Source organism: Pandoraea eparura, assembly GCF_902459725.1.
Lineage (GTDB): Bacteria > Pseudomonadota > Gammaproteobacteria > Burkholderiales > Burkholderiaceae > Pandoraea > Pandoraea eparura.
The window spans coordinates 1-114,607 of record NZ_CABPSH010000004.1 but is presented as its reverse complement, the minus strand read 5'-3'; the positions used below and the strand labels follow the sequence as shown (position 1 = coordinate 114,607).

The 114,607-nt window shown below is 64.1% G+C and carries 101 protein-coding genes, 1 tRNA gene and 2 pseudogenes (1 of these 104 cut by a window edge); 33 read left to right on the top strand and 71 right to left on the bottom strand.

All coding sequences use genetic code 11. The annotated features are described in order from the left end of the window. Positions 1-4, top strand: partial view of a bifunctional 3-(3-hydroxy-phenyl)propionate/3-hydroxycinnamic acid hydroxylase MhpA gene (gene mhpA / locus PEP31012_RS11180; RefSeq protein ID WP_150589423.1) — the end only. Its footprint begins 1,520 nt before the window's first position; only the last 4 of its 1,524 coding nucleotides appear in the window; its start codon lies off the left edge, out of view; its stop codon occupies positions 2-4. Positions 5-88: 84 nt separating this feature from the next. Further along, positions 89-1,435 carry an MFS transporter gene (locus tag PEP31012_RS11175; RefSeq protein ID WP_150589422.1) on the top strand — a complete coding sequence of 449 codons (1,347 nt, stop codon included), beginning with the start codon at positions 89-91 and terminating at the stop codon, positions 1,433-1,435. A gap of 69 nt (positions 1,436-1,504) precedes the next feature. On the opposite strand, the gene PEP31012_RS11170 is transcribed toward PEP31012_RS11175, so the two are convergent. From PEP31012_RS11170 to PEP31012_RS11150, 5 genes are all read right to left on the bottom strand, one after another. Beyond that, on the bottom strand, positions 1,505-2,377 hold the full coding sequence (locus PEP31012_RS11170) for an isocitrate lyase/PEP mutase family protein (RefSeq protein ID WP_174978200.1): 873 nt from the start codon (positions 2,375-2,377) through the stop codon (positions 1,505-1,507). Between the two features lie 95 nt (positions 2,378-2,472). After that, positions 2,473-3,870 (bottom strand): MFS transporter, encoded by a 1,398-nt coding sequence (locus PEP31012_RS11165; protein ID WP_150589420.1) that lies wholly within the window; start codon positions 3,868-3,870, stop codon positions 2,473-2,475. Positions 3,871-3,928: 58 nt separating this feature from the next. After that, positions 3,929-4,633: a GntR family transcriptional regulator gene (locus PEP31012_RS11160; RefSeq protein ID WP_150589419.1), complete on the bottom strand. Its 705-nt coding sequence runs from the start codon at positions 4,631-4,633 to the stop codon at positions 3,929-3,931. Between the two features lie 247 nt (positions 4,634-4,880). Further along, the gene (locus PEP31012_RS11155; protein WP_150589418.1) at positions 4,881-6,446 is read right to left on the bottom strand and encodes a complex I subunit 4 family protein; all 1,566 of its coding nucleotides are present in this window, start codon (positions 6,444-6,446) and stop codon (positions 4,881-4,883) included. Positions 6,447-6,740: 294 nt separating this feature from the next. After that, the gene (locus PEP31012_RS11150) at positions 6,741-7,361 is read right to left on the bottom strand and encodes a flavin reductase family protein (RefSeq protein WP_150589417.1); all 621 of its coding nucleotides are present in this window, start codon (positions 7,359-7,361) and stop codon (positions 6,741-6,743) included. A 294-nt stretch (positions 7,362-7,655) separates the two neighbouring features. On the opposite strand from PEP31012_RS11150, the gene PEP31012_RS11145 reads away from it, so the two are divergent. Beyond that, entirely contained in the window at positions 7,656-8,309 is a 654-nt protein-coding gene (locus tag PEP31012_RS11145) for a DsbA family oxidoreductase (RefSeq protein WP_174978199.1), read from the top strand. A gap of 6 nt (positions 8,310-8,315) precedes the next feature. After that, on the top strand, positions 8,316-9,722 hold the full coding sequence (locus PEP31012_RS11140; protein WP_150589415.1) for an MFS transporter: 1,407 nt from the start codon (positions 8,316-8,318) through the stop codon (positions 9,720-9,722). A 51-nt stretch (positions 9,723-9,773) separates the two neighbouring features. On the opposite strand, the gene PEP31012_RS11135 is transcribed toward PEP31012_RS11140, so the two are convergent. The 10 genes from PEP31012_RS11135 to PEP31012_RS11090 all read right to left on the bottom strand — a co-directional run bounded on the left by PEP31012_RS11135 (position 9,774) and on the right by PEP31012_RS11090 (position 18,476). Continuing rightward, complete coding sequence (locus tag PEP31012_RS11135) at positions 9,774-10,271, bottom strand: Rrf2 family transcriptional regulator (protein WP_150589414.1); 498 nt, start codon at positions 10,269-10,271, stop codon at positions 9,774-9,776. 179 nt (positions 10,272-10,450) lie between these two features. Then, complete coding sequence (locus tag PEP31012_RS11130; protein ID WP_425494948.1) at positions 10,451-11,473, bottom strand: branched-chain amino acid ABC transporter permease; 1,023 nt, start codon at positions 11,471-11,473, stop codon at positions 10,451-10,453. Between the two features lie 7 nt (positions 11,474-11,480). Further along, complete coding sequence (locus tag PEP31012_RS11125; protein WP_150589412.1) at positions 11,481-12,371, bottom strand: branched-chain amino acid ABC transporter permease; 891 nt, start codon at positions 12,369-12,371, stop codon at positions 11,481-11,483. 21 nt (positions 12,372-12,392) lie between these two features. Next, a complete protein-coding gene (locus tag PEP31012_RS11120; protein ID WP_150589411.1) occupies positions 12,393-13,148 on the bottom strand; it encodes an ABC transporter ATP-binding protein in 756 nt (251 codons plus the stop codon). Further along, positions 13,145-13,924: an ABC transporter ATP-binding protein gene (locus PEP31012_RS11115; protein WP_150589410.1), complete on the bottom strand. Its 780-nt coding sequence runs from the start codon at positions 13,922-13,924 to the stop codon at positions 13,145-13,147. The genes PEP31012_RS11120 and PEP31012_RS11115 overlap by 4 nt, the downstream gene beginning before the upstream one ends. A gap of 4 nt (positions 13,925-13,928) precedes the next feature. After that, a complete protein-coding gene (locus tag PEP31012_RS11110) occupies positions 13,929-14,618 on the bottom strand; it encodes a DUF2848 domain-containing protein (protein WP_150589409.1) in 690 nt (229 codons plus the stop codon). A gap of 35 nt (positions 14,619-14,653) precedes the next feature. Continuing rightward, positions 14,654-15,895: an ABC transporter substrate-binding protein gene (locus tag PEP31012_RS11105; RefSeq protein WP_246171247.1), complete on the bottom strand. Its 1,242-nt coding sequence runs from the start codon at positions 15,893-15,895 to the stop codon at positions 14,654-14,656. A gap of 105 nt (positions 15,896-16,000) precedes the next feature. Next, complete coding sequence (locus PEP31012_RS11100; RefSeq protein ID WP_150589408.1) at positions 16,001-16,381, bottom strand: cupin domain-containing protein; 381 nt, start codon at positions 16,379-16,381, stop codon at positions 16,001-16,003. 68 nt (positions 16,382-16,449) lie between these two features. Continuing rightward, entirely contained in the window at positions 16,450-17,931 is a 1,482-nt protein-coding gene (locus tag PEP31012_RS11095) for a 4-hydroxyphenylacetate 3-hydroxylase family protein (protein ID WP_150589407.1), read from the bottom strand. A gap of 26 nt (positions 17,932-17,957) precedes the next feature. Then, positions 17,958-18,476, bottom strand: a complete 519-nt coding sequence (locus PEP31012_RS11090) for a flavin reductase family protein (protein WP_150589406.1) — start codon at positions 18,474-18,476, stop codon at positions 17,958-17,960. A gap of 415 nt (positions 18,477-18,891) precedes the next feature. Between PEP31012_RS11090 and PEP31012_RS11085 the strand changes: the two genes are divergently transcribed. Continuing rightward, on the top strand, positions 18,892-20,124 hold the full coding sequence (locus tag PEP31012_RS11085) for an IscS subfamily cysteine desulfurase (protein WP_150589405.1): 1,233 nt from the start codon (positions 18,892-18,894) through the stop codon (positions 20,122-20,124). Between the two features lie 22 nt (positions 20,125-20,146). Here PEP31012_RS11085 and PEP31012_RS11080 read toward each other — a convergent pair whose 3' ends face one another. From PEP31012_RS11080 to ribA, 5 genes are all read right to left on the bottom strand, one after another. Further along, positions 20,147-20,689 carry a MarR family winged helix-turn-helix transcriptional regulator gene (locus PEP31012_RS11080; RefSeq protein WP_150589404.1) on the bottom strand — a complete coding sequence of 181 codons (543 nt, stop codon included), beginning with the start codon at positions 20,687-20,689 and terminating at the stop codon, positions 20,147-20,149. Positions 20,690-20,847: 158 nt separating this feature from the next. Then, positions 20,848-21,582: a transporter gene (locus PEP31012_RS11075; protein WP_150589403.1), complete on the bottom strand. Its 735-nt coding sequence runs from the start codon at positions 21,580-21,582 to the stop codon at positions 20,848-20,850. A 153-nt stretch (positions 21,583-21,735) separates the two neighbouring features. Further along, complete coding sequence (gene mgtA / locus PEP31012_RS11070; RefSeq protein ID WP_150589402.1) at positions 21,736-24,489, bottom strand: magnesium-translocating P-type ATPase; 2,754 nt, start codon at positions 24,487-24,489, stop codon at positions 21,736-21,738. Positions 24,490-24,776: 287 nt separating this feature from the next. Beyond that, on the bottom strand, positions 24,777-25,133 hold the full coding sequence (locus PEP31012_RS11065) for a hypothetical protein (protein WP_150589401.1): 357 nt from the start codon (positions 25,131-25,133) through the stop codon (positions 24,777-24,779). 626 nt (positions 25,134-25,759) lie between these two features. Continuing rightward, entirely contained in the window at positions 25,760-26,407 is a 648-nt protein-coding gene (ribA, locus tag PEP31012_RS11060) for a GTP cyclohydrolase II (protein WP_150589400.1), read from the bottom strand. A 364-nt stretch (positions 26,408-26,771) separates the two neighbouring features. Here ribA and PEP31012_RS11055 point away from each other — a divergent pair, with 364 nt between their 5' ends. Next, positions 26,772-27,419, top strand: coding sequence for a LysE family translocator (locus PEP31012_RS11055; protein WP_150589399.1), 648 nt, complete (start codon positions 26,772-26,774; stop codon positions 27,417-27,419). 20 nt (positions 27,420-27,439) lie between these two features. Here PEP31012_RS11055 and PEP31012_RS11050 read toward each other — a convergent pair whose 3' ends face one another. The 4 genes from PEP31012_RS11050 to PEP31012_RS11035 all read right to left on the bottom strand — a co-directional run bounded on the left by PEP31012_RS11050 (position 27,440) and on the right by PEP31012_RS11035 (position 31,769). Continuing rightward, positions 27,440-28,198: an aspartate/glutamate racemase family protein gene (locus PEP31012_RS11050; protein ID WP_150589398.1), complete on the bottom strand. Its 759-nt coding sequence runs from the start codon at positions 28,196-28,198 to the stop codon at positions 27,440-27,442. A gap of 30 nt (positions 28,199-28,228) precedes the next feature. Next, complete coding sequence (hydA, locus tag PEP31012_RS11045; protein ID WP_150589397.1) at positions 28,229-29,644, bottom strand: dihydropyrimidinase; 1,416 nt, start codon at positions 29,642-29,644, stop codon at positions 28,229-28,231. Between the two features lie 4 nt (positions 29,645-29,648). Then, positions 29,649-30,383, bottom strand: a complete 735-nt coding sequence (locus tag PEP31012_RS11040; protein ID WP_150589396.1) for a maleate cis-trans isomerase family protein — start codon at positions 30,381-30,383, stop codon at positions 29,649-29,651. 87 nt (positions 30,384-30,470) lie between these two features. Then, a complete protein-coding gene (locus tag PEP31012_RS11035; protein ID WP_150589395.1) occupies positions 30,471-31,769 on the bottom strand; it encodes an MFS transporter in 1,299 nt (432 codons plus the stop codon). 146 nt (positions 31,770-31,915) lie between these two features. Here PEP31012_RS11035 and PEP31012_RS11030 point away from each other — a divergent pair, with 146 nt between their 5' ends. The 3 genes from PEP31012_RS11030 (at position 31,916) to PEP31012_RS11020 (ending at position 34,119) form a co-directional block, all read left to right on the top strand. Next, a complete protein-coding gene (locus tag PEP31012_RS11030; RefSeq protein WP_150589668.1) occupies positions 31,916-32,665 on the top strand; it encodes a GntR family transcriptional regulator in 750 nt (249 codons plus the stop codon). 186 nt (positions 32,666-32,851) lie between these two features. Next, positions 32,852-33,583 (top strand): ABC transporter substrate-binding protein, encoded by a 732-nt coding sequence (locus PEP31012_RS11025; protein WP_150589394.1) that lies wholly within the window; start codon positions 32,852-32,854, stop codon positions 33,581-33,583. 323 nt (positions 33,584-33,906) lie between these two features. Next, positions 33,907-34,119, top strand: a complete 213-nt coding sequence (locus PEP31012_RS11020) for a cold-shock protein (RefSeq protein ID WP_150589393.1) — start codon at positions 33,907-33,909, stop codon at positions 34,117-34,119. A gap of 1,020 nt (positions 34,120-35,139) precedes the next feature. On the opposite strand, the gene PEP31012_RS11015 is transcribed toward PEP31012_RS11020, so the two are convergent. Both PEP31012_RS11015 and PEP31012_RS11010 read right to left on the bottom strand, forming a co-directional pair. Continuing rightward, positions 35,140-35,382, bottom strand: coding sequence for a hypothetical protein (locus PEP31012_RS11015; protein ID WP_150589392.1), 243 nt, complete (start codon positions 35,380-35,382; stop codon positions 35,140-35,142). A 518-nt stretch (positions 35,383-35,900) separates the two neighbouring features. Then, a complete protein-coding gene (locus PEP31012_RS11010; protein WP_150589391.1) occupies positions 35,901-36,137 on the bottom strand; it encodes a hypothetical protein in 237 nt (78 codons plus the stop codon). A 445-nt stretch (positions 36,138-36,582) separates the two neighbouring features. Here PEP31012_RS11010 and PEP31012_RS24210 point away from each other — a divergent pair. Then, a pseudogene (locus PEP31012_RS24210) lies at positions 36,583-37,212 on the top strand (site-specific integrase); the annotation flags it as partial. 166 nt (positions 37,213-37,378) lie between these two features. On the opposite strand, the gene PEP31012_RS11000 reads toward PEP31012_RS24210, so the two are convergent. From PEP31012_RS11000 to fdnG, 7 genes are all read right to left on the bottom strand, one after another. Continuing rightward, positions 37,379-37,474, bottom strand: a tRNA-Sec gene (locus PEP31012_RS11000). Positions 37,475-37,560: 86 nt separating this feature from the next. Continuing rightward, a complete protein-coding gene (gene selB / locus PEP31012_RS10995) occupies positions 37,561-39,471 on the bottom strand; it encodes a selenocysteine-specific translation elongation factor (protein WP_150589390.1) in 1,911 nt (636 codons plus the stop codon). Then, on the bottom strand, positions 39,468-40,898 hold the full coding sequence (gene selA / locus PEP31012_RS10990) for an L-seryl-tRNA(Sec) selenium transferase (RefSeq protein WP_150589389.1): 1,431 nt from the start codon (positions 40,896-40,898) through the stop codon (positions 39,468-39,470). The genes selB and selA overlap by 4 nt, the downstream gene beginning before the upstream one ends. A gap of 19 nt (positions 40,899-40,917) precedes the next feature. Continuing rightward, complete coding sequence (gene fdhE / locus PEP31012_RS10985) at positions 40,918-41,946, bottom strand: formate dehydrogenase accessory protein FdhE (RefSeq protein WP_150589667.1); 1,029 nt, start codon at positions 41,944-41,946, stop codon at positions 40,918-40,920. A 51-nt stretch (positions 41,947-41,997) separates the two neighbouring features. Further along, positions 41,998-42,645 carry a formate dehydrogenase subunit gamma gene (locus tag PEP31012_RS10980; RefSeq protein ID WP_150589388.1) on the bottom strand — a complete coding sequence of 216 codons (648 nt, stop codon included), beginning with the start codon at positions 42,643-42,645 and terminating at the stop codon, positions 41,998-42,000. A 2-nt stretch (positions 42,646-42,647) separates the two neighbouring features. After that, positions 42,648-43,598: a formate dehydrogenase subunit beta gene (gene fdxH, locus PEP31012_RS10975; RefSeq protein ID WP_150589387.1), complete on the bottom strand. Its 951-nt coding sequence runs from the start codon at positions 43,596-43,598 to the stop codon at positions 42,648-42,650. A 9-nt stretch (positions 43,599-43,607) separates the two neighbouring features. Next, positions 43,608-46,676: a formate dehydrogenase-N subunit alpha gene (gene fdnG, locus PEP31012_RS10970; RefSeq protein WP_150589386.1), complete on the bottom strand. Its 3,069-nt coding sequence runs from the start codon at positions 46,674-46,676 to the stop codon at positions 43,608-43,610. Positions 46,677-46,882: 206 nt separating this feature from the next. On the opposite strand from fdnG, the gene PEP31012_RS10965 reads away from it, so the two are divergent. The 4 genes from PEP31012_RS10965 to PEP31012_RS10950 are packed head-to-tail and all read left to right on the top strand — an operon-like array spanning position 46,883 to position 50,505. Then, complete coding sequence (locus tag PEP31012_RS10965) at positions 46,883-47,527, top strand: paraquat-inducible protein A (RefSeq protein ID WP_246171245.1); 645 nt, start codon at positions 46,883-46,885, stop codon at positions 47,525-47,527. After that, positions 47,524-48,168, top strand: a complete 645-nt coding sequence (locus tag PEP31012_RS10960; RefSeq protein WP_150589385.1) for a paraquat-inducible protein A — start codon at positions 47,524-47,526, stop codon at positions 48,166-48,168. Before PEP31012_RS10965 ends, PEP31012_RS10960 begins: the two co-directional genes overlap by 4 nt. Then, entirely contained in the window at positions 48,161-49,825 is a 1,665-nt protein-coding gene (locus tag PEP31012_RS10955) for a PqiB family protein (protein ID WP_150589384.1), read from the top strand. The genes PEP31012_RS10960 and PEP31012_RS10955 overlap by 8 nt, the downstream gene beginning before the upstream one ends. Beyond that, positions 49,822-50,505, top strand: coding sequence for a PqiC family protein (locus tag PEP31012_RS10950; RefSeq protein WP_150589383.1), 684 nt, complete (start codon positions 49,822-49,824; stop codon positions 50,503-50,505). The genes PEP31012_RS10955 and PEP31012_RS10950 overlap by 4 nt, the downstream gene beginning before the upstream one ends. A gap of 101 nt (positions 50,506-50,606) precedes the next feature. Here PEP31012_RS10950 and mdtD read toward each other — a convergent pair whose 3' ends face one another. The 4 genes from mdtD to PEP31012_RS10930 form a co-directional block, all read right to left on the bottom strand. Further along, the gene (gene mdtD, locus PEP31012_RS10945; RefSeq protein ID WP_246171244.1) at positions 50,607-52,052 is read right to left on the bottom strand and encodes a multidrug transporter subunit MdtD; all 1,446 of its coding nucleotides are present in this window, start codon (positions 52,050-52,052) and stop codon (positions 50,607-50,609) included. A gap of 198 nt (positions 52,053-52,250) precedes the next feature. Then, on the bottom strand, positions 52,251-54,146 hold the full coding sequence (locus PEP31012_RS10940; protein WP_150589381.1) for a glycoside hydrolase family 15 protein: 1,896 nt from the start codon (positions 54,144-54,146) through the stop codon (positions 52,251-52,253). A gap of 299 nt (positions 54,147-54,445) precedes the next feature. Next, positions 54,446-55,684, bottom strand: coding sequence for a CaiB/BaiF CoA transferase family protein (locus PEP31012_RS10935; RefSeq protein ID WP_150589380.1), 1,239 nt, complete (start codon positions 55,682-55,684; stop codon positions 54,446-54,448). 1 nt (position 55,685) lies between these two features. Further along, a complete protein-coding gene (locus PEP31012_RS10930; RefSeq protein ID WP_150589379.1) occupies positions 55,686-56,465 on the bottom strand; it encodes an enoyl-CoA hydratase/isomerase family protein in 780 nt (259 codons plus the stop codon). A gap of 209 nt (positions 56,466-56,674) precedes the next feature. Here PEP31012_RS10930 and PEP31012_RS10925 point away from each other — a divergent pair, with 209 nt between their 5' ends. Beyond that, entirely contained in the window at positions 56,675-57,349 is a 675-nt protein-coding gene (locus PEP31012_RS10925) for a GntR family transcriptional regulator (protein ID WP_130025396.1), read from the top strand. 64 nt (positions 57,350-57,413) lie between these two features. On the opposite strand, the gene PEP31012_RS10920 is transcribed toward PEP31012_RS10925, so the two are convergent. Beyond that, positions 57,414-58,133 carry a GntR family transcriptional regulator gene (locus PEP31012_RS10920; RefSeq protein ID WP_150589378.1) on the bottom strand — a complete coding sequence of 240 codons (720 nt, stop codon included), beginning with the start codon at positions 58,131-58,133 and terminating at the stop codon, positions 57,414-57,416. A 291-nt stretch (positions 58,134-58,424) separates the two neighbouring features. On the opposite strand from PEP31012_RS10920, the gene PEP31012_RS10915 reads away from it, so the two are divergent. Further along, on the top strand, positions 58,425-59,183 hold the full coding sequence (locus PEP31012_RS10915) for a 2-keto-4-pentenoate hydratase (protein ID WP_150589377.1): 759 nt from the start codon (positions 58,425-58,427) through the stop codon (positions 59,181-59,183). 298 nt (positions 59,184-59,481) lie between these two features. Here the strand turns inward: PEP31012_RS10915 and PEP31012_RS10910 are convergent, their stop codons facing one another. The 5 genes from PEP31012_RS10910 to PEP31012_RS10890 all read right to left on the bottom strand — a co-directional run bounded on the left by PEP31012_RS10910 (position 59,482) and on the right by PEP31012_RS10890 (position 63,890). Then, positions 59,482-60,432, bottom strand: coding sequence for a LysR family transcriptional regulator (locus PEP31012_RS10910; protein ID WP_150589376.1), 951 nt, complete (start codon positions 60,430-60,432; stop codon positions 59,482-59,484). Between the two features lie 106 nt (positions 60,433-60,538). Continuing rightward, positions 60,539-61,981 carry an NAD(P)(+) transhydrogenase (Re/Si-specific) subunit beta gene (locus tag PEP31012_RS10905; RefSeq protein WP_150589375.1) on the bottom strand — a complete coding sequence of 481 codons (1,443 nt, stop codon included), beginning with the start codon at positions 61,979-61,981 and terminating at the stop codon, positions 60,539-60,541. A gap of 1 nt (position 61,982) precedes the next feature. Next, the gene (locus PEP31012_RS10900) at positions 61,983-62,327 is read right to left on the bottom strand and encodes an NAD(P) transhydrogenase subunit alpha part 2 (protein ID WP_150589374.1); all 345 of its coding nucleotides are present in this window, start codon (positions 62,325-62,327) and stop codon (positions 61,983-61,985) included. A gap of 15 nt (positions 62,328-62,342) precedes the next feature. Next, positions 62,343-63,473: a Re/Si-specific NAD(P)(+) transhydrogenase subunit alpha gene (locus PEP31012_RS10895; RefSeq protein ID WP_150589373.1), complete on the bottom strand. Its 1,131-nt coding sequence runs from the start codon at positions 63,471-63,473 to the stop codon at positions 62,343-62,345. Between the two features lie 42 nt (positions 63,474-63,515). Next, positions 63,516-63,890 (bottom strand): HAD family hydrolase, encoded by a 375-nt coding sequence (locus PEP31012_RS10890; protein ID WP_150589372.1) that lies wholly within the window; start codon positions 63,888-63,890, stop codon positions 63,516-63,518. Between the two features lie 250 nt (positions 63,891-64,140). Between PEP31012_RS10890 and PEP31012_RS10885 the strand changes: the two genes are divergently transcribed. Beyond that, positions 64,141-65,124, top strand: a complete 984-nt coding sequence (locus PEP31012_RS10885) for a LysR family transcriptional regulator (RefSeq protein WP_150589371.1) — start codon at positions 64,141-64,143, stop codon at positions 65,122-65,124. A gap of 74 nt (positions 65,125-65,198) precedes the next feature. Here PEP31012_RS10885 and PEP31012_RS10880 read toward each other — a convergent pair whose 3' ends face one another. Both PEP31012_RS10880 and frc (PEP31012_RS10875) read right to left on the bottom strand, forming a co-directional pair. Then, positions 65,199-65,972 (bottom strand): fumarylacetoacetate hydrolase family protein, encoded by a 774-nt coding sequence (locus tag PEP31012_RS10880; protein ID WP_150589370.1) that lies wholly within the window; start codon positions 65,970-65,972, stop codon positions 65,199-65,201. Between the two features lie 147 nt (positions 65,973-66,119). Beyond that, positions 66,120-67,367, bottom strand: coding sequence for a formyl-CoA transferase (gene frc / locus PEP31012_RS10875; RefSeq protein WP_150589369.1), 1,248 nt, complete (start codon positions 67,365-67,367; stop codon positions 66,120-66,122). Between the two features lie 353 nt (positions 67,368-67,720). Between frc (PEP31012_RS10875) and PEP31012_RS10870 the strand changes: the two genes are divergently transcribed. After that, positions 67,721-67,996: a hypothetical protein gene (locus PEP31012_RS10870; RefSeq protein WP_150589368.1), complete on the top strand. Its 276-nt coding sequence runs from the start codon at positions 67,721-67,723 to the stop codon at positions 67,994-67,996. 95 nt (positions 67,997-68,091) lie between these two features. Here the strand turns inward: PEP31012_RS10870 and PEP31012_RS10865 are convergent, their stop codons facing one another. The 4 genes from PEP31012_RS10865 to oxlT all read right to left on the bottom strand — a co-directional run bounded on the left by PEP31012_RS10865 (position 68,092) and on the right by oxlT (position 73,373). Continuing rightward, entirely contained in the window at positions 68,092-68,532 is a 441-nt protein-coding gene (locus PEP31012_RS10865) for a PAS domain-containing protein (RefSeq protein WP_150589367.1), read from the bottom strand. 236 nt (positions 68,533-68,768) lie between these two features. Then, positions 68,769-70,019, bottom strand: coding sequence for a formyl-CoA transferase (frc, locus tag PEP31012_RS10860; protein ID WP_150589366.1), 1,251 nt, complete (start codon positions 70,017-70,019; stop codon positions 68,769-68,771). 25 nt (positions 70,020-70,044) lie between these two features. Then, entirely contained in the window at positions 70,045-71,835 is a 1,791-nt protein-coding gene (gene oxc, locus PEP31012_RS10855) for an oxalyl-CoA decarboxylase (protein ID WP_246171243.1), read from the bottom strand. A gap of 191 nt (positions 71,836-72,026) precedes the next feature. Beyond that, entirely contained in the window at positions 72,027-73,373 is a 1,347-nt protein-coding gene (oxlT, locus tag PEP31012_RS10850) for an oxalate/formate MFS antiporter (protein ID WP_150589365.1), read from the bottom strand. Between the two features lie 740 nt (positions 73,374-74,113). Between oxlT and PEP31012_RS10845 the strand changes: the two genes are divergently transcribed. The 7 genes from PEP31012_RS10845 (at position 74,114) to PEP31012_RS10815 (ending at position 82,672) form a co-directional block, all read left to right on the top strand. After that, positions 74,114-75,127: a 2-dehydropantoate 2-reductase gene (locus PEP31012_RS10845; protein WP_150589364.1), complete on the top strand. Its 1,014-nt coding sequence runs from the start codon at positions 74,114-74,116 to the stop codon at positions 75,125-75,127. Positions 75,128-75,682: 555 nt separating this feature from the next. After that, a complete protein-coding gene (locus PEP31012_RS10840; RefSeq protein WP_017231699.1) occupies positions 75,683-75,901 on the top strand; it encodes a hypothetical protein in 219 nt (72 codons plus the stop codon). A gap of 29 nt (positions 75,902-75,930) precedes the next feature. Beyond that, on the top strand, positions 75,931-76,644 hold the full coding sequence (locus PEP31012_RS10835) for a GntR family transcriptional regulator (protein WP_150589363.1): 714 nt from the start codon (positions 75,931-75,933) through the stop codon (positions 76,642-76,644). A 642-nt stretch (positions 76,645-77,286) separates the two neighbouring features. Continuing rightward, positions 77,287-77,754 (top strand): formate dehydrogenase subunit gamma, encoded by a 468-nt coding sequence (locus PEP31012_RS10830; protein ID WP_150589362.1) that lies wholly within the window; start codon positions 77,287-77,289, stop codon positions 77,752-77,754. Beyond that, entirely contained in the window at positions 77,751-79,352 is a 1,602-nt protein-coding gene (locus PEP31012_RS10825) for a formate dehydrogenase beta subunit (protein ID WP_150589361.1), read from the top strand. The genes PEP31012_RS10830 and PEP31012_RS10825 overlap by 4 nt, the downstream gene beginning before the upstream one ends. 13 nt (positions 79,353-79,365) lie before the next feature. Then, positions 79,366-82,230 carry a formate dehydrogenase subunit alpha gene (gene fdhF / locus PEP31012_RS10820; protein ID WP_150589360.1) on the top strand — a complete coding sequence of 955 codons (2,865 nt, stop codon included), beginning with the start codon at positions 79,366-79,368 and terminating at the stop codon, positions 82,228-82,230. Between the two features lie 208 nt (positions 82,231-82,438). After that, complete coding sequence (locus PEP31012_RS10815; RefSeq protein ID WP_130025382.1) at positions 82,439-82,672, top strand: formate dehydrogenase subunit delta; 234 nt, start codon at positions 82,439-82,441, stop codon at positions 82,670-82,672. An 18-nt stretch (positions 82,673-82,690) separates the two neighbouring features. Here the strand turns inward: PEP31012_RS10815 and PEP31012_RS10810 are convergent, their stop codons facing one another. From PEP31012_RS10810 to PEP31012_RS10795, 4 genes are all read right to left on the bottom strand, one after another. Then, a complete protein-coding gene (locus tag PEP31012_RS10810) occupies positions 82,691-83,539 on the bottom strand; it encodes an EamA family transporter (RefSeq protein WP_150589664.1) in 849 nt (282 codons plus the stop codon). A 419-nt stretch (positions 83,540-83,958) separates the two neighbouring features. Further along, positions 83,959-84,453 carry a hypothetical protein gene (locus PEP31012_RS10805; protein ID WP_150589359.1) on the bottom strand — a complete coding sequence of 165 codons (495 nt, stop codon included), beginning with the start codon at positions 84,451-84,453 and terminating at the stop codon, positions 83,959-83,961. 238 nt (positions 84,454-84,691) lie between these two features. Continuing rightward, positions 84,692-85,906 (bottom strand): ShlB/FhaC/HecB family hemolysin secretion/activation protein, encoded by a 1,215-nt coding sequence (locus tag PEP31012_RS10800; protein ID WP_150589358.1) that lies wholly within the window; start codon positions 85,904-85,906, stop codon positions 84,692-84,694. 533 nt (positions 85,907-86,439) lie between these two features. Continuing rightward, positions 86,440-86,781 (bottom strand): hypothetical protein, encoded by a 342-nt coding sequence (locus PEP31012_RS10795; RefSeq protein ID WP_246171242.1) that lies wholly within the window; start codon positions 86,779-86,781, stop codon positions 86,440-86,442. A 317-nt stretch (positions 86,782-87,098) separates the two neighbouring features. Between PEP31012_RS10795 and PEP31012_RS10790 the strand changes: the two genes are divergently transcribed. Continuing rightward, positions 87,099-88,445 carry an MATE family efflux transporter gene (locus PEP31012_RS10790; RefSeq protein WP_150589356.1) on the top strand — a complete coding sequence of 449 codons (1,347 nt, stop codon included), beginning with the start codon at positions 87,099-87,101 and terminating at the stop codon, positions 88,443-88,445. A 121-nt stretch (positions 88,446-88,566) separates the two neighbouring features. On the opposite strand, the gene hisN is transcribed toward PEP31012_RS10790, so the two are convergent. Then, on the bottom strand, positions 88,567-89,367 hold the full coding sequence (gene hisN, locus PEP31012_RS10785; RefSeq protein WP_150589355.1) for a histidinol-phosphatase: 801 nt from the start codon (positions 89,365-89,367) through the stop codon (positions 88,567-88,569). 164 nt (positions 89,368-89,531) lie between these two features. Here hisN and PEP31012_RS10780 point away from each other — a divergent pair, with 164 nt between their 5' ends. Beyond that, entirely contained in the window at positions 89,532-89,786 is a 255-nt protein-coding gene (locus PEP31012_RS10780) for a hypothetical protein (RefSeq protein ID WP_150589354.1), read from the top strand. Positions 89,787-89,962: 176 nt separating this feature from the next. After that, positions 89,963-90,529, top strand: coding sequence for a universal stress protein (locus tag PEP31012_RS10775; protein ID WP_174978198.1), 567 nt, complete (start codon positions 89,963-89,965; stop codon positions 90,527-90,529). Positions 90,530-90,619: 90 nt separating this feature from the next. Here the strand turns inward: PEP31012_RS10775 and PEP31012_RS10770 are convergent, their stop codons facing one another. From PEP31012_RS10770 to PEP31012_RS10725, 10 genes are all read right to left on the bottom strand, one after another. Continuing rightward, positions 90,620-91,489, bottom strand: a complete 870-nt coding sequence (locus PEP31012_RS10770; protein WP_150589352.1) for an alpha/beta hydrolase — start codon at positions 91,487-91,489, stop codon at positions 90,620-90,622. A gap of 2 nt (positions 91,490-91,491) precedes the next feature. Then, a complete protein-coding gene (locus PEP31012_RS10765) occupies positions 91,492-92,373 on the bottom strand; it encodes a DUF4118 domain-containing protein (protein ID WP_150589351.1) in 882 nt (293 codons plus the stop codon). A gap of 175 nt (positions 92,374-92,548) precedes the next feature. Further along, positions 92,549-93,367, bottom strand: coding sequence for a M55 family metallopeptidase (locus PEP31012_RS10760; RefSeq protein ID WP_150589350.1), 819 nt, complete (start codon positions 93,365-93,367; stop codon positions 92,549-92,551). Between the two features lie 24 nt (positions 93,368-93,391). After that, positions 93,392-94,543 carry a DmpA family aminopeptidase gene (locus tag PEP31012_RS10755; protein ID WP_425494947.1) on the bottom strand — a complete coding sequence of 384 codons (1,152 nt, stop codon included), beginning with the start codon at positions 94,541-94,543 and terminating at the stop codon, positions 93,392-93,394. Between the two features lie 20 nt (positions 94,544-94,563). Beyond that, complete coding sequence (gene gsiD, locus PEP31012_RS10750) at positions 94,564-95,472, bottom strand: glutathione ABC transporter permease GsiD (protein ID WP_150589349.1); 909 nt, start codon at positions 95,470-95,472, stop codon at positions 94,564-94,566. Positions 95,473-95,482: 10 nt separating this feature from the next. Beyond that, positions 95,483-96,403, bottom strand: a complete 921-nt coding sequence (gsiC, locus tag PEP31012_RS10745) for a glutathione ABC transporter permease GsiC (protein ID WP_150589348.1) — start codon at positions 96,401-96,403, stop codon at positions 95,483-95,485. Between the two features lie 98 nt (positions 96,404-96,501). Continuing rightward, complete coding sequence (gene gsiB, locus PEP31012_RS10740; RefSeq protein WP_150589347.1) at positions 96,502-98,061, bottom strand: glutathione ABC transporter substrate-binding protein GsiB; 1,560 nt, start codon at positions 98,059-98,061, stop codon at positions 96,502-96,504. Between the two features lie 123 nt (positions 98,062-98,184). Beyond that, positions 98,185-100,107 (bottom strand): dipeptide ABC transporter ATP-binding protein, encoded by a 1,923-nt coding sequence (locus tag PEP31012_RS10735; RefSeq protein WP_150589346.1) that lies wholly within the window; start codon positions 100,105-100,107, stop codon positions 98,185-98,187. A 91-nt stretch (positions 100,108-100,198) separates the two neighbouring features. Further along, entirely contained in the window at positions 100,199-101,155 is a 957-nt protein-coding gene (locus PEP31012_RS10730) for an isoaspartyl peptidase/L-asparaginase family protein (RefSeq protein WP_150589345.1), read from the bottom strand. Further along, positions 101,152-102,231 (bottom strand): MurR/RpiR family transcriptional regulator, encoded by a 1,080-nt coding sequence (locus PEP31012_RS10725; RefSeq protein WP_150589344.1) that lies wholly within the window; start codon positions 102,229-102,231, stop codon positions 101,152-101,154. Before PEP31012_RS10725 ends, PEP31012_RS10730 begins: the two co-directional genes overlap by 4 nt. Before the next feature lie 429 nt (positions 102,232-102,660). Between PEP31012_RS10725 and PEP31012_RS10720 the strand changes: the two genes are divergently transcribed. Continuing rightward, positions 102,661-103,053 (top strand): hypothetical protein, encoded by a 393-nt coding sequence (locus PEP31012_RS10720; protein WP_150589343.1) that lies wholly within the window; start codon positions 102,661-102,663, stop codon positions 103,051-103,053. On the opposite strand, the gene PEP31012_RS10715 is transcribed toward PEP31012_RS10720, so the two are convergent. From PEP31012_RS10715 to PEP31012_RS10705, 3 genes are all read right to left on the bottom strand, one after another. After that, positions 103,027-103,584, bottom strand: a complete 558-nt coding sequence (locus tag PEP31012_RS10715; RefSeq protein ID WP_150589342.1) for a YggT family protein — start codon at positions 103,582-103,584, stop codon at positions 103,027-103,029. The two genes, PEP31012_RS10720 and PEP31012_RS10715, sit on opposite strands and share 27 nt — an antisense overlap. Positions 103,585-103,648: 64 nt before the next feature. Continuing rightward, positions 103,649-104,773, bottom strand: coding sequence for an enoyl-CoA hydratase/isomerase family protein (locus tag PEP31012_RS10710; RefSeq protein WP_150589341.1), 1,125 nt, complete (start codon positions 104,771-104,773; stop codon positions 103,649-103,651). Positions 104,774-104,892: 119 nt separating this feature from the next. Next, the gene (locus PEP31012_RS10705; RefSeq protein WP_150589340.1) at positions 104,893-106,026 is read right to left on the bottom strand and encodes an acyl-CoA dehydrogenase family protein; all 1,134 of its coding nucleotides are present in this window, start codon (positions 106,024-106,026) and stop codon (positions 104,893-104,895) included. A 440-nt stretch (positions 106,027-106,466) separates the two neighbouring features. On the opposite strand from PEP31012_RS10705, the gene PEP31012_RS10700 reads away from it, so the two are divergent. From PEP31012_RS10700 to PEP31012_RS10690, 3 genes are all read left to right on the top strand, one after another. Then, positions 106,467-108,128 carry an AMP-binding protein gene (locus PEP31012_RS10700; RefSeq protein ID WP_150589339.1) on the top strand — a complete coding sequence of 554 codons (1,662 nt, stop codon included), beginning with the start codon at positions 106,467-106,469 and terminating at the stop codon, positions 108,126-108,128. A 35-nt stretch (positions 108,129-108,163) separates the two neighbouring features. Beyond that, positions 108,164-108,931, top strand: a complete 768-nt coding sequence (locus tag PEP31012_RS10695) for a 3-hydroxyacyl-CoA dehydrogenase (protein WP_150589338.1) — start codon at positions 108,164-108,166, stop codon at positions 108,929-108,931. Between the two features lie 144 nt (positions 108,932-109,075). Beyond that, on the top strand, positions 109,076-110,086 hold the full coding sequence (locus PEP31012_RS10690; protein WP_150589337.1) for an AraC family transcriptional regulator: 1,011 nt from the start codon (positions 109,076-109,078) through the stop codon (positions 110,084-110,086). Between the two features lie 37 nt (positions 110,087-110,123). On the opposite strand, the gene PEP31012_RS10685 is transcribed toward PEP31012_RS10690, so the two are convergent. Continuing rightward, positions 110,124-110,939 (bottom strand): IclR family transcriptional regulator, encoded by an 816-nt coding sequence (locus PEP31012_RS10685; protein WP_150589336.1) that lies wholly within the window; start codon positions 110,937-110,939, stop codon positions 110,124-110,126. Between the two features lie 727 nt (positions 110,940-111,666). Here PEP31012_RS10685 and PEP31012_RS10680 point away from each other — a divergent pair. Next, entirely contained in the window at positions 111,667-112,062 is a 396-nt protein-coding gene (locus tag PEP31012_RS10680; protein ID WP_150589335.1) for a transposase, read from the top strand. 165 nt (positions 112,063-112,227) lie between these two features. Here the strand turns inward: PEP31012_RS10680 and PEP31012_RS10675 are convergent, their stop codons facing one another. The 3 genes and pseudogenes from PEP31012_RS10675 to PEP31012_RS10665 all read right to left on the bottom strand — a co-directional run. Then, positions 112,228-113,331, bottom strand: coding sequence for an NAD(P)/FAD-dependent oxidoreductase (locus PEP31012_RS10675; RefSeq protein WP_150589334.1), 1,104 nt, complete (start codon positions 113,329-113,331; stop codon positions 112,228-112,230). 114 nt (positions 113,332-113,445) lie between these two features. Then, positions 113,446-114,378, bottom strand: a complete 933-nt coding sequence (locus tag PEP31012_RS10670) for an electron transfer flavoprotein subunit alpha/FixB family protein (protein ID WP_150589333.1) — start codon at positions 114,376-114,378, stop codon at positions 113,446-113,448. A 14-nt stretch (positions 114,379-114,392) separates the two neighbouring features. Further along, positions 114,393-114,607, bottom strand: a pseudogene (locus PEP31012_RS10665) (electron transfer flavoprotein subunit beta/FixA family protein); the annotation flags it as partial.

Below are 114,607 nucleotides of genomic sequence, written 5' to 3'. Positions count from 1 at the left end.
CTGATCGGCTGCCATCGGGCGGCCGTTACGCAACACCACCGTGCGTATACGTCATTGGACAAAGAAGCCAACCTTTCCTGGAGAAGTCATGGAGACAACCCGCAACCCCGTCGGCGAAGTCAGCCGCCCGCAACCCGCCGGTCTGACACGGTCGCAATGGAAGATGATTCTCATCGCGAGCCTGGGCGGCTCACTGGAGTTTTACGACTTCATTGTGTACGGCTTTTTTGCGCAGTACATCGCCGCGCAGTTCTTTCCGAACGCGTCGGCGCTGTTGAGCATGCTCGCCGCCTACTCCGTGCTGGCCATCGGCTATGTGATTCGACCGCTCGGCGGCATCGTGCTGAGTAGCTGGGGAGATCGTTATGGCCGCCGGCCGGTCTTTCTCGGCTCCATCGTTGTCGTGACCACCGCGACGATTTGCCTGGGTCTGCTGCCGAACTACGCGCACTGGGGGATCACCGCATCGATTCTGCTGATCGTCCTGCGCATGCTTCAGGGGTTCTGTGTCGGGGGTGAAATGCCCGGCGCCATTACCTATGCCGTGGAAGCCGCGCCACATCGCGCCGGCCTGGCCGCCGGCGTCATCATCTGCGCGGTGAACGTGGGCGTGTTGCTCGCGACTGTCGTCAACCTCGTCATTCAGAGTTCCCTGTCGAGCGCGGATGCCGCGGCGTATGGCTGGCGCGTCGCCTTTTTGTTCGGCGGTGTCTGCGGCATCGTGTCGTACTGGATGCGACGCAACCTCGACGAGTCGCCAGAGTTCAAGAAGATGCAAGGGGCCGTCATCAAGCAACCGTTTCGCGAAACGCTCCGGCACCACGGTAAATCGGTCGTCGCTGCGGCGCTCACGATCGCGGTCATGGCCGGTGTCAATGGCATCCTGTACGGACACATGCCGGCTTACCTGGTGCAACAACTTCACTATGCGCCCCGGACGGCGGCGATCGCCCAGAACGCCTATCTGATCGTCAGTTCGTTTGGCTTGCTCGCCGCGGGATGGCTTGGCGACAAGGTGCCGCGCCGGTATCTTCTGCGTGCGTCGGCCGCGCTGCTGGTGGTATTGAGTTATCCGTTCTATTACGCGCTGGTCGGCCACACCGTAAATCTGGTGACGCTCTTCATCCTCGCGGCGGTGGTCTTCTCGCTCGCCAGCGGTACGTGGGCGTCCGTGCTTGCCGATCAGTTCCCGGTCCAGGTGCGGTTCAGCGGCATCGCACTGTCGTATAACGCCTCGGTCCTCGTCTTCAGCGGTTTCGCGCCGTTACTGGCGACCATGCTGATCCGCGAGACCGGATCACTGGCCGCGCCGGCGTACTTCGTGATCGGGGCCTGCGGTATCGCGTTGCTCGCGAGCTTTGGCCTACCCGCCAGCCGATCGATGTCGCCGCGCGGATTGCCGACCGATCAACTCAACGGCGAGCCGTCGCGCTGACCCGTCAACGCCACACCACCGCGAGGATGGCGCAGGCCACGTAGTTCGGCTGCGCCGTCGCGCACTCACTCAGTCCGCGTGAGCCCGATCGAACGCCCACACTTCCGGAAAGCCCATCAACTCGCACATTTGCGAGAACGGATACAGCGCGTTGTCGATGCCCATCGTGCCCTTGCCGGCCTTGATCTGTGCGTACGCGTGCTCAAGGGCCTGCGCGGCAGCCAGGAAGCCCGTCGCCGGATAGATCGCGATGGAGAACCCGAGCGACTGCAATTGCGCTGGCGACAGCTGCGGTGTACGTCCGCCCTCGACGATATTGCACAGCAGCGGCACGTCAAACGATTTGCCGATGGTCTCCAGTTCCTCCACGCTCTCGGGCGACTCGATGAACAGGACGTCTGCCCCCGCCTTTACATAGGCCTCGCCTCGGCGCAATGCCTCATCCAAGCCGAGCGACGTGCGGGCGTCGGTGCGTGCCACGATCTGGAAGTTCGCGTCGTCGCGCGTCTGCGCCGCGACCTGAATCTTCTTGACCATGTCGCCGGCCGGAATCACCCGGCGACCCGGCGTGTGGCCGCACTTCTTCGGAAACTCCTGGTCTTCGAGCTGAATGCCTGCCGCCCCCGCGCGCTCGTAACCGCGCACCGTGTGCATGACATTGAGCAACCCGCCGTAGCCGGTGTCGCCATCGCAGATCAACGGCGTGCGGCTGTTGCCGCAGAACGCCGTCACACGATTGACCATGTCGGTATAGGTCGCCAGGCCAGCATCGGGCACGCCCAGATACGAGGCCACCGTACCGAAACCGGTCATGTAGAGGCAGTCGAACTGCATCGCGTCGGCCATCGCAACCGAGATCATGTCGTAGATGCCCGGCGCGACGACAATGTCTTGCCGAGCCAGTTTCGCTTTGAGTTGACTGCGTTTGTCTTGGGCGTTCATCACAATTCCAATATGTCAGTGAAGCAAGATTGCCGCCGCGCGGAGGTCTGGACCCGCGCGTCGTTTCTAATCTGGACGCTGTATTGCGCCAGACGTCAGCGTTGCGATTTCCCGGAGAATTCCGACTCGCCGAGACCGGCCGTACCCGGCGCGCCCGCGTTCGGTGCGATGTCCTCGAGCGAGCGGCGGTTGGTCTCGATGCCAAACAGCGCAAGCACGATCGACATGGCCGCCAACACGCAGGCGATCGTTGTGAGTACCTGCTGGATACCGCCGGACGCGTAGAGTGCGACGACCATCTGCGGCGCGAGAATGCCGGCGATCCGGCCGGCACAGCCCGCCACGCCGTTGCCGCGCATGCGGTTTTCCGTCGCGAAAAGTTCGGGGCAATAGGTTGCGATCCCGAGCGCCACCATCAGATACGTCAGCGTGAACAGCAGGAAGCCGAGCACGGTCGCCATCTCCACGCTGCTCGAGTGACCATAGGCCCACCCCACCACCGCGGCGAGTGCCGACACCGCGATCATGCCGTTCTTGCGGCCGATGCGATCGGCCACGAGCACGCCCACCAGCGCGCCGGCCGGACCGCCGAGCGACATCAACGTGGTGTAGCCGAGCGACGACGCCATGCCGATCCCCTGCTTCATCAGGAACGTCGGCACCCAGACGATGAAGCCGTAGATCACCACGTTGACACCAATCTGCACACAGATCGCCACGACCGTGCGACGCAGTTGCGCGGGGGAAAACAGGTCCAGCAACGTGGTCGGCCGCGTGGCGACCGGCGGCGTCTGGCGCACCGGAGGCAATACGCCGCCGCGCGCCGACTCGGCTTCGGCCGCGCGCAGGATCGCATCGGCCTCGTCGAACCGTCCCTTCGATTCCAGCCAGCGCGGCGATTCGGGCATCCTCGCGCGCACGAACCACATGATCAGGGCGCCCACGCCCACGATCGCGAACATCGCGCGCCAGCCAATCGAGGGGATGATCAGATAACCGAGAAAGGTGGAGAAAAACAACGCCGAATTCGTGATCAGCGACAGGTATGCCGACCACTTGCCGCGCACGGCAGGCGGCACGAATTCCCCGAGCGAGCCGTAGCCGACCACGATCTCCGCGCCAAGCCCGAGTCCCATGAAGAAACGACACACGATCAGCCACGTCATGTTGGGTGCGAACGCACCGGCCAGCGACGCCAGACCAAAGATCGCCAGGTTGAACTGATAGGTGAACTTGCGCCCCTTGCGATCGCCCAGCACGCCGGCCGTCAACGCGCCGAGCAACATGCCGACAAAGGTCGCCGACAGAAACGTGGCGTTGAGCTGCATCGTCGACCATCCACTCTTGGCCAGGGCGCCCAGCACGCCGCCGGCCAGGTAGATGTCGAACGAATCGAGGAACATGCCGCCCCCGATCAACCACAGGATCCGGCGATGAAAGCCGGAGATGGGCAGCCGGTCCAGCCGGGGCCCTGCGTTTATCGAACTCAACATGCGCTGTCTCCTCCGTCGTGATCGACGTGATGTTTTCGGGTACGGCTGATGGAACCGGCTAATCCCCTGTCAACGCGGGCGCGACGGCGCCGTCGGCCAACGTGCGTGGCACACGGCCAAGCACCACGCTCTGGGCCGCCGCGATGTGACAGCGCACGATCGCCTCGGCCCAGACGCCGTTGCGTTGTGCAAACGCGTCGACGATCTCGAGGTGCTGGCGCGCGCTGCGCTCACGGTGTTCGGGGTTGTAGGTGTCGAACGTCCACTTGACCAGTGGCGTCTCTTTCATCGATTTGAGCGAGCGGTCGAGCCGGCCATTGCCAGCGCCGCCGCTGATGAGCGCGTGGAAGGCATCGTTGAGCGCGAACCAGCGTTCGGTCAACTCGGCTGTCGGCGGCTCGCGCGCAATGTCGAACATCGTCACAGCCAGTTCGCGCAGCCGGGCCACATCGTCGTCGGTCGCGCGCTGCGCCGCACGCCCCGCCAGATAGGGCTCGATCAGCAACCGCGCCTCGAAAATCTCGCGCGCGTCCTGCTCGGTCCATGCGCGCACGCGCACGCCATAGTTGGGCACCGCTTCCACCCAACCCTCCGCATCGAGCCGGCGCAACGCCTCGCGCACGGGCGTGCGGCTCACGCCGAAGCGCTCTGCCAGTTGTGTCTCACGCAGATACTGGCCCGCGGCGTACTCATGTTCGGCCAGCGCGGTCTTGATGGCCAGGTAGACGTCGGCGGAGGAAAGCGTGAGCGGCGTAGACGACATTGTATGCAATGTTTCCAAATAATCAGAGATACCCAGTGGCATCCGGCGAATTTTGTAAACATTGTATGCAATGTGACGAATTGCAGGATCGGTAATTCCCCCTAGACATTTCCTTGCGCCGGCAGCAATGGCTTCTGCGCGTCGTGCCAGGTTCGCGGCGCCCGGGGTCTGGCCTGCACGTTGTGCGCCGCCAAAAAACAAACGGGCGCCGCATGGCGCCCGTTTGGACGAATCCTGCCGCGACCGATCAGGCGGCGGGCTGTTCGCCCTTCACCCTCACTGCCGCGTGACCGGCAGTGACACCGTGACGACGTCCCGCCATCTCGTCGCGGCCCGAATCGTTCGCGGGCAGGCGATGCTGCTCGATGTCCTGCACCACCTGTACGGCCGTCACATCGATGCCGTCGGTCAGCGGCTTCGGATCGAGGCCGATACCCAGCACCATCACCGCCATCGCCCCAAGCAGCGCAAACTCACGACGGCTTACATCCTTGAGCGATGCGACACGCGCATTCCCCACGCGTCCGAAAATCACCCGCTTGACCATCCACAACGTGTAAGCCGCGCTCAACACCAGCGTCAGCGACGCCAATGCGCCGATCCAGAAATTAACCTTGATCGCGCCCATCAGCACGAGGAACTCGCCAACGAAGCCGGACGTCCCCGGCATCCCCACGTTCGCCATCGAGAACAACATCGCGAACGCCGCGAAGCGCGGCATCGTGGCGGCCACGCCGCCATAAGCGTCAATCGACGCGCTGGACGTGCGGTCGTACAACATCCCCGTGCACAACAGCATCGCGCCCGAGACAATGCCGTACGAAATCATCTGCATCACGGCGCCGTCGGTCCCCATCTCGGAGAACAGGAACAGCCCCAGCGTTACCAAGCCCATGTGCGCGACGGCCGAGTACGCCAGCAGCTTGCGCAGATCCGTTTGCACCAGCGCCACCAGGCTCGCGTAAATCACGGCAACCAGCGACAGCAGGACCATGAGCGGCGCAAGGAAATGACTCGCATCGGGCAGCAACGGCAGATTGAATCGAAGCAACCCATAGCCGCCGAGCTTGAGCATGCCGAGCATGACCGCGGCACCGGTCGGCCCGTCGAGATGCACCTCGGGCAACCAGGTATGCACGGGCCACATCGGCACCTTGACCGAGAACGCCCCGAGAAAGCCGATGAACAGCATCACCTGCACCGCCAGGGGCAGATGCAGCGTCTGCCAGCTCGCGATCTCGAAGCTCTGCGTCTGCATATACAGATAGAGCATCGAGAGGAGCATCATCAGCGAACCGGTCAGCGAGAAGAAAAAGAACTTCACGGCCGCGTGGGTGCGATTGGCGCGGCCATACACGCCGATGAGCAGATACAACGGCAGCAGAGTCGCTTCGAAGAAGACGAAGAACAGCATGCCGTCCTGCGCCGTAAAGACGCCCTGCATCAGCCCCGACAACACCAGGAAGCTGCCGAAGTACGAACTCACACGCGTCGTCACGGCGCGCCACGAGGCGAGCACGACGATGAGGGTCGTCACACCGGTGAGCACCACCAGCCACAGAGAAATGCCGTCGATGCCCACATGCCACGACGCATCGAACGAATCGATCCAGCGAAAGCGCTCGACAAACTGCAGACTGGCCACGTGGGTGCGAAACCCATGCACCAGCGGCACGATGGGCGCCGCCGATATCGCGGCCGCGATCAGTGATGTCCAACGTACGGTATTGGGATGACGATCCCGGCCCAGCAGCATGACGAGTGCGCCAGCCGCGATAGGAAGCCAGATGAGAAGGGACAAGATGGGAAGCATGGGGGGGTCCTGATGTGCTGCAACAAAAATTCAGCGCGAGAGCGCTATATCGACGCAGCCAGGGACGAACCTACCCCGCACGCATCGCAGGTCGCGATGCGCGCACATCAAGGCAAATCATGCCATCGGGAGGGGACGCCAGGCGCGGAGGCGTCAACGAAGGTGGCAAGCATACGCGCCTGAAAAACATTTTGCATCGCAACAATTTTACAAATGATTGCGAGTGCGTTGTCCGAACGCGCGGTCGGCGATTGCATCGGGTCGACCGGTTCGCGCGGCAGTCCCCAACGTGGATCAGGCCTTCGGGCGACGTAAATCGAACATCGGGCCGATCTCCGCATAGTCGCCGAGATAGCCCGCACGCATCACCGGATGGGCCTTCGCCGTGTCGAAGATACCGTCCTCGCGCAGATACTCGCGGCGAATGTGTACCCCGACGACTTGCCCCAGAGCGAGCCAATTGTCCATCGGTTTGCCGTCGAGATTGTGCATGCGCACGATCTGCAGCAACTTGCATTCGAGCGAGGCAGGCGACTCGGCCACATGCGGTACGTCGACATTGACGCCCGCGGCCTTCGTCAGCCCCGCCAGTTCGAACTCATCGACGTCGTGCGGTACGGGGGCCGACGTCCGGTTCATCTGCGCGACGAGCGACTTGCTCGTGAAATTCCAGACGAACTCGCGCGTGGCCTCGATGTTGGCAATCGAGTCCTTGTAGCCCTCACTGCAAAAACCGATGATCGGCGGGAATGTCGCGAACGCCCCGAAGAAGCTGTAAGGCGCGAGGTTGACCCGGCCGTGTGCATCGCGGCTGGAGATCCAGCCGATCACGCGCGGCGCGACAATCGCCTTGAACGGATCGTGAGACAGGCCGTGACCCTTGGCCGGGTCGTAGAAGTGAACGTCGTTGGACATGAGGCGGAGAAGATCCACGGAAATGAATGCCCTACACGATATCGCATCGCCACAGGCCGCAGGTCAACCGCCACTCAATGATTCAACAGACAAAACAACGATTCCGACAGTCAAAACACGCCACGCTTCTGGCAACCGCCCCACTTACGCCCCGAATGCCGCATGAATAAAGGCTTGTGGCGCCGTCCGGGCGGTCTCCGGCGAGAATCATCGATTTGTGCGACGATTGCCCGTGTTGCGTCGCGCAAGGCGACGCGTTTTTCATTGCACGCGCCGCCACGGCGCCGTCAAACCATGCCCGCCACGCTCAAGATTGATTTTGTCTCCGATGTCGCCTGCCCCTGGTGCGCCATCGGCCTTGCCTCGTTGAAAACGGCCCTCGGCCGTCTGGGTGACGAGGTCGAAGCCGATCTTCATTTCAGCCCGTTCGAACTCAATCCCGACATGCCCGCAGACGGCGTCCCGCTCGCCGATTACATGGCGCGCAAGTACGGGTTGACGCCGGCGCAGTTGGCTCAGAATCAGGCCAACATCGGTGCGCGGGCGGCAGCCGAAGGCTTCCCCATGCGCATGGACCTGCGCACGCACGCCTACAACACGTTCGATGCGCATCGTCTGCTGCATTGGGCGCAGACGATCGGCAACGACACGCAGCTCGCCCTGAAGGAAGCACTGTTGCGCGCCTACTTCGTCGAAGGCAAGCGCACGAGCGACCCGGACGTGCTCGTCGACGCCGCGCGGCAAGCCGGCCTCGACACGGCGCGGGCGCGCGAGATCCTCGCCTCCGACGAATACGCGGAACAAGTGCGCGCGCTTGAGCGCCATTACCAGAACCTCGGCATCCAGTCGGTGCCGGCGATCATCTTCAACAACCGGCATCTGGTAAGCGGCGGCCAACCGCCGGAAGTGTTCGAACAGGCCATTCGTCAAATTCTGGCTCAGGGCTGATCGGTCATGTCGTCCCTGCCCCCGATTGCCGATACCCCAGCGACCAGCGCCCCAGCCACGGCGCACACACACGAGCCGCCCGCTGCCGGACGCGGCCTCGCGATGACGGCGATCCTGCTCGCCGTGTCGCTCGCCAGTCTCGATACCGCGATCGCCAACACGGCCCTGCCGCAAATGGCGCTCGATCTGAAGACGACGCCCTCGGCATCGGTCTGGATCGTGAACGCGTACCAATTGGCGATGGTGGCGACGTTGCTTCCGTTCGCCTCGCTGGGCGAGCGCGTCGGCCACAAACGCGTCTTCATGTCGGGCGTGGCGGTGTTTCTCGTGGCGTCGCTGCTGTGCGCGCTGTCGCCGACGCTCGGCTTTCTCGCCGGCGCTCGCGTCCTGCAAGGGGTAGGGGCCGCCGCGGTGATGAGCGTGAACATTGCCCTTATTCGCTTCCTGTATCCGGCGCATCAACTGGGTCGCGGGGTTGGCCTGAACGCGCTGATCGTCGGTATCTCGTTCGCCATCGGGCCAACGTTGGCGTCGCTCGTGCTCGCGTTCGGGAGTTGGCCATGGCTGTTCCTGATCAATGTGCCGACGGCGCTTCTGGCGCTGGCGTTCTCGCGCCGTAACCTGCCCGACACGCCGCGCAGCGCGCACAAGCCGGACATGATCGCCGCGTTGCTCAACGTGGCGACGTTTGCACTGCTGATCTTCGCGCTGAGCCAGAGCGCGCAACGGGCCGATTGGCGGCTGACGGTGACGTGCTTCGTGGGCGCGCTCGTGTTTGGCTGGGCACTGATTCGCCGCGAGCGTGGCCATCGTGCGCCGATGCTGCCGGTCGACTTGCTGCGTCTGCCCGCCTTTGCGCTCTCGACGCTCACGGCCATCTGTGCGTTTGCGACGCAGGGGCTGGGGCTGGTGTCGTTGCCGTTCTATTTCGAGAACGTGCTGCATCGCAGTCCCATCGAGACGGGCTTTCTGATGACGCCGTGGCCGTTTTTCGTGGCAGCGATTGCGCCCTTGGCGGGACGCCTGTCCGATCGCTATCCGCCCGGCGCGCTGGGCGCGATTGGCCTGGCAATGCTAAGCGCCGGCATGGGATTGCTCGCGATCATGCCCGAGCACGCGCAACTGTGGGATATCGGCTGGCGGATGGCGTTGTGCGGTCTGGGCTTCGGATTCTTCCAGTCGCCGAACCTGAAGGCGTTCATGCACAGCGCACCGCCGGAGCGTAGTGGTGGGGCAAGCGGCATGGTGGGAACGTCGCGATTGCTGGGGCAAGCGACAGGCGCTGCGCTCGTGGCCCTGGCATTGGGCCTCGCAGGCGCTCAAGGTTCGCTGTGGGCATTGGCGTGGGGCGCCGCGTTCTCCGCCGCTGGGTGTCTGGCGAGCGGCTTGCGCTTGGTGCGACGTCGGGCTTGAACGCGCAGAGGGGGGAACACGACAGGGAACCGACGTGTCCCCCAAGGCGCTTCAGGAGGACGATTCGGTGACGCGTCGTTTGACCTTGATGTCCGACACGGGAATCACCGCGGCCACCGCATCCCCGAGCAGGCGGCGCAACTCGGCGGGTTGGCCAACCAGATCGGCCAACGTGTATCGGTCGAGCACCGCAAAGTAGGTGCGCAACGCCTCGCCCAGCACGCCGCGAAGGTTGCACGCCGACGTGATGACACAGGCGTTGTCACCTTGGTGGAAGCACTCGACCATCGCGAAGTCGGGTTCCATGGCACGCACCACTTCGCCAAGCCCGATGCGCTCCGGTGCACGTCCCAGACGGATCCCTCCCGAGCGCCCACGCACCGTGTGCAAGTAGCCCAACTGGCCGAGCTTCTGCACGATCTTCACGAGGTGATTCTTGGGAATGTCGAATGCGTCGGCCACGGCCTGCACGTGCACCAACTCGTCGGGATGAACCGCGACGTAGATCAGGGTGCGCAGGCTGTAATCGGTGTGGTCGGTGAGGCGCATTCGACGGGGGAACACTGCGGGAACGGGTAGGGCGGCACCAAGTGCCGCCCGCAACTATTGCGAGTCAGTTTAACATGGCTTTCATAGGCATCTTATGCTCCGCTGACGCCCTGCGCCCCCGTCTCGCCAGCCCGCAACAGCAGGCGCTGATGGGGCATCGCCCCACCTGCCCCCTCGCCCTACCCTTCGACCCCGCTGGCGAGCGCCGCCGGGCGAGCGCCAGGGCCGCGGCGCCCCCGCCAGCGCTGCTGCCAGACGAGCCATTCGCCCACGAGACCGCGGCGGAACAAAAGCACGCAGAGCACGAAAATTCCCCCTGTCACCACGCTCACCATCGAGCCCAGTCCGGCAAATGCTTGCCACCCCGTGACCTGCATCAGCCAGTTGCCGATGTCCCCGAGCTTCGTCTCCAGCGAGACGATGAGCAGCGCCCCCGCCACCGGGCCGAAGCGTGTGCCCATACCGCCGACAAGCGTCATCAGAATGACCGATCCCGAGAGCGACCAATGCACGTCGGATAACGTGGCAAACCCTAGCACGAGCGTCTTGAGCGCACCGGCAAGGCCGGCGATCGCTGCCGAAAGAACGAAGGCCAGCAGCTTGAAACGCGAGGCCTCGTAGCCGAGCGAGATGGCACGCGGCTCATTCTCCTTGATCGCCGCCAGCACACGTCCGAAGGGCGAAGCGACGATCCGCGAGATCAGCGCGAACGTGGCGGCAACCACGCCCAGCACCACGTAATAGAGCGTGATGTCGCGGTCCAGCGACAGGCCGAGCAGCGCCTGACGCGGCACCCCCTGCAATCCATCCTCACCGCCCGTGAACGGCGCTTGCAGGCAGAAGAAATAGAACATCTGCGCAAAGGCGAGCGTAATCATGGCGAAGTAGATGCCCTGCCGCCGGATCGCGAACAAGCCGAAAATCAGCCCGAACACGGCGCCGGTCGCGACCCCGGTCAGCACGCCCACGAGCGGCGACGCGGCCAGATCCCGCATCACGTAGCCGGCGAAGTACGCGGCCCCGCCGAAGAACGCGGCGTGGCCGAACGACAGCAGCCCTGTGTAGCCAAGCACCAGGTTGAGCGAGCAGGCAAACAGCGCAAAGCACAGCACCTTCATCGCGAACACGGGGTACACCCCGAGCGCCGGCAGCGCGGCCAGTATCACAAGCAACACAAGATCGAAACGGTATTGACGCATCATCGACGACTCACTTGTAGGCATAACCACCGAACAGACCATGAGGGCGCACAAGCAGCACGAGCGCCATGATCACGAACACGACCGTGGCCGAAGCCTCCGGGTACCAGAGTTTGGTCAGGCCCTCGAGCACCCCGAGGACAAGCCCCGTCAGCACCGACCCGGCAATCGACCCCATGCCGCCGATCACCACGATGGCGAAGACCGTCACGATCATCGGCTGCCCCATGAGTGGGGAGACCTGCATGATGGGCGCCGCCAACACGCCCGCGAACGCCGCCAACGCGGCGCCGAACGCATACGTGAGCGTGACCATGAGCGGCACGTTCACGCCGAACGTCTCAACGAGCCGCGCATTCTCGGTACCGGCACGCAACAACGCCCCGATGCGCGTGCGCTCGATGACGAACCACGTGAGTGCGCAGGCGGCCAGCGACGCGACCACCACCCACGCGCGGTAGTTCGGCAACACCATGAACGGCAGACGCGTGGCACCGGCCAGCAGTGCCGGCCCCTCGAACGACATGCCCGACACGCCGTAGGCCGACCGGCCCAGCCCCTCGATGACAAGCGTGAGTCCGAGGGTGAGCAGCAGACCGTACAGATGATCGAGTTGATAAATGCGCGAGAGCAGCCCGCGCTCGATAGCCGCGCCGAGCAAGCCAGCGACCAGCGGCGCGAGCACCAGCATCGTCCAGTAGTTCAGCCCGAGATACTGGCCGCCCATCCACGCGACGAGTGCGCCGAGCATGAAAAGCGCCCCGTGCGCGAAGTTGATGACGTTGAGCAAGCCGAAGATGACCGACAGGCCCAGGCTCAGCACGGCATAGAAACAACCGTTGACCAGGCCGAGCATCAGTTGGCTGAGCAACGCCGGCAGAGGAATATCGAAAGGATTCACGGCAATGGCCTTCAGAGCGAATTACACGTTGAGAAGCGTCTGCAGCGTCTGTGTGTGGGCGGGCAACTGGGCAGCATCGAATTGCAGCGCAATGCGCCCGTGCTCCATCACATAGAAGCGCTCGGCAAGCGGGGCGGCGAAGTGGAAGTTCTGCTCGACGAGCACGATCGTGTAGCCGCGCGACTTGAGCGTCTCGATCATGCGGGCGAGCGTGCGCACGATGGCGGGCGCCAGTCCCTCGGAGATCTCGTCGAGCAGCAACAGGCGCACGCCTGTGCGTAGAATCCGCGCGATGGCCAGCATCTGCTGCTCGCCGCCCGACAAACGCGTGCCCGGACTGTGCCGGCGCTGCGCCAGATTCGGGAACATCGCGTAAATCTCGTCGAGCGACATGCCCGCCAGTCCGGCGGCGGCACCGCCTGGCGCCAGCACCGGCGGCAGCAACAGGTTCTCCTCGCACGACAGACTGGCGAAGATGCCGCGCTCCTCCGGGCAAAAACCCACGCCGCACCGTGCGATCTTGCGCGTCGGCAAGCCGATGGTCTCGCGCCCGAACACGCGCACCGAGCCGTCGCGGCTCCCTGTGAGCCCGAGAATGGCGCGCAGCGTCGTGCTGCGTCCTGCCCCGTTGCGGCCCAACAGGCTGATGACCTCCCCTTGCCCCGCCACCAGATCGACGCCGTGCAGGATGTGCGATTCGCCATACCACGCCTGCAGGCCGGTGACTGCCAGCGCCGGGACACTGGCGGCAACGAGAGACGATTCGTGTGCCTTCATGCGTGCGCTCCTTCCAGTGTGGCGTCCGCCGAGCCCATGTAGGCTTCGCGCACGCGGGCATCGGCGGTGACCGCGGCGTAGTCGCCTTCGGCCAGAATCTCGCCGCGTTGCAAAACTGTGATCGTGTCGGCAATGCCCGACACGACCTTCATGTTGTGCTCGACCATCAGCACGGTGCGTCCGGTCGCGACCTGCCGGATGAGTGCCGCCACGCGGTCGACATCTTCATGCCCCATGCCCTGGGTGGGTTCGTCGAGCAGCATGATGTCGGGCTCCATGGCCAGCGTGGTGGCAATTTCCAGCGCGCGCTTGCGCCCATACGGCAGCGACACGGTCAGCGCATTGGCGTAAGCCGCGATGCCCACTTCGTCGAGCAAGGCCATCGCGCGCGTATCCAGATCGCCCAGTGCGCGTGCGCTGCGCCAGAAGTGATAGGACTGCCCGGTGGCGCGTTGCAGCGCCACGCGCACGTTTTCGATGACCGACAGGTGCCCAAACACCGCCGAAATCTGAAACGAGCGGATCATGCCGCGCCGCGCGACGGCCGCCGGCGCGAGGCCTGTAATATCCTCGCCGCGATAGAAGATCTGGCCGGACGTTGGCGTCAGGAACTTGGTCAGCAGGTTGAAGCACGTCGTCTTGCCTGCGCCGTTCGGGCCGATGAGTGCATGAATCGCCCCGCGCCGGACCTTCAGATCGACGCCGCCCACAGCGGTGAAGCCGCGAAACGCCTTGGTGAGCTGCCGGGTTTCGAGAATGATGTCGTCGTGATGCATGCGCTCACCCCACCACAGGTAGCGGCGTGATGCCGTAACCGTGTTGCAAACGCCGGTCGAGCACCGGATCCTCAAGTTCAAAATCGAAGCGCTCGGCCGAACGAATGCCGCCGATGGCCGCGAGCGTGCCGCACAGCATGGCCGTGCCGTCCTCAAAGCGCCCGCCCGCCTCGACGAAACGCGCGAGCAAATCCTGCGGCGAGCGCATCGCCGTCACCGGCCCCTGCTGATACAGCACTTTCTCGCCGCCGATGTTGGCGTAGCTGCGCAACACGAGCCGGTCCCAATGCGCCTCGACGTCGGCCAGCGGCCAGAGCACCGTCGCACAGGGCTTCTCGCACATCTGCTTCGAGACCGTCACCCCATACGTCTCCACGTCGCGGTCCGTATGGTCCGACGCCACCCCCACGTACGTCTCGCCCCCGCTACGCACGAGCAGGTACTCGACCTCGCCGCTACTGGCGCGTCCGCTCGCCTCGATATGCGCCTGCGTGGTGAGCCGGTCGCTCGACACGCGGTAGAACATCGGCGTGGCCGCCGGGCGTTTCACACCGAGCGCCTCGAGCTCACGGATGTGATGCTCCATCGCTTCGGCGTCCCGCCCCGTCCAGCCCGCGACCACGAGCTGTTTGATGGCGATATCGCGATCGACGGCACCCCGCGCCGTCTGTACAACGAAATGCATGAGATTCATCTTGCCGACTCCGGTCATGGCCTGACTTCCTGGCTTCACTTCTTGACGAACGCGCACTGGCTCTGGGCGAGCGGGCGGAATGCCTCGTTGGCGGGGATCGTCTGCAGCACCTTGTAGTCATCCCACGGCTTCGTCGACGCCTTGGGCGACTTCACTTCGACGAGATACATGTCGTGCACCATCAGGCCGTCCGGACGAATGCGGCCGCCCTTGGCGAAGAAGTCATTGATGGGCGCCTGCTTCATCGATGCCATGACGGTGTCGGCGTCGTCGGTGCCGGTGCGCTGCACGGCTTGCAGGTAATGCATGACCGACGAGTAAGTGCCGGCATGGACGAGCGTCGGCATCTTGCCGGTCTTCGCGAAGAAGCGCTGCGCCCAGGCGCGCGACGCGTCGTCACGGTCCCAGTAGAAGGCCGTGGTCAACGTCATGCCCTGCGCTGCCTCGAGGCCCAGGCTATGAATATCACTGATGAACATGTGCAGCCCTGCGAGCTTCTGCTTGCCCGGGCCGCTGATGCCGAATTCGCGGGCCGTCTTGATAGCGTTGACCGTGTCCGCCCCGGCGTTGGCCAGCGCAATCACCTTGGCGCGAGACGCCTGCGCCTGCAGCAGATACGACGACAGATCCGGCGAATTGAGCGGATGCTTGGCGCGACCCACGACCTTGCCGTTCGCGTGTTGCAGGGCGTCGGTGGCGTCCTTCTCGAGCGATGCCCCCAGCGCGTAATCGACTGTGAGGAAGTACCAGCTGTTGTCGCCGCTGCGGGTCATCGCCTTGACTGTGTTCGACGCAAACGAATAGGTATCGTACGAATACTGCACGGTGTACGGCGAGCAGTCCTCGTTCACCAGCCGCGTGGTGCCCGCGCCGGTCACCATGGCGATGCGATGCTTGGCCTTGGCGACATTGGCAACCGCCAGCGCCACGGACGACGGCAACAGATCCTCGACCACGTCCACGTGCTGGTTATCGAACCAGTCGCGCGCGATCGTCGCCGCCACGTCAGTCTTGTTCTGATGGTCGGCAGAAATCACCTTGACCGGCACGCCGTTGACCTTCCCGCCGAAGTCGTCGACGGCCATTTGCGCGGCAATCACCGAGCCCTTGCCGCCGATATCCGAGAAGATCGACGACATGTCGGTGAGTACGCCGATCTTCACCACCCCGTCGCTCATCTTGCCGGGCTGCGCCCGGGCGGAGAGGGGCGTGGCGAGGGCGGCGGCGAGCGCCAGTGCGGCCATTGACGTGATACGACTTGCGCGAAACGTAACCATGATGTTTTCCCGATAGCCTGTAGAGGTTCGTGTGGGTGAAACGGTCTCCGAACGGCGCGGCAACGCCCTGAGGGTTGCCGCGCCTGGTGCCCTGCCTTGCACGTGTCAGGCCGGGTCGTAGTAGTGAATTTCGAGAAGCAGACAGCCGCCGTTCGACTTGAACGGGCCATGAAACGCGCCCGGCGGACGGCAGGCATAGGTGTTCGGCGCGAACGCTTCGCCGCCCTCGCCCTGTGCGTCGTTGCCGACCGTCAGATCGCCCGCGACCAGATAGACCTCTTCCCAATAGGTATGCACGAACGGCGCCTGGGTGTAGATGCCCGGCGCGAAGCGCAGCAGGCGCGTACGGCTGCCCGCACGGTTCTGCTCGTCGAGCGAGCCCGCGAGAATCTTCTGCTCGATGCCCGGCGGGTAGCCCGGCGGCACTTCCCAACCGTCCGTCATATCGATGGTGTGAAACTCGTCATGCAGCTTGTTGATCGCCATGGGAACTCCTTGTCTGTGTCTCTGGCTGCGGCAGGGAATGCCGTTGTCGTGGGGATGGGGAATGCCGGTCAGGCCGCAACCGGCTGCCGGACGATCTCGTCCGAGAGCGCGTAGGTGCCGAGCAGTTTGTCGACCAGACGCGTAGCCTTCTGCCAGTCGTACGTGCGATAGGCGTGGCCCTTGGTCACGAAGGTGGCGCCGGCGTAGAACATCTCGTACTGGTTGTGCCGCGACGCAAATTCTGAGCCGACGGCGTCCCAGGCGAGTTTGAAGAACTTGACCCGCTCCTCGGCGTCGGCCACCGGCGACTTCTGCGTCTTCTCGATGATGCTGGCGAGCATCGGGTTTTCGAAGTCGTGAATGCTCGACGGCAACATGATCATGCCGCCGCCCGCCAGTTCGCGAAGCGTGCTGAGCACCTTCGTGTAGAGCTGCTGCGTGAGCACCTGGGAGCCATAGAGCAGGCTGCGGTCCGGCACGTAGTAGCCCTTCTCCATATGGCCCTTCGCCTCCATGCCGTGCACCCACGCCTCGACCATCGCCGCCTCGGCCGCCAGTTGTCCCAGCGTCTCGCGCACTTGCGGAAAGGCGTTGGTGCCGTTCACTTCGGTAATGCGCAAGGCGATGCCCACGAGGAAGCGCAGCTTGACCATCAGCCGCACCTGGCACTGGTAGTTCTGGTAGCTGTGGGCGGGCGTGGCGTGGAACTGCTTCGCGCACACGGCCGTATCGCCGGCGACGAAGATGCGCTCCCACGGCACTTTGACGTCGTCGAAATACAGCACGGCGTCGTTCTCGTCGAAGCGCGACGCGAGCGGGTTGTCGAACACCGACGTGGCGTTGGCCTCGTACGACTTGCGCGACAGCACGCGCAGCCCCTTGGAATTCATCGGAATGGCAAACGACAGCGCGTACATCTCGTCGCCCGCCTTGAGCGGCTGGATGCAACTGCAAAAGACCTCGTTGGCCATGATGCCGCTGGTGGCGAGCATCTTCGCGCCGCGCACCGTAATGCCCTCGTGGTCCTGATCGACGATGCCGACGGCGAGGTACTTGTCCTCCTGCTCGTGGGCGGCTTTCGACTGGTTGGCCTGCGGATTGACGATCACGTAGGTCAGGAACAGGTCGTTGTCGCGGGCGTACTTGTAGTAGTCGCGCAACGCGCCGGCGCGCTGCGTGTCGTATTGCTCGAAGACGTCGATGCCCATGACCATGCCCGACAGGCATGACGCCACGTGATCCGGCGAGCGGCCCATGAAGCCGTAATGCAACTCGCTCCACGCTTCGAGCATCTCGCGGCGCTGCACCAGCTCGCCGTAGCTCGTGGGCAATTGCCAGATGCGCGAAACGCGATCGCCCGTGTCCGGCGACGCGAACGTCATCGCCTCGAGGTTCTCGGGACGCGCCTGGAAATCGTACAGACTCGCGTAGCTGCGAATGGAGTTGCGAAACGCCGGATGGGTGGTCACGTCACCGACGGGCTTGCCGTCGATGTACACCTCGCGACCGTCGCGCAATTGGCCGATATGTTGACTACCGTTCTTTACCATGACTCTCTCCTGAAACCTTGGGGAACTCACGCCGCGACCGGCGTGGTGTCGAGCGAGCGGTACTGCCCGCCGAAGAAAATGAGCGGACGGCCGTCGTGCCGCGCCGTATGGCGCACGACGCGTCCGACAAAAATCACGTGATCGCCGCCGTCGTGCTGGGCGTGCGGTTCGCATTCGAAGGCGGCCAACGCACCCGGCAGACGGCCAATGCCCGCCTCGTCGAAACTCACCCCGTCCCATTTATTGCCACGGGCGGCGGCGAAGCGGTTCGACGTCTCGCGCTGACTCTCGTCGAGCACATTAACGGTGTAGCGCCCCGCGGCGCACAGGTCTTCGAGGCTCAGACAGCGCCGGTCGACGCTGAACAGAATCAGCGGCGGCGCCAGCGAGACCGAATTGAACGACGCCACGGTGATGCCGATGGGCGGCCCTTCGGCACGCGGCGCTGTAATGACAGCCACGCCGGTGGCGAACATGGCGAGCGTGCGACGGAACTGTCGCGCCTCGTCCTCCTGAGTCGGCACTGCGGTCGATACCTGGTTCATGGCTACCTCCTTTGAAAGCCGGCCCGACGGGTGAAACGATCTCGATTCCTTCGCTTCACCCATCCGACAACCTTTTATATTTAGCTTTGTTTGTTAGTCATTATTGAACGTTAATAAAATTAGCTAATCAAGCAAGGTAAACCCTGAGGGTGATCTCGGTGCATGGACATTTCGATGGTGCGTCGACGCCCCAAAGCTGGGCAGAAGCCTTGCTGGCATTGAGGTTTCAAGGGAATCTCTGCGCACGGCGCACTACCGCGTTACGCACAACGTTGCGTGTTTACCCGAGGCAAATGACCGCCAAAACCGCCCGCATGAAACCCTTTTTTCAATGTGGGAGAGGACAAAACGCGAGACATGCGGTGCTACACTCGGCCGCAATTCATGATGTCCACCGGACGATTCGGAGTCCCCTATGCCGTCACCCACGCCGTCGCTTTTCGAAGCCCCTATCTACATGGACTACAGCGCAACGACCCCGGTCGATCCGCGCGTGGTCGAGGCCATGGTGCCGTACCTGAACGTCAACTTCGGCAATCCAGCTTCGCGCAGCCACAGCTACGGCTGGACAGCCGAGGAAGCCGTGGAAACCGCGCGCGAGCATGTCGCCGCGCTCCTGGGGGCCGATCCGCGCGAGATCGTCTGGACGTCGGGTGCGACCGAAGGCAACAACCTCGCGATCAAGGGCGCCGCAAGCTTTTACAGCGGCAAGGGCAAACACCTCATCAGCGTGAAGACTGAGCACAAGGCAGTGCTCGATACGCTGCGCGAGCTGGAGCGGCAAGGCTTCGAGGTCACCTATCTCGACGTGCAGGAGAACGGGTTGATTACCGTCGAGACGGTGCGCGCCGCCCTGCGCCCCGACACCATCCTGGTGTCGGTAATGATGGTCAACAACGAAATTGGTGTGATTCAGCCCATCGCGGAGATCGGTGAGCTATGCCGCGAGCGTGGCATCGTGTTCCACTGCGACGCCGTGCAGGCCGCCGGCAAGATCCCGATCGACCTGCAAACGCTGAAGGTCGATCTGATGACGGTCACCGCGCACAAGCTTTACGGTCCGAAAGGCATTGGTGCGCTGTACGTGCGCCGCAAGCCGCGCATTCGTATCGAGGCGCAGATCCACGGCGGCGGGCATGAGCGCGGCATGCGCTCAGGCACGTTGCCGACGCATCAGATCGTGGGGATGGGCGAGGCGTTCCGGCTCGCGAAGCGAGAACTGGCGGCGGAGGCCGCGCGCGTTCGCGTGCTGCGCGACCGCCTGCTGGCGGGCTTGCAGGCGATGGACGAGGTGTACATCAATGGCGACATGACGCATCGCGTGCCGCACAACCTGAACGTGAGCTTCAACTTCGTGGAAGGCGAATCGCTCATCATGGGGATCAAGGGTGTAGCGGTGTCGTCGGGCTCGGCGTGCACGTCGGCCTCGCTCGAACCGTCTTTCGTGCTGCGCGCGCTCGGGCGCAGCGACGAACTCGCGCACAGCTCGATCCGCTTCACGCTGGGACGCTTCTCGACCGAGGCCGAAGTGGACAGCGTGATCGAGCAGGTGCGCGGTACCGTCGGCAAGTTGCGCGAGATGAGTCCGCTATGGGATATGTATCAGGACGGCGTCGATCTGAACACGATCCAGTGGGCCGCGCACTGATCGCGAGCGGGGGGCGCCGCGCCTAGCGCTTGTCGCGCGTCGCCAACTGGTGGCCCAGATCGAGCGTGGCGCGGTCGCCGTTGGCGACGAGCCGATCGACCACGGCGCACAGCACCTTGAATTCGGTGCGCGTCACGCCGTCGAACAGCACGTCGTTGATGCGCTGCTGCGAGGGTGTCAGTTCGTGGAGCAGTTTGGCACCAGCGGGCGTCACCGTCAGGCTCATCTTGCGCCGATCGTCCGGATTCTGACGCTTGTCGATCAACTTGAGCGCCTTGAGCTTGTTCGTCTCGATGGTCACGAAGGCACCGGACAGGTGCAGGTGCTCGGCCAGTTGATTGACGGTGACATCCGCGAGCGACGACAGGTGCACGACCGACTGCAGCAGCGAGTATTGAATGCCGGTCAAGCCGATCAGGCTGCCAAAGCCGTCGCGCACCGACAGCAGGCGTGCAGCGAACGGCAACAGGCCATTGATCAGGTGCCGGAATTCGGCGTCGGAACCGTCGATGAGACAGGCCGGGTTGGTAACGGTGAGCGCCTTGGACGGCGACGATTTGGGCATGAGAAAAAGGAGATAAGCGACGCAGCGCGCCCGGACAATGACTTTGAAAAAAAATTATACTGCAAAGTTATCGATCCACTCGCCGCCCCGTTCCCCAGGGCGGAGTATCGCTATGCGCCGCCGCGCCCCGCAATGCCTTGTCTCGTCGATAGACCGGCTTACCAGCGCACGGTCATTCCGCCCATCCAGGAATAGTCATAGGTCTGCGGATTGAGGCCGCGCCGATAGCCGACGTCCAGATCCAGCCACGACTTCGGGCTATAGATCGCCCCGAGAATCATGAACGCCGGGTGGGTCCGCTGCGTAAAGTCGGGGTTCTGCGAGGCGCCCACATCCACAATGAGCTGCGTGGTCGGCAGCACGCGGTAAAGCACGGCCCCCGAGACCTTCCACAGCGACTGGCGATCGCCTTGACGGTTCGGCTGGTAGGCGGCCCCGGCGTTGAACAGGAACGTCCATTTTTCGATCTCGTATTGCGTCAGCAAGGTCGCGCCGGCGTTCACCCGTCCGCTGCCAAGCCCGCGCCGGTCGTTGCCCGTCGGAAAACTCAGGTACGGCTTGAGGCCGACGCTGAACGCCCCGTCGTCGTACATCCGCCACTTGGCGCCCGTCTCCACATCACCGACACCGTTGCCCGCCTCGTCGGAGCGATTCTGGAGATGCGTGTAGGGCACGTCGACATACAGATCGAGCGCCTCTCCCACCCCGCGGGTGAGGGTACTGTTCCAGAGCGTTTGGCGGCCGATTTCCGACTGCTTCGACGTGACTTCGCCATTCGTTTCGAACTGCCAGTTGCCGTCGCCCTGCGTACCGGTATCGTCGGAGACCAGCGGGTGAGCCGCGAAGGCGCTCAGCGGACAGAGCAGCGCCAGGGACATCAGTGGTTTCTTCATGAGTCGTTCTCTTGCTTACGTGTGCTGTCCCGGCGCGCACGGCGGCGGGACAGGCGTGTGTGTGAATGTGAGTGACGGCTCCCGCCCAGCCGGGCGGGAGCGTTGCCTCACATCGATGGCGGTAAAGATTCGGTCGACGCGGTCGACACCCGATCAGAACCAGCGGCCAAAGCGACGGATGTAGATCGTCTTCACGACTTGTGCGAGGGCGATGTAACCGAGCATGGTCGCGGCGAGCCAGTAGAAGTACGATCCCGGCAGCGCGACGAAGCCCAGCGCTTCGGCAAACGGCGAGTACGGCAGCCAGCAGGCCAGCGCGATCGCCACCGTCGTCGACAGCATGATCGGCAGCGCCGGCGTGCTTTGCAGGAACGGGATCTTTTGCGTGCGCAGCAGGTGCACAACCAGCGTCTGCGACACCAGCCCTTCGACGAACCAGCCCGAATTCATGATGACCTGCCCCGCATCGCCGCCATGCGCGTGATACAGCGCACCCGCACCGAAGACCGTCCACATCAGCGCATAGGTCGTGATATCGAACACCGACGAGGTCGGCCCAAGCCACAGCATGAAGCGCCGGATGTTGCCCGCGTCCCACTTGCGCGGCTTCTTGAGGAATTCCGGATCCATGCGATCCCATGGCAGGAACATCTGCGAAATGTCGTACACGAGGTTCTGCACGAGCAATTGCATCGCGAGCATCGGCTGCCACGGCAGGAATGCGCTCGCCACCAGCACCGAGAACACGTTGCCGAAGTTCGAGCTGGCCGTCATGTTCAGGTACTTGAGGATGTTGCCGAAGGTCTCGCGGCCCTTGATGACGCCCTCCTCCAGCACCATCAGGCTCTTTTCGAGCAGGATGATGTCGGCGGTCTCCTTGGCGATGTCGGCCCCGGTATCCACCGAGATGCCGACGTCGGCATCGCGCAGCGCGGGGGCGTCGTTAATGCCGTCGCCCAGGAAGCCCACCGTGTGACCGTTGGCCTGCAAGGCCTTGACCACGCGCGCCTTGTGCAGCGGCGCGAGCTTGGCGAACACAGTCGTGCGGCCGACCGCCTCGCGCAGCGTGGCGTCGTCCATCGGCTCGATGTCCGTGCCGAGCAGCGGCGTGCCCGGCTCAAGCCCCACCTGACGGCACACGTTGATCGTGACAATCGGGTTGTCGCCGGTCAGCACCTTCACCGTCACGCCATGCTCGCGCAGGGCGGCAATGGCCGGGGCGGCCGAGTCCTTGGGCGGATCGAGGAAGGTCAGGAAGCCGCAGACCGTCAGCCCCGCTTCGTCGGACGTCTTGTACTGCGTCTTCGTCTCGCCCGCCGGGATATCGCGCGTCGCCACGACGAGCACGCGGAACCCGTCGGCGTTGTACGCCTCGGCGCGCGCCAGCAGGATGGCGCGAGCCGTATCGTCGAGCGCGCGCACGCCTTGCGAGGTTTGCACGTGCGAGGAGACGGACAACATCTCCTCGACGGCGCCCTTGGTAATCATCAGGTGCTCGCCGCGCGCGTCGGCCACCACGACCGACAGACGCCGGCGCACGAAGTCGAACGGCAATTCGTCAATCTTGGTGAAGTCACGCGGTTGCACCGCCTCGCCGATCTCGTTGGCACGGCGGATGATCGCCACGTCGATCAGGTTGCGCTGGCCACTCTGGTGATAGCTGTTGAGCCAGCCCAGACGCAATACGTCCTCGCGCTCGTCGCCGGCCACGTCGAGATGTTGCTCGAGAATGATGCGGTCCTGCGTGAGCGTGCCAGTCTTGTCGGTACACAGCACGTCCATGGCGCCGAAGTTCTGCACCGAGTTCAGGCGCTTGACGACCACCTTGCGGCGCGACATCGCCATGGCGCCGCGCGCCAGGTTGGCGCTCACGATCATCGGCAGCATTTCCGGCGTCAGGCCGACAGCCACCGCCAGTGCGAACGTCAGCGCGCTGACCCAGTCGCCCTTGGTCAGACCGTTGATCATGAAGACGACCGGCACCATCACCAGCATGAAGCGGATGAGCAGCCAGCTCACGCTGTTCACGCCGCGGTCGAAGCTGGTCTCGACCCGCTTGTGACTCACCACGTTCGTCGCCAGGGCGCCGAAATACGTGTCGCCCGCCGTGGCGACGACAACGCCGGTGGCCGTGCCGCTGACCACGTTCGTGCCCATGAAGCAGATATTGGACAGATCGAGCAGGTTCGCGTTACCCGGTCTGGCCGTCGTCTCGGCGGACTTTTGCGCGACGGCCCCCAGTGTGTCGTACTTCTCGACGGGCAGCGCTTCGCCCGTGAGGACCGCCTGACTGATGAACAGGTCGCGCGATTCGATCAACCGCAGGTCGGCCGGGATCATGTCACCCGCCTGGAGCGTCACGATGTCGCCCACGACCAGCTCGCGCATGGCGACTTCGTGACGCTCCGGCTCGCCCGTCGCCGTCACACGGCGGCGAACGCTGGCGGTCGTGCGCACCATCGCCTTGAGCTTCTCGGCCGCGCGCAGCGACCGGAACTCGGAGAAAAAGCGCAGCAGCCCGCTGATGGTCACCATCGTGAGCAGGATGGAGATGCCCATGTAGTCCTCATCGCCGGGATCCGCGAAGTGGACGTCGGTGAAATAGCTGACAGTGGCGAGCGCCAGCAGCACCATCACAAACGGGTTCTTGAAGGCGCCGAACAGTTGCACCGCCCAGTGAGGCGGCTTGTCGTGCGCGATTTCGTTGGGTCCGTAGCGGGTCTGGCGCTGGCCGACGTCGGCGAGCGTCAGACCGTTCAGGTCGGTGTCGAGGGTGTGCAGCACGTCCCGCAGCGGCTCATTGGCGAGCCGGGCGACGACGTCGGGGCCCGCGGGCGGCAGGCCGGGGGTTGTCGAGCGTTCGACGAAGCCGCGTTGTTTGCGGCGCGAGTGAAGAGGCTTGTTCATGACGATGTTCCTGGCGCGGCTTACGCTGACATGGCGGCCGGCCGGTCTCGTCAGGCGCTACCGGAAGTCATGTCTCCGGAAACAACGCGCGAACGCACCCAGCCGCGCCGCGCGGCGCGCGGTCGGTGATAGTGAAAATTCTTGGGGATCGCCCGCCGGAAACCCGCGCGTTGCGCATCGGGCTCCGGCGGGCCTCATTCGGCTACTTCCATCTTCCATGTCGGACTCCTTAAGTTTTCGGGTTCGGCACAACGGCAAGCGACGTCCGCGCGATCAGGTCAACGGCGTCAAGCGTGCGTGGACCTGACGGCAACGCTCACATGGCGGCTTGCATCGTCGGACCAGAATACGCGGCGCACGCTGCGCTCGCCCGACAGGCGCATGACGAGCGACGTGAGCGACGCCCGCGAGGCGAGCGGGCAGTCGAGCGTGACGGTGGCCGAGGCCTCGTTGCGATCACTCCAGCGCGTAATGCTGACGCGCGTGGCGCGAAGGCCGAGCGCCGTGAGATCGATGAACATCTGCTTGCGCAATGCCCCGAGGGCATCGGCCAGGCAGACAATGGTCAGACGCGACACCGGGGTGGTGAGCGTCGGTTGGCTCTGGAAAGCCTGAAACGTTTGCGACGTTTGAATAGCGCGCATGACTTCCTCGCATGACTGCGAATCGTCCCTGCCGCGCACGGCAAGGACGGCCGGCTCATGCGGGCACAGCGTCGCGATGCCAAATGCATGCGCAAGACGACAGCGCCCCTCACGGGCACGACAGTGGAAATTTTGCGGAAATCGCGCCGGAGAAGTCACGCTCGAGACGAGCATGCGTTGGCGCTAGATACCGCATCCTGCATGAGGACGCGGCACAGGGAAGGCTGTGGATCCTCAGGCAATCAGTCGATCAACGATCGACTACTACTGGCATCGGAATTCACGGACAAACCCCTTGAGTGGAAGACAGGGCGGATGGTAACTGCTGCCAAATTGCAGAGTCAAGCACAAATTGCTGCATCGCACATCGGATGGGAACTTGCCCATGCCGATGTTGGCACTGCTGCCGAAGTGAGGCGCGCGACGTGCCCATTACACAGGAGACATGTTGGCGAACCGTACGACAAATCGCCACGGCGTCGATGGTGCGCGCAACGCGCGCTTACGCGTTCACGACTCGTTCGCTGAACGTTAAGCCCTCGTCGGTCGCTCATTGACTGCTCATTGACTGCTCATTGGCCGTTCGTTGGCCGCTCCGTTGAGCCGTTCGTCGCGCCGTTCGTACGCTACTCGTTCTCTTCGAAGTAATGTCCGAACTTGACCTGCTTGGTGCGGATGTAGCGTTCGTTCTCTTCGCGCATCGGGATGTCGAGCGCCACGCGCTCGCACACCGGGATACCGTGTTTCGCGAGCGTGTCGAACTTCTTCGGATTGTTGCTCATAAGGCGCACCGAACGCACGCCGAGAATGCGCAGAATGGCAGCCGCCGAGTCGTACTCGCGGGCGTCGTCGGGCAGGCCCAGATCCAGATTGGCCTCGACGGTATCGCGGCCCTGCTCCTGCAGCAGATATGCACGAATCTTGTTGCTCAGGCCAATCCCACGCCCTTCGTGACCGCGCAAATACAGCATCACGCCGCGCCCTTCGTCGGCGATCTTGCGCATGCCCGCGTCGAGTTGTTCGCCGCAATCGCAGCGGTAGGATCCGAAGACATCCCCCGTGAGGCATTCCGAGTGCAGACGCACGAGCGTGGGCGCATCGCCACTGACCTCTCCCATGACCAGCGCGAGGTGCTCGTTGTCGCTGTCCTTGACGCGAAACGCGTGAGAGGTGAAGGTGCCGTATCGCGTCGGCAGGGTGGCCGTTGCGACAAGCTCGACGCATTCGCCAGCGTCGCACGCGGGCGTGGCAGAGGCAGTACCAGGGGACTTCATGATGACGTTCAAACAGGCCGAAATTGGGGAGTCGCCCACCACCGGATGGCGTGGGCGTGCGCTAGAAGTGTAACGCCATTTCCGAATTTCAGCCGGCAACGGCATGCAACACACTGTTTCACGCCGCCCGCCTGTCGCATGACGCCCGGCCAATGTCGCAAGCGCTGCGATACGCCGTGCACCGCGCGATCTGCGGCTACGTCGCGCCGAGTCGGCATGGCGAGAGCACCAAGGAGCGCGGTGTGCACGGCATCCGCCAGCCGTCACGATGTTACGATGCCGTGGCGCATCGTCATGCCAGACAGACCCGCTAACGTTTCTGCGTCGTCGGCCGCGCCACCGATGGCGCCGCTCGACATTCCCCATGATCGATATCAACGTACTGCCCTACTTTCTCGCCACTGTCGCCGTACTCGTCGCGATTCCGGGACCGAACACGATCTACATCTCGACGGCGAGCGCCAGCCAGGGATTTCGCTTCGGGTTGGCGTCGTGTTTCGGCGTGATGCTGGCGACGCTCGTCCACGTTGCCCTGGCGGCCGCCGGACTGACGGCCCTGTTGCTGGCCTCGCCGGTGCTGTTCGGCGTGATCAAGTCGCTCGGCGCGGCCTATCTGATCTTTCTGGGGATCAAGGCAATTCGCAGCCGGCCCGCTCACGTCGGCGCCGCGCCGCCGGCGCCCGCACGCGCGCTGGGCGCCTCGATCAAGAAGGGCTTTCTCGTCAATCTGCTCAACCCGAAGACGGGCCTGTTCATCGCCGCCTTCCTGCCGCAGTTCGTGAACCCAGCGTCCAGCCATGTGCCGTTGCAAATCGCGACACTCGGCGTATTGCTGGTGTTCGTCGGCGCATTGAGCGACGTCGCGTACGCGGCGCTGGCCGGCACGATCGGCAAGGCGCTCGCCAGCCGGCGCGCAAGACCGGGCATCGGGAAGTACGTGACCGGCTTGCTGTACATGAGTCTCGGCGTCGCCGCACTGGCGACGTCCTCGCCGCCGATTCGCCAAGGGTAATCCGAAAGCACACCCCGGCGTCAGCCGTCCGAAACCCCCGGCGCGTCGAGCATCCGGCCCACGGCGAGCGGCAGCCCCGCGTGCGGCTTCACCGGCGGTCTCTGGAAGCTGCCCAGGCGAGCCACGCCCGGCTGCAATGCTACCAGCGACTCACAATGCCGAACCGCGCTGGAAACGCCGTCGACGACTGGCACCGGAATGCGATCGCGCAACGTCCGCGCCAGTCCTGCCAGCGGTGCGCCCGCCACGATGATCACGTCGGCCCCGTCTTCCTCCACGGCGCGCCGACTCAGTTCGATGAGACGCCCAGCGTGGTCCTCCTGCACGGTCGCAATATCGCGCAATGGCGACGTCAGGCTGCGAATGCTGGCCAGTCGCGATGTCAGTCCGTTCGCTTCCACACACTCCCGATACCAGGCCTGAATCCGGTGCGAGATGGCGATGATCGAAAAGCGCGCGCCGAGCAGGCACGCGCTCGCCAACGCCGCTTCGGTCATGCCCACGACCGGCACGTCGAACAACTCCTTGATCCCCCCCAACCCCGGGTCGCCAAACGCGGCGACCACGAGGCCATCGAACGTGCCCGCCTGTTCCGCCGCAGCACACGCCGTGGCGTAGCCGCCGACGAGCGCTTCGAAACGCGTCTCGATGTAGGCAACGCCGAACGACGCCGTCGCGAAAGCGAGCGTCGTCTCCGGCGATGCGGCGCGACGGGCTTCGGCTTCGATCAGCCCTGTCACGCTCGTCGAGATATTGGGATTCACTACAAGTAAGCGCATGAAATCTCCTGCCACTGTCGTTGTCTTGCGTCACACCAGGGACGGCGCGTCTGCGGGAAGAAAGCGCCCTCGCCCGGCGGCCGGCGCCAGATATTGCCCACTGGCCACGAGTTGCTCGCCGCGTGAGAAGCAGTGCACCGGCCAACCGATGACCTCGCGCCCCTCATACGGCGTGTAGTCGACGGCATGATGGAGTTCGGCGTTGCGAATCGTCGTTCGCAACTCGGGGTCCCACAGCACGATGTCAGCATCCGCGCCCACGGCGATGGTGCCCTTGCGCGGATACAGGCCGTAGAGCCGCGCCGGACGGTACGACGTCAGTTCCACGAACTGATGAATCGACAGGCGTCCGCGACGCACGCCGTCAAACAGCAACGGCAGGCGCGTCTCGATGCCGGGAATGCCGTTGGGGATATGCTCGAACGACTGTGGCTTGCCGCCCGGCTTCTTGCCTTGCGGATCTTCGTAGTTGAACGGCGCGTGATCGGACGAGAACACCGAGAACACGCCTTGCTTCAACGCCTTCCACACGGCCTCCTGGTTGTCGGCATCGCGCGGCGGCGGGCTGCAGACGCATTTGGCCCCGGCGTAGCCGTCGTCGCCCGGATGATTCATGTCCTCGGCGCTCAGATACAAATACTGCGGACACGTCTCGGCCAGAATCTGCATGCCGCGGCCCTGTGCCCAGCGAATTTGTCCAATGGCGTCCTTGCCCGACACATGAACGATGAGGATCGGCACGTCGACCAGTTCGGCGAAGGTGATCGCGCGGTGCGTCGCTTCGCGCTCGACGGCCGCCGGTCGCGCGAGACCATGGAACTTCGGCGCAATGCGACCCTGCCCGACGAGCTTGTCCGTCAGCCATGCGATGCAATCCGAATTCTCCGCATGCACCATCACCAGCGCGCCGTGTTCGCGGGCCACCGACAGCACCTCCAGAATCTCGCGATCCGAGAGCTTCAGATCGTCGTACGTCATGTAGATCTTGAACGACGTGTACCCTTCGCGAATCAATTGCGGCAGCTCTTCACAGAGCACCTTCTCCGTCGGATCCGCAACGATCAGATGGAACCCGTAGTCCACCACCGCGCGCCCTTCGGCGCGGCGGTGATAGTCGTCGACGGCCGCGCGCAACGAACCGCCCTTCTCCTGCGCGGCAAACGGAATCACCGTCGTCGTGCCGCCGCACACGGCGGCGCGCGTACCTGTGAAGAAGTCATCGGCCATGCGCAGGCCGTCCGGCATGGGCTGGTCGAGGTGGCAGTGGCCGTCCACGCCACCGGGCAGCACAAGCAAGCCCGAGGCATCGACCTCGCGCGTCCCACGGGCCAGATTCCGGCCGAGCGCCGCGATTACACCGTCGCGCACGCCGATGTCGCACGTGAAACGGTCGGCCGCCGTGACCACGTCGGCATGCCGAATGACCAGGTCGAAGGTGTCGCTCATCGTCTTACTCTCCTTGCTGGAACAGTTGGCCCCAGTCGCTCAGTGCGCGCGTGTCGACGCCGGCGAGCCGCAGCGACTTCCAGAGCACCGTCGAGATGGTGTCGTACACGGGAATGCCGGTCTTGACTTCCAGCGCGCGGGCGAGCGGCGCGGCATGCAGGTTGGTGCAGAACGTGGTGATGGCTTGCGGGCGCGCTTGCGCCACCTCGTTGACGAGGCCCTCCAGCGTCTGCGCGCTGACCTCCGAAAATTCGAAGTTCTTGCTGAGCCCCAGGTGACGCTCGGCCGTGCAGCGAATGCCCTGCCGCGCATAGTTCGCGACGATGCGTTGTTGCACGTCTTCCAGATACGGCGTCACGAGACCGAGTTCGGTCACACCGGTGCGTGCCAGGATTTCGTTGAGTGCCAGCACGGACGTCGTGGCGGGAATGCCGGTCGTCTCGGTGATCTGCCGACACAGCGCTTCGTCGGTCTCGAAGCCGAGCCACCCGGCGGACGTGCCGTTCCACGCAATGACATCGACCTCGGCGTCGGCGAGGAGCTGCGCCGCGTCGAGAATCTTTTGCAGGTCGAATTGGCCGAGGGCGTTCTCGCCGAGGGAAATCTGCGTGACGCGAAAGCGGGAGAAATGGACAGAGACGTGCTCGAGGCTCGCCACCATCGCGCTGGTAATCGGTTCCAGCGCGGTGTTGGAAGACGGCGTGAGCATGCCAAGCAGTTTGCGTTTTTTAGTCGTCATGGTCTTACCGATAATGCGGTGATCGGCCGCCTGGGCGGCGGGCCGATCGGGGGAAAACGTGGGTCTGCCAATCAGAGAATCAGAAAATCAGACCGGGAGCTTGCGTTCGTAGTCGATCAGCGTCGAGCAGATGAACAACCCGACACCGGCGGCCGCGAAGAACATCAGAGCGAGGAAATACGACCCGGTGGTCTGCACGATCACGCCGACAATCAGCGGGACACTGATGCCCCCGATGTTGCCGCCGAGATTCATCACCCCGCCGAGGAACCCGACCTTGTTGCGTGTGCCGAGAATGGACGGAATGCACCAGTACAGGCCGCACCAGCGAAGGAAGAACAGCGTCGAGGACAGCAGCACCACGGTGACGACATCGCTCTTCACGTAAGCCACGGAGAAGATCGACGCGGTCGCGATCACGGCGGCGATGCCGAAGAGCGTGCGCATGACCTTGTTCGGGGAGCCGCCCGCGGCCTTCCATTTGTCGCCAACCCAGCCGCCGAACAGCTCGCCGACGAAGCCGCAGAAGAAAATGATGAAGCTGGCGCCGCCCATCTGCTTGATGTCGAACCCGTGCACCTTGTGCAGGTAGTTCGGCATCCAGGTCAGCAGCCCGTAGAAGACCGTGTTGAAGCACATCCAGCCCAGCGCCATGCACCATACCGAGCGGTATTTGAAGAAGTCCAGCGAGCGTCCGGAGAGGTTGGCCGGTTCGGTGCGGTGTTCGTTCGCCTGCGCTTGCTCGATGTAGGTTGCCTCTTCGTCGTTGACGGCCGGGTGTTCACGCGGGGTGTTGCGGATGTAGCGCCAGGCGACGTAGCCGGCCAGCACCGTGCCAACGCCCGCGACCACGAATGCGAGGCGCCACGAGCCAAGCATCGTGATGAGCCACGTGATGATGATGGCGCCGAGGGCGGCCCCTAGCGGGGCGCCACCGTCGAGCAGCGTGGCGCCACGGCCGCGTTCGTACTGCGTCATCCAGATGGCGTTGAGTTTGCCGCCCGCCGGATAGATCGGCGCTTCAGCCGCGCCCAGCCCGAAGCGCGTGAACAGCAGGGACGTGGCATTCGTGCACACGGCGGCGGCCGCCTGGAAGATGCCCCAGAAGACCGTGGCCAGCGCGATCACGATGCGCGGCTTGTATTTGTCGGCCAGCATGCCGCCCGGAATCTGCATGACGGCATACGTCCAGAAGAAGCCGCTCAGGATCAACCCTTCCATCGTGGGCGTGAGATCGAACTCCTTCGAAATCAGCGGCATGGCCACCGACAACGACGCCCGATCGATGTAGTTGATCGAGATCAGACACAGCATCAAGAAAAATATCTTCCAGCGCACAGCGCTCTTCGTGCCCGCCATAGCGGCAACCCTGCCTGTCGACTGCATGGTGAATCTCCAGAGTAGATGACTTACATACCTTTCGTCGCGACTTGAGAGCGAGTATAGAATCTGTAATCTGTAATTACAATATCTGTAAATAATTGATTTTATTGAAATCACTTCTAGGGATTTCCCTACGTGGTAGGATATTTATGACCCTGATAAACACGCCTGCGACTGTGACCCTCCCCCTCCAGAAGTCCCTCAAGCTCCGCACGTTAGGTATGGCGGCCGAGATTACGACGCGTTTGCGCGTCATGATCGAAGAAGGCGAACTGCCGCCGGGCGAGCGTATCGACGAGAAGGCGCTTTGCGAAATGTTCGACGTCTCGAAGACGCCGCTGCGCGAAGCGCTCAAAACGCTGGTGTCCGAGGGCCTGGTGCTGCACCGGCAATACATCGGCTACCGGGTCGCGCCGCTCGATCTCGACGAGCTTCGCGCCACGTTCGAAATCCTCCACGGCCTGGAACGCATGGCGGGCGAGTTGGCATCACAGCGATTGACCGACAGCGCGCTGGCCGCGATCGAGAAGAAGCACGAGCAGATGCTCGATGCGCACGGCAAGGGGCTTCGAACGGAGTACTTCCGGATCAACCAGCAGATCCACCAGATGATTGTGGACGGCGCGGGCAACCCGGTGCTCTCCTCGCTCTATGCGACGTTGATGAGCAAGGTGCACCGCGCGCGCGGTGCTGCGAACGCGGATCTTTCCCGTTGGCAGGAATCGCACGAAGAGCACGACCGGATCATGGCGGCCCTTCGCGAACCCGGACGGCCGCAATTGGGCGAGGTGCTCAAGGCGCACTCCGAGAACACGGGGACCGAAGTGCTGAGCGTCGTCGCCGAGGCCATTCGCCTCGGCGAGCCCCACCGTCGCGGGCACGAGATCGGGGCAAGCTGATACCTCGTGCCACTTGCTCCAGCCGCGCGTGACACTGGTGAGAAGGCGCGTCGGGATGGCCTGAGCGTTGGCGCGAGCCAATCTTACGGCCAGTACCATTTAGCCGAACGCCCACCTGCGCCACACCATCGACGCCATCGGCAAGATTGCCGGTATTCTCGAACCCTAAACTTCCCGATCCTCGCCATGACGCTTGATTCGACCCTCCTTGCCGCGCTTGCGCCGACTGGCGTGCTGCGCGCCTGCATCAACCTTGGCAATCCGATTCTGGCGGGGCTTGATGCCCAGTCCAAGCCGGTCGGCATTTCGGTCGATCTGGCGGGTGCCTTGGCGAAGCGGTTGGGCGTTGAACTTTCGCTTGTCGTGGTCGATGCCGCCGGCAAATCGGTGGAGACGGTAACGAACGAGCAGGCCGACGTGGGCTTTTTCGCCATCGATCCGCGCCGCGCGGCGACGATTGGTTTCACGGTGCCGTACTTGCTCATCGAAGGCTATTACCTGGTGCGCGACGCGTCGCCGGTGACGACCAACGCCGAGGTCGATCAGGCGGGCACGCGCGTTGTCGTCGGCAAAGGCAGCGCGTATGACCTGTTCCTGACGCGCGAACTCAAGCACGCGGAAATCGTGCGCGCGCCCACGTCGCCGACGGTGGTCAAGACGTTCATCGACACGGGCTGCGAGGTAGCCGCCGGCGTGAAGCAGCAGCTCGAACACGACGTGGCGGCACTGACCGGCTACCGGTTGCTCGACGAGCGCTTCATGGTCATTCGGCAAGCGATGGGCGTGCCGATCACGCGCGGCGAGGCGGCTGCGGCATATCTGAAGACATTCGTGGAAGACATGAAACGCGAGGGTTTCGTAGCCGACGCCATGCAACGACATAGTGTGACAGGGGTCAGCGTCGCGCCAGCGGCGTAGTGGCGGCGTAGTGGCGGAAAGCAGCCGGAGTCGAACCGACCTGGGAGCGGCTGACGCCCCCAGCCGGGTTTGAAGTCCGACAACTCACACTTCAGCGGAGCACGGAAGGGCAAAGAAAATCACTTACATAAGAATGTTTGCTCAGTCGATGAAACGCGCGTATAAGTTGTACATCGAACATCAAGTACGACTTTTACCGATCAAGCGTCGATCTTACCGATCTTTGCGAGACACTTCCGATCTCTGAATTTCTTGTTTGTCCGCCACTAGCGTCCAGTCATGCATTTTGCGATGACAGCACGCCGGGAAAACCAGGAGTTCACATGAGCACCGGAATTGTGAAATGGTTCAACGACAGCAAAGGCTTCGGCTTCATCAGGCCGGATGGTGGTAGTCAAGACTTGTTCGCGCATTTCTCCGAAATTCAGCCCCAAGGGGGCGGCGAATTTCGCACTCTCAAAGAAAACCAGCACGTCTCCTTCGACGTGACGCGTGGGCAAAAAGGAATGCAGGCGTCGAATATCAAGCCCGCGTAGCCCCTACCGTATCCCCTTCAACATATCGCCGCACCTTTGCTCGCGGTGATACGCAGCTGCCCGCCGTCTCGGAGGACGTATGTCCCACACTATCCCGTCCTACAGAGGCTTCCGACTGGAAACGCTGGTGTTTCACAATCCGGACGTTGCCCCCGAGGGTCGGAAGCACGAGAGACTGCTCGCGGTTTCGGTACGAATCAGTCCTGCCGCACCTGACGAAGCCGCATCATCGGACTCAAAGGTATTTCGGCTTGAAAGGGTCCTATTCGATTCGATCGGCGACGCTCGCCGCGCTGGCGACGAGTTTGCGCGCTCGTTGGTAGATGGCATTCTCGATAGAGGCGCATCTGAGGTGTGAAGAGATGATCATATCGCCGAACTGGTTCCTGTATTCCGGGTATGAGCCTGCGGACACAGTGAAATTTCTTTCCGTTGCGTCCATTGCCTACGCACTCGGACTGAGCCACAAGACCATGGCTACAACACTAGCCCAGCATGGCCGAATTGGCAGGTGGATATTCCATCGCGCCGCTGGTAACCGAAAGCCGCCCAACTGAGCGTCTTAATAGAAGCCAGCGCTAAGGGCCCCAAGAAAATTCTTACAGGAGCAAAACATGCTCACCCTTTCAGCACATGCAATCACGGCTGCCCTACAACGCATAGCAGAAAAAAGTCCCAAACAGCCATCGGAAGCGGTTATCAATGCGCTACTCGCACGCGAGTTGATACACCTCGTCGGCAAGCACTTCGAGCCGACGCAATTTGGCCGCGCATATTTCAGACACGCGTACACGATCCGGCCGGCGTGGTAGTTGGACAGCGTAGTGGTCTAATCTCCCCGGACACCAATTTAGGCGAGAATACTCGCCCTGAAGAGGTGTCTGATGAGTGCGATCGATTCGAACGCCGCCCACATCGACGGATGTTCGCTACGCGGCTCGCGAACCACCTTCTCCTTAAACTTTACTTCGAAGTTCCTCACGGAATCTCCAAGGTCGTGTCCAACTCTCGGGGGTCAGTTCAAATCCGGTGCGGTTCAACAAGCCGATGATCGATCGCCATCTGGATCTCTTCGACAAGCGCCGCCTGGATCTCGTCCAGTTCCTCGACCTTCGCAAGCTTCAGCTTGCGGGCGCCGAACGGTTCGATGAGCTCGACGCCATCAAGCGGCGTCACCTCGATCGTGATGTCCCAGAGCGTTACGCGCTCGCCGATTTCGATGTCGACGTTGCAACCGCGATACACGAAGTTGATAGACCACATGGGTTGAGCGGCAGACAAAGTTGCCTGAGGGGTCACCTTATTGAGAAAGTCACATTCCGTGTTTTCAGAGAATCGGAAATTGACGGGTTCGTCAAAAACTCATATCTCGTTACGTCGATACAAGCGCCCAGCCAATATGTGGATCCTGCCGGCCGGACTCGAGCTCCCAATGTTGCCCGCAAACTCTGCAACGGTAGAAAATCAAATCGCCGACTGCCTGTGCGAAGTGCTTCCTACGCGCCGTGCCCGTCTGCACCAGATCATCGTGCGCAGTTCCGTCGGGCATTGTGCCAGCAAGATGCTCGCATGCGACACACCTTCCCATTTGCGCCTCCCTGCGAATGCGCCGTCGTAACGTACGACTATTCGATTCTGGCAAAAAGAAGCCCACCAAATTGAGAGGGCTTGAATCCGGTTCGCCGGGGGCAATTGGCTATCGGTCAGCACAGGGTACGCCCAAACACTCGGTTCAGGCCTAAGGAATACCCGCGCAATCCCACTGCAAGCGCGTCAACCGCTCATTCTGGGGCGCCGAGTATCACGTCTATCGCCGCTTGGCCGGAGATTTCCGCCACTAGATACGCCCATCGGCGGGAAAACGGCCCAGTGCGCACCTTTATCAGCTTGCCTAGAGCCATGACGCCAGCTGGCTTGATCGGGCCGTCCACACGAAACCACACGTCGAACATGTCCTTGGTGGTCTGAATTAGCTCGACGTGTATCTCGAAGCCACGGTACTCAATCGTTCTTTGCATGGGCACCTCCACCGCCAATATGAACAATGCACGCAAAAAGCGCATTACATCGCTCGACCTAATGAAGTTACTCCTCAAATATCGCCGCCCAGAAATCGATTCTGAAGAATTTGCACGGGTCACGACCGAAGGAACGTCTCGCGGGGAAGAGCCACCGAAGAAAAAATAGCAACCGAGATTGACCGCAATGGGGTAACGCGATGGGACGCAAGCCGAGTAGAAACAGAAACTTACCGCCCAAAATGCGGGCTCGACATCGGGGATCGAAAACGTACGACTTCTACGATATTGGAGGCAAGCCCAGGAAAGCGATGCCCTTGGGAACCGATTTCGTCCTCGCGGTCAGGGCCAGAAAGACAATCTCGACCAAATCGCGTTGCTTTACGAGTTCTTCGGAGAGGATGCCCCGCTTGACGAAATTGAGCCTGTCCATGTCAAGCAATACATGTACTGGCGACACAAGCGGTCCGTCGCCTGGTACCGATCGCGGAAAGAGGTCGCGCCCACAGATACGGGATACGTTCGGGCAAACAGAGATATTGAGGCCCTAAGCCACGCATTCACTTACGCTCGCGAAGCCGGACTGACAAAAGCCGCGAACCCATGCATGGGCGTGAAGATGAATCGCGAGACTGGCCGCGACATCTACGTTGAAGACGACGTATTCGCGGCGGTCTACGAAGTCGCTGACACCGCAACGAGAGACGCCATGGATCCGATGTATCTGACGGGGCAGCGGCCGCAAGACGCACTCAAATTCGACGAGCGACATCCGAGCGCCGCCGGTGATCTCAAGTTTCAACAGGGGAAAACGAAAATAAAGCTACGCATAGCAGTCGTCGGAGAACTTGCCCGTGTCATCGAGGGTATTCATCGAAGAAAGCGTACCTACATGGTTGTCAGCACTGCCCTCATCGTAGATGAGCGGGGTCGATCCATGACGCTCGACACCCTGCAGCGGCGCTTTCGACATGCCCGACGCGCGGCAAGAGTGGCTGACGACGCATTTCAGATGCGAAGTTTGCGAGCGAAGGCCGGCACCGACAAGACGGACACAACTGGCGACATCCGCCAAGCGCAGAAACAACTCGAACACACGTCAGTTACGATGACAGAGCACTATGTGCGCAATCGCCGTGGCACCAAAGTGAAGCCAACGAAATGTATTTCGCGGAACAAGTCAAAGTTTGCGGAAAAAAGCTTGGCAAAATTCAGGGTAACCAAAATCCGCCAAAGCCTTGTGGCGGAAGGCAGCAGGAGTCGAACCTACCTGGGAGCGGCTGACGCCCCCAACCGGGTTTGAAGCCCGGCCGCATCACCGGATACGGATGCCTTCCTTCGGATAACGTAGTGTGACTGACTAGATCGTCATGCAGGCGCTCTGGCATCGCTTGAATCACCTGAGTTCGGTATCCCGACTACCCTACGCGGTGCCCCATTCCGCCCCGGGGCGCCGCACATGCCAATCGCCAACGCGGCGAGTATATCCCGCACGATCGAAGAACTCCAGAATCTGGATCGCACGCTTGCGCCCCAGGCCCGTCGCGTCGCGAAACGCGCCGGCTTCCACCTTGGCCCCCGCGTCGGCGATCATACCGGCAAGCGTCTGGACACACGCGTCGTCGTAGAACAGATCCTTCACGATCTGATGCACCCGCCCCTGTCTCGCCAGCTTGCGCAACACCACGCGCACCCGCTCTTCCGGCACATTCAGCGTACGCCCCATATCCCGCACCCACGGCGGATCGAAACGCCCCTGCTCCACCAGCGGCAGCAACGCGTCAGCCAACACCGTCTCCTCATCCGTCATTTCCACACGGTGCGTCGGCAGATGCCACCACGCGCCGGTACGCGCCAGCGCTCCGTCGCGCAACATGGCTTGCACGACGACGCGCCAACGCCACGCGTCCAGCGACGGCCATGTCATGCGGCCCAGCCGCGCGGCATCGAGTCCCGGCTCGTCCGGCAGGCGCACGTGATAGTCGCGCAGCACGTCGAGCACGCGCGTGCGCACGGCCTCCCACGCCTGCGGGGCAAACCCGAGCGATTCGCCCTCTGCCCCCGCCAGCACCTCCGCACTCGCCGGCCACTGCCACTGGCCCGCCGGCAACCCCGTGAGCGCCACGACTTGCGCACTCGTCAAGCCAAACGCGGACTGCGCGAGCACCGCGTCCAGTCCGTCGCCGTCGAGCGCGCGCGCCACGGCGTCGAGCCACGCCAATCGCGTCGCCGAACGACGTTTGCGTGCCGGTGCCGCCGGGTCGAGTACCCGCCCGCCGCCAACCGTTGCCGTCGCCTGCGGATTGCGCACGATGAAACGGTCGCCCGGCATCGTGCACACCGGCGTCTCGAAGACCCATTGCACGCGCATCGTCCCACCGGGGGCCAGCGTGTCCCCTTCCAGCAGTACCGTGCGCGCCTGCCCATGCGTCGTGCCCAAATGCACATGCAGCGGAAACCATTGCGTGAGTGGCGCACTGCCTTCCAGCCAGTGCAGTTCCACATCCACATGTGTCGACGGCCCCGGCAATCCCGCCGCCGCGATCCAGTTGCCCCGCCGAAGCTGGTCGCGCTCAACCCCCACCAGATTCAGCGCACAACGCTCCCCGGCGCGTCCGGCGTCCACCGGCCGGTTCTGCGCATGCACGCTGCGCACCCGCACCGGCAATCCCTGCGGCATCACCATGAGGTGATCCCCCACGTGCACCGTGCCTGCGAACGCCGTACCGGTCACGACCGTACCATGGCCCGCCAGCGTGAAGACACGATCGACGGCGAGACGAAACAACGCGTCGTCGCGACGCGTCGCATTGCCGGACGTGTGCAATGCCTGCGCCGCATGCGTGAGCTGCTCCCGCAGCGCCGCCACGCCCGGGTCGCCCGGCGTCGTCGCGGACACCGGCATGATGTCCACCTGGGTGAACGGCGTGTTCGCGAGCCATTGCGAAATCGCCTGGGTCACAGCGGCCAGCCGCGCCGCATCGACGCGATCCGCTTTCGACAGCGCGACCACGCCCCGCCGCACACCCAGCATCGACAGAATGGCGAGATGCTCGCGCGTCTGCGGCATGATGCCGTCGTCCGCCGCAATCACGAGCAGCGCGAAATCAATGCCGACGGCACCGGCCGCCATCGTGTGAATCAGTTTTTCATGGCCGGGAACATCGATGAATCCCAACACCTCGCCATCCGGCAACGGGGTGTAGGCGTAACCCAATTCGATGGAAATGCCGCGCGCCTTTTCTTCTTTCAGACGATCGGTGTCGACCCCCGTTAACGCGCGAACGAGACTCGTCTTGCCATGGTCGATGTGACCCGCGGTGCCCACGATCATGCGCGCAGCTCCGAGAATTGCAGCGCCAGACGCGCTTCGTCAGCCGCTTCGAGACATCGCAGATCGAGCCATAACGTCTGATCGGCAATTCGGCCGATCACCGGATACGGCAGTGCGCGCAACGCGGTTTCGAGTGCCGCCAGCGCACGTCCGCTGCCGCGTTTGCCGCCACCGGCCGGCGCGATCGCCAGGCCATAACTCGGGAGCTGCTCGACCGGTAGCGCGCCGCTGCCGATCTGGCTCACCATCGGCGCGGCGCTCACGGTATAGGCTTCGCCCAGCGACTGCGCGAGCGCCGGCGCCAGACGCTGCGCCTGCACCATCATGTCGGCGCGTGCTCGCGTGAGCAAGCGCAATGTGGTGAGCCGCTCGGCCAGGTGATCGGGATCGCGATACAGACGTAGCACCGGCTCCAGGGCTGCGAGCGTGAGCTTGCCCACGCGCAGCGCACGCTTGAGCGGATGTTTTTTGATCTTTGCGATGAGGTCCTTGCGCCCAACGATCATCCCCGCTTGCGGACCGCCCAGCAGCTTGTCACCGGAGAACGTCACGAGGTCGGCCCCGGCGGCAATCGTCTCCTGCACGGTGGTCTCGTGCGGCAGCCCCCATCGCTCCAGTGGCGTCAGCGTGCCGCTACCGAGATCGACCGCCACCGGCACGCCGTGCGGCTTGGCAATCTGCACGACCTCCGCGACGTCGACACTCTTGGTAAAGCCCGTGACCGCGTAATTGCTGCAATGAACCTTCATCAGCAATGCCGTCTTCTCGCCGATGGCATTGCGATAGTCGGCCGCATGCGTACGGTTGGTCGTGCCCACTTCGACGAGCCTGGCGCCCGCGTGCGTCATGATGTCGGGAATGCGAAACGCGCCGCCGATCTCCACCAGCTCACCGCGCGAGACCACGACGTCGCGACGCTTGGCCAGCGTCGCCAGCATCAGCAGCACCGCCGCCGCGTTGTTGTTGACCACCGTTGCCGCTTCGCCGCCCGTCAATTCGCACAGCAAGGGCGCGACGAGGTCGTCGCGGTCGCCGCGCCCGCCCGTCGCCAGATCGAATTCGAGGTTGGCCGGCGCGCTCAGCGCTTGCATCACCGCTTCCACGGCAACCTCGGGCAGCAACGCCCGCCCCAGGTTCGTGTGCAGCACCGTGCCGGTGAGATTGAAGACCGGACGCAACGTCGCGCAATTGCGCTCGGTCAGCGCGCACGTCACGCGCGCCCCGAAGGCGGCCGGGGCCAGCGTGTCGTGTGTGAGCGTGCCTGCAAGGGCGGCGGCGCGGCACGCGTCGAGATCATGGCGCAACGCGTCGGTGACCTGCGTGCGGCCGAATTCGGCCAACGCCGCCTGGAAGTCGGGCATCCCCAGCAGCCGGTCGAGCGACGGGAGATCCGCCGCACCCGCAAACCCAAGATCGTGCTCGGCCATCCGCCCCCCCCGCATTCCCTTAAGCCGTTTCGGCGTTCTGCCAGAGCAACGGATTGCCGTTGGCGCGCGCGTACCCCGCCTCGCCCATCAAGACGTCGAGGGCGAGGCTCGCAAGATCGTCGGCCACCGGTTCCACGAACGGATCCTTGTCCTGATAGAAGATCTTTCGATAGCTATGGCAGTCGTCGCACGACTCCGCCCGGATCGGAGAGGACGCCACGCGTTTGGCCGCGTCGTCGAGCGCCGGACGCCCGTCGGCGCCCCTGGCGACCCCCCCCTCGGCATGGGCTGCCCGCAGGTCCGCGCCCGAGGTCGCCGCGTCGCCGGTCTTGTCGAGCACGTGATACGCGACATGCTGGCTCGCTTCGCAATGCGTGCACTTCACGCGAACCATGTGCCATTCGGTCGAGCACAGCCCACACGCGAGATACCGGTAGCCCTCGTGCGCCCCGCCGATGCGAACAACGCTCGCCACCGGCAGCGTGCCGCACATGGGACAGACATTGGGGACGTCGAGCATCGGCACTTCGCCCGCTTCGAATGTGCTCGCCACGCCTGTCCAGAGCACTTGCAGCGCCGCCATCAGGAACGGTGCGCTCGCCGCATCGACCCCCTTGCCATGCCCGGCGAGCAACGCCTGCGCCGCCGCATCCAGCGAGGCAGGACTGGCGACGCGAACGCGCTCGAACACCGCGCGCACCGGCGCGGGCAGTTCCGGCTGTGCCGACATGGCATCGAGCAAGCGCATGAGCAACGGCTGCCACCGGCCGGCGTCGTATCCCCCGCTCGCGGGCACGAGCGGCATGCAGTGCAGTTGGGCCTGCTCGATCGACTCGGCTGACGGACGCTCGGCCTGAAAGGTATCGAGCACACGCTGCTGCGCGTCGACGAGCGAGGCCATGAGCCGCAGGTAGTCGCCGAGTGGGTGGCCGTCGGCCAATTGACGCAGACGTGCCGCACGCGCCGAGAAGACTTCGGCGCGTTGCGGCATGCGTAGACGGGGAATGGCAGTGCGATCGAGCGATTCGATCTGTCCGGGTTCAAGGATGCGTTGCAAGGTAGCCGGCCTCGTAAGAGCGTCCGGCCACCGGGGCCGGACTCATTTGTTGAGCTGCTTGTACCAGGCGCGATGGTGCTTCCACGCCCAGCCGCGGGTGACGGTGCCGCGCGTCATCGCGCGTACGGAACCCTTGATCCAGATCGCGGCATAGATGTGCGTTATGATGCCGCAAATCAACACGAATGCACACACCGCGTGCACATCGGAAGCCAGGCGTATCACCCCGATCGGGAAGTAAAGCGCGAAGTAGGCGCGCCAGATCACGATGCCCGAGAGCAACAGCCCGATCATGCACAACACCATCACGTAGAAAAGCAGCTTCTGTCCGGCGTTGTAGCGCCCGACTTCCGGTAGCTTCTCTTCGCGATTGCCCAGCACGTCGCCGATCTTCTTCATCCACTCGGCGTCGCGCGACTCGAACCTGTTGTCGCGCGCCAGCCGCAGTGCGAGGCACACGAAGGTGACGAACATCACCACCCCGACAAAGGGATGCAAAATCCGCGTCCACGATCCGCCCCCGAACAGCGTGGCCAGCCAGAACATCGACGGATGGAACAGCGCCAGCCCGGACAACGCAAGCAGGATGAACGTGCCCGCGACAATCCAGTGGTTGATGCGCTGCCCGGCGGTGTAGCGCTCGATCAGATCGTCCTTGCCCGCCTGACGATCACTGCGTTCGTTCGACATGGTCAGACCTCCTCGTGCGTGGCGGCACCCTGCTGGCCATCGGAACCGGGCCCCTTGCGGGACGCATCGTACCGGCGGGCCTGCGCTTCATCGTCCTCGGTCGTTTCGTTCGGACCGGTCTTGATGTAGTGGAAGAAGCCGGCCAGTGCCGTCAGTGCCATGGCGGCGACGCCCAGCGGCTTGGCGATCCCCTTCCAGAACGTCACCATCGGACTGATGCGCGGATCGTCCGGCAGACCGTGATACAGCGACGGCTTGTCGGCATGATGCAGCACATACATCACGTGCGTGCCGCCCACTCCCGCCGGATCGTACAGCCCGGCGTTCTCGAAACCGCGCGACTTCAGGTCTTCGATACGCTCGGCCGCCTGGTCCTTCATGTCGTCCTTGGTGCCGAACAGGATCGCACCGGTCGGACACGTCTTCACGCACGCCGGCTCCAGCCCCACCGATACGCGGTCTGAACACAAGGTGCACTTGTAGGCCTTGTGATCCTTCTGGGAAATGCGCGGGATGTTGAACGGGCACCCCGTGATGCAGTACCCGCAGCCGATGCACGCCTCTTCATGGAAGTCGACGATGCCGTTGGCGTATTGCACGATGGCGCCCGGCGACGGGCACGCCTTCAGGCAGCCCGGGTCCTCGCAATGCATGCAGCCGTCCTTGCGGATCAGCCATTCCAGGTCGCCCTTCGGGTTCTCGTACTCGGTGAAGCGCATGAGCGTCCATGACTCCGCCGTCAGGTCTGCCGGGTTGTCGTACACGCCGACGTTCGTGCCGACCTCGTCGCGCAGATCGTTCCACTCCATGCACGCCGTCTGGCAGGCCTTGCAGCCGATGCATTTCGACGTATCGATCAGCTTGGCGACGTCCCCCGTATGCGACTCGCGCACCGAGGGCGACGGCAGCGTGGTGGCCGAGCGCCGTTTGATATCCAGTGATTGCAATGCCATGGCGCCCCCTTATGCCTTCTCGACTTTCACCAGGAACGACTTGAACTCGGGCGTCTGCGAATTGCCATCGCCCACGATCGGCGTCAGCGTATTCGCGAGGAACCCGGGTTTGGTCAGCCCCTTGAAGCCCCAGTGAATCGGAATGCCCACGTGGTGAATCGTCTTGCCGTCCACCTTGAGCGCACGAATGCGCTTGGTCACGACCGCCCGGGCCTTGATGAAGCCGCGGTTGGACGAGACCTTAACCGTGTCGCCCGCCACCACACCGATCTCCTTCGCGAGCGCTTCGCCGATCTCGACGAATTGCTCGGGCTGGATGATCGAATTGAGCAGCGCGTGCTTGGTCCAGTAGTGGAAGTGCTCGGTCAGACGATACGTCGTCGCCACATAGGGGAATTTGTCGGCCGTGCCCATCACGGCCAGGTCGTCCGGGAACACGCGGGCGCCCGGGTTGCTCGTGGCCTTCGGTTGCTTCGGATGCAACGGGTTATAGCCCAGCGGCGTCTCGAACGGCTCGTAATGCTCAGGGAACGGCCCCTCGGCCATGGCCCCCTTCGCGAAGAAGCGCGCCACGCCCTCGGGGAGCATGATGAACGGATTCATGCCGCTGGCCGGATCCTCGTCGATCTTGAAGTCCGGCACGTCCGCCCCGGTCCACACCTTGCCGTTCCACCACACCAGCTTGTGCTTCGGATTGAACGGCTTGCCCGCAAGGTCGGACGAGGCGCGGTTGTATAGAATCCGACGGTTTGCCGGCCACGACCACGCCCAGTTCAGCGTCTGCCCGATGCCGGTCGGATCGCTGTTGTCGCGTCGTGCCATCTGGTTCCCCGCCTGCGTCCACGCGCCGGCGAAGATCCAGCAGCCCGACAGCGTACTGCCGTCGTCCTTTAGTTCGGCGAATCCCGCCAGTTGCTCGCCAGCCTTGCGGGTGACCTTGCTCGGATCCTTCGGGTCGACGATGTCCTTGAGCGCACGGCCGTTGTACTCCTTGGCGAGTTCTTCGGGCGACGGGCTCTCCGGCTGGGCGTACGGCCACGACAGGTTGACGATCGGATCGGGAAATTTGCCGCCCTGCGTCTTGTACATCTCGCGCAGGCGCAGGAACAGTCCCGTCATGATCTCGATGTCCGTGCGCGCTTCGCCCGGCGGCTCGGCCCCCTTCCAGTGCCATTGCAGCCAGCGCCCCGAATTGACCAGCGCGCCGTCTTCCTCGGCGAAGCAAGTCGTCGGCAGGCGGAACACTTCCGTCTGGATCTTGCTGGAATCGACGTTGTTGTGCTCGCCGAAATTTTTCCAGAACTCTGACGTTTCCGTCGCCAGCGGATCCATGACGACGAGGAACTTGAGCTTGGCGAGCGCCTGATCCCACTTGAACTTGCCCGGTGCCGCCGCGAGCGGATTGAACCCCTGCGCCAGGTAGCCGCTCATCTTGCCCTGGTTCATCAGCTCGAGCACCTGCAGCAGGTCGTAAGGCTTGTCGAGCTTGGGCAGATAGTCGTAGGCCCAGTGGTTCTCGGCCGTGGCCGCGTCACCCCACCACGCCTTCATCAGGCTCACATAGAACTTCGGATAGTTCTGCCAGTAGCTGAGCTGGTTCGGACGCAGCGGCTTTTGCGTGCGCGCCGTCAGGTACTGTTCGGCGGTCTGCTCAGCCTGCTTGGGCAACGTCATGTAGCCCGGCAGCAAGTCGGTCATCAACCCGAGATCGGTCAGCCCCTGGATGTTCGAGTGACCGCGCAGCGCGTTCATGCCGCCACCGGCCACGCCGATATCGCCCAGCAGCAGTTGCACCATCGCGCCGGTGCGGATCATCTGCGAGCCGATCGAATGCTGCGTCCAGCCCAGCGCGTACATGATGGTCATCGTGCGCGTCGGGGTGGAACACTCGGCGATCAACTGGTAGACCTGCTGGATCTTGTCGGCCGGCGTGCCGCACACGCGCTCGACCATCTCGAGCGTGTAACGCGAGTAATGCTGCTTCATCAACTGGAACACCGTGCGCGGGTGTTGCAGCGTCGGATCCGTCATGACGTACCCGTCCGCGCCCTTCTGGTAGTCCCAGGTACTGCGGTCGTAAGTGCGCTTCTCGGCGTTGTAACCGGAATAAATACCGTCCTCGAACGCGAATTCGTCTTTCACGAGGAACGTGAAGTCGGTGTAGTTCTTGACGTACTCGTGCTGGATCTTGTCGTTCGTGAGCAGGTAATGAATCAGCCCGCCGAGGAAGACGATATCCGTGCCGGAGCGGATCGGGGCATAGACATCCGCGACCGAGGCCGAACGGTTGAAGCGCGGGTCGACCACGATCAGGCGCGCGTTGTTGTGCGCCTTCGCCTCGGTCACCCATTTGAAACCGCACGGGTGCGCCTCGGCGGCATTGCCGCCCATGATGAGGACCAGATCCGCGTTCTTGATGTCGACCCAATGGTTCGTCATCGCACCACGGCCAAACGTCGGGGCAAGACCTGCCACCGTCGGGCCGTGTCAGACACGTGCCTGGTTGTCGAATCCCAGCATCCCGGTACTGCGGATGACTTTGTGCGTGATATAGCCGACTTCGTTGCTCGACGCCGACGCCGCCAACATGCCCGTCGTGACCCAGCGGTTGACCGTCAGACCGTCGTCCGTCTTCTCGACGAAGTTGGCATCGCGGTCGTCCTTCATCAGCTTGGCGATGCGATCGAGCGCGTCGTCCCACGAGATTCGCTCCCACTTGTCCGACCCCGGCTTGCGGTATTCGGGATGCGTGAGGCGGTTCGGGCTGTGGATGAAGTCGATGAGGCTTGCCCCCTTCGGACACAACGTGCCGCGATTGACCGGATGGTCGGGGTCGCCTTCAATGTGGAAAATACTCTTCCGCGCGTTTTTCGCCCCGTCGCCATAGCTATACATCAGCAGGCCACAGGCCACGGAACAGTACGGACAGGTGTTGCGGGTTTCCGTCGCTCGCGCCAGCTTGAACTGGCGGACTTCCGCCAGTGCCGCATCGGGCGCGAACCCGAGCATTGCCAGGCTGGACCCGGCCAACGTCGCGCCACTCACTTTCAGGAACTGGCGCCTCGACATATTCAGCATGGGGGAAATCTCCTCAAATTTTCGAAAACTTTGCGGGAGTCCGTTGAGTATAGAGCAAAGAATCACGCTTTTCCGTGACTTAGCACAAACCATGCCGAATGCTGCACCGCAGCGCACAATGCTGGAACTTCCTCAACATTTTGGTATTCTGAGCGTCACTTTGGTCACCGTCCCCGGGAATGAACCCTTTGCCCCCTGAAGATGACGTGACGACCCTGATGGCATGCCCCAACTGCGACACGCTGCACCGTCGCACGGACGTGCCCCCGCGCGTGGCGGCCCGCTGCGTGCGCTGTCACTCGGTGCTTTACCGCGCCCCCGACCTGCGCCTGTCGCGCGTGCTGGCGCTCACCCTGACTTGCCTGATCGTGTTCGCCATCGCGAACGCATTTCCCATCGTCGAGATCGAGGTGCAGGGCATCTACACGCGCACCACGCTCATCGGCGCCGCCTGGGCCCTGTACCGCGAAGGCATGTGGCTTGTCGCCTTGCTGGTGTTTACGACCACCGTGCTCTCGCCGCTCTCGCAATTGCTCGCGCTGGTCCATCTGATCGGCCCGCTCTCGGTCGGGCGACGGCCGTACGCCGTCTTTCACGTGATGCGCGCCATCGAGTTCTGCCGCCCCTGGGGCATGATCGAAGTGTTCATGCTGGGCGTGCTGGTGTCTGTGGTCAAACTCTCGTCCATGGCCAGCGTGTTGCCCGGCATCGCGTTATGGGCCTTCGGTGCGCTCACGGTGTTGCTGGCGATGGTGTTGTCTTACGACCTGCGCAATCTCTGGCTCGTGATCGACCACACACCGGATGCGGACGCGCCCGACGCCTCGCCGTCGCGCACGGTGCCGCGATGAAATACCTCACCGCCAAAGACGCCGGACTGGTCGCGTGCACGGCGTGCGGACGGCTCTCGCGCCACGTCAGCACGCTCGAGACGTCGCGTTGCCCGCGTTGCGGGGCGGCCCTGCATCAACGCAAGATCGACAGTCTGGCGCGCACCTGGGCCTTGCTGATCGCCGCCGCGATCCTGTACATTCCCGCCAACGTCCTGCCGATGATGCAGACGCGCTCGCTGCTCGGCAATTCCAGCGACACGATCATGAGCGGCGTGATCTATTTCTGGATCAACGGTGAATACGACCTGGCCATCGTCGTCTTCACGGCCAGCATTCTCGTGCCGATGCTCAAGCTCATTGCGCTGTCGCTGCTGTGCCTGACCGCGCAGCGCGGCGCGCGCTGGAATCCGCATCAACGCACCAGGCTTTACCACATGATCGAGTTCATCGGCCGCTGGTCGATGCTCGATGTCTTCGTCGTCGCGCTGATGGTCGCGCTCGTGAACATTCAGTCGCTGGCCGTGATCCAGGCCGGTCCCGGCATCGTGGCGTTCGGCGCGGTGGTCGTGCTCACGATGCTTGCCTCGATGCAGTTCGACCCTCGGTTGATCTGGGATCAGATCCGCGACGACGATACCGAACAGGACGATCATGACTGACCCGAAAGATCCGCAAGCCCCCAACGCCGCGCCGCCGCCCGGCGCCGGCGAGCTGCCCACGCCGGTCATCGAGCCGCGCAAACGCTGGGCGCCGTCGCTCGTCTGGCTCATTCCGCTGGTGGCTGCCGTGATCGGCCTGTCGCTCGTCGCCAAGGCGATCATCGAGCGGGGCCCCAGCGTCGTCATCGACTTCAAGACGGCCGAAGGCCTCGAAGCCGGGAAGACGAAGGTCAAGTACAAGGAAGTCGATATCGGCACCGTCAAGAACATCGAGCTGTCCGACGACCTGTCGCACGTGCGCGTGAGCGTCGACCTCACGCAGAATGCCAAGCGGTTCGCGGTCAAGGATTCGCGTTGGTGGGTGGTGCGACCGCGCGTGGCCGGCGGCAGCGTCTCGGGTCTGTCCACGCTGCTCTCGGGCGCTTATATCGGCGCCGACGCCGGCAAGTCGAAGGAATCGTCGGAGCATTTCGTGGGCCTCGAAGTGCCGCCGGTCGTCTCCAGCGGCCAGCCGGGCAAGCCCTTCGTGCTGCATGCGGCGGACATCGGCTCGCTCGACATCGGCTCACCGATCTATTACCGGCGTATCCAGGTCGGTCAGGTCGAAGCCTACTCGCTCGATCCGGATGGCAAGGGCGTCACGCTGCGCGTGTTCGTTCAGGCCCCCTATGACCAGTATGTCGGCTCCAACACGCGCTTCTGGCATGCGAGCGGCATCGACCTGCGGCTCGATTCGAGCGGCTTTCAGGTCAATACACAATCGCTGGCGTCGGTGGTCATCGGCGGCATCGCGTTCCAGGCGCCGAACGAATCCGGGGCGGGCGTGATGGCCAAAGCGGGCCAGGAATTCCGCCTGGCGCCTGACGAAACCACCGCCATGAAGGCCCCCGACACCCACCCGATGACGGTCGTGTTCCGCTTCCAGCAGTCGCTGCGGGGCCTGGCGGTGGGCGCACCGGTGGATTTCCGCGGTATCACGCTGGGTGAGGTCACGTCGATCGGCGTGGAATTCGATCAGGCAACCAAGCAGATCAACATGCCGGTGACGGTCGAAGTCTATCCGGATCGTCTGCGCCGCCGCGACCCGAAGAACAACCTGCCACCGGACGAACTCGCCAGTCGCCAGATTCTGAATTCGCTCGTCGCGCGCGGCCTGCGCGGTCAGTTGCGCACCGGCAACCTGCTGACGGGCCAGTTGTACGTCGCACTCGACTTCTTCCCGAACGCCAAGCCCGCCCACGCCGTGGAAGTCGACAACGTGGTTGTCATGCCGACCGTGCCCAATACGCTCGACCAGTTGCAGGTCCAGATTGCCGACATCGCGAGCAAGCTCGACAAGATTCCGTTCGACAGCATTGGTCAGAATCTCGATGCGTCGCTGCGCAAGCTCGACAAGACGCTCGACAGCGCGCAGGGCCTGTTCCGCCAGCTCGACGGCGAGATCGCGCCCGAAGCGAAAGCCACGCTGAGCGAAGCGAAGAAGAGCTTCGGTGCCGCCGAGCGCACCCTCTCCGAAGACGCCCCGGTGCAACAGGACGTTCGTCAGGCCATGCAGGAACTGACGAAGACCCTGCGCTCGCTGGGCACGCTGGCTGATTATCTGCAGCAGCACCCCGAGGCGCTGCTGCGCGGCAAACCCAAGGATCCGCAACCATGACGATGCCGCCCCCGATGCCCCGTAGCCAGCGCCGCCGCGCGACGCCGATGGCCGGCGCCGTGCTGGCCGCCCTCACCCTGACGCTCGCGGGGTGCGCGTCGCCGCCGTCGCGGTTCTACACACTGACCGACGACACGGGAACGTCCGCGGGCAGCGCCGCCACGAGTGACGCCAACGTACCGGCGGCGCGCTATGCGGTTGAAGTCGCGCCGGTCGCCGTGCCTGAGCAGGTCGACCGGCCGCAGATCGTCGTCACGCGCGGCGGTGGTCGCGTCGACATTCTGGAGGAATCGCGCTGGGCCGCGCCGCTCAAGACCGAGCTGACGTCGACGATCTCGCGCAAGCTCACGCAGCATCTCGGCGCGATGGACGTGTACGGCCTGCCCCGCGCCGACGGCCTGACCGTGTACCGCGTCTCGACGTCGGTGCAGCGCTTCGAGTCCGTGCCGGGCGCGCAGGCCGCATTGGCCGCCGTGTGGAGCGTTCGCCGCGTGCCGGGCGATGTCGTGCTCACTTGCCGCTTCTCCGGCACCGCCCCCGCCTCGGCGGATGCGGGCGGCACGGGGGGCATCGATGGCATTGTCGCGGCGCAGCGCCAGCTCGTCGGCCGCCTGGCGCTGAGCATCGGCAACGCCATTGCCACCAGTGCGCAGGGCACCGCACCGCACTGCGAGCACTGAACACTGCCGCAGCCAGCGCCTGGAAACGATTCCGGCCGACAAGGCGTTTGCCCCGCTGGCCGATTGGAAACGTGCACCGGAAAATGCAGTAAGTCGCGCGCTCAGCGCCTGAGATCGGTGGCAGACGCGGGTCGCGTCTCGCTGTCGTCTTGCGCGGCCCCCGCCGCCGGATCTTCCACGCGGCGGAAAATGAGCGCCGACGCGAGCGTAATCAGCCCGACGCAAACGAAGGTCAGGCGAAAGCCCGCCACCGTGCCGCCCATCCCCCCCTCACCCGCCTGCCCGGCAAATTGACCGAACAGCGCCAGCAACTGGCCGCCGATGGTCACGCCCAGTCCCAGCGCCAGCATCTGCGCCATCGAGAACAGGCCATTGCCCGAGCTCGCGCGACGCGTGCCGAGATCCTTGAGCGTGACGCTGTTCATCGCGGCGAACTGCATCGAGTTCGCGCCGCCAAAGATTGCCAGTTGCGCCAGTCCAAGCCACATCGGCCACCCCGGGCCGAACAGCGAAAAGCTCGCGATGGCGCCACCGAGCACCGCCGTGTTGACCATCAGAAAGCGCGTGTAGCCGTAGCGTTCCACCAGCGGCGTGACCATGCGCTTGACCACCACCCCCGCCAGCGCGACCGGCAACATCATCAGGCCCGAGGCGAGCGGGCTGTATCCCATGGCCACCTGAAGCAGCAACGGCAGCAGGAAAGGCACGGCGCTGCTGCCAATTCGCGCGACCAGATTACCCAGCAGCCCGAGCCGGAAACTACGCGTCGCGAAGAGTTCGAGCGGGAACAGCGGCGCGGCGCGACGCCGGGCATATGGCCAATAGCCCAGCGCGGTGACGATACAAAGCAGCGCCAGCGCCACCGACACCCCCCACCCCTTGTCGGAGTATGGGTGATCGAGCGCCAGCGTAAACGACACCATCGCCATCGAGAGCAGCGCGAAGCCCACCCAGTCGAAGCCGGCGTCAATCACCTCGTCGCATGTTGGGCGCGGCAAATAGTGCCTCACGGCCAAACAGCCGACCATGCCGATCGGCACGTTGATCAGGAAAATCCAATGCCACGAGCTAACTTGCACGAGCCAGCCGCCCAGCACCGGGCCGATCATCGGACCGACCTGTCCGGCAATCGACACGAAGGCGAGCGCCGCGAGGTACTGCCCTGCGGGGAAGGTGCGCAGCACCGCAAGCCGTCCGATCGGCAGCAGCATCGAGCCGCCCGCGCCCTGCAACACGCGCGCGAGCACCAGTTGCGACATCGTGTGCGCCATCGCGCAGCAGATCGAACCGAGTACGAACAGCAGAATCGCAACAAAGTAGACGCGGCGCGTGCCGAACCGGTCCGCCAGCCAGCCCGACGCCGGGGTGAGCATGGCCATCGTCAGGGAGTAGGCGACCACCACGGGCTGCATGCGCAGTGGGTTCTCGCCAAGGCTCGCCGCCATCGCGGGCAGCGCCGTATTGACGATGGTGGTATCGAGCGCCTGCATGAAAAAACCGGCCGCCACGATCCAAAGCAGCGCGGTGAGTGTCTTGTCTTGCGTCATGCGGCGTGGGGACGAAACACGGCGGCCCGCCCGGTCTCCGGAAGGAATTAAGCAGAAGCAGAATTCTAGCGCGCTTTGACAAGGCTCACCGAGGCCGATTTTTCCGGAGGGCGGTGAGCGCCCCGCGCCGGCGATGCAATGCGCAAGGCTCAGGCGGTCATATTGACGCGCGTACCGATAGTCATCCGCCCCACCGCCTCACGCCCTGACCGCTCGATAACCGACATGCTCGAAACGGGCTTCGTCGTCGACATCGCCGTCATCCACCGCGCTCAACGACGCGCTGTTTTCTGCATCGTGCGCACGATCGTCGTCGGCCAGCGCCTCGAGGCGAATCGCCGCGTGCACGAGCGCGATATGCGAGAACGCCTGCGGGAAGTTGCCGACCTGACGCGCATGGTGCGTGTCGTACTCCTCGGCCAGCAGGCCGACGTCGTTGCGCAACGACAGCAGCCGCTCGAACAAGATGCAGGCATCGTGGTGACGCCCGATCATCACCAGGCAATCGACCATCCAGAAGCTGCATGCGAGAAACGCCCCCTCGCCCGCCGGCAGCCCATCATCGACGCGGCTCGTGCGATAGCGCTGCACCAGCCCATCGTGCATGAGATCGCGCTCGACCGCTTCGATGGTGCCGATCACACGAGGATCATCCGCCGGCAGGAAGCCCACGAGTGGAATCATCAGCACACTCGCATCCATCTCGGACGTGCCATACGCCTGCATGAACGCATTGCGTCCCTTGTCGAAGCCGTGCGCGCAGACGTCCGCGTGAATCTCGCGGCACAAGTCGCGCCAATGATCGATCGGCCCCGGCAAACCGAAACGCTCGGCCGACTTGATCGCCCGGTCGAACGCAACCCAGGCCATCACCTTCGAGTAGGTGAAGTGCTGGCGTCCGCCGCGCACTTCCCAGATGCCCTCATCCGGCTGTCGCCAGACGGTCTCGAGATGCGCCACGAGCTTGGTCTGCACCTCCCACGTGGCATCATCCGGCGTCAATCCGCCCAGACGCGCCTGGTGCAATGCGTCCATCACCTCGCCATAGACATCGAGCTGCAACTGTCCGACCGCGCCATTGCCCACGCGCACGGGCTTCGCGCCTTCGTAGCCAGGCAGCCAATCGACTTCCCACTCCGGCAGACGCCGCTCGCCCGAGAGTCCATACATGATCTGCACCTGCGACGGCGCGCCGGCCACGGCGCGCACCAGCCAATGGCTCCAGTCGTTCGCCTCGGTGTAGTAACCGCCGAGCATGAGCGCCTGCAACGTCAGCGTGGCATCGCGCAACCAGCAGTAGCGATAGTCCCAGTTGCGCTCACCGCCTAGCTGTTCGGGCAGCGACGTCGTCGGGGCGGCCACCACACCGCCCGTCGGCACGAACGTGAGCGCCTTGAGCACAATGAGCGAGCGGCGAATCGCGTCGGCCCAACGGCCGTCGAGCTGACAGCGGTGAGCCCAGGCGCGCCAGTAGCGCTCGGTATCGGCGAGCGCGGCAAGCGGATCGATCTCGCGCGGATCGGCATGATGCGACGGCACGCGCGAGAGCACGAACGGCACGGTGTCGCCGGCCGTCACGTCGAAGCGCGCACGCAGACTGCCGGGCACATCCTGAATCTCGATGGGGGTGCGCAATACGACCTTGTCGGGGCCGGCGATCAGCCGCACGCCCGGCCCGGTGGCATCCTCGCCGTCAAGCGGACGCGACCACGGCACCGACGCCCCATAGTCGAAGCGCAGGATCAACTCCATCGACATCGTCACCCGACCGTGGATGCCCTTGACCAGCCGCACGAGATCGGCGGCGCCGTCGCGCAACGGCATGAAGTCGATCACGGCGACGCAGCCCTCCACCGTCTCGAAACGGGTCTCAAGAATGAGCGTGTCGTCGTGATAGCGACGCGTACTGCTCACGTGGGGGTCCTCTGGCGCGAGCTTCCATCGGCCATGCTCCGGGCCGCCAAGCAACGCCGCGAAACACGCCGGCGAATCAAAATACGGCCAGCAGAGCCAGTCGATCGAACCGTCGCGCGCGACGAGCGCAGCGCTTCGGCAATCGCCAATCATTGCGTAATCTTCAATACGGGCCGGCATGCTCACCTCGCGAAGGAAAGAGGAACGTCGCGCCCGTCGTCAGACCAGGGAACGCAAGCGAGTGAAGCCCTATGGTACGCGCGTGGTCCAGGCGCGACCACCGGCCCCATGACGGGCCGTTGTGATTGCCGAAGTTGTTGCCAAAAGTCATGCACTCCCTCCTGTCGACGTCGGGCGTCGGGTCGGATTGATCGGTGGCCTGTCGTGCGCCAATCTAAAAACCGACCGGCCACCGGGAGGGAAGTTCTCGGCAGCGCGTCAAGACGCGGGGAATCCGCACCGTCGGCGCGCGACGTACGTCATGCGCTCACGTGGGCCGCCTCGTCCAGCACGTGCACCGCTCCCTGTGCGATCAACTCGCGAATCCGCGTCGCGTCGAAGCCGTACTCCGCCAACACCGCTCGCGAATGTTCGCCAAGCCGCGGCGCGGGGCCGCCCGTGCACTTCGGCGTCTCGGAGAAGCGAATCGGCAGACCGATGCTGCGTGTGGGGCCGTCCAGCGGATGCACCGTTTCCACCACCATCTCGCGCGCGACGATCTGCGGGTGCGTCACCGCTTCGGAGATCGGCAGCACCGGGCCGACCGGCAAGCCCGCGGCGTCGAGCCGTTCGACCCAGTGATGGGTGGTGTCGCGCATCAGGTACGCCGTGAGCCGCTCGACGAGTTCGGCACGATGCGCGGTGCGTCCGGCGTTGGTGGCAAAGCGAGGATCGCCGGCGATCTCGGGCGCATCGAGCACCTGCAGCAGCCGCTCGTAGTTCGCCTGATTGGCCGCGCCGATATTGATCCAGCCGTCTTGCGTGCGAAACGCCTGATAAGGGGTGCTCGTCGGATTCGCGGAGCCGAGTTTCGGCGGATTCTCGCCGCTCGCGAAGTAGTTGGCCGCCGCCCAGTACATCTGCTGAAATCCCGCTTCGAGCAACGACGTGTCGACGATCTGCCCTTGGCCCGTGCGCAATCGATGCGCATACGCCGCCGAGATGCCGAGTGCCGCCAGAATGCCCGCGTTGATATCGGCAATCGGCGAACCCGCCTTGATGGGCGCCTGCCCTGGCTCGCCCGTCACGCTCATCAGGCCGGAGAGCCCCTGCGCGATCAGATCGAAGCCGCCTTTGTCGGCGTAGGGGCCGGTGCGCCCGTAGCCGGAAATCGCGCAGTAGATGAGGCCCGGGTTGGCCGCGCGCAATGTCTCGTAGCCGAGGCCGAGTTTCTCCATCGTTCCCTTGCGATAGTTCTCGGTGACGACGTCGGCACTCGCCAGCATCTCGCGCAACACCGCACAGCCGCCCGCCGTCTTGAGATTGAGCGCAATGCCGCGCTTGTTGCGATTGAGCATCATGAACGATGCCGATTCGCCGTGCGGGAGGATCGGGGCGAAGCGCCGGGCGTCGTCGCCGTCCAGCTTCTCGACCTTGATGACGTCGGCGCCCATGTCGGCCAGCATCATGCCGCACACCGGGCCGGACATGATGTGCGACAGCTCGATCACCTTGACGCCCTGCAACGGCCCGCGAGCCGGTTGGATGGTATCGGTCATGTCAGCGCCCCTCGAAAATCGGTGTCGTCTTCGCGAGAAAGGCGCGATAGCCCGTCTGGAAATCGGCGGTGCCGAAGCACGCGAAACCTTCGTCGATCTGCGCGGCGCCGAGCGGCTGGCCGCTGGCCAGTTCGCGCACGAAGCGCTTGTGCCAACGCGCGACCAGCGGCGCGCCGGCCGCGATGCGCGCCGCACTCTCGAGGGCGTCGCGCGTGACGTCGCCATCGGCCACCACGCGGGTGACGAGCCCGATGCGCAACGCCTCCTGCGCGTCGAAGATGCGGCCTTCAAGCAGGATCTCGAGCGCCCGCGCGGGGCCGAGCAGCCGCACGAGCCCCGACAGCTCCGCATGCGCCATCACCAGGCCCAGCTTGTTGATCGGCGCACCGAAGCGGCTCGATTCGCCGCAGATGCGCACGTCGCAGGCCGCCGCGATCTCCATGCCACCGCCAACGCAAATGCCGTGAATCATCGCGACAAGCGGCACGGGGCATCGAGTCAACGCGTCAAGCGTGCGATGCATGAGCGCGCCATAGGTGCGCGCTTGCTCCACGTTGGCGCGATCGGTCTCGAACTCCGCAATGTCGTTGCCCGGCGCGAACGACTTCTCGCCCGCCCCACGCAGCACGATGCAGCGCACGTCGGGCGTCTCGGACAACGCCAGGATGGTGTCGCCCAAGGCCTGCCACATGGGCTTGGTCAACGCGTTGAGCTTCTCAGGACGATTGAGCGTGACCAGCGCGATAGCGCCGTGTCGCTCGGTCAGAACGGTCGATGTCACACAGCCTCCTTCCAACGCCAGCGCGCACCCGATGTCGCCCGGCTTCTATTTTTGGTATACCAATTTTCGAAAACGATAAGATCTTCGATATGCAATTGGCAAGCGAAAATCAAAAAAATAAGGGTTAGCGCGAGAAAATTTCGCATTGTCGATTGACGACGGATGACATCCCCATCAAAATTGGCATTCCATTTTCACGGTCATTACGCATGAGCACGTCCGCCTCGCTGAACGCCGCCGCTTACGAAGCGCTCAAGGCGCGCATCGTGCGCGGCGAGCTTCGTCCCGGAGCGCCCCTCTCGGAACGCGCGCTATGCGATGCGCTGGCTGTCTCACGCACGCCGCTGCGCGAAGCGCTTAAGCGACTGGCGAACGAAGGGTTGGTGGAAATCTCGGAAACGCGCCGGGCACGCGTGGCGCGTGTGAGTGTCGACGAAGTCGTGAATCTGCTGGCCGTGATGGCGGTACTCGAAGGTCTCTCGGGCGAGCAGGCGTGCGAAAAAGCGTCGGAGGCCGATCTTGACGCCCTCACGCAGCTGCAAGCCGACATGGAATCGGCGTACGCCCGCGCCGACCACGCCGCCTACTTCGCCCTGAATCAGCAGATCCACCTGAGCATTTTGCGCATGGCGGACAACGGCCCGCTGGCCGAGTATTTCCACAATCTCAACGCCCGCCTGCGGCATGTGCGCGAACGATTGACGCCCACGCCCGAGCGCTGGCGTCAGGCCGTCGATGAACATGCGGAAATGCTCGCGCTGCTGCGCCGGCGCGATGGAAAGCGCCTGCGCACGCTGATGGAAGCGCACCTGCGCAGCAAGACCGACGCCTATGTCGCCGCCATGCTCAACGAAGGATTGGTGAGCCTGGGTCGCGCGGCGTGAGCCCGTGAACGCATGCACGTGTGAGCACGCCAGCACAGGCAGGCGAGTACGCCGCGCCGGTGCGTCACGCGGCGGCGAGTCGATGGGCGAGCACGGTGGCGCACTTGGCCATCAAATGCCCACGCAATAGTCGCCCGAGCGCGGCACCGTCACGCGCATGCAGGGCGCGCAGCATCGCAACGTGCTCGTCAACGGCTTGCTCCCATTTCCCCGCGTGCAGATTGGAGCGAAAGCGCAGCGCCTGAAGGCGTTGATTGACCGATTGGTACATCTGCGTGAGAGCGGGATTGCGCGCCGCCGCATTGATGCGCTCATGAATGCGCTGGTTGCAATCGAAATAGCCCGGGAGGTCACCGTTTGCGTGACACGTGGTCATCGCGCCATGCAACGTCTCGATGGCGTCGATTTCCGCTTGCGTGATGCGCTCGCAAGCCAGTTCGCCAGCCAGCGCCTCAAGACCGCTGAGGAGTTCGAAGGCGTCGGCGATGTCGGTGGCCGACAGCGTCACGACACGCGCGCCGCGATTCGGTAGCAGTTCGATCAATCGCTCGACCGCCAGCATCTTGAGCGCCTCGCGCAACGGTGTGCGCGACACGCCGAGTTGCTCGCACAGGGCGCGCTCGTTCAGATGCGCGCCCGGCGGCAGGGTGCCTTCGGTCATCATCTTGCGCAGGCGGTCCATCACGGCGAGATGCAGCGCCTGTCGGCTGATCGGCCGGGCCGCCTCGCTGTCCGGCGGATGGGTGACGTGCTCACGCAAGACGTTCAGGGTCACGGAGTGCATAGGCTGGGTCGGGTCGTTCGCTTGGAGAAGAAGGTCATCGACTGCACGCACTGCACTTTCGCGCGCGACGTCAAACGTCTGCGTTACCACACCGCGCGAAATATTACGAAATATTACGAAGTCCGATTCTCGCAGATCGCCGGCACTTTGACTACGTTAGATGGTGTTTTCACCGAGTAGCGATCGTGTTCAGCGTGCGGCGCAACGACGGCTGAATTTTGTATACGATGTGGAGCCACGCGCTGCCAGCGAATCGCTGCGGCATCGCCTTTCCTACAGGAGACTTGCAAGATGTTCGAGACCCCCGCCGTCGAATCGCTGGCCCAACTGCTGGCCGACACCCGTCGCGGCGATACGCCGATCGATGCCCCCGCTGCGGCGCTGCTGCCGGCCGACATCGACGCCGCCTACGCCGTGCAGCTGCGCACGCTTGACCTGCTTGGCGAGACCATTGCGGCATGGAAAGTGGGCGCGAAGGCGCCGATGGATCTGCCGAATTGCGCGCCGATTCCGGCGTCCGTGGTAAGCAACGCCGGCGGCACCCTGGCGCTCGACGACTTCTTTCGTCCGGGACTGGAGTTGGAGATCGCGTTCCGACTGGCCCGCGATATCAAGCCGGGGATTTACGACGAGCGTGAGGCGCTCATGTTCGTCGGCGAAACGCTTGTCACGATAGAGATCACCGACAGCCGCTTCGCGACGAGCGGCCTCGACAGCCGATTCACGCTCGCCGATTTGCAGAACAATGGCGCACTCGTGGTCGGGAGTGGCCGCGCCTACGATGCGTCGCTCGACTATCTGACGCCGAAGCTCGCGTTCTCGCTCGATGGGGTGAACATTGCGCCGTCGGACACGGGATTCAACACGGGGGGCGATCCGCGCACCCTGCTCACGTGGCTCGTCAATCACAACGGCAGGCGTGGCATCACGATGCATGCCGGCGCCGTCATCACCTGCGGCTCTTACGTCGGCATGCTTCCCGCGCGTGGTGCAGGCGTACTGCGTGGCACGATCGACGGGATCGGGGAGGCGTCCGTCACGCTGAAGTGATGGTGGGTGCGCGCGGCATGGGTTCCGCGTCGCGCGTCCGTCAGTCGGGCAGTTACCCCGCCACGCGCATGGCACGCCGCGACTTATCCACAGTTTTTGTTCACAACGTTGTGGACAACGAACCACGGAAGGTTGCCAAGCGATTGATCGGTATGAGGTTTTCGACGTGAAGGATCAGGAGGCGGCCCGCGCAGGCAGACGGCCCGCGAGCGCCTCCAATTTATCCACAGATTTTGTGCCCAAGTCTGTGGACAAGTCCTTGATGAGTGACTACAAGTCGTTGATTCGACTCAGGGATTCAACTGACCTGTGCCGTGGAGGCAGCGCCGCGCTGCTCCATCGCCAGCGCGAACCCCTTGTTGCGCTCGCGAACGACGCGGTGGATCAGCTCCCACACCGTATGCGCGACGGGCGAGAGCGAACGGTTCTTGCGTCGCACGAGCACGATATTGCGCTCGAACGCGGGCAACAGCGGACGCACGGCCAGCGTCGAATTCTCGGGTAAGGGCAACGCCAGCGGCGGCAACACGCTCACCCCCAGCCCCTCCTGCACCATGCGGAAGATGGTGCTCACGTGCCCCAGCTCCTGCGTGATCGTCCCTTGCACCTTTTGCGTGGTGAGCGCGCGATCGATCAGCACTCGGCTGCCCGAACTCTGATTGAGCAGCACCAGGTTCTCGCCCGAAAGTTCCGACCAATGCACGGCCCCCTGCGCGGCAAGCGGATGATCGCTGCGGCACACCAGACAGAACGGCTCGCTCATCAGGTGTTCGGTCGTCAGGTCGTCCGCCCCCTGAGGCGCCACCACGATGCCGAAGTCCACATCGCCCGCGCGCACGCTATCCAGAACGGCGCGCTGCATCTGGTCGACGAGCGCGAGGGCAATATCCGGATACGTCGCCTGCGAGGCCAGCAGCACGCGCGGCATGAGCGTCGCGGAGATGGTCGGGGCAGCGCCGATGCGCACCCTTCCGCTCGTGCGCGCTTCCGCACCGTGCGTCTGCAACAGGGCGATCTCGAGTTCGTCGAGCACACGGTCGAGACTGTTCGCGAGCGTCACGCCGGCATCGGTCAACGCGACCTCGCGCGTGGTGCGGTCGACGAGACGCAGGCCAAGCTGCCCTTCCAGTTCGTTGATGCAGCGGCTGATGGCCGGTTGTGTCAGGCCGATCTCGGCCCCCGCACGGCTGAAGTTCTTGCTGCGCGCCACGACCATGAAGACCTTGAGTTGTCTCAGCGATACGTTCATGTGCTAGTGCCCTGCCGAAAAGTGAACGAACGAGCCACCGGAGTGGCATCGGCGCGCCGCACCCGGCGGCGCGCCCCGTAACACGCGGGTCAAGCGATTGCGCCGATCAGGCCGCAGCCTTGACCATCTCTTCGACGACCTTCTTCGCGTCGCCGAACACCATCATGGTCTTGTCGAGGTAGAACAGGTCGTTGTCCAACCCGGCATAGCCCGCCGCCATCGAACGCTTGTTGACGATGATCGTCTTGGCCTTGTAAGCCTCGAGAATCGGCATGCCGGCGATCGGCGAGGTCGGATCGGTCTTCGCGGCCGGATTCACCACGTCGTTCGCGCCGAGCACCAGCACCACGTCGGTCTGACCGAATTCGCCGTTGATCTCGTCCATCTCCAGCACCTGATCGTACGGCACTTCGGCTTCGGCGAGCAGCACGTTCATGTGGCCCGGCATGCGACCCGCCACCGGGTGAATCGCATAACGCACGCTCACGCCCTTCTCGACAAGCTTGTCGGTCAATTCCTTCAGGGCGTGCTGCGCACGGGCGACGGCCAGGCCGTAACCCGGCACGATCACCAGCGATTCGGCGTTGCTCATCAGGAACGCGGCGTCGTCAGGCGACCCCGATTTCACCGGGCGCTGCTGTTGTTCGCCGGCGGCACCGCCCGCCCCCGCCTGCGCACCGAAGCCACCCAGAATCACGTTGAAGAACGAGCGGTTCATGGCGCGGCACATGATGTACGACAGGATCGCGCCTGACGACCCCACGAGCGAGCCCGCGATGATGAGCATCGGGTTGTTCAGCGAGAAGCCGATCCCGGCGGCCGCCCAGCCCGAGTACGAGTTCAGCATCGACACGACCACCGGCATATCCGCACCGCCGATCGGGATGATGATGAGCACGCCGAGCACGAACGCGATAGCCGTCATGATGACGAACGGCGTCCAGCTTTGCGACACGAAGAACGCACCGCCGAAGCCAAGCATCGCAATCGCCAGCGCCAGGTTCACCATGTGCTGGCCCTTGAAGACCACCGGCGCGCCCTGGAACAGGCGAAACTTGTACTTGCCCGAAAGCTTGCCGAAGGCGATGACCGACCCCGAGAACGTGATCGCGCCAACAAACGTACCGATGAACAACTCGATACGGTTGCCCGCGGGCAACGACGTCTGCCCTGCCGGCACGATGCCGAACGCCGCCGGTTCCGCCACTGCCGCCACCGCGATACACACCGCCGCGAGACCGATCAGCGAGTGCATGGCCGCGACCAGCTCAGGCATCTTGGTCATCTCGACCTTGCGGGCGACGAACGCCCCGATGCCGCCGCCGACCACGAGGCCCGCGAGAATCAGGCCGAGGCCGGAGAAGTTACCGCTCGAGAGCTTGCGCAACTCGAAGATCAGCGCGACGGTCGTGAGCGCCGCAATCGTCATCCCAATCATGCCGAACGCGTTGCCGCGCCGCGCCATCTTCGGATTCGACAACCCCTTGAGCGCCTGAATGAAACAGATCGACGCGACCAGATACAACAGCGTCACAAGATTCATGCTCATGTCAGTGCGCTCCCTTGCCTGCGGCTTCGTCATTGGCCGCGGTCTTTGCCGGGGCCTTGTCTTTCTTCTTGAACATTTCGAGCATGCGTTGCGTGACGAGGAAGCCCCCGAACACGTTCACCGCGGCCAGCGCCACGGCCACGACGCCCATCGTCTTGCCGAGCGCACCTTCGGTCAGGCCCGCCGCGAGCATCGCGCCCACGATCACGATGGCCGAGATCGCGTTCGTTACCGCCATGAGCGGCGTGTGCAGCGCCGGGGTGACGTTCCACACCACGTGGTAGCCAACGTACACCGCCAGCACGAAGATGATCAGATTGATCACCGTGTGATTGATCATTTCCATGGTCGTGTCTCCCCCTTATGCCGCACGCAGCACTTGACCGTCGCGGCACATCAGGCACGCGGCAACGATGTCGTCGTTGGTATCGATGACGAGCTTGCCTTCCTTGTCGATCACCAGCTTCAGGAAGTCGAGCACGTTACGTGCGTATAGCGCGGAGGCGTCGGCCGCCACCATGCCCGCGAGGTTGGTGTAGCCGGCAATCGTCACGCCATGCACTTTGACGACCTCGTCGGCCACCGACAGCGGGCAGTTGCCACCACCATTCGCACCGCGCCCTGCGGCCAGGTCGACGATCACCGAGCCGGGCTTCATGGCCTTGACGGTGTCTTCGGCGATCAGCGTGGGCGCGGCACGTCCCGGAATCAGCGCGGTGGAGATGACGATGTCCGCTTGGGTGAGACGCGTATGCACGAGCTGCGCCTGACGCGCGAGCCAAGCCGCGGGCATCGGACGCGCATAGCCGCCCACGCCCTTGGCGATCTCGCGTTCCTCGTCGGTCTCGAAGGGCACGTCGATGAACTTGGCGCCGAGCGACTCGATCTGCTCGCGCACGGCGGGACGCACGTCCGAGGCTTCGATGACGGCACCGAGACGCTTGGCCGTGGCAATCGCCTGCAACCCGGCGACCCCGGCGCCGAGCACGACCAGACGCGCGGCCTTGACCGTCCCGGCCGCTGTCATGAGCATCGGCATGAAACGCTGATACAGATTGGCGGCAAGCATCACGGCCTTGTAGCCGGCGATGTTGGCCTGCGAGGACAAGACGTCCATGCTTTGCGCGCGGGTGGTTCGCGGCGCGGCTTCCAACGCGAAGCCGATGACGCCGGCCGCCGCCATGCGCGCATTGTTCTCGGCATCGAACGGATTGAGCATGCCGACCACCACACTGCCACGCGCGATCGACGCGATTTCCGCGATCGATGGCGCGCGTACCTTCAGCACCAATTCGGCACCCAACGCGTCGGCCGCGCTACCGCTCGACGCGCCCGCCGCGACATACGCCGCATCGGGTACGCTCGCGGCCTCGCCGGCCCCTCGCTCCACGGTGACGCGATGCCCAGCGCCCACCAGCTTCTTCACCGTTTCCGGTGTGGCCGCGACGCGGGATTCGCCGGCGGCCGTCTCCTTTGGAATGCCAATATGCATAGTTATTGTCTCGGGGTCTGAGCCCCTGTCGTGTTGTGAAACTCAGGCCGCAGCGGCTCGCGGCGCTTGCATCGAACGGCCTTCATTGGCCGCTTCAAAGCAACGCACCTTCGTGCAATGAATCAGGTCGCACAGGAATTCCGGCTCGTAGGCGCGCAGCAGATGCGGCTGGTGTCCGTCGAGATAGGCCCCGATCAGCAACAGCTCGGCCATGCGCAACGCCTGCGCCGAAGCGCCTTCGAGATACGCCAGCGGCAAATCTTGGTTCCCGGTCGCGTGCAGCAAACGGGCGTAGGTGGGGTGATCCCAATACCAGTCCAGACCCAGCTCGACGAATGCGTTGTTGAACGCATGCAGATGGGCGTTGGCAACCGGTGCCAGGGCGGCGGGTTTGATGTGCGATTCGATGACAGACATGATGGCGCTCTCCCAAAACAGTGATCGTCTCCAGAACACGCTGACCCGCTCTCGCCTGGCATGACAGGTCACCGACCCTTTGCTGTCACACCACTTTCATGCGGGCTGCCATTGCAGATTACGCAGCCCGAACCATAAAAGACAGTTAAAGTTAATTATGCAAACCATCAACGATTACTTATACTTCCATGACAACGCTTCGCATGCGGAAATCGTTCCGCCGCCCTGCTGATACCTGGATGCCCACCGCATGAAACACGCCACGCTCCGTCAACTCAAGGTCTTCGAGGCCGTGGCGCGCCATTTGAGCTTTTCGCGCGCCGCCGAAGAACTTCACCTCACACAACCGGCCGTCTCGACACAGGTCAAGCAGCTCGAGAGTCACGCCGGCCTTGCGCTCTTCGAACAGTTGGGCAAGAAGGTCTTCCTCACGCCGGCGGGCGCCGAAATGCTTCACTACAGCCGTGCGATCATTGCGCTCTTTCGCGAGACCGAAGAGGCGATGGATCACCTCAAGGGCATCACGGGCGGCAAGCTCAACGTGGCTGTCATCAGCGCGGGCGACTACTTCTTCCCCAGGCTGCTCGCGGCCTTCACCGCGCGCCATCCCGGCGTGACGCTCAATCTCACGGTCCACAACCGCGAGGAACTCCTGCATCAGCTCACCGAAAACCTCACCGATCTGGCGGTGATGGTGCGTCCGCCGCCGGAGATCGACACGATCAACGAAGCCTTCGCCCCCCACCCCTATGTCATCGTGGCGCCGCCCGGTCATCCGCTGGCCAGCCAGCGTCAGATACCCTTCTCGCGCCTGACGGAAGAACCGTTCATCAGCCGCGAGCGCGGCTCCGACACCTGGAATTCCCTGCAGGACGCCTTCGGTCAGCGCACCCAGCGACTCAAGATCACGATGGAGATCGCCAGCACGGAAACCATCAAGCAAGCGGTCGTGGCGGGCATGGGCATCAGCTTCCTGTCGGCCCACACCGTCGGCATGGAGCTTCAGACCGGTCAGTTGACGGTGCTCGATGTCCAGGGGTTTCCGGCCTGGCAAAGCTGGTACGTCGTGCATCGTCGCAGCAAGCGGCTGCCACCGGTCGCGCTCGCCTTCCGGGAATTCCTGCTGGCCGAAGGCGCGACACTGATCGACGGCATGATGGCTTACAAGAGTCCCGTGCCGCCCCCCGCGGCGCTCGGCGGCGAACCGGCCGCCTCGCGCCGGACAGATCCCTGATCTGCCAAATGAAAAAGGGCGATCGACTCAGGCCTTTGCCACCCCGGCCGACCACCGTGAAACCGGTTGCTCTCTTAGCCACCCATGCGGTTGGCCAACGTCCCCAGTCCGTCGATGCTCACTTCGACCAGCGCGCCCTCTTTCATCGAGCCGACGCCAATCGACGTGCCCACCGCGATCACGTCGCCCGGCATCAGGGTCATGTCCTGTGAGAGGCGCGCGACGAGTTGCCACGGGTTGAAGATCATGTCGGCGAGCGGGTAGCGTTGGCGCTCCGTGCCGTCGAGCCGCGTGACGACCTCGGCCTCGCGCCAGTCGAAATCCTGCGCGATCACCGGGCCGAGACAGCCGAACGTGTCGAAGCCCTTGGCCCGCGTCCACTGCGCGAAGTTGCCGTCCTGCTCGATGATTTCAGCGGCGGTCACGTCGTTGACCAAGGTGTAGCCGAGGATGTAATCGCGCGCCGCTTCCTCGCTCACGTGACTCGCGCGCTTGCCGATCACGACGCCCAGCTCGCCCTCGAACACGATCTTGCCCGCATACGAGGGGGGACGCCGAATCACCGTGTCGGGCCCGTTCAGCGACGTGGCCGGCTTGATGAGAAAGAGCGGATGCGACGGCGCGGCCTTGCCTAGCTTCGCGCCGAGCGCGTGAAAGTTGTTCCACAGCGCCACGATTTTCGAGGGCTCGCACGGACACAGCAGATCGACGGCGTCGCGCGCAATCGTCGCACCCGTGGCGATCGGCTGATCGTAGAGATCGCCGCGATGTTCGAGGATGTGCTCGCCCTGCAGCAAGCCAAAGCCGATGCGGCCATGGGCGGTCTTGAAACGGGTCCAGAGCTTCATACGTGTGCCTTATCTGTAGCCGTCCGGCGGCACGGCAAGGGTCGCCGTGGGCGCGCCGGACGCGATGTCTTGACGTCATTCCCATCTGCCTTGTGCAGACGACTTGTGCTCGCTTGCGCGCATGCGGGGCGAGTCGCCCCGCGCCACTTACACCGCGCCGATTTCGCGCAGCGCCGCGATCTGCTGCGCGCTGTAGCCGAACTCCGAGAGCACGTCATCGGTGTGTTCGCCGAGCAGCGGCGAGCGCTCCACGTGCGTGGGGCTGGCCGAGAGCTTGATTGGGTTGCCGACGGTGAGGTACTTGCCGCGCTTCGGGTGATCGACTTCGACGATGGTCCCCGTCTCGCGCAACGACATGTCCTCGGCGATTTCCTTCATCGACAGAATCGGGCCGCACGGAATGTCATACTCGTTGAGGATCGCCATGACCTCGAACTTCGTCTTGGTCATCGTCCAGTGCTCGACCGTGTCGAAGATCTCGCGCAGGCGCGGCAGACGGGCGCGCGGCGTGGCGTAGTCGGGATGCTCGACCCACTCGGGCTTGCCGATCACCTTGCAGATCGCGCCCCACACAGGTGCCTGCGCGATGAAGTAGATGTAAGCGTTCGGATCCGTCTCCCAGCCCTGGCACTTGAGAATCCAGCCCGGCTGGCCGCCGCCCGACGCATTGCCGGCGCGCGGCACCGCATCGCCGAATTCGCCATTCGGGTACTGCGGGTACTCCTCCATCACGCGCGCGCGCTCCAGGCGCTGCTGATCGCGCAGCTTCACGCGACACAGGTTCAACACGCCATCTTGCATGGCGGCGAGCACGCGCTGCCCCTGCCCGGTCATCGTGCGCTGATACAGCGCTGTGACGATGCCCAGCGCCAGATGCAGCCCCGTGCCGGAGTCGCCGATCTGCGCGCCCGTGACCATCGGCGGGCCGTCATCGAAACCGGTCGTCGACGCCGCACCGCCCACGCACTGCGCCACGTTTTCGTAGACCTTGCAGTCTTGGTACGGACCGGGGCCGAAGCCCTTGACCGAGGCCACGATCATGCGCGGGTTCAACGCGTGGATGTGCTCCCACGTGAAGCCCATGCGATCGAGGGCGCCGGGGGCGAAATTTTCCACGAGCACGTCGCAGTCGCGAATCATGCGCTCGAGCACCGCCTTGCCTTCCGGGTGCTTCGTGTCGAGCGTGATCGACCGCTTGTTGCTGTTGAGCATCGTGAAGTAGAGGCTGTCCGCGTCGGGGATGTCGCGCAGTTGGTCACGCGTCACGTCACCATGCCCCGCCCGTTCGATCTTGATCACGTCCGCGCCGAACCAGGCGAGCAACTGCGTGCAAGTCGGTCCCGACTGGACGTGCGTGAAGTCGAGAATGCGCACACCTTCAAGTGCCTTGCCCATGATCGTCTCCGCTCAGCAAGCGGCCCGGGCACCCGCGCCCGAAGCCGACAGTTGAACTTGCGCATGGCGCACGGCACATGCCGCGGCCTGCTGTGTGTGCGTGCCACGCGCTGGGCGGGCTTCGCGCCGGATGCTGGCGACGATGATCATGGTTTGTCTCCTCCTGATGCGACGGCGTTTATGTAATCGGTGCGCGAGACGCGATAACACGCGGGACTCGCCTGATCCGCCGATGGTTGTCGCCTCTGCGGGCGCCATCCCCATCGTCGATCGATCGCTGTGATATACAGTATTTCATACACGATATTTTATCAACGGCTTTTTGTTGCCGATGGGATTGACTGTGACGCAGCATGGAACCGTGGAAAATCGCCGCAATCCCCATGAACAAAGGGAGTCTGCGCCGCAACATCGCATGCGCCATCGCTCCGGGCTACGGGTTTACAGGCATGTGTCCTGACGATGAAAATCGGCGATCCGTCGCGCGACCTCGTTCAAGATCCTTTGAATATATTGAATACAAAATACTCGAAAGCCCGCCTTCGCCCGCCAACCGGACGCTGAAACGCAAAAAAGCACCGAGGCGCGGCGCCGCCCAAACGGGGGCGTCACACTTCGGTGCTTCCTGAGTCCTGACCTGAATCCTGCGCGGTGTCCAGCATTGACGCTCGGACGCTAGCGGTAACGCCTCGCGCGTCTGACCACGACGTCCGCCATCGCGCGATCAGCCGGCCGTAGCCGCCACTTTCGCCTCGAGTTCCGCCACGCGCTTGCGCAACTGACGGTCTTCCTGGAAGCGCGCGGTCTCGTCGCGAATCACGGCCACGATGCCGGTGACTTCGCCGCCCGCACCATGCAGCAACGCCACGGTAAACGCAATCGACATGGCCCGGCCGTCCTTGTGCGCGGCCGGGACTTTGAGCAAATCGCTGCCGTACTTCGTCTGCCCGGTCTCCATCGTCTTGGCATAGCCTTCGTTATGACGCGCGCGCAGCCGGTCGGGGATGATGATATCCAGCGGCTGCCCGAGCGCCTCGGCTTCCGAGAAACCGAACATCTTCTGCGCACCGCTGTTCCACAGCGTGATGATGTTGTTCGGATCGGCTACGACGATGGCGTCGCCCACCACCTGGACCAACTGACTGACGTCGACGGATGCGCTCATGATGTCTCCAATAATCTTGTGGGGAATGCGATTGGCACGACTACCAAACATGCCAATAAAGTACATCAATTAGAGGACAACACGGTCCCGAAAATAAGAACGGGTGCTGGCGCCATACGACGCCGCACCCATGAACACCTACCCTGCGCCGCTGCCGTCACTGCCCGAGGGCAGTGACGGCAGCGGCGCACTGGCGGCGAGCCGGGCGTAGCCTGACTCGTCCTGCCCTCGCGGACTTAAACCGACCGCGACGAATGCAGGTTTGCGATCTGGTCCTTGCTGTAGCCCAGCTCGGCCAGAATCTCGTCGGTGTGCTCACCCAGCAGCGGCGAACCCGTGATTTCCGGCTTCAGGCCCGAGAACTTGATCGGGCTGCCGACGGTCAGGTACGTACCACGCTCCTTGTGCGGCACTTCCACGATCGTGCCCGACGCGCGCAGCGACGGATCGTTCGCGATTTCCTTCATCGACAGCACCGGTGCGCACGGGATATCGAACTTGCGCAGGATGTCGACCGCTTCGTACTTCGTCTTGTCGGCCAGCCACTCTTCGATGGTCGCGAAGATTTCGAAGATGTGCGGTTGACGCGCTTGCGGCGTAGCGTAGTTCGGATCTTCGATCCACTCCGGCTTGCCCAGCGCGCGGCAGATCGGCTCCCAGGCGTGACCCTGAATCGTGAAGTAGATGTACGCGTTCGGGTCCGTCTCCCAGCCCTTGCACTTGAGCACCCAGCCCGGCTGACCACCACCGCCGGCGTTGCCGCCGCGCGGCACCACGTCGCTGAACTCGCCATGCGGGTACTGCGGATACTCTTCGAGGTAGCCGATACGGTCCAGGCGCTGCTGGTCGCGCAGCTTCACGCGGCACAGGTTGATGACCGAATCCTGCATCGAGACGGCCACCTTCTGACCACGGCCCGTCTGGCCACGGCCAATGATGGCCGTCAGAATGCCGATCGCGAGGTGCATGCCGGTGTTGCTGTCGCCCAGCGCTGCGGCCGACACCGTCGGGGGGCCGTCCCAGAAGCCGGTCGTCGAGGCCGCGCCGCCTGCGCACTGCGCCACATTCTCATAGACCTTCAGATCGTCGTAGTGGTGACCGTCCGAGAAGCCCTTCACCGAGGCCATGATCAGCTTCGGGTTGAGTTCGTTCAGGCGCTCCCACGAGAAACCCATGCGATCCAGCGCGCCCGGGCCGAAGTTTTCCACCAGCACGTCGGATTCACGCACCAGCTTTTCGAGCACTTCCTTGCCTTCCTGCGTCTTCGTATCGAGCGTCAACGAGCGCTTGTTGCTGTTGAGCATCGTGAAGTACAAGGCATCGGCGTCGGGGATGTCGCGCAGTTGGTTACGCGTGACGTCGCCCGATCCCGGGCGTTCCACCTTGATCACGTCGGCGCCGAACCAGGCCAGCAACTGCGTACAGGCGGGGCCGGCTTGCACGTGCGTGAAGTCGATGATCTTGATACCTTCGAGGGGTTTGCTCATGTCATGTCTCCTTGATTGACTCGAGTTACTTTTTCATCGCCGCGCTTTGCGGATTCAGGTTCGTCAGGCGGCCGCTTTCGGTGCCCGCAGCTTCGTCGATGACGGCGTTAATCAGCGCCGGCTTGCCTGCTGCGATCGACGCCTGCAGCGCCTTCGTCAGTTCTTCCGGCGTGGTGACGTGGTAACCGATGCCACCGAAGGCTTCGATCATCTTGTCGTAGCGCGCGCCCTTGACGAACACCGTCGGTGCCACGTCCTTGCCGCCCGTCGGGTTGACGTCGGTGCCGCGATACACGCCGTTGTTGTTGAAGATGATGGTGGTGACCGGCAGCTCGTAACGGCAGATGGTTTCGAGTTCCATGCCACTGAAGCCGAAGGCGCTGTCGCCTTCGATGGCCACGACCGGTTGACCACTCGTGACGGCCGCGCCGATGGCGAAGCCCATGCCGATGCCCATCACGCCCCACGTACCCGAGTCGAAGCGCTTGCGCGGCTGGTACTGGTCGATGATGGCGCGGGCGTAGTCGAGCGTGTTCGCCCCTTCGTTGACGAGGTTGATGTCCGGATGCTGCTTGAGCACGTCGCGAATCGCGCCCAGTGCGCTGTGGAAGTTCATCGGCGACGGATTTTGCGCCAGCGTTGCCGCCATCTTCGCGAGGTTCTTGTTCTTGCGCTCGGCGATGGCGCCGGTCCATTCGGTCGACGGCTTGCCGAAGTTGGCGTCCACACCGGCGAGCAGTGCCGACACGCACGAGCCGATGTCACCGATCACCGGGGCCGCGATGGCCACGTTGCTGTCGATTTCCGTCGGCGAGATGTCGATCTGCACGAACTTCTTCGGCGCGGCGCCCCAGGTCTTGCCCTTGCCGTGCGCGAGCAGCCAGTTCAGGCGCGCGCCGATCAGCACGACCACGTCGGCCTCTTGCAGCACGAACGAACGTGCGGCCGCGGCAGATTGCTCATGCGTGTCGGGCAGCAGCCCCTTGGCCATCGACATCGGCAGGTACGGAATGCCGGTCTTCTCGATGAGGGCACGAATGTCGGCGTCGGCCTGGGCGTACGAAGCGCCCTTGCCGAGCAGAATCAGCGGACGCTTGGCGCCCTTGATGACATCGAGCGCGCGCTGGACGGCATCGGGGGCCGGGATCTGACGCGGTGCGGCGTCGATCACGCGAATCAGCGAGTCTTTCGCCTTCTGCGCGTCGATGGTCTGCGCCAGCAGCTTGGCCGGCAGATCCAGATAGACGCCACCCGGGCGGCCCGACACGGCCGCGCGAATGGCGCGGGCCAGGCCAACGCCGATGTCTTCGGCGTGCAACACGCGGTAGGCGGCCTTGCAATACGGCTTGGCCGCATTGAGCTGGTCCATCTCTTCGTAGTCGCCCTGCTGCAGGTCGACGATCTCACGCTCGCTCGAGCCGCTGATCAGGATCATCGGGAAGCAGTTGGTGGTCGCGTTGGCGAGCGCCGTCAGCCCGTTCAGGAAGCCGGGGGCGGACACCGTCAGGCAGATGCCCGGCTTTTGCGTCATATAGCCGGCGATGGCCGCGGCGTGCCCGGCGTGCTGTTCATGGCGGAAGCCGATGAAGCGCATACCTTCGGCTTGCGCGAGTCGCGCCAGATCGGTGATGGGAATGCCCACCAGACCGAAGATGGTGTCGATGTCGTTCGCTTTCAGGGCATCGATGACCAGATGGAAGCCATCGGTCGTCGGCGCCTCGGACACGATGTTCGCGTGTCGGCTGGTGTCATTGAGCGTGTTGCCCGCGGTGTCGTTTTCCGCTTTGCCGACTGGCACGGTCATCGCAATGGACATAATTCTCTCCTCCAATTTTTCCGGTTTCAGTGTTGCGTCGTCTTGTCTGACGATTAATGGGTATTCCCGTACTGCTTCGCTACTTGCTCACCCGGCCGTGCAACCGGCCCCGCAAGGGCACGGATTGCACGCCGGTCAAACATCTCTTTCCAAGCGCCGGTCAGGCTGCGTGCTGAGCGCGTCGCTTCACGTTACGTGGTGCTGCGCGACAGATCCGCTGCCTGCACGACCGGATCACCCGCTTGCGCCTTGTAGTCACTGGCGTAACGCTGTGCCAGACGGGCACGCATCGGCTTGAGGACAAACAAGGCCAGGAAGGCGGCGAAGGCGTTCATGGCGCAAGCGATCATGAACACGGCCTGCCAGCTGCCAGTCGACGTGGTGATGATGCTCGAGAAGGGCACCAGCAACGCGGCGGTTCCCTTCGCGGTGTAGAGCATCCCCGCGTTGGTGGCGGCATACTTCGAACCATACGTGTCGGCACAGGTCGCCGGGAACAGGCTGTAGATCTCCCCCCAGGCGAAGAACACCAGGCCAGTCAGGATCACGAAAGCCACCGGGTGCTGACCGAACTTGGCCAGGGCGTAGATCCCCACGGCTTCCATCGCGAAGGCGATGAACATCGTGTTTTCGCGACCGATCTTGTCCGAGATCCAGCCGAACACCGGACGCGTCACCCCGTTAAGCACACGGTCGATCGCCAGTGCGAAGGTGAGTGCCGGCAGCGTCAGACCGAGGATCGACACCGGTGCCTGATCGAGACCGTAGTCCTTGGCGATCGGGCCGAGCTGTGCCGTCGCCATCAAACCGCCGGCGGCCATCAGCACGAACATCAGATACATCATCCAGAACACCGGGGAGCGCATGACTTCCGTCGGCTTGGCGTTGTAGCGCATGGCCCCAGGGGCCAGCTTTTTGAGCGCCTCGATCGATGCCGGCGGATTGGCGAGCGCCAGACCGAGCACCAGCACGATGATCCCCTGCCCCAGACCAAAGGTCAGGAAGGTGTTTTCGTAGCCGCTCGACTTGATCATGTTGGCGATCGGCACCACGGTCAGCGCCGAACCCGCGCCGAAACCGGCGGCGGTCAGGCCCGCAGCAAGGCCGCGGCGATCCGGGAACCACTTCAACGCATTACCCACGCACGTGCCATACACCGCACCGGCGCCCACCCCGCCCACCGCCGCGGCGAAATACAGCATCGGCAGCGAGGACGCATGGGCGTTCAACACCCAGGCGACACCGCACAACAGACCACCCCCGACCACCACCGGGCGCGGGCCGAACTTGTCGACCAGATACCCTTCGATCGGCACCAGCCAGGTTTCCGTCACAACGAAAATCGTGAACGCGACCTGAATGGCCGTACGGCCCCAGTGATACTTCTCATCGATCGGGTTGACGAACAGCGTCCACCCGTACTGCAGGTTGGCGATCATCGCCATGCAAATCACGCCGAACACGAGCTGAACCCAAGGGCTCGCGAACACGGATTGCTTACCGTGTTGATTAGTCGTCTCCACTTGTACCTCCTCCATCGGTTTCCAGTTGTTTGGCAGCTTCACAACAACAACACCTTCCGGATGGGGTCTGTGCCCCCTGGGTATGCTTTACGAGGTCTTCGCCTCGCCGACTTGTCTCTGATGCTTACGGGGTCCATTGCATTTCCCGTAAATATACCGAACGAAATATACGATATATCAGATATAAGTCAACACTAATTTATTGCGATCCTCGTCTTCCGCGTCGTGTGCCGCAGTCGTTTTCGTCCATTGCAGCGAAAACCCTCACGGCACGCGACACCCTGCTCTAAGTGGCGGCTAGATACAGTAACGCCACTGTAGGCCGGAGCGGCGCAACAACGCAATGCGAAAATACTAAGGAGTTAACCTGATCAGAGAGGCTTGCCTGACAAGGCAGACAGCCTTTTTACATCGGCCTCCTTGGCAATTTTTAAAACCAGCACAAGGCGATATTTTCGATACTTTTTCTCACAAGAAACCGATTTCTGCCCTTGCGCTCAATCCTTGTAATACACCGTAATAATTCATCTAACAGACGCCTCAGGCGTTTTCTGCCCCCACCGCTCATGCCCGAAGTGCTCACACATCGTGCCATCGGTTTTTCGGGCCTCTGCGGGGAAACCATGACGGGAATTGCCGCCGGAATGCTTGGCGCTCCTCGCCTTGTGATATACGATATACAACATTTGGTATTAGAAGAATAAACGGCCAGTACCAGGCCCAGATTTCGATTCACCTTTGGAGGGAGAGACTTCATGAAGATTTGCATCTATGGCGCCGGTGCCATCGGCGGCTATCTCGGCGTGCAACTCGCGCACGCCGGAGCCGATGTCAGTCTGGTTGCGCGCGGCCCACATCTGGCCGCCATGCGCGAGCACGGACTCAAGTTGCTGATCGACGGCGAGGAACGCGTCGCCCAGTTGCGTTGCACGGACGATCCGCGTGAACTCGGTCCGCAGGATTACGTGATCATCGCCCTGAAGGCGCATTCGGTGCCGTCGGTGCTCGACGCCATGCAACCGTTGATCGGCCCGAATACGGCAGTCGTCACGGCCGTGAACGGCATCCCCTACTGGTACTTCTATAAGCACGGCGGCGCGCTCGAAGGCACGACGCTCGAGAGCATCGACCCCGGCGGTCGCCAGTGGCGTGAACTCGGCCCCGAGCGCGCCATTGGCTGCGTGGTCTATCCGGCCACCGAAGTGGTCGCACCGGGCGTAATCCAGCACGTCTACGGCAACAAGTTCCCGCTGGGCGAAGCCAGTGGCGAGCGCACGGCGCGTGTGGAGAAACTCTCGCAGTTGATGATTGCTGGCGGACTCGACGCGCCGATTCGCGAGAATATCCGCGACGAAATCTGGCTCAAACTCTGGGGCAACCTCTGCTTCAACCCGATCTCCGCACTCACCCACGCCACGCTCGACATCATCGCCAGCGATCCGGGCACGCGCGCTGTTGCGCGCGCCATGATGCTCGAAGCCAAAGCGATCGGCGACAAGTTCGGCGTGCATTTCCGCGTCGACGTGGAGCGCCGAATCAACGGGGCGGGCGCCGTCGGTGCCCACAAGACGTCGATGCTGCAGGATCTGGAGCGCAGCCGCGCGATGGAAATCGATCCGCTCGTCTCAGTGGTGCAGGAGATGGGGCGCCTCGCCAACGTGCCGACACCGACGCTCGATGTGGTGCTGGCACTGATCAAGCAGCGTGAGTTCATGACGCAGCCGGACGCCGTCGCGGCTGCGCAGGCGCGCCTGGCCAAAGCGGCCTGAGCCAGGCGTTGTTTTCATGAAACACCCTTCGCGGGGCTTGCAACGATGCCCCGCGAAGATCGGCACCCACTATATAGAGCGTCGACAGAGGTGGCGGACGCGACCGGTTGAAGCCATCGCGTTGCCATACCGCCCTGCCGTCATGACCGTCGGCCGCCCCGGCTTTTCGCCGGCAGCCCCTGACCCGTTGCAGCGACGCACGCCCCTGCCGATGTGGTTTCGCGGCAACGCAATAATTCGTTTTTGGACCCACTAGAGATCACTTCGGGTTCTCCCTGAAACCTCGCGCGCCACAGGCGTCCCGAAATCCGCACTAACGTAAGCCCGACGGACAATCCAGGAGGTTCATCGCCATCATCCATCCACTGAACACTATCCGAAAAAGCAACAAATCCGGGCAGTGAACCAACGCCGCGACACCGGGAACGTCCCGAAAAACGATAAATATTGGTATTTGGTATGTGGTATATCTTGAGACTTGCTGCAGCGCGACATACAATGCGAAGCAAGTTCTCCCCCACATTTCAATCGTCAACATTTATCAGGAGCTTCACCATGTTCGTCGCTGCGCTGACTTTGCTTGCCCTTGCTTCCGCCCTTGCCACCGGTGTTGCGATGGTTCACCTCTTCGTCGCCCTGCCGGCCTCGATGCTCGAAAAGGCCGAGAAGAACGGCCGCTTCGCCTACCTGGCGGAAACCACGCAGGCAAACGAATCGGGTAAACTCGTCACCAAGCCGGCAACCATCGTGGGGCAGCAAGCATTGCGCCTCTGAAGGGGCCGTAATACCTAGGAGACTATTGCATGTCCCTGATCACCCCAACTCCGGCGCGCGTGACTCCGCTCGCGCTGGAGCCGATCGACACCACCACGAGTTTTCGCAATCAGGCGTATGCGCTGCTGAAAAAAGCCATCGCCGATGCCGACATCTATAACCAGAAAGAAGAAATTCGTCTGGATGAGCGTCAGCTCATCCAGGTGCTTGGCGTTTCGCGCACGCCGATTCGCGAAGCCATGACCTTGCTGGAACAGGAAGGCTTTTTGCGTACGGTGCCGCGCCGGGGCATCTTCATCATCCGCAAGACCAAGCGCGAGATCGTCGAGATGATCCAGATGTGGGCAGCCCTAGAAGGGATGTCCGCCCGTCTCGCGACGTTGCATGCGACCGACGAGGATATCGCCAGGCTGCGTCATCTGTTCGACGAGTTCGTCAATGCGCCGCCGACGGATCATATCGAAGAGTATTCCGACGCGAATATCGACTTCCACCAGGCGCTGATCAATCTTGGCGGCTCGCAAGCGATCGCCAATACGATCAAGAACCTGTTCATTCACGTGCGCGCCATCCGCAAGGTGACGATCGCTCAGAACGACCGGGCCGCCCGCTCGATTGTCGATCACCTGAAGATCATTACCGCCCTCGAGAAGCGCGACACGGAACTCGCCGAGAAGCTCGCGCGCGACCATACGCTGGGGCTGGCTGCCTTCGTCGAAGAGCACTGCGACTTCCTCGAATAACCCGCGTTCGCCGTTGCACCGCGTCCGGCAATGGCCGCGATCGGCTAAAAAGCCAGTGACATTGGAATGTCACTGGCTTTTTTTTGCCCCGGCCTTCTGCGCACCTGAGCGTCTGCGCTTCTATCGCTCTTCTCGCCTTCCCGCCTTCTCGCTCTTCTCGCTCTTCTCGCTCTTCTCGCCGTCTCGGCTACTCGCTGCTCGCCGAGCTGCCTAACCGCCCCGTCTCATCTCCAACGTGTCGCGTCCCGCGGATTCCCGTCATCCGCATCGCGCCTGACCATTGCCCCGGATTCGTATTCCGATTTCCTGCGCCCGATTCGGGTAAACGAGCCTGCCTAACCCCTGCCAAAACTATTGCACGTATACCGTATATCATATATCGTGTTTCACATGCCGATGTATCGCAGTACCGCTATATAGAGAAGGTTGACGAAGTAAGCCACGGGCGAGAGGCCGAGCCCGTGCGGCATATGGTGGGGGCTATGTGCCGCACGCTCGTCCGGCGCCGCGCTGATCGCTAGACCCGAGCAGCGTCGTCGGATGTGACCATTGGGCCTCTCGCCCCAGGGCAAGACAAGAACAGATAACTCACACCCTCAGGTGCCCCGTTCCCGCCGGGGTGCCAAACAGGAGACAACAGCCATGCGCGAGGTTTTTTCCATCGCCACGGTGCACGCGATTCTGGACGCTCATGCAACTCAGGAAGGCCCGCTTCTGCCGATCCTCCATGACGTTCAGGACGCTTTCGGCTATGTCCCCCCGGACGCCGTGCCCGTCATCGCCAACGCCCTCAACCTGTCTCGCGCCGAAGTGCATGGCGTGATCACGTTCTACCACCACTTCCGCACCAGCCCGCCGCCGCGCCACGTCGTACAGATCTGTCGCGCCGAGGCGTGTCAGAGCATGGGCGCCGACGCACTCGTCGCGCATGCCGAACGCGCGCTGGGCTGCGCGATGCACAGCCATCACGGCGATGTTGCGCTCGAACCGGTGTATTGCCTGGGCCAGTGCGCGACTTCCCCCGCGATCATGATCGACGACAAGCTGCACGCGCGCGTCACCCCCGAGAAATTCGACCGCCTGGTCGCCCGCGCCAAGGATGCCGCATGAGCCAATCCGCCACTTCCGCCAAGTCAGCCGCCGGCAAGGTCAGGCTTTATCTGCCGCGTGACTCCGCTGCGCTCGCACTCGGTGCCGACGACGTCGCCGACGCCATCGTGGCGCAAGCCGCCCAGCGCGGGATCGACGTCGAACTGGTACGCAACGGCACGCGCGGCATGCTGTGGCTCGAACCATTACTCGAAGTCGTGACCCCCGCGGGGCGTGTCGCCTATGGTCCGGTCGACGTCGACGACGTCCCGGGCCTGTTCGATGCCAACGTCACGGCCGGCGGCGATCATCCGCTCGCGCTCGGACTGACCGAAGAGATCCCCTATTTCAAGAAGCAGGAACGGTTGACGTTCGCCCGCGTGGGCATCACCGATCCCGTGTGCGTTGACGACTACGTTGCGCACGACGGCTTTCGCGGCCTGCGCAACGCGCTCGCGCTGGATGGCGCGGCGATCGTCGCGCAAGTCACCGAGTCGGGCCTGCGCGGTCGCGGCGGTGCGGCGTTCCCGACCGGCATCAAGTGGAAGACGGTGCTCAACACGCCCGCCGCCCAGAAATACATCGTCTGCAATGCCGACGAAGGCGACTCGGGCACGTTCGCCGACCGCATGCTCATGGAAGGCGATCCGCTCGTGCTCGTCGAGGGCATGACGATTGCCGGTATCGCCGTGGGCGCCACGCGCGGCTATATCTATGTGCGCAGCGAGTATCCGCATTCCATCGATGTGCTCAACGAAGCCATCGCCAACGCCGGTCAGGCGGGTTACCTGGGCGAGAACATCCTCGGCACCGGCAAGACTTTCCATCTCGAAGTGCGCAAGGCGGCCGGGGCTTACGTCTGCGGCGAGGAAACCGCGTTGCTGGAAAGTCTCGAAGGCAAGCGCGGCGTCGTACGCGCGAAGCCGCCGCTGCCCGCCATCGAGGGTCTCTTCGGCTTGCCCACGGTCATCAACAATGTGATCTCGTTGGCCTCGGTGCCGATCATCATGGATCGCGGTGCCGAGTTCTACAAAAATTTCGGCATGGGTCGCTCGCGCGGCACGCTGCCCATCCAGCTCGCGGGCAACATCAAGTACGGCGGCCTCATCGAGAAGGCTTTCGGCGTGACGCTGCGCGACATCCTGTACGAGTTCGGCGGTGGCGCCATCACCGGCCGCCCGCTGCGCGCGGTGCAGGTCGGTGGCCCGCTCGGTTCCTATCTACCCGAATCGCAATGGGACACCCCGCTCGACTACGAAGCGTTCGCCGCACTGTGGGCCGTGCTCGGCCACGGCGGCATCGTGGCGCATGACGACACGGTCGACCTGGCCAAGCTCGCGCGCTATGCGATGGAGTTCTGCACCATCGAGTCGTGCGGCAAGTGCACGCCGTGTCGCATCGGATCGACGCGCGGCGTCGAAGTGATGGACAAGATCATCGACGGACGCGACCGTCCCAAACAGATCAAGCTGCTGCGCGATTTGTGCGACACCATGCTCGCCGGCTCGCTGTGCGCGATGGGCGGCATGACGCCCTACCCCGTGCTGTCTGCGCTGAACCATTTCCCCGAAGACTTCGGCGCGGCCGAACCGTCGAATCTGCCGACCAAGGCCGCCTAGGAGATCGCCCACCATGATGGACCCGATGTTTGAGAAGGATTACGGCACCCCGCGCCGTGAATCGACGCAGGAAGTCACGCTGGAGATCGACGGCGAACTGGTCACCGTGCCCGCCGGCACGTCGATCATGCGCGCGGCCTCGGAAGGCGGCGTGAACGTGCCCAAGCTGTGCGCCACCGACTCGCTCGAGCCGTTCGGCTCGTGCCGTCTGTGTCTCGTCGAGATCGAAGGCCGTCGCGGCTACCCCGCGTCATGCACCACGCCCGTCGAACCCGGCATGAAGGTGCGCACGCAATCGCCGAAGCTCCAGGAGCTGCGCAAGGGCGTGATGGAGCTGTACATCTCCGATCACCCGCTCGACTGCCTGACCTGCGCGGCCAATGGCGACTGCGAACTGCAGGACATGGCCGGCGTGACGGGCCTGCGCGAAGTGCGTTACGGCTTCGACGGCGACAATCACTTCGACAGCCAGAAAGACGAGTCGAACCCCTACTTCACCTACGACGCCTCGAAATGCATCGTCTGCAACCGCTGCGTGCGTGCCTGCGAGGAAACGCAGGGCACGTTCGCGCTGACGATCTCGGGCCGCGGCTTCGAGGCGCGCGTCTCGGCCGGGCAGGACCAGTCGTTCATGGACTCCGAGTGCGTGTCGTGCGGCGCCTGCGTGGCGGCCTGCCCGACGGCGACGCTGCAGGAAAAGTCGGTCATCCATCTCGGCCAGGCCGAACACGCCAAGATCACCACCTGCGCCTATTGCGGCGTGGGTTGCTCGTTCAAGGCGGAGATGAAGGGTAACGAAGTCGTGCGCATGGTGCCGCACAAGGACGGTCAGGCCAACGAAGGCCACGCCTGCGTGAAGGGCCGCTTTGCCTGGGGCTACGCCACGCACAAGGACCGCATTCTCACGCCCAAGATTCGCAAGAAGATCACCGATCCATGGCAGGACGTGTCGTGGGACGAGGCGCTCGACTACGCGGCGTCAGAGTTCAAGCGCATTCAGGCCAAATACGGGCGCGACTCGATCGGCGGTCTGGTGTCTTCACGCTGCACGAACGAAGAAGACTATCTGGTCCAGAAGCTCGTGCGCGCCGCGTTCGGCAACAACAACGTCGACACCTGCGCGCGCGTGTGCCACTCGCCGACCGGCTACGGCCTGAAGGCGACGCTCGGCGAATCGGCCGGCACGCAGACGTTCAAGTCGGTTGAGCACTCCGACGTGATTCTCGTGATGGGCGCGAACCCGACCGACGGCCACCCGGTGTTCGGCTCGCGCATGAAGCGGCGACTGCGCGAAGGCGCCAAGCTGATCGTGATCGACCCGCGCCGCATCGACCTGGTCAACAGCCCGCACATCAAGGCTGACTATCACCTGCAACTGCGTCCGGGCTCGAACGTGGCGATGATCAACGCGCTCGCGCACGTCATCGTGACCGAAGGCCTGATGGCCGACGCGTTCATCGCCGAGCGCTGCGAGGACCGCGCGTTCCAGCAGTGGCGCGACTTCACCGCCCGTGCCGAGAACTCGCCCGAAGCGACCGAAGTGCACACCGGCGTGCCGGCGCATCTCGTGCGCGGTGCCGCGCGTCTGTATGCCAAGGGCGGCAACGCAGCGATCTACTACGGTCTGGGCGTGACCGAGCATGCGCAAGGCTCCACGACCGTGATCGGTATCGCCAACCTCGCGATGGCCACCGGCAACATCGGCCGTGAAGGCGTGGGCGTGAACCCGCTGCGCGGCCAGAACAACGTGCAAGGTTCGTGCGACATGGGCGCGTTCCCGCACGAGCTGCCGGGCTATCGTCACGTGTCGGATTCGAGCGCGCGTGCGCTGTTCGAAGCCGAATGGGGCGTCGAGATCCAGTCCGAGCCGGGCCTGCGTATTCCAAACATGTTCGACGCGGCGATCGCAGGCACCTTCATGGGCCTGTACTGCCAGGGGGAGGACATCGTGCAGTCCGACCCGAACACGCAGCACGTGACCCACGCGCTCGAACAGATGGAGTGCATCGTCGTGCAGGACATCTTCCTGAACGAAACGGCGAAGTATGCACACGTGCTGCTGCCGGGGTCGTCATTCCTGGAGAAAGACGGCACGTTCACCAACGCCGAGCGTCGTATCTCGCGCGTGCGTCAGGTGATGCCGCCGCGCGCCGGTTATGCCGACTGGGAAGTCACGATCCAACTGGCCAAGCGACTGGGCTACGAGATGAACTACTCGCACCCGTCGGAAATCATGGACGAGATCGCACGCCTCACGCCGACGTTCACGGGGGTGAGCTACGAGAAACTCGACCGGATGGGCAGCGTGCAATGGCCGTGCAACGAGGCCGCACCGGACGGCACGCCCGTCATGCACATCGACGAATTCGTGCGCGGCAAGGGCAAGTTCCTCATCACGCAGTACGTGCCGACGGACGAAAAGGTCACGCGCCGCTTCCCGCTCATCCTGACCACCGGGCGGATTCTGTCGCAGTACAACGTCGGTGCGCAGACGCGCCGCACGGACAACGTCCACTGGCATGACGAGGATCGGCTCGAGATCCATCCGCACGATGCCGAAGAGCGCGGCGTGAAGGACGGCGACTGGGTCGGCATTCAGAGTCGTGCGGGCGAGACCGTGCTGCGTGCCGTCGTGAGCGATCGCATGCAACCCGGCGTGGTGTACACGACGTTCCACTTCCCGGAGTCGGGCGCCAACGTCATCACCACGGACAACTCCGACTGGGCGACCAACTGCCCCGAGTACAAGGTGACGGCGGTACAGGTCACGCCGGTGGCCCAGCCCTCGGAATGGCAGCGTCAGTACTCGGACTTCAATCGCCAACAGGAGGCCTTCCTCGAACACGCTCGTGGTGCCACCGAGGCCAACGCGAGCTAAGTCGGTAGGAAAAGAGAGCAAGCAACGCGCACCGCCTCATCGAGAACCTTCGAGGCGGCGCGCTGCGACGGACAATCCGCGTCCATCGCCGGGGACGCCGGCGAGCCTCGCCGTCGATTGCCATCAGACGGTGCGGCGGACGCGAGATTGGCCACGCAACCTACGGCAGTCAACGTACAGAGAACGATTTCAGGGGACACAACAGATCATGGACACCGACAATCTGGTCAAGATGGCCAATCAGATCGGGGACTTCTTCGAGACGATGCCCGACCGCAGCGAGGCGCTCGACAACATTGCAGGCCACCTGCGACGCTTCTGGGCACCGCGCATGCGCATGACGATTCTCGAACATCTCGAATCCACGGACGGCCATGGGATGCGCGAAATCGTCGTGGCCGCGATCACGGCGCATCGCGCCGAACTCTGGCCGCGCGGCTGAGCGCAACGTAGCGCGCACCTAAGCGCCCAGCTTGATGAGTACCGCCCCGCCGACGACGAGGCCGCACGCCACGAGACGGCGGGCATTGAGTTTTTCCCGCATGAACAGCCAGCCCAGCAGCACCGCGATGATGGCGCTCGACTCGCGCAGCGCCGACACGACGCCCATCGGCAGATATTGCAGCGCAAACACCACCATGCCATAGGCGCATTGCGCGACAATGCCCGCCCCCAGCGCTTCGGCCACGCGGCGGCGCGGGGCGAGGAACATGCCGCGCCATCCGCCCCGCAATGTCGCCACGGCACCCACCAGCGGCACACTCGCGAAGAGGTAGGCCCATGCGAGGTAGCCGAAGCCGTTGCCATTCGACAATCGCACACCGAAGCCGTCGACAATCGTATACGCCGCAATGAACACGCCCGTGAGCAATGCGGCAGGCACGCTATCGCCCGAGAAGCGCCGCCCGCGCAACGCGAGCGTCAGAATGCCGGCGCAGATCCCCACGATGCCCAACGCCGCCATCGCCGTCGGCCACTCGCCCGCCAGAAGCAACGCCGCGCCCGAGATCAGCAACGGGGAAATGCCGCGTGCAATGGGATAGATCTGCCCGAACTCCCCGACGCGATAGGCGCGGATAAGCGCCGCCGTATACGCGACCTGTGCGCCGGCGGAGATGAGGATGAGCGGCCAGACCTGTACCGGTGGCAGGGGCAGCCACACGATGCCGGCCACGGCGGCGAGCCCTTGCGGCACCGCCATCATGCCGACTTGCCAGACGCGATCGGGACTGGCGTGGAGAAAGGCATTCCAGGTGGCGTGCATCAGGGCCGAAAGCAGCACCAACAGCACTATGGGGGTGGTGGTCATGTCGATGAGTCGCAGCAGGCGGATGCCGGGCAGACGAGCGATAGCGCCCGCGTCCGACAGCACGCAAAGCGCCATTGTGGCAGCGGCTACTGCATCGAGATAGGGCCAACGTGAAGGATTCCTACAGAGCCAGGCCGCTTCGCCATCATCGCCTCGCGTCGCCGCGCCACGTCGCTCGCACCTCGTTCTGCGCTCTCCGCGGTGAACCCGGCGAGCGCTTGCCTCGGCCGATGACGTGCCGACAACGCGCCGACCGGGCAGTACCCACAAAAGTTGTCCACACCCTGTGTGGATAACCCACTGGATAACCTGCCCTCACCTTCCCGAACGCCCCGCGAACACACGCTGTCAAGAGCCTTGCTCAAAAAATGATCAGCCGCGGAACAAATTTTCGGCTTGACGGTCTGCCCCCTCCCTGCTCACGCGCCATTGCCGTCGTTTGCCGACGCATCGGGCTCCTTCGCAACCGGCGCATCGGATTTCCCGGAGGCCTCGGGCGGCGATTGCGGCGCGCCGCGCAGCGCCGTCATGACCTGGCCTTGCCCGAGCACCGCATCCGGGGCTTGCTGTAACGCCAGGCGATAACGCTCGCCGAACTCGACATCGGTGCGACGAAACAGCTTGGCGGCTTCGTCGGCCAGTGCGATACCGGCGTCCGCCTGCGGCGGCGTCTGCTCCAGCCACTCGTCGAGGGCGACGATCAGGCGCGAGAGCGGATCCAGCCAGCGAAACCAGGCGTCTTCGGTGAGCAACTGCACGAAGCGTCCGGTCGGCACCGGCCCGAAGACGGCTTCGTATTGCAGACGATCGTTGGCGATCAGCACCTTGTGCTGGGCGAGCAGCGCGGCGCGCAACGTCTGCATGTCAGCGATCTGGGCGGCATTGGCCGGTGCGGTGTCGTTCGGTTCGGTCATCTATCGCCCTGTGGACGTCGGAAAGGTTAGGAAACGGAAATGGAAAGCGTCTGACATGCACTTTAGGACTTGGCCCATAGCCAACAGACGTTTGGGTCACGATACTACACGGGTCTCGCAAACACCTCGCGAGATCGGGCTTTCACTTCCCCGTGGAAGGCCTGCTTCCTCACCCGCCGACCCGGCGGGTTTTTTTTGCCCGTGCGAACGGCATCGCTCGATACCGTCATGGATGTCGTCAGAACGGTACGGTGAGCTTCGCGTCGATCGACTGAAAGCGGTACGACCAGCCCGGCAGGCCGCTCGAGGAAGGCATCCACGGCGCGTTCAGCCGCTGCATCAGCGACAGATCGAGCTTCGACGCTCCAATATAGTGCGTATGGCTCAGCCCCACCTCGGCATAGCTGTCGTAGGTGTGCAGCGCGTTCGGGTCTTCCGTGCGACTGCGGTTGTAGCGCAATTCCAGACCCGTCGAACCGTTCGCCGTAAAGTCGAACGCGCGACGCACACGCCATTGCAACGTCTGCGTCTGCGTAGTACCCGCGTCGATTTGGTCCGTCGCCGCGTTGCTCCTGCCTGTGATCCCGACCGTCCAGTCGGCATCGATCGGCACCGAGTAATTGGCCGACAGATCGCGGTTCGTCGCATCGCGACGCGCATTCTGAAAATCCTGGCTCAGCGTCGTATTGAATTTGCCGTACATGCCGAGCGGGTTGCTCATCAACAGGTTCGCAGTGCCCTGCATCTTGCCCGAGGTGGTCATGCCGCTGTTGTTCATGCCGACGTTGAACTGGTAGGGCCGCTCGTTGATCACCTGAAGTCCCACGGCGCCCTCGCCGGGCGTGCGGCTGCGCGTGGCGATGAACGGCAACGTCTCGTCTTGCACGACGAGCCCTCCGCGCATCAACATGCGGATGTTGCGATCCGCGCGACTCTCGTGGCGCGGCAGTCCGCGCAGACACGAGGCGCGCGCGAGGAAGGCATTGGGCGGCGCAACGTCCGGGGCCGGCGGCGGCTCGCTGCTCGCGGCCGATGCCGCCGATGCTGCAGCATCCAGATCGACGGCGGAAATGGCTGTGCCGTCGGCACTCAACTCCGGCGCCACCGCAAAGTCGGCTGCCGGCAGTGGCGGCGATGGTGGCGATGGTGGCAATGGCGCGGGCACTTGTGCCGACGGTGCGCTCGCCATGGGGTCCATGGCATCCGTAGTGTTCGCGGTGGTCGTAGTGTTCGTGTTGCCGGCAACTGGCGACGAAGCCTCACTGGACGCTTGCGCGTCCGATGCGGTCTGCGACGCCTCGGGCGCCGCGTCCCCGGCAGCGACCGCATCATTTGCCGTGGACTGCGCGGCCCGCCTGGCAGCGTCACGAGCGACGGCGGCGGCGACCGCCGCCGGGTCGTCTCCGGCGAACAGGGCAATGGGATCCGTGGCCGCGTCGGGATCCGTGACCACCGGCGGTGACGGCGGTGGTGGAGGCGGTACAAAATACTGAGGCGCGAGACCGCGTTCCCACAACCCGTAGGACACGGCGTTGCGTTCAGTGAAACACGGTGGATTGGTATCCGAGAACAAGGACTGCGCGTGCGCCCCTGCCGACATCCCGACACTCAGGCACGCAGCCAACAGGAGGCGACTCCGCACGACCGGCTTTACCGACATTCGACACCTGAAAATCCCACCCCGCGCAGATGTTGTCCATCGGCGTCGTGCGCCACGTCCGACAAGCGGGGTGCTGTAGCGACAAAGCGCCATTTTACGTCCATCGCGTGGCCCGCTGCCAGTCGCAGAACGTTGGGAACTCTTACGGTCGATCGCCACTCATATCGCGTGACTTCCCCTGTAGTGATTTTTGCCCGCCTCGTGCGGGCATTTTTATTGGCGAGCGCCGATGACGTCCGCCGCACCGCCCTTAGCGGCATTTCCGGCGGACACCTACCTCGGATGGCCGATGCATCAGCCGGCGTCCGAAACACTTCGCCGCCGTGTCATTTGGGCGCACGGATCTCATGAATCGTGCCCGGCCCCCAGCCCGTGGATGCCCAGGCGCCATCTCGCAACGTCCATTCGTAACGGCCCGTCTGCTCCCAGTGCGGTGGCGTGTAGCGCATGCCCGGGCGCTTGGGTTCCATGTGTCCGTCGACCCAGTCGTAGCGGCCGTCTTTCCACTGCCAGTAGCCCGGCACCCAGAATTGTCCGTGGGGCGCCGCGTGGTGATCCTCGAACCGCGGCGGGGGCGGACCACGTTGCAGCGTCACGTCGGCGAGCACCGGCAGGCTCAGCAGATACAAGGCGGCAGCGAGCGCATGACGACGGCGGGCAACCCGCAAGGGCGATAATCGGACGAAGGACGCGAGCCTCGAAACCGACGCGGAAGATGAGGACATCAAGGACATCAAGGACATCGAGGACGAGGACGGCATGTGCGGCCTTTCATGACGGACGGAAACGTCGGGCATTGTACCGTTCGGGACTCGTACGCACCGGCATCGTCGTGGCAGGTAGCCGAACGGCCGCGAGACCTTATAATCGGCGCACTCGCAACCTGTCGCCGCTTACGGCTTCCCGAACACCCGGTTTCCCGCGCTCCGGCTTTTCCGCTTTCCCGAATGGTGACCGCCCGGAACGGTCGCCGCCCAGCTCACTCATGAACCCTGCCCCTGCGGCCGTCGGTCATCGGCAACTACTCCGTCTGGCGGTGCCGATCGTGCTCGCCAATCTCACGCAACCCCTGCTCTCGGCCGTCGATACCGCCGTGGCCGGTCACTTGCCAGGCCCCGCTTACCTGGGCGGGGTCGCGCTCGGCGCGCTGCTGCTGAACCTGCTCTTCTGGGGCTTCTCGTTCCTGCGCATGGGCACGACAGGCCTCGCCGCGCAGGCGTTCGGCGCCGGCAATGCCGAGCGCCTTCGCGACACGCTCGCCCGCGCGCTGGCGCTGGCGTTCGTCATCGGCGCCGTGTTGCTGGTCTTTCGCGAACCGCTGGTTTCGCTGGGCGTGTCGTGGCTCGGGGGAAGCGCCCAAGTCCAGTCATTGGGACGTCAATACGCGAGCATCCGCGTGCTCGCCGCACCACTGGCGCTTGGCAACTATGTGGTGCTCGGCTATCTGCTGGCGTGCCAACGCGTGCGGCAAGGGCTTGCCGTGCAGGTATTCATCAATCTCGTGAACATCGTGGCGGTGCTGGTCTTCGTGCGCGGCTTCGGCTGGGGCGTAGTCGGCATTGCGGGGGCGACCGCGCTGGCCGACGCACTTGGCTTTGCCCTGGGCGCATGGCTGCTTTGGCTCGCGCGTACGCCCGGCTTGCCGCCGCTGCGATTGGCCACGCTGGTCGAGCGCAATGCGCTGTGGCGCTTGCTGCGGCTCAATCTCGATATCTTCCTGCGTACGCTGTTTCTGCAACTTGCCTTTGCCTGGTTCGCTCGTGTGGGCGCAAGACTTGGCGACGTCACGCTCGCTGCCAACGCGCTGCTGCTGAACTTCCAGACGTTCATGGCGTTCGGCCTGGACGGCTTTGCCCACGCGGCCGAAGCCCTCGTGGGCGCCTATGTCGGTGCGCGTCAGCGAGCGGCGCTGCTGCATGCGATCCGGTTGTCGCTGGGCTGGGCGCTGGGCTGCGCCGTGGCCTTTGCCCTCGTCTACGCCGTGGCTGGCGGCACGATCATCGATGTCCTGACCGATCAACCCGCACTTCGCACAACCGCGCGCGAATTCCTGCCCTGGGCGGTGCTCTCGCCACTCGTGGCGGTGTGGTGCTTCCAGCTCGACGGCGTATTCATCGGCGCGACGCGCACCAGAGAGCTACTGACGTCCTCGTTGATCGGCCTGCTGGTCTTTGGCGCGGTGATGCCGTTCACGCTCGACGCCTGGGGCAATCACGGCTTGTGGGTCGCCCTCATGGCGTTTCTCGCGACGCGCGGCATCGTGCTGGGGGTCTTGCTGCCGCGCATCTGGCAAGGACTTCCGCCCGATCACGTAACCCGCCACCGACGATGACGGGCCATGACAGCCAGCCACGAACACCAACAACGCCGATCGGGCGATAATTACCAGGCGATAACTACCCGGCGATAACTACGGGACGATAAACAAGGGGCGGCTGCTAACGGCGACGACCTCAGCTGGCGCGAATACACGCCAGCGCGGCGGCGTGCAACTCGGCGTTCGCGGCCGCCAGTACGCGCCCCTGCGAGGTGAGCGTAAGCGGCTGGCCTTCCCAATCGGTGATGACACCGCCCGCCGCCTCGACCACCGGCGCCACGGCCAGGTAGTCGTAGGTCTGCAATCCGGCTTCCATGACCAGTTCGATGTGCCCGCTCGCCAGCAGCCCGTAGGCGTAGCAATCGCCACCGAAGCGACGACGGCTCACGGCCTTCGTCAATCGCTCGAATTGCGCGTACTCCGCCGCGTCGAAGATGTCGGGCGACGTCGCGTAGACGGTCGCATCCGCCAGCACCGTGACCGGGCTGGTGGCGCACAGGGCGCCGTCGAAGCGGGCCTCGCACACGCCGCTGGCGGCATCGTTCACGCCGATCCAGCGCTCGCCCGTTGCCGGAATGTCGATCAGGCCGACGACCGGCTTGCCGTGGTGCAGCAAGGCGAGCAACGTGCCCCACAGCGGGTGTCCCGTGATGAAGCTGCGCGTGCCGTCAATGGGATCGACCGACCAGACGAATTCCGCATCCACGCCACGCTTGCCGAACTCTTCGCCCCAGATGCCGTGCGACGGATAGCGCGCCGCGATCTGTGCGCGCAGCGCTGTCTCGACCTCGCGATCCGCAATCGTGACCGGGCTCTCGTCGGCCTTGTCGTCGACAGCCAGACGCCGGCGGAACCATCCCAGCGATAGCGGCCTTACGGCATCGGCCATCGAAGCGGCAAAAGCCGCATACTCGGCAACAGCGGGTACGGACGACATGCATGACTCTCCTGCAAAGCTGCCGCACGCGGCGGCAAGAATGGAAAACGCTCGACGAATGGCGATCATACGCGGTTCGCGGGCATCGCCCCAAATGCGGGCAGTCTTGTGGGGGACGGTCTCAGCGCCGCGCTATACTCGCGAGAGCTTACAAGACGACCTCTATGAAAAATCTCGCCAAGATCGCCACGCTGCTTTCCTCGGGGCTTGTTACGGTTGCGCTGTCCGCTTGCAGTTCGTCGGCACCGTTGTTCGCCTCGGACGGACGTCCCACCCAGCAGATTCAGTGCTCGGCCAACAGTGCGAGCGACTGCGATCAACGTGCCCGCACGCAATGCGCGCAAAAGGGCTACGACGTGCTCACGCGCGACGTGACGGATGGCGTCGCCAATCTCGTGATCGCCTGCCGGCCGAACTGAGTCCGCCAGCCGCTCGGCCCCCGGCTGCCGGGCGTTCCGTATGATGAAACGCCTGCCACACTCGGCGCCCCGCGTCCCCGCAAGGTCGCACAGGTCCGTGGCATTCCGATGAATCCTTGCGTGCGGTCAATGCCGCGCCATTTCGCGGGATGACTTTCGAGGGATGCGATGCGAAAATGAAAAAATCCCGACGGGTTGTCGCGCATCCGTCGTGCATCGGGGTAGCGATGCCGCTCAGGCAGCACGCCTTCCAGCCCTTCCAGCGCAAAGAGGACACCATCATGTACGAACGCATTCTGGTTTCGATCGACGGCAGCAACCCCTCGAACCGCGCCATCGACGAAGCGGTCAAGCTCGTGGCGCTCAGCCACGGCAAGATTCGCCTGGTATCGGTCGTCCCCTCGCTCGCCAACGCCTACGCGGCCGGCGCCTACAGCGGCTTCGTGCCGCTGGAGAGTCAGGAGTCGTTCGAGAAGGAAACCGCGGAAATTCTCGCCACGGCACAGGCCGCCCTGAAACCGCGCGGTGTCGATGCCGAGACGAAGATGATCACGCTCGAAGCCGGCACCGATGAAATCGCCGACGCCGTGCTGCGCGAAGCCCAAGAGTGGAACGCCGACGTGATCGTGCTCGGCACGCACGGTCGGCGCGGCATCAACCGTCTGCTGCTGGGGAGCGTTGCGGAAACCCTGCTGCGTATCACTACGCTGCCGATCCTGCTCGTCAAGGCCACCGACAAGTAAGCCGCGCCCGGTCTCACTCAGCCTGCGCCGGGACCGCTGGCGCAAGCCCACGACGGCACGCTCTGCAGCGTGCCGTTGTCGTTTTGGCGCTCAGGCGGCGGCGTGACGGCGCTTGGCGCGCAACAGCGCCTTCGAAATGATGCGCGTCTCGGACGTGGCAGCCCCGGTACGGCGCGCTATGGCGTCGCGGAAGAAGCGACGTGTCTCGTCGGCCACGGTTTCGCGTTCGTTGTCCATCGTCAGAATGTGATAGCTCTCGCCGAGCAGGCACTTCTGCTTCACTTTTGACGACACGCCGTCGTAGACGATGCGCGCGTTGTGCGGGCTCGACGTGTCGTCATCCACCGCGTGAATGACGAGACAATCCGCCGTCACCCGATCCAGACGCGCGCGCACATGGGCGGCGAGTCGTCGCGCGTGGTACAGGTGCGCGAGCGGCAACGATGCCGCACCGATCTCGGACGCGTCGTGCAGCGACATCGATTTCGCTACACGTGCGCGCAGCACTTCGTTTTTCAGGCCAAACGGCGCTTTCTCGTGATAACGATAGTAACGGCGCAACGGCGTATGGAACGCCAGATCGATGAGCGGGTAGTACCACGGGATAGTCCAGCCGTCATACACAAGGGTGACAGAGAGCAGCGAGAGCGCCATCACGTCCGGCTCCTCCTGCGCGACGGCCAGGCACAGGGTAGCGCCGATACACAAGCCGCACAGCGACACCGTCTCGTGCGTCGCCCACAGCTCGCGATACTTCTCGCGCGCAGCGGCGACCCATGCGTGCCAGTCGGCGCATGGCGCGCCCAACCCATAGCCTTCGATGTGCGGCACCCAGACGGTGTAACCGTCGCGATGCAACGCCTTGGCCACCGGACGCATTTCGAGGGGCGTGCTCGACAGCCCCGGCAGCAGCAGCACCGCGTGGTCGCCGCCCTTGTAGAAGATATCGTCCTGGAACATGGTCAAGCCCCGCCGGAGACGACGGGCGTCTCAGTGACATCGCGCGCATTGGCCGCCGGGGTGAGCGTGTGCAGTGGCGCGACCGGACGCACCGCCGGCCCCGCATGCAAGCGCAGAATCACATACGTGCCAACGTGCGCGCGGAAATACTGTAGTTCGCAATGGCACATTTCGTAGCCGCCGTCACGCGTGCGGATGCGAAGATTGTGCGCACCATGCTGGGGGCGCTCGCCGTCGGCAGCAAATAGCCCGGCCAGACGCTGGGCTTCCTCGGGATGAAGCAGGGCTCGCAGCCCCTCGCGCTTGACAACCTCCGGAGCGACACCCGTCGCCCGGCGGAAATGCTCGTCGATGTATTCGTAATGCGCGGCCGGATTGGACAGATAGAAGATCGTATCGAGGTGCTTCGTGAGATACGTCATCAACGCGTTGCCCAGTTGCACCGAGTCGGACAGGAGCATGCGCTCGTTCTCTGCACGCAGCAGCATCTCGTAGCGCGTCTGTGCGACCTCCGCGATCAGCTCGGCGCGATACTGGGCGCGCCGCAGGCGCTCGATCAGCACAACGGCAAGCGGCGTAATCAACAGAAAGCCGGAGACAATCAGCACGTCGCGCCGGTCGAACTGGGCGATGTCGCGAAACGGCGGCACGAAGAAGAAGTCGAAAATCGGGATGCTGATGATCATGGCCATGATCGCCGGCCCGAGTCCCCATGTAAATTCGACGATGATGACGGCACAGGTAAAGAAAATCCCCGGCATCGAGTGATCGAGCACCGGATGCAGCAGGCTGCGAACGAGAAACGCAGCAAAGACCACGAGCAACGCGCCGACGTAACGCCTTGCGCCGGGCTCCGCCCAACGTCGGGCGTTTCTGATATCCATGATTCCTCGCCCGGACCTGCCGGCGCTCAATAATCCAGGCGGCACCCAATAGTGCGGCGCCTCTGTTACCAAATATTACGGATTATCGCACGCCGGGTCTTGACATTCCCAGACGGTGAACCCTGATTCAGTGGCAACTCAACAACACGCGGCGGGAGGACGCCGCGCGCGAGGCTCAGCGCAGCATGAACGACATTGCCGAAAGGCAGTTCAATATCCGCACCGCCGCCTCGACGCTGGGAGCGACGAACTGGAGCGTCACGCCGTCGACGCGCTCGAGCGTCGGCCACTGGCAAAAGAGATCGGCCAGCGCGGTGGTCTGCGCCTGCAGCCGCACTTCGACGGGCGTCTCGACCCGGTAGGCATGCCAGGTGCGCGAATCCGCGAGCGATGCCTTGGCGGCGTCGCGAATCAGGTCGCACGACTGGCTCGGGTTGAGCGTCATGCCGCTGCCTTGCCCCCAGGCGGCCTTCGTCTGCACGTAATGCGCATGGGGGAAGATCAGTTGCGTCTCCTCGCAGAAAACGTCGTCACCGCTGGCCATGACCATCGGCACGCCGCGTTCGCCGGCAAGCGCGCCGTACAGCATGGCTTCGCTCGCTTCCACGCCCGCCAACCACACGCGGGCGAAGGCAAAGCTGTTGATCGTATGCGCCAGGATCCCGGCGCTCTGCGCGCGGCTGTGGTAACCGATCATGAACAGCGCATCGCAGCCGGCCTCGACCCCGGCCACCATGCCGAGATAACGCGGCTTGCCCAGCACGAGGCGCGCGCGCGGATCGAGTTCGTCCGGCAACAGGTTGCGAAATCCGCCGTGCGAGTCGTTGACCATCACTTCGGTCGCGCCGCCCGCAAACGCGCCTTCGACGGCCGCGTTGGCCTCGCGCGTCATCCAGCGGCGCGCACGTTCGTATTCGCCGTTGCCCGCCCGGGTCTGTTCGGCGTGGAAGACGCCCGCGACGCCTTCGATATCGGTAGAGATCAGGATTCGCATGATGTCGGCAATGTCGTGAAAGGCTTACAGCGAGGCCCAGTCGGGCAGCACGTCGGCAAGGGCACGGCGCACGTGCCCATCGCGCCCGAGCACCGACTCGGCGGCAAAGAGCGCGTGCAGGATCGCCTGCTCGGTGGCGTCCGCCGTGGCTTGAAAAATCGGATCGAGCAAGGGGTCCGGCACGAGCGCGACGGGGGCGATGCAGCCCGTCGCGTCATGCGCCACCGTATAGCCTGTGGTGAAGGCGAGCGCCACGTCGCCGCTGCCGTGGCCATACACGGACCCGGTGCGCGCCAGACCGGCGCCGGTACGCGTGGCGACGCGGCGCAACTGGCGCGCATCGAGCGGTGCATCGGTGGCCACCAGCATGATGATGGAGCCGCGCTCGGGTGCGGCGCTCAGCGCCGGCGCCGCCAGACGCGTGTCAAGCACCGGCCCGACATGACGTCCGGCAATCGTCAGTTGCGACGGCCGGCCGAAGTTCGACAACACGAGCACGCCGACGGTAAAGGTCGCCCCGGCCGTCTCCGCCACGCGCGACGCGGAGCCGATTCCGCCCTTGAGGCCGAAGCTCGACATGCCGCGCCCCGCGCCGACCGCCCCCTGCGCGACGTCGCGCGATGCGTTTGCCAGCGCCTGCGTATAGTGCGCCTCGGTCACGGCAAATGCCTGCATATCGTTGAGGTAGCCGTCGTTGCATTCGAGCACGGTCGGATTGAGCGACGGACTGCCACGGCCAATGTCGCGATTCGCCGCGATCGCCGCGCGCAACTGGCCAAGCACCACGTGGCTGACGGAGAACGTGTTGGTGAGCGCCACCGGGGCCTCGAGCACGCCGAGTTCGTCGATCTGCATCAAACCGACGCTCTTGCCAAAGCCGTTGATGACGGCCGCCGCCGCCGGAATCTTGGCGCGAAACGGATCCCAGCCAGCGCCGGGTGCGCCCGCCGTGGCTGGCACGCCCGCCGCGCTGCCGCCCACGTCGGCGGGCGTCGGGCACACCACCGTCACACCGGTCTGCACCGGCCCTTGTGCGAGCGTGACATGACCGACGTACACGCCCGGCACGTCCGTGATCGCGTGGCGCGGCCCGGCCGGCAGGTGCCCCACGTAAGGTGCGCCGAACAAGGCGTCGCGCGGCGGCTTCAATGGCGTCGGTGGCGTCGGTGACGTCATGGAGCGCTCCTGCGGGGCCATCAATGCCGATCGAGCTTCGGATCGAGCGCGTCGCGCAGGCCGTCGCCCAGCAGATTGAACGCGAGCACGGTCAGGAAAATGGCCAGGCTCGGGAAGATGGCGATGTGCGGGGCGTTGACCATGTCCGCACGGGCTTCGTTGAGCATCGCCCCCCACTCCGGCGTGGGCGGCTGCGCGCCCAACCCGAGGAATGACAGACTCGCGGCGGTGATGATCGACGTGCCGATACGCATCGAGAAGTACACGACGATGGACGACACCGTACCCGGCAGGATGTGCCGCATGATGATGGTCCAGTCCGACGCGCCGATGGAGCGCGCCGCCTCGATGTATGTCAAATGCTTGAGCACCAGGGTGTTGCCGCGCACGAGCCGCGCGAAGGCCGGGATCGAGAAGATGGCGACCGCGACGATCACGTTGATCATGCCGTTCCCCAGCACGGCCACCACGCCGATGGCGAGCAGAATGCCCGGAAAGGCGAAGAGCACATCGGAGATGCGCATGACGATGCGATCCCACCAGCCTTCGTAGTAGCCCGCGAGCAGCCCGAGCACCGTGCCGATCACCGCGCCGAGCGCGACCGAGCCGAACCCGGCGGCCAGCGAAATGCGCGTGCCCGCGAGCACGCGGCTGAAGATGTCGCGTCCCAGCGAGTCGACGCCGAACCAATGCGTTGCCGACGGCCCGGCGTTCAGGGCGTCGTAATCGAAGTAGTTCTCCGGATCGAACGGCACGAGGTGCGGCGCGAGGATCGCGATGACGACCAGCGCCAGCACGAACGCCCCGGCGACCATGGCGATGTGCTGCTTCTTGAATTTGCGCCAGAACTCGCGCCACGGCGTGCGCACGCGCGTTTGGCTGGCGGATGCCGCGGTGGTGGCGGCCGTAGTCGATTGACCCGCGTTCATGATGCGTGCCTCACTTGTAGCGAATGGTCGGGTTGATGACGGCGTACAGCACGTCGACCACGAGGTTGATCAGAATGAACTCGAGCGAGAACAGCAGCACCAGCGCCTGGATCACCGGATAGTCGCGCATCTCGACCGAATCGATCAGCAGGCGCCCGAGCCCCGGCCAGTTGAAGACCACCTCGACGACAATCGACCCGCCGAGCAGGAAGCCGAACTGCAAACCCATCATCGTAACGACAGGAATCATGGCGTTGCGCAGCGCGTGCTTGAACACCACGCGCATTTCATTGAGCCCCTTCGCGCGCGCTGTGCGCACAAAGTCTTCGTGCAGCACGTCGACGAACGCCGAGCGGGTGAAGCGCGCCATCACGGCCGCCACTGCCGCGCCGAGCGTGATCGAGGGCAGGATGTAGCTCTTCCACGAATCGGCGCCCATCGTGGGGAGCCAGCCGAGCTGCACCGAGAAAACCTGCATCAGCAACATCCCCAGCGCGAAGGCTGGGAACGAAATACCGGAGACGGCGAACGTCATGCCCAGCCGGTCGGGCCAGCGGTTGCGCCACACGGCCGAGGCCACCCCGAGGCCCATGCCGATGATCACCGACCAGATCATGCTCACCAGTGTGAGCCACAGCGTCGGCATGAAGCGGCTGCCGATCTCTTCGGAGACCGGTTGCTTGCTGCGCATCGACAGCCCGAAGTCGCCACGCACCGCGTGCGTGATGAAGTTCGTGAACTGCGTGAGCAACGGCTTGTCGAGGCCGAGATCCTGGCGCACCAGCGCCACGGTCGCCTCGTCCGCCTGCGGGCCGGCCGCCAGACGCGCCGGGTCACCCGGCAACATGTGCACGAACGCGAACACCAGCACGGCCACGATCAGCAGTGTGGGAATCAGGCCGAGCAGGCGCTTGAGAGAGTAATTGAGCATCGCAGTCTTGCCGAACGTCTTGCCAAACCATGTCTTGCGGTAAACCGCGCCGCCAGCCATGGCCGGCGGCGCGGGCACGTCACACTTGCGCGCGGCGCTTACTTCATCGAGATGTCGGTGAAGTTGAACGAGCCGTCAGGCATCGTGTAGACGCCCGACAGGTTCTTGTTGCGCGCGTACAGCAGTTTTTCCGTCACGAGGAACGCCCACGGCGCGTCGTTCCAGATCTTCTTCTGGGCATCGGTGTAGAGCTTGGTCTTCTCGGCGCGGTCGGTCGTGAGCAGCGCCTTGTTGAAGTCGGCATCCACCGCATCGTTCTTGTAGTACGCCGTGTTGAACAGCTTCGGCGGGAACGACTCGGAGGCCAGCAGCGGACGCAGCGCCCAATCGGCTTCGCCCGTCGACGACGACCAGCCCACGTAGTACATACGCACCGGTGCCTTGTCGGGATCCGGGGCCGACTCGACGAGATCGACACGCTGACCGGCTTCGAGCGCGCGCACCTGCGCCTTGATGCCGACCTGCGCCAGTTGCTGCTGCACGAACTGAATCACCTTCTGCGCGGTGGTGTACGTGTATGCCGACCACAGCGTCGTCTCGAAGCCGTTCGGGTAGCCGGCTTCCTTGAGCAGTTCCTTGGCCTTGGCCGGGTTGTACGGCCACGGGCCGGTCTTGGCGGCGTAATCGACCCCCTTGGGCACCACGCCGTCGGCCGGCGTTGCGTAGCCTGCGAAGGCCACCTTCACCAGGGCTTCCTTGTTGATGGCGTAGTTGATCGCCTGACGCACGCGCACGTCGTCAAACGGCTTCTGGCGGGTGTTCAAGCTGATGTAGCGTTGGATGATCGACGGGCCGGCGATCACATCGACCTTGCCGCTGGCCTTCAGCGTGGCGGCCTGCTCGTACGGCAGCGGGAAGGCGAAACTGGCTTCGCCCGTCTGCATCACGGCGGCACGCGTGTTGTTGTCGACAACCGGCTTGAAGGTGATCGTGTCGACCTTCGGATAGCCCTTCTTCCAGTAGCCGTCGAACTTCTTCACCTTCACGTAATCGGTGCGGTTCCATTCGACGAACTCGAATGGGCCGGTGCCGACCGGGTGCGAGGCGATGTCCTTGCCGTACTTCTTGAGCGCCTCGGGCGAAATGATCACGGCCGACGGGTGCGCCAGCGTGTTGATGAACGGCGAGAACGCCTCCTTGAGCGTGAACTTCACCGTATGCGGATCGACCACTTCCGTCTTGGCGATTTCCTTGTACAGGTTGTAGCGCTTGAGCTTGTTGTCCGGGTTCGTCACGCGGTCGAAGTTCGCCTTGACGGCGGCGGCGTCGAAGGTCGTGCCGTCCTGGAACTTCACGCCCGACTTGAGCTTGATCGTGTACACGAGGCCATCCGGCGACACCGTGTAGCTATCGGCGAGCACATTGATGAGCTTCATGTCCTTGTCGAAGCCGAACAGGCCCTCGTAGAACGACTTGGCAACGGCCTGCGACAGCGTATCGTTGGCGTCGTACGGATCCATCGTCGTAAACGTCGACTGCACGGCCATCACGACATCCTTGGCGGCGAACGCCGGGGCGGCACCGAGCACCGCGGACGCCATGGCAACGGATGCGATCGCGGTTTTCCAGCGAGCGCCCAACAAAGCGTTTTTCGACATCTGTCTTTCTCCTTCTTGTCTGACGGGGTCGCCGCGAGCGAGTCTTGCGACTGCGTCCCTTGGCGGGCATTGTGGTTACAACGAGAACTGCAACTGGGGACTGCCTGAGCTACTGAATCACGATCAATACATGCCGGCGACGCGGTGGCGCGCCACGAAGTGCCCCGCGCCGACTTCCACCAGCGGCTGCACCTGCGGTTCGTCGCCGACCGCGCGGATCGGGCTGGGAATCTCTTCGGTCAACAACTCGCGCTTCGCATGACGACGCGTCGGATCGGCAATCGGCACCGCCGACATCAGCTTCTTCGTGTACGGATGCTGCGGGTTCTCGAAGATCGCCCGGCGCGGGCCGATCTCCACGATCTGCCCGAGGAACATGACCGCCACCCGATGACTGATGCGCTCAACCACCGCCATGTCGTGCGAGATGAACAGGAACGCGATGCCGAATTCCTTCTGCAGATCGAGCATCAGGTTGATGATCTGCGCCTGTACGGAGACGTCGAGCGCCGAGACGGATTCATCCGCGATCACGACCTTCGGCTTCAGGGCCAGCGCCCGCGCGATGGCAATGCGTTGACGCTGTCCGCCCGAGAACTCATGCGGATAGCGCTGGGCATACTCGGCCGGCAGTCCGACCCGCTCCAGCAGCTCGGCCACACGCTTCTCGGCCTCGGCCCCGCTGGCCACGCCGTGCACGAGCAGCGGCTCCATGATCGAGAAGCCCACCGTGAGGCGCGGGTCGAGCGAGGCAAACGGATCCTGGAAGATGAACTGGATGTCGCGACGCAACCGCTGCAGGGCGCGTCCGGCGAGGTCATGGATCGGCTTGCCGCCGAACTCGATGGAGCCGCCCTGGCTGGCGACCAGCCGCAGCAATGCGCGCCCCGTCGTGGACTTGCCACATCCTGACTCGCCCACGAGACCCAGCGTCTCGCCCGGATACAGATCGAAACTCACGCGCTCGACGGCGTGCACGCGCTGCTTCACGCCACCAAAGAAGCCCGACGGCACATCGAAACGCGCGACCAGATCCTTCACCCGCAGAATCGGGCCGGCATCGGTCTTGACCGGCGGTTGCGGCGTTTCCGGAACGGGCTTGACGTCGGCCGCAGCGTCGTAGCGCAGCAGCGGAAAACGCGCCGGCACATCGGTCCCCTGCATCGAGCCCAGACGCGGCACCGCGGAGAGCAGCGCCTGCGTGTAGCGCTCGCGCGGCGCTTCGAATATCTCGCGCGACGGCCCCTCTTCGACCGGGTCGCCACGATGCATGACGAGCACGCGATCGGCCACTTCCGCCACCACGCCCATGTCGTGCGTGATGAACACGACGCCCATGTGCATCTCGTCTTGCAGCGCACGAATCAGTTGCAGAATCTGCGCCTGAATCGTCACGTCGAGGGCGGTGGTAGGTTCGTCGGCAATCAGCAGACCCGGCTTGCACGACAGCGCCATCGCGATCATGACGCGCTGGCGCATCCCGCCCGAGAGTTGGTGCGGGAAACGGTCGAGCACGCGGCGCGCCTCGGGAATGCGGACGAGTTCGAGCATTCGCAGCGCTTCGGCGCGTGCGGCGGCGGTGTCCTTGCCCTGGTGCAGGCGGATGGATTCCGCGATCTGCTCGCCCACCGGGAACACCGGATTGAGCGAGGTCATCGGCTCCTGGAAGATCATCGCCATGTCCGCGCCGCGAATGCTGCGCATGGTGCTGCCGCTCGCGCGCGTGAGGTCAACGAGTTGGCCATTGCGGCGGCGCATGACCATCGAGCCTTGGGCGATGCGTCCGCCCCCGGTCTCGACAAGGCGCATGGCGGCCAGCGAGGTCACCGACTTGCCGGAGCCCGACTCGCCCACGATGGCGAGCGTCTCGCCGCGGTCGACATGGAAGGACAGGTCGCGCACGGCCGTGACCAGGCGCTCGGACGTCGCGAACTGCACGGTAAGGCCGCGCACGTCGAGCACGCGCTCGTCGGGCAACGAAATCGTAGGGGTTGTCTTGCGCTCTGCCACGCCTGTCCTCGCTAATCTTCGCTTGCTGGTCTGCATCTTGATACGGCGTGATGCCGGGTGATACTCGGTGATACTGATTGATGCTGCGGGTCAGGTCAATGCGGCCCGGACCCTGCGCCTTCGCGCGTTACTCGTGAATGGCCGTCACGGGCACCTCGCCCACACGCGCCACGCCGCGATACATCCCCTCGGTATTGAAGGGCAGCGCGACGTTGCCTTGCGCGTCCACCGCGATCAGGCCGCCTCGGCCCTGCACGCGCGGCAGACGCTCGCGAACCACACGCTCGGCGGCATCGGCGAGCGACAGGCCCGCGTAGGCCATCAGCGCGCCCACTTCGTAACACGCCACGGTACGGATGAACGCCTCGCCGGTCCCCGTCGCCGAGACGGCCGCCGTCGCATCGTTCGCATAGCAGCCGGCGCCGATGAGCGGCGTGTCGCCAACGCGGCCGACCGCCTTGTTCGTCATGCCCCCGGTGGACGTCGCCGCCGCCACGTGTCCGCGCATGTCGCACGCCACGGCGCCTACCGTCCCGAACTTGGTGTCCGGATCGATCGGCTCCTTCTTGAGCGGCATGTCGTGATCGAGCGCGACCGCCGCGTCGGCCAACGCGCGCTTCCACTGGGCGTAGCGACCTTCGGTAAAGAAATACCCAGACTCGACCAGTTCAGCCCCATTGGCCGCGGCGAAAGCTTCCGCGCCCTCGCCCACGAGCAACACATGCGGGCTGTGCTGGAGCACCGCGCGAGCGGCGAGAATCGGGTTGCGCACGCGATGTACGCAGGCGATGGCGCCCGCGTCGAGCGTGGCACCGTCCATGATGGACGCATCGAGTTCGTGCGTGCCCTCGTGGGTGAACACGGCACCGCGCCCCGCATTGAAGCGCGGACAATCTTCAAGGTGACGCACCGCCTCGGAGACGGCATCCAGCGCCGAGCCGCCCGCGGCGAGCACGGTCTGGCCGGCGCGCAAGGCGTCGGCCAATGCCTCGTGATAAGCCTTGATTTCTGCCGGCGAGGTGTCGCGACTGATGGTTCCGGCACCGCCATGAATGGCGATGACCGCACGTTGGGCGTGACTCATGAGGCGTTGTCCTTTCTGTCCTGATGGCCCGGCACGAGGCGGGGCGTGGCCCCTGAGGCCGGGTTCGGTTGGCTTTGCGGCGTGACGCTGACGGCCGCGGCGGCGCTCGTCAAGGCCTTCGCCGCGGCACTGACGGCCGTCGTGCGTTGTGGCGTGTCGATGCGCGCCGGCACATTCGCCAGGCGGCTTGGGGCCAACGACGCCGAATCGAGCCACGGCAGCAGAAAATCGGTCAGTTCGGTCGCGCGATCGACGGCGTGTTTGGCGCGTTGGGCGACGGCGTCGCACAGCGCGTCGATCATCGCCAGCACGCTCGCTTCGGAGTTGCTCGACAGACGCGGCTTGCTGCGCACGAAGATCACGATGTCGCCAAGCGGCGCCAACGGTGACGTCGGGCTGTCGGTGAGCACCATCACGGGCACGCCGCGTCCGCGCAGGCGTTGGCAAAGCGTGATGGTGTCCGTGACATAGCGCGGGAAGGCGAGCGCGATCACCAGGTCGCCCTCGCGCAGTTTGAAAAGTTGACGCGCGGCATGCGTCGAGCCGCCCGCCCCAACCACCGCCTGCACGTTCTCGCAGTACGGATCGAGACCGTGATGCAGCAGGCCGGCGAGATAACCGCTCGCGCCCAGCCCCAGCACGTAGATGCGACGCGCCTGCAGGATCGCCTCGACGGCGCGCTCGCAGGTGGCGGCATCGAGGGCACGACGCGTCCATTCGAGGTTCTCGGCGGCCTGCGCCAGCGACGCGGCCATCACATCGGCGCTGGCGCTCGCCTGCGCCTTGCTCGTGCGCAGGCTTTCGATCGGTGCCAGCGTCGCCTCGAATCCACGCACCATCGCGGCCCGGCATTGCGGATATCCATCGAAGCCGAGCGCGCGAGCAAAGCGATTGACGGTGGCCAGCGACACGCCGACGGCATCGGCGAACTCGTCGATGCGCATGGTCGCTGCACGAAACGTGTTGTCGAGCACGAACGCCGCCATGCGCTGCTGCGCGGGCGTCAGATCGGGCATGGCACGCACGATGCGCTCGGTGAGCGGCAAATCGGCAGGCAACGAATCGGCGTCGGTCATGGAACGATGCGGTCTATGGGTGACGAAGAAAGTATATTTTCATTGGCACCCCGTCAAAAGAAAAAAAATAGTTCAAATGACCCGCAGACGTCCAAGGACTGCCCCCGAGTGTCGCGCAACCCCTGTCAAAACAAGGGGGCAGCCCGACATGAGGACGTAAAAAGCGGGCATACTAGGGGAAACCCGTATTTCCGAACTTGCCGCACGCTTCGCGATCCGATGTCAGGCGTACGGCGTCGCCACACGGCCGTATGCGATCGACGTGAATCGCCAGACGGCACCATCACGGCACCATCACGGGAGCGTCGCGGGACCGCCTGCGGCGACGGGGTCGGAGGCGCGTCGTAACGTGCGGTAAACATGGCGTAGCCGAGGCCTTACATTTGCCCGGTACGCTGACGTGAAGCCTTCGCCTCAAGGAGCCTGTCAATGCTGAGCCCGCATGAAATCGCCACGCTGTTGCTGGCGGCTGCATCCCTCGGCCCGATCGATGCCGACGCACTAGAACCCCCGGACCTCGCTGCGCTGGAGCAAGCGCACCTGGTCCATGTGAACGTCGACGAGGGACAAACCAAAGTCATCGTGACCGAGAATGGTCGCCGCGTGTTGCACCGTCTGGGGCTGGCGCGCCCGGTGGGCAAGCGTGCGGAATCGCCGCGTCCGACGATGGCGAACGCGCGGCGCGTGGATCAGGCACAGAGAAGTGACTTGAGCGGACAGCCGACGTCAACGGGATTGCCCGTCGACGCGACCGCCGGTGAGTTGCGGCAGGCAGCGACGCTGCCCGCCGATGCATCAGAGCGTCGCGAAGATTTGGCTTAGGCGCGCGAGCACGATCAGCAGGATCTGCATCAGCAAGAACAGTCCCAGCGGCGACAGATCGAAGCCGCCGACCATCGGGATGACGCGACGGATCGGGCGCAGCAGCGGGTCGAGCAAGTGCTGGAGGATCGGCATGGCGGCCGCACGCGGATTGACCCACGACAGCACGGCCATCAACAGCGTCATCCACATCACAAGGTTGGCGCCCCACTTGGCGACCAACACCAGCGCCACCAGCAAGCCTCGCGGGAACACCGCGACCGGCGATACCCCCACGACGGCAGTGATCAGCACCAGGTAGACGACGGCGCACAGCCACGCGGCGATCAAACTTGCCCAGTCGATGCCGCCAACCCCCGGCACGATACGCCGCAGCGGCAGCACCATCCAGTTGGTGAACTGGAACACCCCTTGCGAGAGCGGATTGCGCGGTGGCAACTGCGTCGCTTGCATCCACACGCGCAACAGCAACAACGCGCCGAACAGCGAGAAGACGAGGTCTAGTAGTAGACGGGCAATATCGACAAGCATCTGGACTCCAACGGATGGTGCGGTGCCCCGCAAAGCCGGCATTGTCGCATGCGTTTACCCGAGTTCAACGATCTCCCAGTGCTTTCAAGGGATGCGCGCCGTCCGACCACGGTGAGACGAAGAAGGCCTCGACCTGCGCCCGCGGGACGTCGGCAATCGTCGTATATCGCCAGCGCGGCTGCTTGTCCTTGTCGATCAGCAGTGCCCGAACGCCCTCAACGAAATCGCCTGACGCGAACGCGTGATATCCCAGCACCAGTTCCATGCGAAACGCGTCGGCCAGATCGAGCCGACGGCCCTTCGCCAATTGCCGGTCGGTCACGCACAGGCTCAGTGGCGAGCGCTGCTGCAACAACGCGAGCGTGTCGACGGCCCAAGGGGTCTGCGCGTCGCTGGCAAGCGACGCCACGATGCCCGGCACGTCGATCGCGCTGAAATGCCTGTCGAGGGTGGCCCGCACGTGCGCCAACGGCGCGGCGTCGGTCCACGTGCGCCCCAGCGGGAGGATGACGGATCGAAGCTGCGCCAGCAGATCCGCGGAAGCGGGGGCGTTCTCCGGCCAATCGAAATGCACGAGTGCCGCACGCAATTGCTGGGGCGCGTCCCCTTCAAGCCAGACATCGGCGAGTCCGCAGTACAAGGCGTCGGCCGCGGCGATGGTCGCACCGGTCAGACCGAGATAGCGCGCCAGCGTCAGGGCCAGATGCCCGAGGAACCAACTGGCGCCGACGTCCGGGAACAGGCCGATGCCCGTCTCCGGCATCGCCAGCCGGGTGCGGTCCGTGACGATGCGCAGCGTCGCCCCTTGCGCGACGCCCATACCGCCCCCCATCACAATCCCGTCGAGCAGCGCGACGTATGGTTTCGGATACCGGTGGATCAGATAGTCGAGACGGTATTCGTCGATAAAGAACGCCTGGTGATCGCTCATCCCGTTCACGCGGCTGTCATAGAGCGCCCGCACGTCGCCGCCTGCGCAGAACGCCTTTTCGCCCGTGCCTTCGATCAGCACGGCCCGTACAGCCGGGTCGTCGGCCCACGCATTGAGCTGGCGCCACATCGACCGCACCATGCCGTGCGTGATCGCGTTCAACGCCCTCGGCCGGTTCAGGGTGATGATGCCGAATCCGTTGACCACGTCGAACAACACTTCGTCTTGCGCCTCGATGGCGCGCTCATGCTGACTCACTCCCCCTCCCCCTTGATCAGGCGGCACCGATCGTTGCCACCAAGCGCATCACCTCGTCGCCGTATCGTTCGTCGGTTCGTCGGTTCGTCCGCTCGTCCGTCACGTTTGCCGTTTCGCGATCAGTCCAACGCGCGGGCGATGACCTGACGCTGAATCTCGCTGGTACCTTCGTAGATCTGCGTGATGCGCGCATCCCGGTAGTGACGCTCCACCGGATAGTCCTCGAGATAGCCATAGCCGCCGTGAATCTGGATGGCGTCGGAGCACACCGACTCCGCCAGCTCCGACGCGAACAGCTTGGCCTGCGACGCCTCGGACAGGCATGGCAATCCCTGCGTGCGCAGCGCCGCTGCGTGCAGGATCAGAAATCTTGCTGCGTTGATGCGCGTCGTCATGTCGGCGAGCATGTTCGCAATACTCTGATGCTCGCGAATCGGCTTGCCAAACTGCTGGCGCTCGCCGGCATACTGCAGCGCCGCCTCGAACGCCGCCCGCGCCACCCCCAGTGCGAGCGCCGCAATGCCGATGCGTCCGCCTTCGAGATTCGACAACGCAATCTTCAATCCCTGCCCCGGCTCGCCAAGCAACGCGTCGTCGCCCACTTCGCAGTCGATCAGGGTGATCGGGCAGGTGTCCGACGCCCGGATACCAAGCTTGTGCTCCGGATGCCCGACCTCGAACCCCGGCGTATTCGTCGGCACGATGAACGCCGAGATGCCACGCTTGCCGGCCGCAGGATCGGTCACGGCGAACACGATGGCGACGGCGGCTCGTTTGCCGTTCGTCACGAACTGCTTGCTGCCGTTGAGCACCCACTTGTCGCCGCGACGCTCGGCACGCGTTCGCAAATTATTGGCCTCCGACCCGGCCTGCGGCTCAGTCAGGCAGAACGCCCCGATCTTCCGGCCGGCGGCCAGATCCGGCAGCCAGCGCTCGCGCTGAGCGTCGGTGCCGAATTTCAGAATCGGCGAGCAGCCCACGGAGTTGTGAACGGACATCATCGTGGCCGTGGACGCACAACCGACGGCGATTTCCTCCATTGCCAGGGCATACGCCGTGTAATCCGTGTACGAGCCACCGTACGTCTCGGGCACCATCATCCCCAGCAAGCCGAGCTCGCCCATTTGCGCGACCATGGCGTCGGGCAACGCGCAGTCGCGGTCCCACTGCGCGGCATTCGGCGCAAGCTGCTCACTGGCAAACGTGCGCGCCATGTCGCGAATCATGCGTTGGTCTTCGGTATAGAAATCCATGTTCTGTCTCCCGCACCCTGACATTATCCAAAGGGATCGCCAGCACCCGTGCTTTGTCGATGGCTTCAGTGTAGGGATCGCGCCGCGTTGGCACCATAGCCAAAAGCGGCAAATTGCATGAGCGGAATTGCCATCGGAAAAGGCCGACGCCGCCCTCGGCAAAACCCTCAATAGGGCATTCGACCCCGCGCCGCCTTGCCCGGCGGGGTACCTCGTCACCCCGCAAGTCCCCACCGCCAGAGTGGATAAATCCCTCACGAACCTTGACCCGTTTGGGCATTGCGTCCCGCCGACGCCACGCATTAGGATGAATTTCGCCAATGCCCCGTGAGCGCCGCGTCCCGATCAAGACGGCGCCCGGGCGGTCTGCGATGCACGCCCGAACGCTTTCATCATAGGCGCGCGGCTGCGGACCGGCATCCGACTACAGGAGACGACCCATGACTGCGGACTACGCGGACACCTACCGCGCGTTTGACCTCGACGCCACCGTGCGCACCACGCTTGCCGGGCATCTGGACGCGATGAACGCGTGCGTCGAGTGCTGCGACCGTCACGCGCTTCCCGGGCGCATCGCCCTGTTCTGGGAAGGGAAAGACGGCACCAGCCAGACGTGGACGTTTCGCGAATTACAAACGCGCTCCGCACGCTTTGCCAATTTCCTGCGCGAACAGGGCGTGCAGCCCGGCGACCGCGTGAGCGGGCTGTTGCCGCGTACGCCCGAATTGCTCGTGACGATTCTCGGCACCTGGCGCGCGGGGGCGGTGTATCAACCGCTCTTCACGGCGTTCGGGCCGAAGGCCATCGAACACCGGCTGCACAGTGCTCAGAGCAAGCTCGTGGTGACCGACGGCGCCAATCGACCCAAGCTCGACGAGGTGGTCCACTGCCCGCCGGTCGTCACCGTCAGCGGGCCGCGCGGCCAGGGGGTGCGCCAGAGCGACTTCAGCTTCTGGCATGAGGTCGAGCAGCACGCCCCCGACTTCGCGCCCGTGATGCGCCGCGGCGACGATCCGTTTCTGATGATGTTCACCTCGGGCACGACGGGTGCCGCCAAGCCGGTCATGGTGCCGTTGCGCGCGATCATGGCGTTCGTGGGCTATATGCGCGACGCCGTTGATCTGCGACCGACCGACGCGTTCTGGAACATTGCCGATCCGGGGTGGGCCTATGGCCTTTACTATGCGGTGACGGGCCCGCTCGCGATGGGCATTCCCACCACCTTCTACGACGGCCCGTTCAATGTCGAGAGCACGTACCGGATCATCCAGAAGCTCGGCATCACGAATCTGGCCGGCTCGCCGACCGCCTTTCGCCTGCTGATCGCCGGCGGCGACAAGACAGCCGCGCCCCTGAAGGGACAGTTGCGCGCCGTGTCCAGCGCCGGCGAGCCGCTCAACCCGGAGGTCATCCGCTGGTTCGCCGAGCACCTCGGCGTGACCATTCATGACCACTATGGTCAGACGGAACTCGGCATGGTCGTCTGCAACCATCACGCGTTGGCCCATCCGGTGCAGGCCGGGACCGCCGGCTTCGCGTCACCGGGGCATCGCGTGGTTGTCCTCGACGACGAGGGCCGCGAGTGTCCGGTCGGCCAGCCGGGCGTACTCGCCCTCGATCGACGACAATCGCCGTTGATGTGGTTCACCGGTTACTGGGAGCGGGAGACGCCCGCATTCGTGGGCGAGTACTATCTCTCCGGAGACACGGTCGAGCGCAACGAGGACGGCAGCATCAGCTTTGTCGGACGCAACGACGACGTCATTACGTCGGCCGGGTATCGCATCGGACCGTTCGATGTCGAGAGCGCGCTGATCGAACATCCCGCGGTCGTTGAAACGGCCGTGGTCGGCAAGCCGGATCCGGAGCGTACCGAACTGGTCAAGGCGTTCGTCGTGCTGCATTCGCAGTTCGCGCCGACGGACGCGCTCGCGCAGGCGCTTCAGGCGCATGTCCGCCACCGCCTGTCCACGCACGCCTATCCGCGTGAAATCGAATTCGTCGCCGAACTGCCCAAGACACCGAGCGGCAAGCTCCAGCGTTTTATCTTGCGCAACCAGGAAATCGCCAAGGCCGCGCAGTCGTCGGCCAGCGCGGCCTGAGCGTCAACACGCTTTTCTTTCAGAGATCGCAGCCCATGCAAATCAAGGATCGTGTCTTTCTCGTCACCGGCGCATCGTCGGGTCTCGGTGCGGCCACCGCACGCATGTTTGTCGACGCGGGCGCGAAGGTCGTGCTCGGTGACATCAACGCCGAGGCCGGTGCCCAACAGGCCAGTGCACTGGGCGACGCGGCCCGTTTCGTCGCCACCGACATTACCCGCGAAGACGACGTGCAGCGCCTGGTCGATACCGCCAAAAGCGCGTTCGGCCGCCTGAACGGCGTGGTCAACTGCGCCGGTCTCGTCATGGGCGAGCGCATTCTGGGCAAGCAAGGCCCACACCGGCTCGACAGCTTTGCCCGCATCGTCAATGTGAATCTGATCGGCACGTTCAACGTGCTGCGCATTGCGGCCACGGCGATCGCCGAGGGCGATGCCGACGCCGAGGGCGAACGCGGCGTGATCGTCAACACGGCATCGGTCGCCGCGTTCGACGGACAGATCGGGCAGGCCGCCTACGCCGCCTCGAAGGGGGGCGTAGCCGCACTGACGCTGCCGGCCGCGCGCGAACTAGCGCGCGTTGGCGTACGCGTGGTGACGATTGCGCCGGGCATCTTCGAAACGCCGATGATGGCCGGCATGACGCCCGAGGTGCAGGCCGCGCTGGGCGCATCGGTGCCGTTCCCGCCGCGCCTCGGCCGTCCGTCGGAGTATGCCGCGCTGGTGCGCCATATCGTCGAGAACGTCATGCTCAACGGCGAAGTGATTCGTCTGGACGGCGCGCTGCGCATGGCGCCGAAGTAAGTCATCGCCGGCATCGCCATGGCGCGCCGCACGCGAAAATCGGAAAGGGCCGATCCCGTTTTCGGACGGCCCCGGAAGCGTCGTCAGGGGTCGCACTGCTAGAATCGGTGCGTCCCCTTGCTACGATGTTCCGTTTCGCGACGCATGGAAAAAGGCAGCATTTCAATACATTTCGTGATCAACGCGTTGGCACATGTCGAGCGGCTCGGCGGCGATCCGGTGGCATTGCTGCATGGCGCCGATATCGCCCCATCGCTGCTCGCGCATCCGCAAGCCCGCGTCTCGGCGGATCGATACGCGCACCTGTGGCGGTTGATCAGTGTCGCGCTAGACGACGAATTCTTCGGGCAGGATTCACGCCGCATGAAAGTCGGCAGCTTTGCGATGTTGTGTCACACCGTCGTCGCCTGCCGCACGCTCGATCAGGCGCTGCAACGCGCAACGCGCTTCATGGAACTGTTGCTCGACGATCTGGCGGTGCATCTGGTCCGCGACGGCGCGCTCGCCCGGCTCGAAGTGCATGAACGTGACGACTCGGAGTCGCCACGCATCTTCGGGCACGAAACGCTGCTGATCCTCTTCTATGCGCTGACTTGCTGGCTGATCGCGCGGCGCGTGCCGTTGAGCACGGCCTACTTTTCATTTCCCGAGCCGGTCTACAGCGATGAGTATCGGACGATGTATTCGCCGCGGCTGGTTTTCCATGCGGCACACACGGCCATCGAATTCGATGCTGCATGCCTGGACTTGCCGGTGGTGCAGAACGACGCCTCCGTGAAGGAATTTCTGCGCGCGGCGCCGGGCAACATCATCCTCAAGTACAAGAACACGAAGGGTATGGTCGCACGCGTGCGGCGGCGATTGAAGACGATGCCGACCGATAGCTGGCCGGCCTTCGAAGCGCTGGCGGGCGAGTTCCACACCACGCCATCGACGCTGCGCCGGCGCCTTGAGGAAGAGGGCCAGTCGTATCAATCGATCAAGGACCAATTGCGGCGCGACCTCGCGATTCACGCGCTATGCCACACGTCGAAGCCCATGCTGGAGATCGCCCTGTCGCTGGGCTTTGCCGAACCGAGTGCGTTCTTTCGGGCATTCCGAAAATGGACGGGAGCGCGTCCCGGCGACTATCGGCGTCAAACCGTGACGGCGTAACGCCGACCTCGCCGCTCACGCGGTGCGCGCTTTCGCCTTACTTCGTCGCCGCTGACGGCGCTGATGCGCGATCCGAGCGGTAGTTGAGTTTGTGCGAGAGTTCGTCCGCGGCAGATACGACCTTCTCGACAATGCCGCTCTCGAGCAGATCCGCCTCTACGCGCGACTGAGGAATCGTCACGCTGATCACGGCGACGATCTGTCCGCGATGATTGCGCACGGGCGCCGCAATCGTCGAGATGTTCTGCTCGAAGAAGGCCTGGCTCATGCTGTACCCGCGGGCGATGTCGTCCTGGACCACGCGATACAACGCGTCCACGGTCGTTGGCGTGTGGGCCGTGTAGGCTTCGAGCTTGGGTTCCGGGTAAAGCTGCTTGAGCGCCGGCAGCGAGTAGTCGCCGAGCAGAATGTGCCCGACGACAGTCGCATGGGCGGGCAGGCGCGTGCCGACCCGCACCGATCCGAACACGAGGTCGCGACTGGCCGCCTTTGCGACAAACACCGCATCGCGCTGATCGAGAATCAGGATATGACTGGAGAACCCCGTGGCATCGCGCAGCTTCTCGATGACCGGTGTGCCCAGATCGGTCAGTTCGAGCGAATTCAGATACTCGAACCCTAGGCGCAGCACCGCCACGCCCAATCGATAGTGACGATCGTCCCCGGCCTTCTCGATGAAACCTTCGGCTTCGAGGGTCTGCAACAAACGGAAGACCGTCGAGCGTGGGATGCCAAGACGCCGCGCAAGGTCGGCCCCGGCCAGCACGGGCTCGCGCGCCGAGAACGCCATAAGAACGCGCAGCCCGCGCTCAAGGCCCGGGACGGAGTATTTGTTATCGCTGTCGTTGCTCATGCCGTTTGCGCACATTGGCGCCGACCGGTGTGCGGCGCTTGCGCGCAACCGATAGACGATATTCATCGAAGGCGCACATTATAGGCCACGGGCCTGCCGTCCGGCCATGACGAATCGCCACGCGGCGACCGGGACACTTTCTCACGCGACGAGATTCGGTTGCACCTCCGGCGCGCGAAGTTGCGCCCCGTCTCGCGTCATGGTGCCCTATCGGGGCGCAAGCGAGCACCCATCTTGGGCGATCCGCCGGTGGCATGGGCAATGCACCGCAATGGGGGTAATTCCGAAGCGCGTCGACGTGCACTTTTTGTCATCATCTCGGTTGCAAGCTTGACAAGCTGGCGCATGTGGAGCGAGACACTCTGGCCGGGGCCGAGAATAATAAACGATCCGGACTGGCCAACAGGCACGTATTCCTTTTCTCCTGACGCTTTTGCGATTGCCTATCCCAATAGCCACCCAGGAGCTGCGCCCACCTGCCAAGTGGGCGTTTTTTTGCTGGTCAAACGCTCACATCGCAGTGTGGTTCGCCCCGCCCGCGGCGTTCTTCATAAGAGAACCCGATGCTCTGGCATGCTTGTTGCTTGTATTTCCAGCATCGGGGAACGACGCCGCCTTGGCCGAGGTTTCACGGATAAGCACCTACCGGATTGCCTCGGTACCTGCCAGATCGTGAAGCTCGGACTCGCCCCCTGCGGCGCCTCCGTTTGTTTTGGGTCGAGGTGTTATGTTTACTGAACTGAGCGACGTTGAATGGCACGCCCTGCGTGATCTGATTTGTGACCGTCCGGTCCGTACGGAGCGGCGCGGCCGCCCTCAAGTCGAGCAGCGCACGCTGACCAATGCTGTCTTGTGGGTGCTGTTTACCGGCGAGAGCTGGTCCAAGCTGCCCATGCAGTACCCCTCCGTACCGACTTGCCGACGCAAACTCAATGAGTGGCGCGAATCGGGCATGCTCGATACGATCCTGAAGCGCCTGCAACAATCGGGCCGCGACATCAGCGCCTGCGCGGGTCAAGTCAGCAAGCCCACGCGCAGCACGCCCTGCGGCGACACCGATCGCCTGCGCGGGGTGTTCTGGACCAACCCGGCCTCGTGGAAGCCGCCGGTTGCCGTGCGCTGATCGGCAACCCCACCACGCCCACCCTCACAACGTTCTTTGTCCGACAGGCATGCCGCGCAACGCTCGCGGCATTGTTGGACCCGCATGACAGGGTTAGCCGGATAGCCGCCCAATGCGTGAGCGTTGACCGCCGGTCACCTCTCGCGTTTGTTGCCAGGGCTTACGTCAAAGCGCCGCGCGCACCGCTTCGGCAATCGCGAGTGACGCCGTCAGCCCCGGGGACTCGATACCGAACAGGTTGATGAGGCCCGCCACGCCATGCACCGCCGGCCCATCGATACGGAAGTCTGCCGTCGGCTCGCCGGGGGCGCTGATCTTCGGTCGAATGCCTGCATAGCCGGGCTGCAGCGCGCCGTCCGCCAACGCGGGCCAATAGCGCCGCACCGCCGCGTAGAAGCCTTCGCCATCCGCGGCATTGACCGTGTAGTCGATCTCGTCGACCCATTCCACGTTCGGACCAAAACGCGCTTGCCCCCCGAGATCGAGCGTCAGGTGCACGCCCAGCCCGCCCGGCTCCGGCACAGGATAGATCAAGTGCGAGAACGGCGCGCGCTGCGAACAGGTGAAGTAGCTCCCCTTCGCGAAATAGCGCTGCGGAATGTGTTCGGGGGAGAGCCCGTCGAACGTGCGCGCGACGTCCACGGCGTGGAGCCCCGCGCTGTTGACGACGGTGTTGGCGAGCAGTGTCGACGTGACGCCCGCCGTGTCAATCTCCAGCGCGATACCGTCGGCGTGCCCCACACGGGCGCCGACGACGCGCGCGTCGAACGCGAGCATGGCGCCGGCGTTCTGCGCATCGCCCTGCAAGGCGAGCATCAGTCCGTGGCTGTCCACAATGCCCGTTGACGGGGACAGTAACGCACCAAACGCGTGCAACGCTGGTTCGCGCTGGGCGACTTCGCTGGCGGTGAGCCATTGCAGATCGTCGACGCCGCTGGCACGCGCGTTGGCGGCAATGGCCTCGAGTTCGCTCATCTGGCGCTCGCTGGTCGCGACGATCAGCTTGCCACAGCGGCGATGCTCCACGCCGTGCGACGCGCAAAACGCATACAGGCGGTGCTTGCCCTCGACGCACAGCGCTGCCTTGCGCGAGCCGGGCGGGTAGTAAATGCCACCGTGAATGACTTCGCTGTTACGTGAACTGGTGCCGGTGCCGATCGCACGCTCGGACTCCAGGATGACCACTTCGCGCCCGGCCATGGCCAGGGTCCGCGCGACGGCCAACCCCACCACGCCCGCGCCGATCACGACGCAATCGACTTTGTCCATCGCTGTTCCTTCGTTTCTTTCCGATTCGCATGAAGACGCCGCACCGTCGCCGGCCGGCCTCTTCATGCGGATCGGCTGCGGGAGTCGATCCCGCAGCGTCACTTCAGGACTCGCTTACAGCGCGCCCGTCAGCTCCGGCACCACCGTGAACAGATCGCCCACCAGACCGTAATCCGCCACCGAGAAGATCGGCGCTTCCGGATCCTTGTTGATCGCCACGATCACCTTCGAATCCTTCATCCCCGCCAAGTGCTGGATCGCCCCCGAAATGCCCACCGCCACGTACAACTGCGGTGCCACGATCTTGCCCGTCTGGCCGACCTGGTAGTCGTTGGGCACATAACCCGCGTCGACCGCCGCGCGCGAGGCGCCCAGCGCCGCGCCCAGCTTGTCCGCCAGCGGCTCAAGCACCAACGCGAAGTTTTCGCCGCTTCCCAGACCCCGGCCACCCGAGACGATGATCTTCGCGCTCGTGAGTTCCGGACGGTCCAGCTTCGTCACTTCACGACCCACGAACTGCGACAGGCCAGCGTCCGGCGTCGCCGCCACGGCTTCCACCGCTGCACTGCCACCACTTGCCGCAACGGGATCGAACCCCGTCGAGCGCACCGTGATCACCTTCACCTTGTCCGCGCTTTGCACCGTCGCAATCGCGTTGCCCGCGTAGATCGGTCGCTCGAACGTGTCGGCGCTGTCGACCTTCGTGATGTCCGAAATCTGCGCCACATCGAGCAGGGCCGCCACGCGCGGTGCGATGTTCTTGCCGTACGCCGTCGCATTGGCCAGGATGTGCGTGTAGCCGCCGGCGATCGACACCACCTCGTCGGCGATGTTCTCGGCCAGGCCGTCACCGAAGTACGGCGCGTCGGCCAGCAGTACCTTCTTCACGCCCGCGATCTGTGCCGCGGCGTCAGCCGCCGCCTTCGCGTTGTGGCCTGCCACCAGCACGTGCACGTCGTCGCCGCATTGCAGCGCCGCCGCCACCGTGTTCAGGGTCGCCGCCTTGATCGATTGATTGTCGTGTTCAGCAATTACAAGAATGCTCATCTCGTCGTCTCCCCTTAGATGACCTTGGCCTCAAGCTTCAGCTTGTCGACGAGCGCTGCCACGTCCGCCACCTTCACCCCTGCACTGCGCTTGGGCGGCTCCACCACCTTGAGCGTCTTCAGGCGCGGGCTCACGTCCACGCCCAGATCCGCCGGCTTGACCGTCTCCAGCGGCTTCTTCTTCGCCTTCATGATGTTGGGCAGCGTCACGTAACGCGGCTCGTTCAGGC

Bases quoted from the DNA above. Each gene is read 5' to 3' on its own strand.
- PEP31012_RS11175 (WP_150589422.1), top strand. From the start codon at position 89: ATGGAGACAACCCGCAACCCCGTCGGCGAAGTCAGCCGCCCGCAACCC.
- PEP31012_RS11170 (WP_174978200.1), bottom strand. From the start codon at position 2,377: ATGAACGCCCAAGACAAACGCAGTCAACTCAAAGCGAAACTGGCTCGG.
- PEP31012_RS11165 (WP_150589420.1), bottom strand. From the start codon at position 3,870: ATGTTGAGTTCGATAAACGCAGGGCCCCGGCTGGACCGGCTGCCCATC.
- PEP31012_RS11160 (WP_150589419.1), bottom strand. From the start codon at position 4,633: ATGTCGTCTACGCCGCTCACGCTTTCCTCCGCCGACGTCTACCTGGCC.
- PEP31012_RS11155 (WP_150589418.1), bottom strand. From the start codon at position 6,446: ATGCTTCCCATCTTGTCCCTTCTCATCTGGCTTCCTATCGCGGCTGGC.
- PEP31012_RS11150 (WP_150589417.1), bottom strand. From the start codon at position 7,361: ATGTCCAACGACGTTCACTTCTACGACCCGGCCAAGGGTCACGGCCTG.
- PEP31012_RS11145 (WP_174978199.1), top strand. From the start codon at position 7,656: ATGCCCGCCACGCTCAAGATTGATTTTGTCTCCGATGTCGCCTGCCCC.
- PEP31012_RS11140 (WP_150589415.1), top strand. From the start codon at position 8,316: ATGTCGTCCCTGCCCCCGATTGCCGATACCCCAGCGACCAGCGCCCCA.
- PEP31012_RS11135 (WP_150589414.1), bottom strand. From the start codon at position 10,271: ATGCGCCTCACCGACCACACCGATTACAGCCTGCGCACCCTGATCTAC.
- PEP31012_RS11130 (WP_425494948.1), bottom strand. From the start codon at position 11,473: ATGATGCGTCAATACCGTTTCGATCTTGTGTTGCTTGTGATACTGGCC.
- PEP31012_RS11120 (WP_150589411.1), bottom strand. From the start codon at position 13,148: ATGAAGGCACACGAATCGTCTCTCGTTGCCGCCAGTGTCCCGGCGCTG.
- PEP31012_RS11115 (WP_150589410.1), bottom strand. From the start codon at position 13,924: ATGCATCACGACGACATCATTCTCGAAACCCGGCAGCTCACCAAGGCG.
- PEP31012_RS11110 (WP_150589409.1), bottom strand. From the start codon at position 14,618: ATGAATCTCATGCATTTCGTTGTACAGACGGCGCGGGGTGCCGTCGAT.
- PEP31012_RS11105 (WP_246171247.1), bottom strand. From the start codon at position 15,895: ATGGTTACGTTTCGCGCAAGTCGTATCACGTCAATGGCCGCACTGGCG.
- PEP31012_RS11100 (WP_150589408.1), bottom strand. From the start codon at position 16,381: ATGGCGATCAACAAGCTGCATGACGAGTTTCACACCATCGATATGACG.
- PEP31012_RS11095 (WP_150589407.1), bottom strand. From the start codon at position 17,931: ATGGTAAAGAACGGTAGTCAACATATCGGCCAATTGCGCGACGGTCGC.
- PEP31012_RS11090 (WP_150589406.1), bottom strand. From the start codon at position 18,476: ATGAACCAGGTATCGACCGCAGTGCCGACTCAGGAGGACGAGGCGCGA.
- PEP31012_RS11085 (WP_150589405.1), top strand. From the start codon at position 18,892: ATGCCGTCACCCACGCCGTCGCTTTTCGAAGCCCCTATCTACATGGAC.
- PEP31012_RS11080 (WP_150589404.1), bottom strand. From the start codon at position 20,689: ATGCCCAAATCGTCGCCGTCCAAGGCGCTCACCGTTACCAACCCGGCC.
- PEP31012_RS11075 (WP_150589403.1), bottom strand. From the start codon at position 21,582: ATGAAGAAACCACTGATGTCCCTGGCGCTGCTCTGTCCGCTGAGCGCC.
- mgtA (WP_150589402.1), bottom strand. From the start codon at position 24,489: ATGAACAAGCCTCTTCACTCGCGCCGCAAACAACGCGGCTTCGTCGAA.
- PEP31012_RS11065 (WP_150589401.1), bottom strand. From the start codon at position 25,133: ATGCGCGCTATTCAAACGTCGCAAACGTTTCAGGCTTTCCAGAGCCAA.
- ribA (WP_150589400.1), bottom strand. From the start codon at position 26,407: ATGAAGTCCCCTGGTACTGCCTCTGCCACGCCCGCGTGCGACGCTGGC.
- PEP31012_RS11055 (WP_150589399.1), top strand. From the start codon at position 26,772: ATGATCGATATCAACGTACTGCCCTACTTTCTCGCCACTGTCGCCGTA.
- PEP31012_RS11050 (WP_150589398.1), bottom strand. From the start codon at position 28,198: ATGCGCTTACTTGTAGTGAATCCCAATATCTCGACGAGCGTGACAGGG.
- hydA (WP_150589397.1), bottom strand. From the start codon at position 29,644: ATGAGCGACACCTTCGACCTGGTCATTCGGCATGCCGACGTGGTCACG.
- PEP31012_RS11040 (WP_150589396.1), bottom strand. From the start codon at position 30,383: ATGACGACTAAAAAACGCAAACTGCTTGGCATGCTCACGCCGTCTTCC.
- PEP31012_RS11035 (WP_150589395.1), bottom strand. From the start codon at position 31,769: ATGCAGTCGACAGGCAGGGTTGCCGCTATGGCGGGCACGAAGAGCGCT.
- PEP31012_RS11030 (WP_150589668.1), top strand. From the start codon at position 31,916: ATGACCCTGATAAACACGCCTGCGACTGTGACCCTCCCCCTCCAGAAG.
- PEP31012_RS11025 (WP_150589394.1), top strand. From the start codon at position 32,852: ATGACGCTTGATTCGACCCTCCTTGCCGCGCTTGCGCCGACTGGCGTG.
- PEP31012_RS11020 (WP_150589393.1), top strand. From the start codon at position 33,907: ATGAGCACCGGAATTGTGAAATGGTTCAACGACAGCAAAGGCTTCGGC.
- PEP31012_RS11015 (WP_150589392.1), bottom strand. From the start codon at position 35,382: ATGTGGTCTATCAACTTCGTGTATCGCGGTTGCAACGTCGACATCGAA.
- PEP31012_RS11010 (WP_150589391.1), bottom strand. From the start codon at position 36,137: ATGCAAAGAACGATTGAGTACCGTGGCTTCGAGATACACGTCGAGCTA.
- selB (WP_150589390.1), bottom strand. From the start codon at position 39,471: ATGATCGTGGGCACCGCGGGTCACATCGACCATGGCAAGACGAGTCTC.
- selA (WP_150589389.1), bottom strand. From the start codon at position 40,898: ATGGCCGAGCACGATCTTGGGTTTGCGGGTGCGGCGGATCTCCCGTCG.
- PEP31012_RS10980 (WP_150589388.1), bottom strand. From the start codon at position 42,645: ATGTCGAACGAACGCAGTGATCGTCAGGCGGGCAAGGACGATCTGATC.
- fdxH (WP_150589387.1), bottom strand. From the start codon at position 43,598: ATGGCATTGCAATCACTGGATATCAAACGGCGCTCGGCCACCACGCTG.
- PEP31012_RS10960 (WP_150589385.1), top strand. From the start codon at position 47,524: ATGAAATACCTCACCGCCAAAGACGCCGGACTGGTCGCGTGCACGGCG.
- PEP31012_RS10955 (WP_150589384.1), top strand. From the start codon at position 48,161: ATGACTGACCCGAAAGATCCGCAAGCCCCCAACGCCGCGCCGCCGCCC.
- PEP31012_RS10950 (WP_150589383.1), top strand. From the start codon at position 49,822: ATGACGATGCCGCCCCCGATGCCCCGTAGCCAGCGCCGCCGCGCGACG.
- mdtD (WP_246171244.1), bottom strand. From the start codon at position 52,052: ATGACGCAAGACAAGACACTCACCGCGCTGCTTTGGATCGTGGCGGCC.
- PEP31012_RS10940 (WP_150589381.1), bottom strand. From the start codon at position 54,146: ATGCCGGCCCGTATTGAAGATTACGCAATGATTGGCGATTGCCGAAGC.
- PEP31012_RS10935 (WP_150589380.1), bottom strand. From the start codon at position 55,684: ATGACCGATACCATCCAACCGGCTCGCGGGCCGTTGCAGGGCGTCAAG.
- PEP31012_RS10925 (WP_130025396.1), top strand. From the start codon at position 56,675: ATGAGCACGTCCGCCTCGCTGAACGCCGCCGCTTACGAAGCGCTCAAG.
- PEP31012_RS10920 (WP_150589378.1), bottom strand. From the start codon at position 58,133: ATGCACTCCGTGACCCTGAACGTCTTGCGTGAGCACGTCACCCATCCG.
- PEP31012_RS10915 (WP_150589377.1), top strand. From the start codon at position 58,425: ATGTTCGAGACCCCCGCCGTCGAATCGCTGGCCCAACTGCTGGCCGAC.
- PEP31012_RS10910 (WP_150589376.1), bottom strand. From the start codon at position 60,432: ATGAACGTATCGCTGAGACAACTCAAGGTCTTCATGGTCGTGGCGCGC.
- PEP31012_RS10905 (WP_150589375.1), bottom strand. From the start codon at position 61,981: ATGAGCATGAATCTTGTGACGCTGTTGTATCTGGTCGCGTCGATCTGT.
- PEP31012_RS10900 (WP_150589374.1), bottom strand. From the start codon at position 62,327: ATGGAAATGATCAATCACACGGTGATCAATCTGATCATCTTCGTGCTG.
- PEP31012_RS10895 (WP_150589373.1), bottom strand. From the start codon at position 63,473: ATGCATATTGGCATTCCAAAGGAGACGGCCGCCGGCGAATCCCGCGTC.
- PEP31012_RS10890 (WP_150589372.1), bottom strand. From the start codon at position 63,890: ATGTCTGTCATCGAATCGCACATCAAACCCGCCGCCCTGGCACCGGTT.
- PEP31012_RS10885 (WP_150589371.1), top strand. From the start codon at position 64,141: ATGAAACACGCCACGCTCCGTCAACTCAAGGTCTTCGAGGCCGTGGCG.
- PEP31012_RS10880 (WP_150589370.1), bottom strand. From the start codon at position 65,972: ATGAAGCTCTGGACCCGTTTCAAGACCGCCCATGGCCGCATCGGCTTT.
- frc (WP_150589369.1), bottom strand. From the start codon at position 67,367: ATGGGCAAGGCACTTGAAGGTGTGCGCATTCTCGACTTCACGCACGTC.
- PEP31012_RS10870 (WP_150589368.1), top strand. From the start codon at position 67,721: ATGGAACCGTGGAAAATCGCCGCAATCCCCATGAACAAAGGGAGTCTG.
- PEP31012_RS10865 (WP_150589367.1), bottom strand. From the start codon at position 68,532: ATGAGCGCATCCGTCGACGTCAGTCAGTTGGTCCAGGTGGTGGGCGAC.
- frc (WP_150589366.1), bottom strand. From the start codon at position 70,019: ATGAGCAAACCCCTCGAAGGTATCAAGATCATCGACTTCACGCACGTG.
- oxc (WP_246171243.1), bottom strand. From the start codon at position 71,835: ATGTCCATTGCGATGACCGTGCCAGTCGGCAAAGCGGAAAACGACACC.
- oxlT (WP_150589365.1), bottom strand. From the start codon at position 73,373: ATGGAGGAGGTACAAGTGGAGACGACTAATCAACACGGTAAGCAATCC.
- PEP31012_RS10845 (WP_150589364.1), top strand. From the start codon at position 74,114: ATGAAGATTTGCATCTATGGCGCCGGTGCCATCGGCGGCTATCTCGGC.
- PEP31012_RS10840 (WP_017231699.1), top strand. From the start codon at position 75,683: ATGTTCGTCGCTGCGCTGACTTTGCTTGCCCTTGCTTCCGCCCTTGCC.
- PEP31012_RS10835 (WP_150589363.1), top strand. From the start codon at position 75,931: ATGTCCCTGATCACCCCAACTCCGGCGCGCGTGACTCCGCTCGCGCTG.
- PEP31012_RS10830 (WP_150589362.1), top strand. From the start codon at position 77,287: ATGCGCGAGGTTTTTTCCATCGCCACGGTGCACGCGATTCTGGACGCT.
- PEP31012_RS10825 (WP_150589361.1), top strand. From the start codon at position 77,751: ATGAGCCAATCCGCCACTTCCGCCAAGTCAGCCGCCGGCAAGGTCAGG.
- fdhF (WP_150589360.1), top strand. From the start codon at position 79,366: ATGATGGACCCGATGTTTGAGAAGGATTACGGCACCCCGCGCCGTGAA.
- PEP31012_RS10815 (WP_130025382.1), top strand. From the start codon at position 82,439: ATGGACACCGACAATCTGGTCAAGATGGCCAATCAGATCGGGGACTTC.
- PEP31012_RS10810 (WP_150589664.1), bottom strand. From the start codon at position 83,539: ATGACCACCACCCCCATAGTGCTGTTGGTGCTGCTTTCGGCCCTGATG.
- PEP31012_RS10805 (WP_150589359.1), bottom strand. From the start codon at position 84,453: ATGACCGAACCGAACGACACCGCACCGGCCAATGCCGCCCAGATCGCT.
- PEP31012_RS10790 (WP_150589356.1), top strand. From the start codon at position 87,099: ATGAACCCTGCCCCTGCGGCCGTCGGTCATCGGCAACTACTCCGTCTG.
- hisN (WP_150589355.1), bottom strand. From the start codon at position 89,367: ATGTCGTCCGTACCCGCTGTTGCCGAGTATGCGGCTTTTGCCGCTTCG.
- PEP31012_RS10780 (WP_150589354.1), top strand. From the start codon at position 89,532: ATGAAAAATCTCGCCAAGATCGCCACGCTGCTTTCCTCGGGGCTTGTT.
- PEP31012_RS10775 (WP_174978198.1), top strand. From the start codon at position 89,963: ATGAAAAAATCCCGACGGGTTGTCGCGCATCCGTCGTGCATCGGGGTA.
- PEP31012_RS10770 (WP_150589352.1), bottom strand. From the start codon at position 91,489: ATGTTCCAGGACGATATCTTCTACAAGGGCGGCGACCACGCGGTGCTG.
- PEP31012_RS10765 (WP_150589351.1), bottom strand. From the start codon at position 92,373: ATGGATATCAGAAACGCCCGACGTTGGGCGGAGCCCGGCGCAAGGCGT.
- PEP31012_RS10760 (WP_150589350.1), bottom strand. From the start codon at position 93,367: ATGCGAATCCTGATCTCTACCGATATCGAAGGCGTCGCGGGCGTCTTC.
- PEP31012_RS10755 (WP_425494947.1), bottom strand. From the start codon at position 94,543: ATGACGTCACCGACGCCACCGACGCCATTGAAGCCGCCGCGCGACGCC.
- gsiD (WP_150589349.1), bottom strand. From the start codon at position 95,472: ATGAACGCGGGTCAATCGACTACGGCCGCCACCACCGCGGCATCCGCC.
- gsiC (WP_150589348.1), bottom strand. From the start codon at position 96,403: ATGCTCAATTACTCTCTCAAGCGCCTGCTCGGCCTGATTCCCACACTG.
- gsiB (WP_150589347.1), bottom strand. From the start codon at position 98,061: ATGTCGAAAAACGCTTTGTTGGGCGCTCGCTGGAAAACCGCGATCGCA.
- PEP31012_RS10735 (WP_150589346.1), bottom strand. From the start codon at position 100,107: ATGCAGACCAGCAAGCGAAGATTAGCGAGGACAGGCGTGGCAGAGCGC.
- PEP31012_RS10730 (WP_150589345.1), bottom strand. From the start codon at position 101,155: ATGAGTCACGCCCAACGTGCGGTCATCGCCATTCATGGCGGTGCCGGA.
- PEP31012_RS10725 (WP_150589344.1), bottom strand. From the start codon at position 102,231: ATGACCGACGCCGATTCGTTGCCTGCCGATTTGCCGCTCACCGAGCGC.
- PEP31012_RS10720 (WP_150589343.1), top strand. From the start codon at position 102,661: ATGCTGAGCCCGCATGAAATCGCCACGCTGTTGCTGGCGGCTGCATCC.
- PEP31012_RS10715 (WP_150589342.1), bottom strand. From the start codon at position 103,584: ATGCTTGTCGATATTGCCCGTCTACTACTAGACCTCGTCTTCTCGCTG.
- PEP31012_RS10705 (WP_150589340.1), bottom strand. From the start codon at position 106,026: ATGGATTTCTATACCGAAGACCAACGCATGATTCGCGACATGGCGCGC.
- PEP31012_RS10700 (WP_150589339.1), top strand. From the start codon at position 106,467: ATGACTGCGGACTACGCGGACACCTACCGCGCGTTTGACCTCGACGCC.
- PEP31012_RS10695 (WP_150589338.1), top strand. From the start codon at position 108,164: ATGCAAATCAAGGATCGTGTCTTTCTCGTCACCGGCGCATCGTCGGGT.
- PEP31012_RS10690 (WP_150589337.1), top strand. From the start codon at position 109,076: ATGGAAAAAGGCAGCATTTCAATACATTTCGTGATCAACGCGTTGGCA.
- PEP31012_RS10685 (WP_150589336.1), bottom strand. From the start codon at position 110,939: ATGAGCAACGACAGCGATAACAAATACTCCGTCCCGGGCCTTGAGCGC.
- PEP31012_RS10680 (WP_150589335.1), top strand. From the start codon at position 111,667: ATGTTTACTGAACTGAGCGACGTTGAATGGCACGCCCTGCGTGATCTG.
- PEP31012_RS10675 (WP_150589334.1), bottom strand. From the start codon at position 113,331: ATGGACAAAGTCGATTGCGTCGTGATCGGCGCGGGCGTGGTGGGGTTG.
- PEP31012_RS10670 (WP_150589333.1), bottom strand. From the start codon at position 114,378: ATGAGCATTCTTGTAATTGCTGAACACGACAATCAATCGATCAAGGCG.